Source organism: Ramlibacter sp. (assembly GCF_035655895.1).
In the GTDB taxonomy this organism is placed as follows: Bacteria; Pseudomonadota; Gammaproteobacteria; order Burkholderiales; family Burkholderiaceae_C; genus Ramlibacter.
Genome location: NZ_DASRTN010000013.1, coordinates 113,540 through 225,726 on the forward strand (window position 1 = coordinate 113,540; position 112,187 = coordinate 225,726).

Consider the following 112,187-nt stretch of genomic DNA (forward strand, 5'->3'; position numbering starts at 1 on the left):
CGCGTCCTGGTACAGCGGCACCGGGACCGCACCCAGGGACTGCGCCGCCAGCAGGGTGGCGTAGAGCCGGGGGCGGTTGGCGCCCATCACCACCAGGTGTTCGCCCCGCCGCAGCCCCGCCTGGTGCAGGCCGCACGCGAGCTGCTCGGTGAGCCGGGCCAGGCCCGACCAGGTGAGGGTCTGCCAGATCCCGTAGTCCTTCTCCCGCATCGCCGCCGCTGCCGGACGCTGCGCGGCGTGCTGGAGCAACAGGCGAGGGAACGTCGTGTCCATCGGGATCCTTGGCCCGGGCGGGTGTCCGGGTGAGTGGCGCGGATCGTAGGCGGCACTTTGACGCCCGGATGTCTTTGCAACGACAATCTTCGGGATTCCCCTCGCCGGACTTACCCGCATGCAGGTTGCGCGCCCCGAGCTGTCGCTGCACCAGCGACGCCGCCCTCCGAGCGCGGCCGAGCTGGAGGGGATCCCCTGGCTGAAGTTGCTGTCGCCCGCCGAGGCCGAGCGCACTGTGCGGGACATCACCGTCGGCGACGCGCGCCCCGGCGACTTCGTCTGCCGCGTCGGGCGCCCGGTGACCTACTGGTTCGGCGTGGTCGAGGGCCTGCTCAAGATGAGCACGGACAGCAGCCGCGGCCAACCCATGACCTACACCGGCGTGCCGCCCGGGGGCTGGTTCGGCGAGGGCACCGCGCTCAAGCGCGAGGCCTACCGCTACAACATCGAGCCGCTGCGCCGCAGCGTCGTCGCCGGGCTGCCGGTGGACACCTTCCACTGGCTGCTGGACCACTCGCTGGGCTTCAACCGCTTCGTGATGAACCAGCTGAACGAACGGCTGGCCCAGTTCATCGCCGCCCGTGAGATCGACCGGCTGAACGATCCCGACGTGCGCGTCGCCCGCAGCCTGGCGGCGCTGTTCAACCCGGTGCTCTACCCGGGCGTGGGCGAGGTGCTGCGCATCACGCAGCAGGAGCTCGGCTACCTGGTCGGCCTGTCGCGCCAGCGGGTCAACGAGGCGCTGGGGACGCTGGAAGCGCAGGGGGCGATCCGGGTGGAGTACGGTGGCCTGCGGGTGCTGGACCTCGGCGCACTGCGCGCCGGACCACGTTTGTCCGCGCGGCCGGACCACGAGGCCCCGGGATAATCGCGCCTCCATGCCCGATGCCGCCCCCGCGACCACCCGCCTGAACAAGCGCATGGCCGAACTCGGCCTGTGCTCCCGCCGCGAAGCCGACGACTGGATCGCCAGGGGCTGGGTGCGGGTGGACGGCGTGGTCGCCACCATGGGGCTGCAGGTGGCGCCCGAGGCCCGCATCGAGGTCGACCGGCGCGCCCAGGGGCAGCAGCAGCAGCAGGTCACCATCCTGCTCCACAAGCCCGTCGGGTACGTCAGCGGGCAGGCCGAGGACGGCTACCAGCCGGCCGTGACCCTGGTGCAGGAGCGCAGCCGCTGGAGCGGCGATGCCTCGCCCATCCGCTTCTCACCGGCGCAGCTGCGCGGTCTGGCGCCGGCGGGGCGCCTGGACATCGACTCGACCGGCCTGCTGGTGCTGACGCAGGATGGTCGCGTCGCCCGCCAGTTGATCGGCGAGGACTCCGGCATCGAGAAGGAATACCTGGTGCGCGTCAGCCTCGGGCCGGTGGTGCGCGACGTGCAGTCCGCCCTGCCGCCCGCGCAGCTGGCCCGCCTGCGCCATGGGCTGTCGCTGGACGGGCGGCCGCTCAAGCCGGCCCGGGTGGACTGGCAGAACCCCGAGCAGCTGCGCTTCGTGCTCACCGAAGGGCGCAAGCGGCAGATCCGCCGCATGTGCGAACTGGTCGGCCTGAAGGTGGTCGGCCTCAAGCGCGTGCGCATCGGCCGCGTGACGCTCGGGCAACTGCCGCAGGGGCTGTGGCGCTACCTGCAACCGGGCGAGCGGTTCTGAGCCGCGCTGCGCCGCGTTATCGGCGGCGCGGCGGCGTTCTTGAGTGGTGAATGGCTGATGGCGCCTGCGCCCATCGCCTACGTCGCAGGCGTGTCGGCTGCCTAGCATGGGTTTCCATGGGAGCCCCTGCCCGACCTGCCATGCGCTTTGCGCCTGCACCTTGCCGCCGCGGCGTCCCCGGCGGCGGGACCCAGTGGTTCCTGCGCGCGGCGGTGCTGGCCGGCCTGGCGGCCGCCGCCGTCCCGGTCGGGGCGGGTGGCAGCACCAGCACGCTCACGGTGTCGGCGACGATCCTGCCGTTCACCCGGCTGGAGGCGGTGTCGGCGCCGCGCACCGTGACGATCGGCCTGCAGGACGTGGAACGCGGCTGGGTCGATGTCGACACCCCGGTGCAGGTCTCCGTGACGAGCAACCATCCGCGCGGCGCGCTGCTGCTGGTGGCGCCGACCAGCGAGTACATCGAGCGCACCGATGTCAGCGGACTCGGCCGCGTGGTGCTGGTGGGCCGCAACGGCGGCTTCGTGGCGCTGCCCGGATCCGGCGCAGGCCGCCAGCGCACCGACCACCTGCTGCGGTTCCGCCTGTTCCTGGCCAAGGCCACGCCGCCCGGCACGCACGCCTGGCCGATCCAGCTGTCGGCCCAGCTGCTCTAGCGGTCAGCGGCAGGCGACGTCGCCCAGCTCGAGGAAGCTGTCCGCGGACTCGGGGACAGCCAGTTCGAACTCGCATCCCGCGGCTTCCGCCGCCGGCAGGGCGCGGCCGCGGTAGCGACCGCTCCCGAGGTTCTCGAAGTACAGCTCTCCGCCACGCCCGGTGAGGCTGCGCGCCTGCTTCGGCCCCACCTGCAGCAGCAGCTCCTGCAGATCGACCGGTTCGGGCCGGCCCTCGCGCAGCCGGACCAGGCGGCCGGTGACCGAGCGCACCCGGGTCACGCCGAAATCGACTACCGCGCCCGATCGGTACAGCGGGGCGACGCGCTGCGACACGCGGCCGATGGCATGGTCGATCGGGATGGCGGCTTCGTCGATCGAGATCTCGTTGTCGTAGTAGGCCGCCAGCGACGGCAGCAGCACGGTGCCGGCGGCATCGGTGCGGCCCATCGGGGTGCCATTGAGGGCCACGGGCACATCCGGCAGGTCGCCCACCCGCGCCAGCGCGAAGCTGTCGGCAATCGGGCGGCTGGCGCGCAGCTGGCCGTCGATGAACGCGAGGGCGCCGGCCACCCCGGCCCGGTAGCCTTCGGAGCCGGCCTCGCCGCCCCGGCTGCGTTCGGCCTCGAGCCGCAGGATCGCCCTGGCGGCGTTGACCTGGCCGGCGGCGCGCCACTGCTGCGTGCGCGCCCCGGCTTCCTCGCCGTCGTCGACCGCGAGGTCGTAGCCGAAGCCCTCGCCGATGCCCGGGTTGCGCGTGACCCGCGCGGAGGCAACACGGGTGTCGCGGGTGCTGCGCACGCCGGCCTGGAACGACTGGTCGCGCTCGAAGTACAGGACCACGCTGGCGGTCAGTTCGGTGCGCGGGCCGGTCGCGTCGCGGATGCGGTTGAGGTTCACCGTCAGGTTCGCCAGCCCCGCCACCAGCGGGACGCTGTAGCGCAACGAACTCACCTGCTGCGGCTGCAGGAGCGTGGGGAGGAATCCAGCAGGCAGGGGCACCCAGGCATGCACCGACAGGAGTGACCGGCTGAGCGTGAAGGTGCCCAGCCCGGCGAGCGCCAGGCCGCCGTACACGGTGCTCTCGCCGCGGCGGTTCGACATCGTGAGCGGATCACCGAGGCTGGCGTAGCCGGCCGAATCGCGCCGGCTGCTCAAGCCCGCGCTGAAGCCCTGCTGCTGGTAGTTGTAGGCGAGGGCGCCCGCCCAGCCGCCCTGGCCCTGCGCGCGGCTGGACGACACGGCGGCACTCAGCACGCCGGCTGGCCCCAGCACGAAGGTGCCGAGCAGGCCCCCGTTCTGCAGCGCCTGGCGGCCTTCGGCCCGCACCCCGAGGGTGATGCCGTCCGTCAGCCCGTACCGGTGGTAGCCGGAGAAGGCCGCCGGACCGTACTGGTTGCTGGCGCTGCCGAAGCCACGCCGCAGCAGGCCGGCGCCGTAGCTGTAGTCGTGCAGCCCCTGGCGCAGCGGCTGGTCGGTGAAGTAGACGGAATAGTCCAGCTGCTGCACGCGGCCGAAGGCGTCCCGCACCACCAGCTGCACCGAGCGCGCGCCGCCGTAGCCGTACAGGTCGCGCAGCTGGAACTCGCCAGGCTGCACCCGTTCCAGGCGCACCCGCTGGCCGTCGACCAGCACCTCCACGTCGCTCGGCACCGCGACCTGCCCGCGCAGGTTGCTCAGCGGCTGGCGCAGGACGGACGGATCGAGACCGTACTGCTTGGCGATGGCCACGCCGCCCAGGTTGACCGAAGTGCCCAGGTCCGCGGTCGGGCTGTAGAAGTCGCCCACGGTGACGCGGCGCAGGGTGTCGACGTCGTCCCGGATCGCGCGGCTCATGAGGCGCACCATCCTCGGTTCGCCGGCGCTGTCGCGCACCGTCGCCGCCTCCGACAGCAGCAGCAGGTCGCCCGTGCGCAGGCCGGCTTCGGTGGTGAGCGTGGCCTCGGCCGAGCCGCCGGCGAGGGTGCCCGCCTGCAGCGCGTAGTTGAGGAAGGCCGTGGGGCCGGGCGGGCTCACCAGGTGGGCGCGCTGGGGCTGCGACAGCTGGAGGGTGCGCGTCGGCAGCAGCGCGGGTTCGGCCTGCAGTTCGAGCACCAGGCGGGCCGCATCGACGCGGTGCTGCAGTCCCGGCACGTCGCGCAGCGGCACGTAGGGCTCGCCATCGACGGGTCGCGCCAGCGCCTCGGGGATCTTCAACCCCAGGCTCTGCAGGTCCGACAGCCGCACCAGCAGGTCGCCGCCGGCGCTGCGCAGCGCGAACAGGTCGCCGGCGGCGACGGTGTTCAGCTGGGTCGCCAGCACGAGCTGCTCCATCGGCGCCGCGGAGGGCCCCGGCGTCTGCGCGCGCAGCGGCCCCGCCGCCAGGGCCAGGGCAGCCAGCAGCACCGACGCGGCCAGGGCGCGCCGCATCGTCACGCGCGTCGCGCCGGCACCCTCAGTCGCACGCCGCACCGGCGACAGCCATCCGCCCGGAGGCCTTGGCCTTGTCGGTGGTCGCCTCGGCCGACAGGCTCGCGAGCCGGCCGCAGGCTTCCCGCGGGATCGGGGCGCTGTACCGCTTGCGGGTGCCGGCCAGCAGGTAGCGGTCGGTCAGCGCGACGGCGAAGAGCTCCTGGCCGTCGGTCGCCAGCCCGCGCACCACGATGTTCTCGACGACCTGGTGCTGGTTGCCTGCGTTGTGCATGCTGAAGGTGGCCTGCCCGCGGGCGGCGCCGAGCCCTTCGAGCAGCAGGGCATCGGTGGTCGCGGCCGGCCTGACGAAGACGGGGGCGCCGAAGCGCACCAGGAAGGTCAGGGCCGCCCCGCGCTTGCCTTCGGCATCGGCGGGCGCCGGCAGTTCCTCGATGAACACGCGGTAGGTCTTCTCGGCGTCGGCCGGCGGCATCCGGATGCCGACGCGGATGACGGCCTCCTGCCCGGGCTCGACCGAGAGCACGCGGGGGAAGTAGACCAGGTCCTTGGCGTCCTCGTACTGGTCCTGCCCCGCAGCGTCCTGCGACCAGGTCATCCCGCGCACCTGCAGCGGCAGCGGGTCCTTGCCCTCGTTGCGGACCGTGAACGCACCGGTGCGGGTGCCGGCGCCAAGCTCCATCCGGATCGGGGTCACGGCGAACTCGCCGGCCACCACGGCGGCCGGCAGCAGGCTGGCGGCCACCAGCAGGGCCATGGCCGCCCTGCATGCACAACTGAACATCACTTCGACTTCCTCGTCACCGCGTCAGGGGCTGACGGTGATCACCACCCTGTCGGTGTAGGCCCCCGCCCGGGCGTTCTGGAACCCGGCCGGCGTGACTGTACCGGTGATCACCAGGTCGACATAGTTGTTGTTCCCGGGTCCGGTGCGGTTGGCGGGCAGCGTGAGTGCGTACGGGATGAAGTCCGTCCGGGCGGCGTTGGCCATGCGACGGCTGCCGCTGAAGTTGCTGCCGTCGTCGGCCGTGACCGCCATGGTGACGCCGCGGCAGTCGCCGATCTGGGCCACGTTGCCGGTCGTGATCGACGCCACCACGTTGGTCGTGGCGCTCGGATTGATGGTGCCGAAGCCCATCGTCATGGTGCCGTTGGTGCGGAACAGGCAGGTGCCGTTGCGGGCCTCGGCGCCGGCAGACGCCAGCAGCAGCGCGGCGGCGACCGCGACATGCGTGATCGCCGCACGGCGCGCAGCGGGAGCTGGGGCCATGGAAAGGTGCGCGGCGCTGGCCCGGCGCGCCGGGGCCATCAGGGCGTCAGCGTGAGCTGGACGGTGTCGGTGTAGGCGGTGCTCGCCGGCAGGTTGGCGTAGTCGGCCGCGGCGACCGAGCCGGTGATGGTGATGGTGCTGTCGGTCGACGAGGCGCCGAAACCGGTGCCGGTCGCCGTGCCGCCGGTGAGCGTGAGCGTGTAGGGCAGCAGGTTGGGCGTGGTGCCGCCGGTCGACATCTGGCGGGTGCCGCCCGCGAAGTTGTTGCCGTTGCCGGCGGCCACGCCGGTGCCGACGGTGCCCTTGGTGCACTTGTAGGTGACGGTGCCACTCATCACGCCAGCGACCGGGCCGGCGACGGACGGGTCGATGTTGAAGCTCAGGGTGCGGGCGGCGCTGGTGAACTTGCACACGGCCTGGACGGTCGCGTTGACGGTCAGGGGCTGCGTGTCGGCGAAGGCGGCGGAGGTTGCGGCGACAGCCACAGCGGCCAGGGCGGCTTTCAGGAAATGTCCGGGTGTCATGGGGGTCCCCTTGAGAAAACGCCCTAAGGCGGTGACGGAATTCGCTACTTCAGACTGGACTGTAGCGAACACCGTAACATTCAGCAATACAAATGTCGTTCCGGATCAACAACTTGGACGGGACGCCACAAAAGCCGAGTCGTGCGGCCGTGATGGGCGGTCGGCGGCGCGACAGTCGGCAGCCGGAGGCGGATGGGCGGCTGGCGATCGGGACGCCGGCGACCGCGGTGGCGGCCGACTAACCGGTGGCTAACACTGTTTCGCTACGCTTGGCGTCTCGGGGCGGGCTGGCGCGCGGATTGCCGCGGCCGGATCCGCCATCCCGTGAGGTGTCCGGCGCGGCGCCCACGCCCTTTCTGCTCCTGGAGTACTGCGTGCGAGTCCTGCTGGTGGAAGACGACGAAATGATCGGCCAGAGCCTGCACAAGGCGCTGGAGGCCAACGGCTGGTCGGTCGACTGGGTCAAGGAGGGCGAGCTGGCGCAGAGCGCCATGGCCGACGGCGGCTATGCGTGCGTGCTGCTGGACCTCGGCCTGCCCCGCAAGGATGGCATCGAGGTGCTGCGCACCGCCCGGGCGCAGGGGGACCGCACGCCGGTGCTCGTGCTGACGGCGCGCGACGGGCTGGACGACCGGATCACGGGGCTGGACATCGGCGCCGACGACTATCTGGTCAAGCCCTATGAATTCCGCGAACTGCTGGCGCGCATGCGGGCGGTGATCCGCCGTCGCGACGGGGCTGCCCACTCGATCATCGGCACGGAGGCGGTGCAGCTGGACCTGACCACGCGCGAGGTGCTGGTGCACGGCGACCGATCGCAGCTGTCGGCGCGCGAGTTCGCGCTGCTGCACGCGCTGCTCGAGCGGCCCGGGGCGATCCTCTCGCGCGACCAGCTCGAGAGCCGGATCTACGGCTGGGGCGAGGAGGTGAGCAGCAATGCGGTCGACGTGCTGATCCATGGCATGCGCCGCAAGCTCGGCGCCGACGTCATCCGAAATGTGCGCGGCCTCGGCTGGCGCATCGCGGCGGGGCAGCCGGTCGCGGTCCACAAGGAGGGTGCGTGATGCGGATCCTGTCGAGAGGCCCGGTGTGCTCGCTGCAGCGCGCGTTGCTGCTCTGGCTCGTCCCCCTGTTCCTGCTGGTGGGCGCCGCGTCGGCGGCGCTGTCCTACTGGACCTACAACCGCATGGTCGGCTCGTTCATGGACGAGCAGATGGAGCGGCTGGGCGAGTCGATCGCCGCGCAGGACGAGCATGTCGCCCTGCCGCGCATTCAGCTCGAGCGGATGCACAGCTGGGGCGTGTACGCGGCCCAGGTCTGGACGCGCGACCGCCAGCTGGACGTCACCTCGGTGCCCGACGTGGCGGTGCCGCTGGCCGCCGGGCCCGGGCTGCGGGACATCGAGTCCGGCGGGAACCGCTGGCGCGTCTACACCACCCAGTCGGCCACCACCGGCAAGTCCGTGCAGGTGCTGCAAAGCGGTGCCTTCCGCCAGAAGCTGGTGGTCGAGCGCGCCGGCGCCGCGGTCGCGCCGGTGCTGATCCTGCTGCCGCTGGCCATCCTGATCCTGTGGGGCGTGGCCCAGACGCTGTCGCGCGAGATCCGTGCGATCGGCGAGAAAGCCGCGCAGCAGGACGAGAACAGCATCACCGAGCTGCCGCTCAGCGGCGTTCCGGGCGAGATCGCGCCGCTGGTGGAATCGTTCAACACCCTGCTGGCCCGGCTGCGCGTGGCGTTCGCCACCCAGCGCCGCTTCGTGCAGGACGCCGCCCATGAACTGCGCACGCCGATCACGGCGGTGGCGCTCCAGCTGGAGAACGTGCGGTGCGACCTGCCCCAGGGCGCCTGTGCGCAGAGCTTCGCGCAGCTGGAGGCGGGCGTGAGCCGGGCCCAGCGTCTGGTCGACCAGTTGCTCAAGCTCTCGCGCAACGAGGCGGTGGCTTCGCTGGAGCCGGTCGTCGCGGTGGACCTGCAGGCGCAGGTGCACCAGAGCGTCGATGGGCTGATCGCGCTGGCCGACCAGCGGCACATCGACCTGGGCGTCGAGGTCGACACGCCCGTCACCACGGCGCTGGTGCTGCGCTGCGCGGCAAGCGACCTGCGCAGCGTGCTCGACAACCTGATCGAGAACGCGTTGCGCTACACGCCCGAAGGCGGCGTGGTGGACGTGCGGCTGTCCCAGGGGGCCCAGGGCCCCGTGGTGGAGGTGGTGGACACCGGCCCCGGCATTCCGCCAGACCAGCTCGGGCGCGTGTTCGACCGCTTCTTCCGCGTGCCGGGGAACGGCACGCGCGGCAGCGGCCTCGGACTGTCGATCGCGCAGACGGCGGCGCAGCGCTGCGGCCTGCGCATCCAGTTGCGCAACCGCAGCGACCGCAGCGGCCTGGTGGCGCGGCTCGAGCCGCTGGCCCCGGCCCGGACGGAGCCTGCGGCTGCGGCGCCGGCCGTCGGGCCAGCGCACGCGGCCGCCGCGGCGTCCTAATCGCCAGCTAAGCGAACGCTAAGGGCGGCCTCACTGTCGTTGCCTACAGTGAGACCACGGTTGATGCAGCGCTCTTCGAACAGCCCGCACCGACCGCAACCTCAACCACTGAAAGGTCACTCACCATGAACGCCAAAGCCCTCCTCGCCGTCGCCGCTGTCGCTGCTGCCTTCTCCGCCACTGCCCGTGCCGGCGAAGCCGACGTCGCCACCAACAACCAGCCTTTCCAGGGCGAGCGCGCCCGCGCCGAAGTGCGCGCCGAAGCCGTGCAGGCCGTGCGCAACTACAACTTCGAGCCGAACGGCTCGCGCGTCGCCGCGCCGGTGCAGTCCGCCGTGGACCGCCAGGCCGTGCGGTCGGACACCGCCCAAGCGGTGCGCCTGGGCCGCATCGCCCACGGCGAAGCCGCCATCTGAGCGGTTCTCTTCGCGCCAGCAGCAACGCCCCGCTCGCGGGGCGTTTTCTTTGGGAGGGCCGGCGCGGCCCTTACTGGGTGTCGGTGCGGCGCGGCGCGGTGAACGTCACCGGCTCGGACGCGAGCCCCTCGACACGGCAGTGCAGGGCCGAGGCCGCGGGACGCCGGGGTGTGGCCACGCGCCAGGTGCCCGCCGCCCGGCGTGCCCGGCCCAGGACCGGCGGCACGGTGAAGGTGACGCGGGCTTCCAGCTCCAGCAGCACGTCGCCATGGCCGGGTTCGGCGGACGGGTCGGTGCCAGGAAGGGGAAGCTGGAATTCCATGAGACAGGTCGTTTGGATGGGGAGCAAGGGCTACTGTAACAACATGTCACGGTCCGACGCGCGCGACGTGTCCGCCTGTGGGGGCCGTCCGTCCGAAATGTCACGTCGCCGCCCAGCTGCTGTTGCGTCGGACCATCGGCACAATCCGGCTCCCGCCGGTTCTTGAAATCCGCGCGGCCATCCCCAAGCTCTGCTGGCTTTCCGTTCAGCAAACGACCACCCATGTCCCAGAACAAACAGACGCTCTCCTTCCAGGCCGAGGTCGCACAGCTGCTGCACCTGGTCACCCACTCGCTCTACTCCAACAAGGAGATCTTCCTGCGCGAGCTGATCTCCAATGCCTCCGATGCCTGCGACAAGCTGCGCTTCGAGGCCTTGAACGACACCGCGCTCTACGAGGACGCCCCGAACCTGGAAGTGCGGGTCGACTTCGACAAGCAGGCCCGCACGCTGACGATCACGGACAACGGCATCGGGCTGTCGCAGCAGGAGGCGATCGACAACCTGGGCACCATCGCCAAGAGCGGCACGCGCGAGTTCATGAGCCGGCTGTCCGGCGACCAGAAATCGGACGCCCAGCTGATCGGCCAGTTCGGCGTCGGCTTCTACTCCGGCTTCATCGTGGCGGACCGCATCACCGTCGAATCGCGCCGCGCCGGCCTGCCGCCTGGCGAAGGCGTGCGCTGGGTCAGTGCCGGGGCCGGCGACTTCGAGGTGGAGGCGATCGAGCGGCCGGAGCGCGGCACCAGCGTCGTGCTGCACCTGCGCGAGGACGCCGCGGAGTACCTCTCCACCTGGAAGCTCAAGTCGATCATCTCCAAGTATTCCGACCACATCTCGCTGCCCATCCTGATGCGCAAGGAGGAGTGGAAGGAGGGCGAGGACAACAAGGGCGGCGAGATGGTGCTCACCGACGAGTGGGAGACCGTCAACCAGGCCAGCGCGCTGTGGAGCCGGCCGAAGAAGGACATCACGCCCGAGCAGTACCAGGAGTTCTACCGGCAGATCAGCCACGACCACGAGGCCCCGCTGGCCTGGTCGCACAACCGGGTGGAAGGCGCGACCGAGTACGTGCAGCTGCTGTACCTGCCGGCGCACGCGCCGTTCGACCTCTGGAACCGCGAGAAGGCGCCGGGCGTGAAGCTGTACGTCAAGCGCGTGTTCATCATGGACGAGGCCGAGGCGCTGATGCCGGTGTACCTGCGCTTCGTCAAGGGCGTGATCGACTCGGCCGACCTGCCGCTGAACGTCAGCCGCGAACTGCTGCAGGAGAGCCGCGACGTGCGCGCGATCCGGGAAGGCAGCACCAAGCGCGTGCTGGCGATGCTGGAGGACCTGGCCCGGCTGGAGAAGGACGAGGCGGCGTCCGAGGAGGACAAGGGCAAGTACGCGAAGTTCTACGCCGAGTTCGGCGCTGTCCTGAAGGAAGGCCTGGGCGAGGACTTCGGCAACCGCGACCGCATCGCCAAGCTGCTGCGCTTCGCGTCGACCCAGTCGGACGCGGCGACGGTCTCGCTGGCCGACTACAAGGCCCGCATGAAGGAGGGCCAGGACGCCATCTACTACATCACGGCCGACACCCTCGCCGCGGCCAAGAGCAGCCCGCAGCTGGAGGTGTTCCGCAAGAAGGGGATCGAAGTCCTGCTCATGACCGACCGCGTCGACGAGTGGGCGCTGAACTACCTCACCGAGTTCGACGGCACGCCGATGCAGTCGGTGGCCAAGGGCGCGGTCGATCTGGGCAAGCTGCAGGACGAGGCCGAGAAGAAGGCAGCCGAGGAGGCCGCCGAGACCTTCAAGCCGGTGCTGGCCAAGCTGAAGGAGGCCCTGAAGGACAAGGCCGAGGACGTGCGCGTGACCACCCGGCTGGTCGACTCGCCGGCCTGCCTGGTGGTCACCGACGGCGGGATGAGCATGCAGCTGGCCCGCATGCTCAAGCAGGCGGGGCAGAAGGCGCCGGAGGTCAAGCCGGTGCTGGAAGTCAATCCCGAGCACCCGCTGGTGCGCAAGCTGGACGGCTCGGTGCACTTCCACGACCTCGCGCAGATCCTGTTCGACCAGGCGCTGCTGGCCGAAGGCGGGCTGCCCGACGATCCGGCGGCCTACGTCAAGCGCGTGAACGCGCTGCTGGCCTGACGCTGGCGGCCGCTTCGGCGGCCGATGGCGATGCCACTTCGGCCGCGCGAGCGGCCGAAGCTGCTTCAGGGCAGCGGGTCGAAGCCGCCGCCCTCGCGCAGGGCGCGCGCCTCGTCGGACGCGAGCAGCGCCGCCACAACCGCGGCGGCGTCGGGTGCGGTGCCCCGGGTGCAGACGCCGGCCGTGTACATCGTGGCGAGCTCGAACTCCTGGGGCAGCGCGCCGGCCAGCTGCACGCCGGGCGTGTACAGGATCTCGGTGAACTGCGTGCAGCCGACCAGGTCGGGCTCGTCGCACGCGGCCAGCTCGCGCATGGCCGTGGCGCCGTTCGGGAAGGTGCGCAGGCGCGGGGCCAGTTCCTGGTCGAGTCCGAGCGTGCGCAGCACCTTCATGAAATGGATGCCGGCGGTCGCCTTCTCGGGATCCGGAAAGTAGATGCCACGGGCGCCGCGCAACAGGCGCGCCAGCGAGCCTGCATCGCCCACCGGCGGCAGGGGCGTGCCGCGCTTGACCGCGACCCCGGTGCGCACCCGGCCCAGCGGCGTGGCCGAGCCCGGAAGCACGTGGCCCTGGCTCTCCAGCTCGGCCACCAGGGCCGAGGTCAGGATGACCAGGTCGCAGGGCTCGCCGCCCAGCAGCTTGTCGCGCATGGCGCCGACCGCGCCGAAGTGCCCGCTGGTCGCGATGCCGCGGTCGGCCAGCGGCCGCTCCAGGGCCTTCACCAGCCCCTGCGCGGCGCCGCCGCTGAGGATCCGCACCGTGCGCATCATTCGGCCTTGATGTTGGCGGACTGGATCACCTTGGCCCATTTGGCAATGTCGTCCTGCATGTACTTGTCGAAGGCCGCGGGCGACATGACCAGCGCGGTCGCGCCCTGCTGCGCCCAGGCCTGCTGCACGTCGGGCTGGCTGGCGATGCGGCTGACCGCCTCGTTCAGTCGGGCGACCACGGCGGCCGGCGTGCCCTTGGGCGCCAGCAGGCCCAGCCAGATGGTCGCGTCGTAGCCGGCGATGCCGGACTCGTCGACCGTGGGCACGTCCGGCAGCACGGCCGAACGCTTTCGGCCGGTGGTGGCGATCGCTTTGACCTTGCCCGCCTTGACCTGCTCGGCCATCGTGGTGACCGCATCGAACATCAGGTCGACCTGGCCGCCCAGGACGTCGGTGCGCGCCCCGGAACTGCCCTTGTACGGGACATGGACGATGCTGGTGCCGGACATGCTCTTGAACAGCTCGCCGGCCATGTGGTACGGCGTGCCGTTGCCCGACGAGGCGTAGTTCAGCCCGCCGGGTTTGCCCTTGGCCAGCGCCACCAGCTGCTGCACGTTGGCGGCACCCACCTTGGGGTGCGCCACCAGCACCAGGTCCGAGTAGTTGATCGGGGCAATGCCCGTGAAGTCGCGCGTGAGGTTGTAGGGCTTGTTCTGCAGCAGCGTCTCGTTCACCGTGTGGGTGTTCGACATCAGCAGCAGCGTGTAGCCGTCGGGGGCCGACTTGGCCACGGCGTCGGTGCCGATCACCGCGCCGGCACCCGGGCGGTTCTCCACCACGAATGGCTGCCCGAGCTGGTCGCCCAGACGCTGCGCGATGAAGCGGCCGTAGACGTCGGCCGGGCCGCCGGTGGCATAGGGGACGATCAGCTTCACCGGCCGGCTCGGCCAGCTCTGCGCCAGGGCGGGCGCCACCGCGAAGGAGGCCGCGGCGACAGCGCCGGCCAGGATGCGTTGCAGGCTGGGAAGCATGACGGTCCTCCTGGCGGGGGCTTACTCGACCTTGCCGATCTTCTTGACCACGTCGGCCATGCGGCGCACGTCGGCCTGCACGTACTTCTCGAACGCCGGCGTGTCCTGGAACTGCACCGGGCTGCCGGAGTTGCCGATCACCTCGCGCACCTTGGCGTCGTTGCCGGCGGCGCGGGCCGCCGCGCGCAGCCGCTGCGCGATGGGCTCGGGCACGCCGGCCGGGATGAACAGGCCCGACCACTGGGCGTACTCCGCGTTATAGCCAGCCTGCTTGAGCGGCGGGACGTCCGGCAGCGATTCGAGCTTGCCATTGCCCCAGTGGCCCAGCACCCGCAGCTTGCCGGCCTTGACGTGCTGCAGCACCGTCGCCGGGCCGGAGGACACGGCGTCGATCTGCCCGCCGAGCAGGGCCACGACGGCGGGGCCCGCGCCGGTGAACGGCACGTGCGTCATGCGCACGCCGGCCGTCTGCGCCAGGATCTCCATCGGCACGTGCATGGTGCCGTAGTTGCCCGACGAGCCGTAGTTGACCTTGCCTGGGTTCTGCCGGGCGTACTCGACGAATTCCTTGGCGGTCTTCCAGGGCGCCTCGGCGCGCACGGCGAGCACCGTGGGGTCGGCCGTGAAGCGCGCGATCGGCCGCAACGCCGCGTACGAGTACATGGGCGAGCGGCCGATGATGGCGTCGGCCTCGGGCAGCACGCTGTACGAGGACAGCGCCATCAGGATGGTGTAGCCGTCGGGCGCGGCCTTGGCAGCCTGGCCCATGCCGATGCCGCCGCCGGCGCCACCCTTGTTCTCGATGACGACCGGCTGGCCCAGGTCGCGCGACATGGCCTCGGCCACCGGCCGCGCCACGATGTCCGCCAGCCCGCCGGGCGGGAACGGCACGATCATGGTGATGGACTTGCTGGGATACGGAGCCTGGGCGATGGCCAGGCCGGTGGCAGCCATGAGCGCGGCTGCCAGGGCGACACGACGGTGCATGCGGAGTCTCTCCTGTTGAACTTGTTAGCATGCTACATTGCCGCCCCATTCTGGAGAGAGTTTTCCCGATGAAGATTGCCGCCTTTCTCGACCGTGGACGCCCCCGTGTCGGCGTCGTCTCTTCCGACCTGCAGAGCGTGCTGCCGCTGGCGCTGTCCGCCGCCGACGAGGCGCGTGGCGCGCTGGCCGTCGTCGAGATGCTGGCAGCCGGTGCCGCGCTGCCCACCCCCGGCGAGCCGATCGCCCTGGGCGCCGTGCAGCTCACCGCGCCCATTCCGCGTCCGCGCCGCAACATCTTCTGCGTGGGGAAAAACTACCACGCGCATGCCAAGGAATTCGCGGGCAGCGGCTTCGACAGCAGCGCCAAGGTGGGCGGGGACATCCCGACCGTGCCGATCTACTTCACCAAGGTGCCCGAGTCTGTCGTCGGCCCGAGCGACGACATCGTGATGCCCACCGGCGTGTCCGACGCGATCGACTATGAAGCCGAGCTCACCGTGGTGATCGGCAAGGGCGGCAAGGGCATCCGCAAAGAGGACGCCATGTCGCACGTGTGGGGCTACACCATCGTCAACGACGTGACCGCCCGCGACTGGCAGAGCCGCCACATGCAGTGGCTGCTGGGCAAGTCGTTCGACACCTTCTGCCCGATGGGGCCGTGGCTGGTCAGCGCCGACGAGTGCGACGGCACCAAGACCCAGGTGCGCTGCTTCGTCAACGGCGAGGAGCGGCAGAACGCCTCGACCACCGACCTGATCTTCGACATCCCGACCCTGATCGAGACGCTGTCGGCCGGCATCACGCTCTACCCCGGCGACCTGATCGCCACCGGCACGCCGGTGGGCGTGGGCATCGGCTTCAAGCCGCCCAAGTACCTCAAGGCCGGCGACGTGGTGCGCGTCGAGATCGACGGCATCGGCTCGATCGAGAACACCGTCCGCTGAAGCATCCGGTCACAACGGCGCCGACGCAGCACGCCGACAATGACCGGATGAACCTCCAGAACGTCCTCGCCGCCGCGCTGCTGGCCGGCGGGCTCTCGGGCTGCGCCAGCACCGGCGTGGGCGCCGGCATCAGCGTCCCGGTCGGACCGGTGTCCATCGGCGTCGGCGGCGGCACGGGCGGGCTCTCGGTCGGCGTGGGCACCGGGGTCGGCCCGCTCGGGGTCGGCGTGGGGGTGAACCAGCGCGGGCAGGTCTATGGCGGTGCGGGTGTCGGCGCCAGCGTGCCGATCGGCAACGGCCCGGCGCGCGCCGGCGTCGGGGTCGGCACGGGGACCGTGCTGTACGACCCCGCCACCCAACAGAACCTCGCGCCATCGGCGGCCGCGGTGCCGACGGCGCCGGTGCTGCCGCAGGCTCCGCTCACGGCCGCGCCCACCGCTTCCCAGCAGATCGCCCGCTGAGCCGGGCTCAGGCCACCAGCGGCGGCTCGGCCATCGCTTCGAGCTGCTCTTCCAGCATCTGCACCTGGCCCTTCCAGTAGTCGCTGCTGCCGAACCACGGGAAGGCCGCGGGGAACGCCGGGTCGTCCCAGCGGCGCGCCAGCCAGGCGCTGTAATGGATCAGGCGCAGCGTGCGCAGCGGCTCGATCAGGGCCAGCTCGTCCCGGTCGAAGTCGCGCACCTGCTCGTAGCCGTCGAGCAGCGCGCCGAGCTGGCGCTGGCGTTGCGCGCGCTCGCCGGACAGCAGCATCCACAGGTCCTGCACCGCCGGCCCGGTGCGCGCGTCGTCCAGGTCGACGAAGTGCGGGCCCTGGTCGGGCGTCCACAGGATGTTGCCGGGGTGGCAGTCGCCGTGCAGCCGCAGCAGCGCGAACCGCTGGGCGTAGCCGCGGCCCGCCGCGCCGCCCAGCGCCCGGTCGATGGCGGCCAGGGCGGCATCGCAGGTGCCGTGCCACGCGGCCTGGACATCGAGCGGGATCGCCTGGTTGGTCAGCAGCCAGTCGCGCGACGACGTCCCGAACCCGTGCAGGTCGAGCAGCGGGCGTGAGCCGAACGGGCGCGCCGCGCCCACCGTGTGGATGCGGGCCAGGAAGCGGCCGATCCATTCGAGCACCTCCTCGTCCTCGAGTTCGGGCCGCCGGCCGCCGCGGCGGGCACTGACGCTGAAGCTGAAGCCCTCGTGGTGGTGCAGCGTCCGGCCGCCCAGCACCAGGGGCGGCACGACCGGGACCTCGGCCGCGTCCAGCTCCAGCGCGAAGGCGTGTTCCTCGGCGATCTCGTCGTCGGTCCAGCGCCCGGGCCGGTAGAACTTGACCACGACCTCGGCGTGACCGTCGAGCGGATCTTCGAGTTCGACCTGGTAGACCCGGTTCTCGTAGCTGCTCAGGGCCATCAGGCGCCCGTCGCCATGCAGGCCGAGCGGGACCAGGGCGTCGAGCACCGTGTCCGGAGTGAGTCTGTCGTAGGGGTGCGCATCGGCCATGCACCGATTGTCGCGGCCCGGCGCCATGCGGTCCGCACGAGCGGCGCAAGGTCTGTTGCCGCTCGCAGCGCTGGATGCGCGCCGCCCTTTCGCACCGCCGGCGCGGTTGCGCGGTGGTGCGAGCGGCCGCGCGGCAGCCGTGCCGCACGAGTGCCGGGACGCCCGGCGCCGGGTCCCGGGCGAGGCCCCGTCCAATGCGGTGCATTCCTGTTGGCATGCTAGTTGCGGTGACTGGATTCGTGTATCCACTGATCCAGCTTCGCGCACCGTGAACGCCCACAGCGGCCCCGGCCTGTACCCGTCCACGCAGCCCGTCACCGCGGAGGACGAGGCGTACCGGCATATCCACGCGGCGATCCGCCTGGGCCGCTACCGCCAGGGCGAACGGCTGGTGCCGGACGTGATCGCCGGCGAGATCGGCACCAGCCGCATGCCGGTGCGCGAGGCCTTCCGCCGGCTCGCCACCGAGGGGCTGGTGACGATCCGGCCGAACCGGGGCGTCACGGTCAGCGGCATGAACATGGACGACGTCCAGGAGATCTTCGAGATGCGCGCCGTGCTCGAAGGCCTGGCGGTGCGGCTTGCGATGCCGCGCATCACGCCCGCCGCGATCGCGCAGCTCGAAGCCATGCTCGATTCGCTGGACGACCGCGACGGCGTGCAGCCGGACTGGACGGCCGCCCACCGCGCCTTCCATGAAACCCTGTGCGCCTTCAGCGGGCGACCGCGCCTGCTGCGCCAGATCGCCAGCCTCCATTCGCTGGTCGAGTCGCCGATGCGCCTGTGGGTGCTGGCCGACCGTCCCACGACGGCGCGCGCGCACCACCAGGAGCTGCTCGATGCACTGCGCGGCGGCGACGCCGCGCGCTGCGAAACCATCGTGCGCGATCACGTGCTGGTGACCGTGCCCGACGTCGTGAAGTACCTGCAAGCCGGCGCCTGAAGGCCGAGGCCTCCCTTTCCACCCACCTGCCTGGAGCATCACCATGTCTGACATCGACCACAAGGCCGCACTCGCGGCGCGACTCGCCGCCGGCTTCGGTCGTCGCGACTTCCTGCGCGGCGCCGGCGCCGGCCTCGGCCTGGCCGCGGCCTCGGCCCTGGGAGCGGGCCCGGCCCTGGCTGCACCGAAGAAGGGCGGCACCCTGACGCTGGGCTGGCTCGATGCGATCGACACGCTGGATCCGCACTTCACGGCCTCGGGCGGCTCGATCAAGGTGATCAACAACATCTTCAACGGGCTGCTCAAGGTGGCCTACGACGGCAAGACCGTCAGCTTCGCGCCCGACCTGGCCGCCAGGTGGGACATGGTCGACGAGAAGACGCACGTGTTCAAGCTGCGCCCCGGCGTGAAGTTCCACAACGGGGACCCGTGCGACGCGGCCGCGGTGAAGTGGAGCGTCGAGCGGGTGGCCGACCCCGAGGTGAAGTCGCCGCACGCCTGGAAGTTCGAGCAGCTGGCGGGCGTGGACATCGTCGATCCGCTCACCGTGCGACTGCGTTTCAAGAAGCCCTTCGCCTTCCTGCCGGTGGCGCTGACCGGCAGCACCGGCCGTGCCGGGACGATCGTCAGCCGGCGCGCGGTGGAGCAGCATGGCAAGGCGTTCGGACGCAACCCGGTGGGCACCGGCCCGTTCAAGTTCGCGAGCTGGAAGGAAAACGACTCGATCGAGCTGGTGCGCAACCCCGACTACTTCCAGGCCGGCCTGCCGTACCTGGACCGGGTGGTGATCCGCCTGATGAAGGAACCCAGCGCCGGCGTGGCGGCGATGATGTCGGGCCAGGTCGATGGCCTCTCGGCATGCCCGTTCCAGTTCATCCCGCAGCTGCGCCAGAACCCCAACCTGGCCGTGTACGGCCAGGTGGAGGGCAACTACGCCTTTGTCGGGATGAACAACAAGCGCGGCCCGTTCGCCGATCCGGCGCTGCGCCAGGCCGTGTCGTTCGCGATCGACCGCAACGTGATCGTGCAGCAGAGCTACTTCGGCGAAGCGATTCCGGCCTACACCTGCATCTCGCCGCCGATGTCGCAGTTCTACGATCCCAAGATCGCCAAGTCGGGGCGCGGCCAGTACTTCGACCTGGCCAAGGCGCGCGCGTTGCGGGCCAAGGCCAAGGTGCAGGGCGAGATCAACCCGGTGTACATCGTCACCGAAGGCTTCACGGGGTCGGGCGGCATGGGCACGCGCAACGCGCAGCTGCTCGCGCCCATGCTGGCGCAGATCGGCATCAAGCCGAAGATCGAGCTGGTGGACCGGGCCGTCTGGACGCAGCGCCGCAACGCAAGCGACTTCGACATGTACGACGAGGCCTGGATCGCCGACCTGGACCCGGACGAGACCATCACCCCGGAATGGTCGACCGGCAAGCCCTGGAACTTCGTCGGCTACAGCAATCCGGTGTTCGACAAGGCGGCCGCGGCGGCGGCCGAGACCACCGATGTCGCCGTCCGCCGCAAGCTGTACCTGGAGGCCGAGGACACGCTGATGGCCGATGCACCGCTGGCCGTGCTGGCGCACATGAAGGTGTTCAAGATCATGTCCAGGAAGGTGCAGGGTTTCGAGTACATCCCGGCCGACCTGCTGAACCTGCACACCGTGTCGCTGGCCTGAGGACGGCCGACGATGTCGTTCGCGATCCCGACACGGGGGCTTGGCCGGGCCTTCGGCGCCGTGGCCCAGACCCTGCTGGTGCTGCTCGTCGTCTCGGTGGTGAGCTTCGGCTTCCTGAAGCTCACGCCGGGCGACCCGGTGGCCGTGGTGCTGGGATCCGATTTCTCCCGCGACGCCCATGACAAGCTGTACCGGGAGCTGGGCCTGGACCAGCCGCTGGCGCTGCAGTACGCCCACTGGCTGGTGCGCTTCGTGCAGGGCGACTGGGGCCGGTCCTATGTCAGCCAGCAGGACATCTTCCAGCAGGCGGTGCAGCAGGCACTGCCGGTGACGCTCACGCTGGCCGGGCTGTCGCTGGCCTTCGCGCTGGCGCTGGGCGTCCCGCTCGGCGTGCTGGCCGCGCTGCGTCGCAACAGCTGGCTGGACCTGGCGGCCAGCGCGGTCGCCATCGGCGGCAACGCGTTTCCCAGCTACTTCCTCGGCGTGGTGCTGATCTGGGTCTTCGGCGTGACACTGGGCTGGTTCCCCACCATGGGCTACGTGGCGCCCTGGGACGACCTGGCCGGCGGACTGTGGCATCTGGCCCTGCCCGCGCTCACGCTGGGCGCCTGGTATGTCGGCCTGATCGCCACGATCACGCGTTCGAGCCTCCTGGAAGTGCTGGCCCAGCCCTACATGGCCGCGGCGCGCGCCCGGGGCGAACCGGCCTGGCGCGTGGTCTGGGTGCACGGCATGCGCAACGTGCTGATGCCGCTGGTCACCGTGATCGGACTGCAGCTGGGCGGCATGCTGCGCGGCGCGGTGATGACCGAGGTGGTGTTCACCCTGCCCGGACTCGGGATGATGATCACCAACGCGGTGCAGACGCGCGAATACCCGGTGGTGCAGGCCGGCATCATGATCACGGCGCTGCTGTTCGTCGCCGTGAACTTCATCGTCGACCGCACCTACGTGCTGCTCGACCCGAGACTTCGCAAGCATGGCCGCTGACACCTTCTCCGCCGGACCCGGCCCGGCCCGTCCGCGGCCGTGGTCGCGAGCCTGGCACCTGCTGCGCGGACAGCGCAAGGCCGTCGTGGGCGGCGCCATCGTGCTGCTGTTCCTGGCGGTGGCGCTGTTCGCGCCGCTGCTGGCGCCTTACCCGCCTGCCGAACAGAACTTCATCGACATGATGAAGCCGCCCTCGGCGGCCCATTGGCTGGGCACCGATTCGTTCGGGCAGGACATCCTCTCGCGCCTGTTCTTCGGCGCACGGTCGGCCCTGGCGGTGGGCTTCGGCTCGGTCGTGCTCGGGCTGGCCTTGGGCGTGCCCCTGGGCCTGCTGGCCGGCCTGCGCGGGGGGCGTACCGAGTGGGCGCTGATGCGCGTCGTCGACGGCCTGCTCGCGTTCCCCGAACTGATCATGGCGATGGCCTTCATGGCCGTGCTCGGCCTGGGCCTGGGCAACGTGATGCTGGCCCTGGGGCTGTCCTTCGTCGGGCCGTTCGCGCGCACGGTGCGGGCCGACGTGCTGCAGGTCAAGGGCCGGCCCTACGTGGAGGCCGCCCGCCTGATGGGCGTGCCGGGGCGCGAGATCGTGTGGCGCCACGTGCTGCCGAACATCGCGTCGCCGATCCTGATCCAGGCCGGCATGCGCGTGTCGATCGCCATCCTGCTCGGCTCGGGGCTGTCGTTCCTGGGGCTGGGCGTGGTGCCGCCCACCGCCGACTGGGGGCTGATGATCTCCGAGGGCCGCGGCTTCATCACGATGGCGCCGTGGATCTCGGGCGTGCCCGGCATCGCGCTGGCGGTGCTGCTGGTCGGACTGAACCTGTTGGCCGAGGGGCTGCGCGATGCGCTCGACCCGGCCACGCGTGGAGACTGAAGTGAACCCGACGCCTGCGCCGCGGCTGTCCGCGCGCCACCTCACCTTGCGCCGCCGCGGCGTGGCGGTGCTCGACGATGTGTCGATCGACCTGCCGGCCGGTCGCACGCTGGCCCTGATCGGCGAATCCGGCGCCGGCAAGTCGACCCTCGCGTTCGCGGCGATGGGCCTGCTGCGCCGGCCGGAAGTGGAACTCGAGGGCGAGCTGCGGGTCGGCGGCACGGATGTCGTGCAGGCCTCGGAGCGCGAACTGCAATCGCTGCGGGGGCCGCGCATGGGACTGGTGTTCCAGGACGCCGCCGCGGCCCTCAACCCCTGCTTCACCGTGCTGCAGCACCTGTCGGAGCCGCTGCGGCGGCACAAGGGGCTGGGCCGGGCGGCCTGCCGGCAGCGGGCCATGGCGTTGCTGGACGGCGTCGGCATCGCCGACCCCGAGGCCCGGCTGGCGGCGTACCCGCACGAGCTCTCGGGCGGCATGCAGCAGCGCGTGATGATCGCCATCGCGCTGGCCTGCGAACCCGAACTGCTGATCGCCGACGAGCCCACCAGCGCGCTGGACGTCACCATCCAGGCCCAGATCATGGCGCTCATCCTGGAGCGGGTGCGGGCGCTCGGTGCCTCGGCCGTCTTCGTGCTGCACGACCTGGCACTGGCGGCGCAGGTGGCCGACCGGGTCGCCGTGATGTACGCGGGGCAGATCGTCGAGGAAGGGCCGGCGGCCGAGGTGTTGCGCCGTCCCCGCCATCCCTACACGCAGGGCCTGCGGGCCAGCGCGATCGAGTTCGGCGCCGAGCGCCTGCAGCCGATCGCCGGCGTGGTGCCCGCACTGTCCGCCATGCCGGGCGGGTGCCGCTTTGCGCCGCGCTGCATGCGCGCCACGGCCCGGTGCACCGAGCGTCCCCCGCGCGTCGCCGACGGCGCGGTCACCCTGGCCTGCTGGCATGCGTGAGCCGTCCACCATGAGCGCCACCGCACCGCTGCCCCTGTTCTCCCTGCTCGACGTCGAGAAGGCCTATCCGATCGAAGGCGGACGCCGCCACATCAAGGCCCTGGACGGCATCCGGCTGAACCTGCTGCCGGGCCAGTCGCTGGCCCTGGTGGGCGAGAGCGGTTCTGGCAAGTCCACCCTGGTGCGCGTGATGCTCGGCCTGGAGCGGCCGAGCGACGGCCGGGTGCTGGTCGGCCCGGCGGAGCTGGGCAGCCTGGACGCCGGGCAACGCCGCCGCTTCGCGCGCGAGGTCGCCTACATCTACCAGGACGCGCGCGGCTCGCTCAACCCGCGCCTGGACGTGGCGGCACTGCTGGCCGAGCCGATCCGGCTGCACCGGCTCAGGCCCGAGGCGCAGATCGATGCGCGGGTCGACGAGCTGCTGGCGCAGGTGGGCCTGCCGACGGCGTTGCGCCACCGTTTCGCCACCGAGCTGTCGGGCGGGCAGGTGCGCCGCGTCGCGGTCGCCCGTGCGCTCGCCTGCGAGCCCCGCGTGATCGTCGCCGACGAATCGGTGGCCGGCCTGGACGTGTCGGTCCAGGCGCAACTGCTCAACCTGCTGCGCGACCTGCAGCGCACCAGCGGCATCGCCATGGTGTTCGTCACGCACGACCTGGGTGTCGCCGCCTACCTGTGCGAGCAGGTCGCGGTGATGTACCTGGGGCGCATCGTCGAGACCGGCCCGACCGCCCGGATCCTGCAGGCGCCGCGCCACCCCTACACCCGGGCGCTGATGCAGGCCTTCCCGCGCTTCGACGCGCCGCTGTCCGTGAGCCTGCAGGGCGAGATCCCAAGCCCGGCCAGCCTGCCGTCGGGCTGCCGCTTCCGCACGCGCTGCAGCGAGGCACGTGCGGAGTGCGCGCTGACCGACCCGGTGCAGTCGCCGCTGGACGACGGGCGCCACGTGGCCTGCCTGCATCCGCTGCCGGCGGCGTCGGCCGTCGTGCCGGCCTGAGCGGGGCGACCTGGCCGGCCGGCTCGGCTCGCAGGTTCGCCGCGCCGCGCGTGGCGGCCGCCCAAGGCAAACGGCCCGCCGGGTCGGGCGGGCCGCTGCTGCGCCGGCGGGTGCGTCAGACCAGGTTGATCTGCACGTCGATGTTGCCGCGGGTGGCGTTGGAGTACGGGCAGACCTGGTGCGCGGTGTCCAGCAGCTTCTGCGCTTCGCCGCGGTCCATGCCCGGCAGCTTGACGTTCATGCGCACGGCGATGCCGTACGCCTGGCCGACCGGGCCCAGGTCGACTTCGGCGTCGACCGACAGGTCCTGCGGCAGGGTGATCTTCTGCTTGCCGGCAACCGCCTTCATCGCGCCGATGAAGCACGCCGAGTAGCCGGAGGCGAACAGCTGTTCCGGGTTGGTGCCGGTCCCGGCGCCACCGGGCGACGACAGCTTGACGTCGAGGCGGCCGTCGTCGGTGCGGGATTCGCCTTCGCGTCCGCCGGTGGTGTGGGCGCGTGCGGTGTAGAGGACCTTGTCGAGCTTGTTCATGGTTGCCTTTCGTTGGAGAGTCGAGGGAGCGGTCAGCGGGCGAGCCGGTCGCGCAGGGATTGCAGCTCTCGGGTGAGCCGCACGAGATCGGGGATGGAGCACTGCGAGGCTTCAAGGATGCAGCCGGGGATCTTCTCGGCGCGGCTGCGCAGCTTGCGACCGGCCGCCGTGAGGGTCACGTGCACGCGCCGTTCGTCCTCCACGGCACGCAGCCGTGCCACGAAGCCGGCGGCCTCCAGCCGCTTGAGCAAGGGGGTCAGGGTGCCCGAGTCCAGGTGCAGCCGCTCGCCCAGCCGGGAAACGGACACGCCGTCCTCCTCCCACAGGGCCAGCATCGCCAGGTACTGCGGGTAGGTCAGCCCGAGTTCGTCCAGCAGCGGCTTGTACAGCTTGGTCATGGCAAGCGAAGCCGAGTACAAGGCGAAACACAGCTGGTTGTCCAGCGCGAGGGCCTCCTCCGGGGTGATCGCCTTGCGTCGTTGCATGGCCGAATTCTAGAACGCAATTGGATTGCGTGCAATTGATCTGCTCGGGATGGCCTTGTGGCTCACGTGGGATCGGGTCCGGTCCGGTCAGACCCCGAAGCGGCGCCGCGTGAGCACCAGCGCCACCAGGTACGCCACGATGGTGGTGGCCAGCAGCACCAGCACGTGGCGCAGCGGATGGGCCGGCCACTGGTCGAGGAACAGGGGCCGCACCAGTTCCACGGCACTGGTCAGCGGCAGCCATTCGGAGACCGCGCGAACCGGCCCCGGCAGTTGCTCGCGCGGGAAGAACACGCCCGACAGGAACATCATCGGCGTGAGCAGCAGCGTGAAGTAGTAGGTGAAGAAGTCGTAGCTCCTGGCCAGTGCGTTGAAGATCAGCGCGATGCTCGAGAAGGTGACGCCGGCTCCCAGCAGCACCAGCCAGGCGACCAGCAGCTTGGGGCTGTGGCTGATGCCCAGGGCCAGCATCACGCACAGGATGGCCGTGACGGTGAAGAACGACTTGAACGCCGCCCAGAGCGTCTCGGCCAGCACGATGTTGTCGAGCGAGACCGGCGCATTCATGATCCCGTCCCAGGTCCTCTGCACGTGCATCCGCGAGAACGCCGAATACAGGGCCTCGAACGAAGCCGCGTTCATCGCGCTCATGCAGATGGAGCCGCTCGCCAGGAAGACGATGTAGGGCACCTCGCGGCCCTCGAACCGGACCTGGCCGACCAGCGCGCCCATGCCGTAGCCGAAGGCCACCAGCCACATCAGCGGCTCGGCGATGTTGCCCACCAGGCTCGGGATCGCGAGCTTGCGCCACACCAGCAGGTTGCGCAGGAACACCGGCCACCAGCGCCGCGACAGGTCGGGGGCACGCCAGTTGCCGCTGCTCACGCGTCCTCCCGGATCTGCCGTCCGGTGAGCTTCAGGAACAGGTCCTCCAGGTTCGCCGGCCGGTGCAGGGTCCGCAGGCCCGGGCGGCTGCCCAGTGCCTGGAGGAGCGGACCGGCTTCCTGCGTGTAGAAGAACACCGTGTCGCCGCTCACCTCGACCCGCCCAGCCAGGGCCTTGAGCGGGGACGCGGCCAGCGCGAGCGCGCCTGCGCCGTAGGCCTCGACCACGTCGGGTTCCAGGTGCTGCGCGATCAGCTCGCGCGGCGTTCCTTCGGCGATCTTGCGTCCGTGGTCCAGGACCAGCAGCCGGGAGCACAGGCGTTCGGCCTCGTCCATGAAGTGGGTGGTCAGCAGGATCGACTTGCCCTGCTGCAGCAGCAGCTGCAGCCGCTCCCACATCAGGTGCCGCGCCTGAGGATCCAGTCCGGTCGTGGGTTCGTCCAGCAGCAGCAGGCGCGGATCGTTCACCAGCGCGCGCGCCAGCGAGAGCCGGCGGCGCATGCCGCCCGAGAGCTCGCCCGGGCGGGCGTCGGCCTTGTGCGACAGCGCCGCGAACGCGAGCAGGCGCGGGATGCGCTCGCGGATCACCGCGTCCGGCAGCCCGAAGTAGCGGCCGTAGACCAGCAGGTTCTCGGCGCAGCTGAACTCCGGGTCGAGCGAATCGAACTGGCTCACCACGCCCAGCCCTGCCTTGATGGCGAGCGCATCGCGCGGCATCGACATCCCCAGTGCCTCGATGGTGCCTTCATCGGGCGGCGTCAGGCCCAGCCCCATGCGGATGGTGGTGGTCTTGCCCGCGCCGTTCGGGCCGATCACGCCGACGCACTCGCCGGCCGCAATGCGGAACGACAGGTCGTCGACGACGGTGCTGCTGCCGTAGCGCTTGCGCAGGTGGCGGGCATCGAAAAGGGTCTCGGCCATGGTCCGCGACGATTGTGTCGCAGCCGCCACCGGCCCGGGCGCTTAGAATTTTTCACCCCATTGCGGAGCTCACGCGCTTGTTCCCACCCCTCGCCATCCGGCAGCAGTACCTGTTGCCCAAAAAACTGATCACCGTGCTGATGGGCAAGCTCGCCGGCCTGCGGGGCGGACCGCTCACGCACGCCATCGTCCGCCGCTTCGTGGCGCACTATGGCGTCGACATGGCCGAAGCGGCCGACCCGCGGATCGAGAACTACGCGACCTTCAACGAGTTCTTCACCCGGCCGCTGCGCGAGGGCGCCCGCCCGATCGCCGACGCGGCCCTGGTGTGCCCGGTCGACGCGGCGATCAGCCAGTTCGGCCCGATCGAGCACGACCAGATCTTCCAGGCCAAGGGCCACAGCTACTCGACGACCGCCCTGGTGGGCGGCGACGAAGCCCTGGCCCGGCGTTTCGACCACGGGCACTTCGCCACGCTCTATCTCGCGCCGAAGGACTACCACCGCATCCACATGCCGTGCGACGGCCGCCTGGTGCGCATGGTCTACGTGCCCGGCGACCTGTTCTCGGTCAACCCGCTCACCGCGCGCCACGTGCCCGGCCTGTTCGCGCGCAACGAGCGGGTGGTGTGCGTGTTCGAGACGGCGTTCGGCCCGTTCGTCAACGTGCTGGTGGGCGCCACGGTGGTCGGCAGCGTGGCGACGGTGTGGCACGGGGTGGTCAATCCGCCGCGCACCCGCGGCATCCGCAGCTGGGACTACTCGGGGCAGAACATCGTGCTGCGCCAGGGGCAGGAGATGGGACGCTTCCTGCTCGGATCGACCATCGTGATGCTGTTCCCGAAGGACGTGGTCACGTTCACGGCCGACTGGGCGCCGACCCGCCCGGTGCGGCTGGGCGAGGCGATGGGCGCGGTGGCCGGCGCCACCAGCCCGCTCTAGTCACTGGAAGGCGACTTCGTCGAAGGCGCGCAGCTTGCGGCTGTGCAGCCGCTGGCTGCCGCCCGCGCGCAGGAACTCGATCGCGCGCATGCCGATGCGCAGGTGCTGGTCCACGCGCTCGCGGTAGAAGTGGTTGGCCATCCCCGGCAGCTTGATCTCGCCGTGCAGCGGTTTGTCGCTCACGCACAGCAGCGTCCCGTACGGCACGCGGAAGCGGAACCCGTTGGCCGCGATGGTGGCGCTCTCCATGTCGAGGGCCACCGCGCGGCTCTGGCTGAAGCGCCGCTGCGGCTCGTTGCCGGGCAGGAGCTCCCAGTTGCGGTTGTCGGTGCTGGCCACCGTGCCGGTGCGCATGATCCGCTTGAGGTCGGCGCCGTTGGACTGCGTCACGTCGGCCACGGCCTTCTCCAGCGCCAGCTGGATTTCGGCCAGTGCCGGGATCGGCACCCACAGCGGCAGCTCCTCGTCCAGCACGTGGTCCTCGCGCATGTAGGCATGCGCCAGCACGTAGTCGCCCAGTTGCTGGCTGCTGCGCAGGCCCGCGCAATGGCCCAGCATCATCCAGGCGTGCGGCCGCAGCACCGCGATGTGGTCGGTGATGGTCTTGGCGTTCGCCGGCCCGACACCGATGTTCACCATCGTGATGCCCACGTGGTTCGGCCGCATGAGGTGGTAGGCCGGCATCTGTGGCAGGCGGGGCGGCTCGGTGCCTTCGCTGCCGGCCGGCGGCGTGCCGTCCGCTCCGGCCGCGAGGCCCACGCGCCGCGTGACCACGTTGCCCGGCTCCACGAAGGCCGTGTAGTCGCTGTCCGGGTTGGCCATCTCCTCGCGGCCGAGGCGCACGAATTCGTCGATGTAGAACTGGTAATTGGTGAACAGCACGAAGTTCTGGAACCACTCGGGCGCCGTGCCCGTGTAGTGCCGCAGGCGGTGCAGCGAATAGTCGACCCGGGCCGCGGTGAACAGCGCCAGCGGTTTGGGCTCGCCGGGCTGCTGCTGCCACGTTCCGTTGGCGATGCCATCGTCCATCGACCCCAGGTCCGGCAGGTCGAACAGGTCGCGCAGCATGGCCCTTCGCTCGGGGCTCAGCGTGCCTTCGACGTGGTCGTTCTCGGCGAACGAGAAATGGATCGGGATCGGCTGCGTGCTCGTTCCGACCTCGAGCTCCACGCCGTGGCTGCGTCGCAGCAGCCGGAACTGCTCGAGGTAGTAGCTCGCGTAGAGGTCGGGGCGGGTGAGGGTGGTCTCGAACACGCCCGCGCCCGAGACGAAGCCGTAACTCAGGCCGAGTTTCTCGAGCACGTCTTGCGGCACCGCGGTCTCGGTGTGGATGCGCACGTACGGGTAGCAGGCCCGCACGTGGCCGGGCAACGTGTCGCCCGCGATGTACCGCTGCATCGCGCTGCGAAGGTGCTCGATCTGCTGTGTGTAGATGGCACGCACCTGGGCCAATGCGCGCTCGGGTTCGGTGTGCCGGCTGGGTGCGATCAGGGGTGGCGAGAAGGGCATGCGAGCTATTGTGCTCTGCGTGCGCGCCTCGAAAAAACGAGGCCTTCTGGGCGTGCGAAGGCGTCCTACAAAGCGTAACGAACTCACCTGACGTTACAAAAATGGCCCAGCGGCGACAGTCCCCTCACTCGAAAACGCATTCGAAAACTTGAACAGGAGTGAGTCCATGACGACAGCAGCGATGGCAGCGAATCCCTTCGCCCTCATGATGGATCCGGCGGCCGTGCGGGAGATGATCGACAAGTCCGAGCAGCTCTCCAAACTGAGCCAGCGTCAGTGCCATCCCCTGGATCGGGCCGTGATTCGCAGCGCCAGCGCCGAACTGGCTGCCTACGACTCCAAGATCGATCGCACCACCATCTACCTGCCGCCCGAAGAAGACGGCAAGTCGGCCCCGCTCACCCGCGCCTACGGCCGCCCCTACAACTGAAGAAGGCACGCTCAGGGAGCTTTCGCGAACGCCGGCCGCCGGGCCCATCCGGTGGCCGGCGTTTTTCATTGGAGGCGCGGATTCACCGCGCCGGTTCGCGCATGGTGACGAACTCCTCGGCCACCGTGGGATGGATGCCGATGGTGGCATCGAACACCGCCTTGGTGGCGCCCGCCTGCAGGGCGACCGCGAAGCCCTGGACGATCTCGCCCGCGTCCGGTCCCACCATGTGCAGACCCACCACGCGATCGCTGCGTGCGTCCACCAGCAGCTTCATCAGGCAGCGCTCGCTGCTCGCACTGAGCGTGTGGCGCAGCGGCCGGAACTCGCTGCGGAACACGCGCACTTCGGGAAACCGCTCCCGGGCCTGCGCCTCCGTCAGGCCCACCGTGCCGATGTTCGGGTGGGTGAACACCGCCGTCGGCACCAGCTCGTAGTCCATCCGCCGGCGGCCGTCGCCGAACAGGTGGTCGACGACCACCATCGCCTCGGCCAGGGCCACGGGGGTGAGCTGCAGTCGCGCGGTGACGTCACCCACGGCGTAGATCGACGGCACCGAGGTCCGGTGGTTCGCGTCCACCTCGATCGCGCCGTTGCGCCCCTGGCGCACGCCCAGGGCTTCGAGGCCCAGTCCGTTGACGTTGGGGACGCGCCCCGTCGCGAACAGCACCGTGTCGGCCTGCAGCCGGCTGCCATCCTCGAGGAGCAGCTCGATTCCGTCGGGCGCGCGGGTGAGGAATTCCGCCTCGGTCCGCAGGCGCAGGTCGATGCCGGACTTGCGCATCTCCCCCGCGACGAAGTCGCGCACCTCGTCGTCGAAGCCCCGCAGGATCTGCTCGCCGCGATAGAGCAGCTGGACCTGGGCGCCCAGGCCCTGGAAGATCGAGGCGAACTCGCACGCGATGTAGCCGCCCCCGATCACGGCCAGGCGGCGCGGGAACGGATCGAGGTCGAACATGCTGTCGGAGGTCACGCCGAGTTCGGCACCCCCCACCGCCGGCAACGTGGGGGTGCCGCCCGCCGCGATCAGGATGTGCGTGGCACGGAAGGTCTCCGCACCGTGGGCTGTCTCCAGCTTCACCGTGTGCGGGTCCACCAGGCTGGCCCAGCCGCGCAGGATGCGTACCCCGGCGCCGTGCAGCAGTTGCTCGTAGACGCCGTTCAGGCGGGCGATCTCGGTCGCCCGGTTCGTCTTGAGCCGCTCCCAGTCGAAGTGCGGATGTCCGAGGTTCCAGCCGAAGCCGGCGGCGTCTCGGAAGTCGTGTGCGTAGTGCGCGGCATAGCTGTACAGCTTCTTGGGGATGCAGCCCACGTTGACGCAGGTGCCGCCCAGTGCCGCGGCCTCGGCGACCGCGACGCGGGCGCCGCGCTGGGCCGCCATGCGGGCCGCCCGGACGCCGCCGCTGCCGCCGCCGATCACGAAGAGGTCATAGGTGTGCGCGTGGGTTGTCATGTGCCGTCCTCGGGCCGCCGTCGGCCGCCTCGCCATTGTGGGCCGCGCGGGATGGCCGTGCCGAGGACGCGGTCGGCGCGCAAGTCGGTGGCCGCTATCATCGGCCCATGCCTTCGGCGCCGTCCCGCACCCAGCCCGTCCTGCCGCTCAGCGGGCCGCTGCTGCGCCGGGTGGTCAACGCCTGGCGCATCGTCACGTTCGGCGCCGTGCTGCTGGTGCTCGCACTCTCGCCTTCCAGCTACCGCCGGGCCGACGTGCGCATGGCGCTGGCGCGGCACACCTGGCTGGACACGGCGCCCATCCTGGCGGGCTTCAGCATGCTGGTGACGCTGCTGACCATGGTGCTCACGCGGATCGTCGTGGTCACCGCGCAAAGCTACGGCCTGTCGCAGTACGCGCTGGAAATGGTGATCCGCGTGCTGGTGCTCGAGTTGATTCCGCTGACCGCGGCGCTCTTCGTGGCCTTGCGCTGCACGATCCCCAACGGCGCGGCGCTGGCCGAGATGCGCCACAGCGGGCGCGACGAGGCGCTGCGCCGCCGCGGCATCGACCCGGTGCTGCTCGAAGTGTTCCCGCGCATGCTGGCCGGCGCCTTCTCCACCATCACGCTGGCCGCGCTCAGCTGCGTGCTCGCGACGGTGCTGGCCTACCTGGCGGTGTACGGATTCACCCTCGCGGGCCTGCCGGCCTACACGCGCATGTTCGGTCATGTGTTCTCGCCCACGGTGGCCCTGATCTTCGCGCTCAAGACTCTGTTCTTCAGCCTGGCCGTCGCCATCATTCCGATGGCATCCGCCTCCCGCCGGCTGGCCACGCCCGGCACCCGCGCCAGCGCCGCGCTCGAGGGCCTGGTGCGGATGTTCGCCGTGCTGCTGCTTCTCGAGGCCCTGTCCCTGGTGGGCAACTACTACTAGCCATGGCCGACTCGCCCCTGCACGAATCCGAGCCCGCCGCCGGTCCCCCGGTGGCGCACCTGGCGCTCAAGGCCCGGCTGCTCCTGTTGTTCACCATCGTGCTGATCGCCGGCTCGATCGCGTACCTGCTCTACGCGCGCGGCGCGTTCCAGGCCACCCAGCGCCTGGTCCTCGTGGCAGACAACTCCGAAGGGGTCACGGTCGGCATGGACATGACGTTCTCGGGCTTTCCCATCGGCCGCGTGCGCCGTCTCGAACTGGCGCCGACCGGCGACGCGCGCATCGTGATCGACGTGGCGCGCAAGGATGCGCACTGGCTGCGCACCAGCAGCGTGTTCACGCTGGAGCGCGGGATCGTGGGCGGCACGGCGATCCGGGCCTTCACCGGCGTGCTGACCGACCCCCCGCTGCCCGATGGCGCGCTGCGGCCGGTGCTGCGTGGCGACGCTTCGGCGGAGCTGCCGCGCGTCATCGCGTCGGCCCGCGAGCTGCTGGAGAACCTCACGGCGATCACCGCGCAGGACGCCGCCTTGCGCAACAGCCTCGGCAACGTCCAGGCCGTGACCGACAAGCTCAAGGGGCCGCAGGGCGCGCTGGGCGTGCTGTTCGGCAACGAGGCCGACGCGCGCAAGCTGGTGGCCGCCCTGGAGCGCACCAACGCGCTGCTCGCGCGCGCCGATGGTCTGGCGGCGAAGGCCGATGCCCAGGTGTTCGGGCCCGACGGCGTGATGCGCGAAGCGCGGGCCACCGTCATGCAGTTGAACGCGCTGCTCGCGGACACCAGGTCGAGCCTGCGCAAGGTGGACGCCGTGCTGGTCGAGGCGCAGGCAGTGGGCGCCAACGTCCGCGGCGCGACGCAGGACCTGGGCCAGCTGCGCGGCGAAGTCGAAGCGAACCTGCGCAGGATCGATGCGCTGGTCAACGACATCAACCGCAAGTGGCCGTTCGCGCGCGACACGGAGATCCGGCTGCCATGAAGCGCCTCGCCTGGCTCCTGGTCGGGGTGCTGGCCGCCTGCGCCGGCAAGCCGGCAGCGCCCGATTGGCAGGTCGGCGCGCACGGTGCGTTGCAGCGCTACGAGCAGGCATTCCTGGCCGGCAGCACGCGCGCGGCCGAGGCCGAGTTCGCGCGCGCCCGGCAGGAGCTGTCGGCCACCGGCGAGGCCACCCTGGTGGCACGCGCCGAGCTCACGCGGTGCGCGCTGCAGGTGGCGAGCCTGGTGTTCGAGCCGTGCGCCGGTTTCGAGGCGCTGCGCCAGGACGCCGGTCCGGCCGAGCAGGCCTATGCCGACTTCCTGCAGGCGCGGCCGGCCGACGCCGCACTGCTGCCGGCCCAGCACCGTGCGCTGGCGTCCGGTGCCGTCGACGTGGCCACGCTCGCGGCCATCGCCGATCCGCTCTCGCGCCTGGTGGCGGCAGGGGTGTCGCTGCGCGCCGGCCGCGCCGGGCCCGAGGTCCTGCAGCTCGCGGCCGACACGGCCTCGGCGCAAGGCTGGCGCCGGCCCTTGCTCGCGTGGCTGGGCGCCCAGCTGCGGCTGGCCGAGCAGCGCGGCGCCGGCGAGGACGCCGAGCGGCTGCGCCGGCGCATCGCCCTGGCCTCGGGCGGCTAAGCTGTCCGTCCTTCCTTCCATGTCGTTCCCAAGGAGTCCATCCATGCGGGTCCTGTCCTGCGCATCCCTTCTCGCCTTCGCTTCGTTTGCTGCTCTGGCCCAGGCGCCGTCCCCGGCCCCGGCGCAACCGGCGCCCGTCACCACGGCCAGCGGGCTGGTCTACCAGTCGCTCAAGGAGGGCAGTGGCGCGTCACCCGCCGCCAACGACGTCGTGCGTGTGCACTACCGGGGCATGTTCCAGGATGGCCGCGAATTCGACAGTTCGTACAAGCGCGGAGAGCCGACCGAGTTCCCGCTCAATCGCGTGATCCCGTGCTGGACCGAAGGCGTGCAGAAGATGAAGCCGGGCGGCAAAGCGCGCCTGACCTGCCCGCCCGCGATCGCCTACGGCGAGCGCGGCGCCGGCGGCGTCATCCCGCCGAACGCGACGCTGAACTTCGAGATCGAGCTGCTGTCGGTCCGGAAGTAGTTGGCTCCGCACGCGACGTGCGAAACGTGATCGAGTATCGCAGCGTCTTGGTGGGGGCCACACTGTGCTGCCACTCCCACCGCGCCGCGCCACGCAGCAGGTAGATCGAGCGCGGCGCCAGGGCGAGCTTCACGACGTCGGCTCGCCGTGGTTCGCGCGGCGGGTACGGGCGAAAGCGCATCACCGCATCGCCGAGCAGGGAGACGCCCACCACGTCCTCGAAGTCCGGCACGTCGCGGTGCCAGCCGAGCGGCGTGCCGGGCTGGTACTCGGCCACCAGCGCCTGCGTGAAGGCCTCGGCGGGCACGGCCAGCCAGTCGGCCACCCGCGCACGCAGCGGCTGCAGCCAGTCGGCGATCGGCTCGGCCGCGTCCAGCCGGTGCGCGCTGAAGTCGTACTTGCCGCCGTAGCTCAAGACCCGTCGCAAGGCCGTGTAGCCCTGGTACTGCATCGGGGCGAGCGGCAGCGCGGCGATGTGCTGCAGCAGCCCGGCCTCTTCGTCCGGGCCGAGAAAGGCGGCTTCGTAGCGCAGGCCCGGCGGCAGGGACACGGGCGGCGCGCCGAAGAGGTCGGTCTGCAGGGGCGAGGGTCGGCTCACGTCCCGAGTGTCGCGCAAGGCGGGCGCGGGGCGTGTCGGCGTCGGTCGGCAGTCGGCAGTCGGCAGTCGGCAGTCGGCAGTCACTGCGTGACCCACGCCCGGTGCCAGGGGCTGGCCGCCCGCACGCCCGACTCGGCGATTCCATGAAAAAAGCCGCGGGAGACCCGCGGCTTTCAATCTGGCTGAGCCGTTTCCGGAGTGCCGCCAGGCGGCCTCCGGATCCGCCCTCAGGGCTTGGAAGCCGTGGGGAACGGCCAGGCGGCCTGGGGGTTCAGCGTGGTCTGCGCCGCCGGAGCCGGAGCCGCGGCGGGCGCGGCCGCGGGCTTGGCAGCAGGCGCTTTGGCAGCCTTTTTCGCAGGCGCCTTTTTCGCGGCCTTTTTCGCGGCAGCCTTTTTCGCAGGCGCCTTCTTCGCAGCAGTCTTCTTGGCTGCGCCCTTCTTCGCCGCGGCCTTCTTCGCCGGCGCGGCCTTCTTCGCCGCTGCAGCCTTCTTCGCAGGCGCCTTCTTGGCAACGGCCTTCTTCGCCGGAGCCTTCTTCGCAGCAGCCTTCTTGGCCGGGGCGGCCTTCTTCGCCGCGACCTTCTTGGCGACGACCTTCTTGGCCGGCGCCTTCTTCGCAGCGGCCTTCTTCGCCGGCGCCTTCTTGGCGGCCGTGGCCTTCTTGGCGGGCGCCTTCTTGGCGGCCGTTGCCTTCTTCGCCGGAGCCTTCTTCGCGGCGGCTTTCTTCGCAGTTGCCATTTCCATTCTCCTGTTCAAGTTGATCAACATCAACGAAAGAAGCACTCGGCGCCTTGTTGGTGGCACCAAGCGATCCATGAGGTTGGGCGCACGCCCAGCGTCATGAACACCGTGACCCGCCCGGCGCCGGCTCTTGTGGCCGGTCGTCGGTGCGGGTGAATTTCAAGAACCCAAACTTCGCAGTTGCCTATCAGTCCCAGGAAAGAGCGCCACCCGACTGGTATTCGATCACGCGGGTTTCGAAGAAATTGCGCTCTTTCTTCAGGTCAATCATCTCGCTCATCCAGGGGAAGGGGTTCTCCTCATTGGGGAACAGCGCTTCCAGGCCGATCTGCGTGGCGCGACGGTTCGCGATGTAGCGCAGGTAGCCCTTGAACATGGAGGCGTTGAGGCCCAGCACGCCACGCGGCATGGTGTCCTCGGCATAGCGGTATTCGAGTTCGACGGCCTTCTGGAACAGGCCGCGGATCTCGGCCTTGAATTCGGCCGTCCACAGGTGCGGGTTCTCCAGCTTCAGCTGGTTGATCAGGTCGATGCCGAAGTTGCAGTGCATCGACTCGTCCCGCAGGATGTACTGGTACTGCTCGGCAGCACCAGTCATCTTGTTCTGCCGGCCCAGCGCCAGGATCTGGGTGAAGCCGACATAGAAGAACAGGCCTTCCATCAGGCAGGCGAAGACGATCAGGCTCTTGAGCAGCGTCTGGTCGGCTTCCGGCGTGCCGGTGTGGAAGTTGGGGTCCATGATCGCGTCGATGAACGGGATCAGGAACTGGTCCTTGTCGCGGATCGACCCGACCTCGTGGTACGCGTTGAAGATCTCGCTCTCGTCCAGGCCGAGCGACTCCACGATGTACTGGTAGGCGTGGGTGTGGATCGCTTCCTCGAACGCCTGGCGCAGCAGGAACTGGCGGCACTCGGGCGCCGTGATGTGGCGGTAGGTGCCCAGCACGATGTTGTTGGCGGCCAGCGAGTCGGCGGTGACGAAGAAGCCGAGGTTGCGCTTGATGATGCGGCGCTCGTCCTCGGTCAGGCCGTTGGGGTCCTTCCACAACGCGATGTCGCGCGTCATGTTCACTTCCTGCGGCATCCAGTGGTTGGCGCAGGTGGCCAGGTACTTCTCCCAGGCCCACTTGTACTTGAACGGCACCAGCTGGTTGACGTCGGTCTGGCCGTTGATGATCCGCTTGTCGGCGGCGGCCACGCGGCGGTGGTCGGCGGCGTCGGCGCTCGTCGCCTGCTTGGGTGCCAGGGCCGCCACCGGCACGGTGGCGCCGTCGTCCAGCACGCGCATGGCGGGCTGGGGGATCTGGGCGGCAAGGGACTGGGGGTGGAGCGATGCCGGCGGCAGCGGTGAATGGTTCACCTCGCGGTTCGCTTGCGAACCGCTGCTCATGGGAGTTGGCGATGTGGGCTTGACGTCGTCGTCCCAGGTCAACATGTGGTATCCAGTGCTCGAATTATCGGAGCAGTGATGTGTGTTGAAAAGTGTCCGTTCACATCACCGCGCGATTGTGTTGCTCGTTTGCATCGGCGTCCTGTCGGAGAACGCCGACACATCTCTCACTTCGTTATTGGCACGCCTCGCACGTCGGATCGTCGATCGCGCAGAACTTGAAGTCGGTGGCCGGCGTCGCGTTCATCTGGGCCTGCGCCGCCGCGGCGGCCGCATCGAGCGCGCTCATGCCGCCACCCGAGGCGACTGCGTTCAGCCGACCCGATTGCACCGTCGACTTCTCGGCGTGCGTCGCGCTGATGGTGCGCAGGTAGTAGGTGGTCTTCAGGCCGCGCAGCCAGGCGAGCTTGTAGGTGTCGTCCAGCTTCTTGCCCGAGGCGCCGGCCATGTAGATGTTCAGCGACTGGGCCTGGTCGATCCACTTCTGGCGGCGGGCGGCGGCTTCGACCAGCCACACCGGCTCGACCTCGAAGGCGGTCGCGTACAGGGCCTTGATCTCCTGCGGCACGCGGTCGATCGGGCGCAGCGAGCCGTCGAAGTGCTTCAGGTCCATGACCATCACGTCGTCCCACAGGCCCAGGCGCTTGAGGTCGCGCACCAGGTAGTGGTTGATGACCGTGAATTCGCCCGACAGGTTGGACTTGACCGACAGGTTGCCGAAGCACGGCTCGATCGAGGCGTCCACGCCGATGATGTTCGAGATGGTCGCGGTCGGTGCGATGGCCACGCAGTTGGAGTTGCGCATGCCGTCGGCGGCGATCTTGCGGCGCAGGGCGTCCCAGTCGAGCGTGGCTGAACGGTCCACCTCGACGTAGCCGCCGCGGGCCTGGGCCAGCAGGTCCAGGGTGTCGGGCGGCAGGATGCCCTTGTCCCACAGCGAGCCCTTGTAGCTGGAGTAGCGGCCGCGCTCGCGGGCCAGCTCGGTCGAGGCCCAGTAGGCGTGGTAGCACACGGCTTCCATGGAGCGGTCGGCGAAGTCCACCGCCTCCTGCGACGCGTAGGGGATGCGCAGTTCGTACAGCGCGTCCTGGAAGGCCATCACGCCCAGGCCGACCGGGCGGTGGCGCAGGTTGGAGTCGCGCGCCTTCTTGACGGCGTAGTAGTTGATGTCGATCACGTTGTCGAGCATCCGCATCGCCGTGGAGATCGTCTTCTTCAGCTTGTCGTGGTCGATCTGCCCGTCCTTCAGGTGCTGCAGGAGGTTGACCGATCCCAGGTTGCAGACGGCCGTCTCGCTGTCGCTGGTGTTCAGTGTGATCTCGGTGCACAGGTTGGACGAGTGCACCACGCCGGCGTGCTGCTGGGGCGAGCGGACGTTGCAGGCGTCCTTGAAGGTGATCCAGGGATGGCCGGTCTCGAACAGCATCGAGAGCATCTTGCGCCACATGTCGGTCGCCGGAACGGTCTTGCTGGGCTTGATCTCGCCGCGCCGGGCCTTCTCCTCGTAGGCCACGTAGGCCTTCTCGAAGTCGGCGCCGAACTTGTCGTGCAGGTCGGGCACGGAGGACGGCGAGAACAGGGTCCACTCGCCCTTTTCCATCACCCGGCGCATGAACAGGTCCGGGATCCAGTTGGCCGTGTTCATGTCGTGGGTGCGGCGGCGGTCGTCACCCGTGTTCTTGCGCAGCTCGAGGAATTCCTCGATGTCCAGGTGCCAGCTCTCCAGGTAGGTGCAGACCGCGCCCTTGCGCTTGCCACCCTGGTTGACGGCCACGGCCGTGTCGTTGACGACCTTGAGGAAGGGCACCACGCCCTGCGACTCGCCGTTCGTGCCCTTGATGTGCGAGCCCAGGGCGCGCACACGGGTCCAGTCGTTGCCCAGGCCGCCGGCGAACTTCGACAGCAGCGCGTTCTCCTTGATCGACTCGTAGATCCCGTCCAGGTCGTCCGGGACCGTGGTCAGGTAGCAGGAGGACAGCTGCGAGCGCAGCGTCCCGCTGTTGAACAGCGTCGGGGTGGACGACATGAAGTCGAAACTGGACAGCACTTCGTAGAACTCGATCGCGCGCGCCTCGCGGTCGATCTCGTTGAGTGCCAGGCCCATCGCCACGCGCATGAAGAACGCCTGCGGCAGCTCGATGCGGGTCTTGCGCACGTGCAGGAAGTAGCGGTCGTACAGCGTCTGCAGGCCCAGGTAGTCGAACTTCATGTCCCGCTCGGCCTTCAGCGCGGCGCCCAGGCGCTTGAGGTCGTACTGCAGCAGTTCGGGGTTCAGCAGCTCGGCGTCCACGCCCTTCTTGATGAAGCCGGGGAAGTAGTCGCCATAGCTGTCGGCCATCTCGGCCGGGCTGATGTCGCGGCCGAGCACCTCCTTGAAGATGGTGTGCAGCAGCAGCCGCGCGGTGGCGTAGGTGTAGTCGGGATCCTTCTCGATCAGCGTGCGCGCAGCCAGGATGGACGCCTTGTAGACCTCGTCGATCGGCACGCCGTCGTACAGGTTGCGCATCGTCTCGGCCACGATCGGCGCGGCCTGCACGTCGGCCGACAGGTCGCGGCAGGCATGCTCGATCAGGCCCTGCAGGTGCGCCATGTCCAGCGGGATGCGCTGGCCGGCGTCGGTGACGTGCAGCTGCGGCGCGGCCGGCTGCTGCTGCTCGCCGGCCTTGGCGCGCTCCTGCGCGCGGCGGTCGCGGTACAGCACGTAGGCCCGGGCGATGTCATGGTGGCCGCCACGCATCAGGCCGAGCTCGACCTGGTCCTGGACGTCCTCGATGTGGAAGGTGCCGCCGCCCGGGCGCGAGCGCACCAGCGCCCGGATCACCGCCTGGGTCAGGCCGTCGACCGTCTCGCGCACGCTGGCCGAGGCCGCGCCCTGCGTGCCGTGCACCGCCAGGAAGGCCTTCATCATCGCGATCGCAATCTTGTTCGGCTCGAACGGCACGACGGCGCCGTTGCGGCGGATGATCTGGTAGTGGGCGAGAGGCGCCGGCGCGGTCGAGACGGACCCGGCGGCGGTGGTGGCGGTCGACAGTGTCTGGATCGGCGAGCTGGCAATGCTCTGGGCAGATTGCATGGAAATCCTCAGCTTTTTGGTTGTCTCGAGAAGGGGCGCAGTGTAATCGCAGCGGGGCGCCGAAGCACTATAGATAGTGGCAGTGACGCTGGCAAGCCACTACTGGTAGTGGTCAACCCGGTGGGTTGTTGGTGCACAAGGTGTGGACAGCCGGTGGGCCGCCGGTGGGCAGTTCGACCAGGGCGACGCATCGCGCGGCGCCGATCGCCGCACGCCATCAGGCCTCTGCAAGGTTGGGTTCACAACGGCCGCCTGCGGCGCGGCAAGCACTGCGGGGAGAAGGCATCCTGCTGTCGTCATCGGCGCGCACCTCGGGTCACGTTGACACTATACCTAGCGGCCATGGTGGGCACAAGGCACTACATGTAGTGCTTGCGCTCGCCGGGCATCCCGGGCGCGAAGTTATTCCGGAAACCGCCGCGAACGGCGCTGCGCGACCAGCCAGGCGGCAGCCGCGCTTCGCCGACGTTCAGGGGAACGATGCGGCGGGCCAGCCGAGGCTGCGCTGCAGGCGCGGCCAGTCGAAGCCCGGTCCCGGGTCCTGCTTGCGGCCGGGCGCGACGTGCTCGTGCCCGGCCACGTGGCGCACGGGGTAGCGCTGCGCCAGCGCGGCACACAGCGCCGCGAGCGCCTCGTACTGCGCCGGCTCGAACGCGTCGCCTTCCAGGCCCTCGAGCTCGATCCCGACCGAGTCGTCGTTGCAGTTGCCGCGGCCCCGCCACGACGAGGCGCCCGCATGCCAGGCCCGGTCGTCGCAGCTGACGAACTGCCACAGCTGGCCGTCGCGGCGCACGTAGAAATGCGACGACACCTGCAGCCCCTCGATCTGCCCGAAGTACGGGTGCGCGGTCCAGTCGAGGGTGTTGGTGAACAGGGCCTGCACCTCGTCGCCGCCGTACTGGCCGGGCGGCAGGCTGATGGAGTGGACGACCACCAGGTCGACCCGCGCCTGCGCAGGGCGCGGGCCGAAGTTGGGCGAATCGAGGCGGCGGGCGAAGCGGTACCAGCCGCCGTCCCACAGCGCGTCGTCAGCAGGCGGCGGGTTCACTGGGCTCGTCCCCGCCGGGCACGGCGATCGCCAGCCGGGCGATGCGGTAGCGGATCTGCCGCAGGCTCAGGCCCAGGCGCTGGGCGGCGGCGGTGCGGTTGAAGCCGGTCTCCTGCAGGGCGCGCACCAGGATCTCGCGTTCCTGGTCGTCGAGCCAGGCCTGCAGGTCCGACGGCATGGGGGCGCGCACCGCGGTGTCGGGTGCCACCGGCACCGGGGCCGACTCGGCCGCTGGCGGCGCGTCGGCGGCCGCCGGGGTGGGCGACGGCGCCGCCACGAAGGCGTCGACCTGCAGCGACTGCCCGTCGGACAGCGCGACGGCGCGGTGCAGCAGGTTCTCCAGCTCGCGCACGTTGCCTGCCAGCGGATGGGCCGCCAACTGCGACAGGGCCTGCTCGGACAGCGCCGGCGGCGGCATCCCGGTGTCGTGGGCGATGCGCGCCAGCAGGGCTTCGCACAGGGCGGGAAGGTCCTCGCGGCGCTCGCGCAGCGGCGGCACCACGATCTCAATGACGTTCAGGCGGTAGTAGAGGTCCTGGCGGAAGCGGCCGCCCGCCACGTCGGTCGCCAGGTCGCGGTGCGTCGCGCTGACGATGCGCACGTCCACCGCATCCTCCTGCGTCGAGCCGAGGGCGCGGACCTGGCGCTCCTGGATGGCGCGCAGCAGCTTGGACTGCATGGCCAGCGGCAGGTCGCCGATCTCGTCGAGGAACAGCGTGCCGCCGCGCGCGGCCTGGAAGTAGCCTTCGCGGTCGGCGGTCGCCCCGGTGTAGGAGCCCTTGCGGGCACCGAAGAACTCGGCCTCGAGGAGGGCCTCCGGGATGGCGCTGCAGTTGACCGCGACGAACGGGCCGTCCGACCGGTGGCTGCAGGCGTGCAGGGCGCGCGCGGCGAGCTCCTTGCCGGTGCCGGATTCGCCGCGCACGAGCACCGGCGCCATGCTGCGCGCCACCTTGGCGATGCGGTCCTTGACCTGCAGCATCGGCGCCGACGTGCCCACCAGCCGATCGAGCGCCGCCTGGCTGGACCCCGGCCGTTCGGTGCGCGCAGCCGCCGGCGCGGTGCGGGGCCTGGCCCCGGGCGGCCGATCCTGGATGGCCGAGGCGACCACGCTGCGGAACTGCTTGAGGTCGACGGGCTTGGTGAGGTAGTCGAAGGCGCCGGCCTTGAGCGCCTCGACCGCGTTCTCGGCCGAGCCGTAGGCGGTCATGACGATGCAGCGCTCGGCGCGCTGCTGCTGCGACATGCGCTGCAGCAGCTCCAGGCCCAGGCCGTCGGGCAGCCGCATGTCGGTGATCACCGCGTCGAAGCGATGGTCCTCGAGCTGCTGCCAGGCCTCGGCCAGGGTGCCGGCCGCCTCGACGCGGTAGCCCTCGCGCAGCAGCGTGAGCTCGTAGAGCGTGCGCAGGTCCGGCTCGTCGTCGACGACCAGGACATGGGCGATGGGGGTTGCCGCCTGCGGATTCACGCCGCTATTTTCGCAAACGGCCGCGTTGCGGCAACCGCATGCGGCGTGCGGAAAGCCACGAAAAACGCGTTGCCATCGCGCTGGTCGCCGCCCGGGGCCGCGCCGCGCCGGTAGCCGATGCTGGCGCCGTGCCGCTGGCACAGCTCGCGGCAGATGTAGAGGCCCAGTCCGCTGGAGCGGCTCTCGGACGAGAAGAAGGGCTCGAACAGATGGCTCTCGACCGCCTCCTCGAGCATCGGGCCGTCGCTCCACACCGTCAGCACCGGCACGCCGTCCAGGGTGGTCGCGACCTGGATCGAGTCGGGTCGCGTGCCCGAGTAGCGCAAGGCGTTGTCCAGCAGGTTCACCAGCACCCGGCGCAGGTGCTGCGGCTCGAACACGACCACGTCGCCGGGGGCGTCCAGCGCCACCTGCAGGCGCTGCTGCGCGTGGTTCTGGACCGCCCAGTCTCCGCAGGTGGAGCGCACGACCGCGTCGAGCTCGAGCACGGCGGTCGCCAGGTGGGCGGGCTGGTGCTGCACGCGCGCGATGTCCAGGATCTCGTCGACGATCTGCGCCAGGCGCTGGGCGTTCTGGCGCACCAGGCCGCTCAGCTGCTTGTGGACCGCGTTCTCCAGTTCCTCGTCGAGCAGCTCGTTGGCCTGGGAGATGGCGGCCAGCGGGTTGCGGATCTCGTGGGCCACCGCGGTGGACATGCGCCCCATGGCCGCCAGCTTCTCGGTGCGCAGCCGGGCCTCGAGCTCGCGCAGGTCCTGCAGGAACACCACGCAGAGCGCGTCGTCCGGCTGGTCGTCCGAGCGGGTCAGCCGGGTGCGCGCGTACATGCGCCGGGGGCCCGCACCGGCCAGCTGGATGGTCAGGTCGGCCATCTGCGGCTCGCGCGCCTGGAAGGTGCGCTGCGCCATCGCGACCAGCGGTGCCCAGCCGGCCTGGTCGGCCAGGCGGACCGGGGCGGGCGCGACCAGCGTCGCCAGGCCGGGGCCCAGGAGGGCGCGGGCCGCGGGGTTCGCGGCCCGGACCTCGCCTTGCGCATCGACCACCAGCACGCCGTCGGCCAGCGTGTCGATCACCAGCTGGTTCACCTGGGCCTGGACGAAGGCCGCCTTGCGGCCGGCACGCGCCGCCTCCTCTTCCCGCTGCAGGCGCAGGGCGAGCTGGTGCGCGAGGAAGGCGAGGGCGAAGAAGCCGGTGCCGGTCAGGCCGGCCTGCAGGAAGCGCGGCGCCACCTCCACCGGGATCTGCAGCGTCAGCACCCAGGCTTCGGCGAGCAGCAGGAGGGTCACCCCGGCGGCCGTGCCGAAGGCCAGCACGGAGCTGCCCAGGATGGCGCCCATCAGCACCGGCACGGCGAACAGCGGCGCGTAGTAGATGCCGCCGGCCTGCATGAACTGCAGGGCCGAGAACACCACCAGGTCGACGCCGATGCTGGAGACCCACTGCGGATCGAATGCCGTCCCGGGGCTGGTCGGTCGCATCAGCAGGCGCACCGCCAGCGTGGCGGCCAGGTAGGCGGCACACATGCCGAGCACCCAATTCGACACGATGGGTGCGGGATTGAGCCACTGCATCCCCAGCAGCAGCGTCAGCAGGACGACACCGGTCACCACGCGCGCCGTGCCGAATCCCAGCCACAGGCGCACGAAGGCCGAGTCGTCCGCGAGGACCGGCGGAGCCGGCGGTTCGGGCGGGAGCAGCCGCACGGTCAGTTGCCGCCCAGGCGGCGGTGCTCGGGGCTGCAGTACAGGCGGCCGCTCTGCCCCGGCACTGCCTCGGGACGCGGCAGGTGCACCGAGCAGACCGGGCAGCGGACCATGTCCTGCGGCAGGGCCGGCGCCGCCGGCGGGCGCGGCGGCTGGCCTTCGTCGATGGCGCGTGCACGGGCGCCACGCCACGCGGCGTAGGCGACCACCAGCAGCGCGAACAGCAGCAGGTACTTCATGCCACCCGACCCAGGACGACTTCCAGCACGAAGCGCGAGCCCACGTAGGCGAGCAGCAGCAGGATGGAGCCGGTGTAGAGCACCCGCACGGCGGTGCGGCCGCGCCAGCCGAAGCGCGCCCGGCCCAGCAGCAGCAGCGCGAAGGCACCCCAGGCGAGGAAGGAGAACACCGTCTTGTGTTCCCAGCGCCAGGCGCGGCCGTAGAAATACTCGCTGAAGAGGGTGCCGGCCAGCAGCGTCGCCGACAGCAGCACGAAGCCAGCGGCCGCGAAGCGGAAGGTCAGGCGCTCCAGCGTGAGCAGCGGCAGGCCGCCCTGCGGCGTGTCGGCGCGACGGATCGCCTGCTCGCTGCGCCGCAGCAGCCAGGCATGGAGGACCGCGGCGGCGAACAGGCCATAGGAGGCGATGCCCAGGGCCCAGTGCAGGGGCAGCAGGGGCGAGGCCGCCGGATGCAGCGGCACGCCCGGGAAGGCCACTGCGAGCAGCACCGACGCGGCGCCCAGGACGGCCAGCGCGCGCTGCAGCTGCAGCTGCGGGAACACCTCGCGTTCGACGGCATAGACCGTCAGCACCAGCCACGCGGTGACCGACAGCGCGGGGGCGAAACCGAACCGTGGGGTGCGGCCGAAGAGGGACCAGGCCAGCACCGCGGCGTGCAGCAGCCAGGCGGCCAAGGCGGCCGCGCGGCGTGCCCGCAGGCTCAGCCGGTCGCCCACCGCGGCGGGATACAGATAGACGCCCGCTGCGGTGGCCGACATGACGATGTCGGTGCCGGAAGCACTGGCTAGAATCATGGCCCGCAGTGTAGTCCCTGCGTCGCCCCGGCTCTTCCACGAGCCGCCCGCAACGCGCCGCGCGCGCATCGAGGCAACTCCCATGGCGTCCGCCCTCTCCGACAAACTCTCCCGCCTGGTCAAGGAAATGCGCGGCCAGGCGCGCATCACCGACACCAATGTCCAGGACATGCTGCGCGAGGTGCGCATGGCCCTGCTCGAGGCCGACGTCGCCCTGCCCGTCGTGCGCGAGTTCATCGCCCGCGTGAAGGACAAGGCGCTCGGCCAGGAAGTGGTGGGTTCGCTCAACCCGGGCCAGGCGCTGGTGGGCATCGTCCACCGCGAACTGGTGGCCACGATGGGCACCGGGGTGTCCGACATCAACCTGGCCGCCCAGCCGCCGGCGGTGATCCTGATGGCGGGCCTGCAGGGTGCCGGCAAGACCACCACCACCGCCAAGCTGGCCAAGCACCTGATCGAGAAGCGCAAGAAGAAGGTGCTCACCGTCTCCGGCGACGTCTACCGCCCGGCGGCCATCGAGCAGCTCAAGACCGTGACCCGCCAGGCGGGCGCCGAGTGGTTCGCGAGCTCGGCCGACCAGAAGCCGCTGGACATCGCGCGGGCGGCGCTCGACTTCGCGCGCAAGCAGTACTTCGACGTCCTGCTGGTCGACACGGCGGGCCGGCTGGCGATCGACGAGGCGCTGATGCGCGAGATCCGGGAGCTGCACGCGGCCCTGAACCCCGTCGAGACGCTGTTCGTGGTCGACGCCATGCAGGGCCAGGACGCGGTGAACACCGCCAAGGCCTTCAAGGAAGCGCTGCCGCTGACCGGCATCGTGCTGACCAAGATGGACGGCGACTCGCGCGGCGGCGCGGCGCTGTCGGTGCGCCAGATCACCGGCGCCCCGATCAAGTTCGCCGGCGTCTCCGAGAAGATCGACGGCCTGGAGGTGTTCGATGCCGAGCGGCACGCCGGCCGCATCCTGGGCATGGGCGACATCGTCGCCCTGGTCGAGCAGGTGACCGCTGGCGTCGACATGGAGGCCGCGCAGAAGCTGGCGGCCAAGGTCAAGAGCGGCGAGGGCTTCGACCTCAACGATTTCCTGGCCCAGATCCAGCAGATGAAGCAGATGGGCGGGCTGTCCACCCTGATGGACAAGATGCCGGCGCAGGTCCAGGCCAAGGCCGGCCAGGTCGACATGGACAAGGCCGAGCGCGACATGCGCCGCAAGGAAGGGATCATCTGCAGCATGACGGCGCAGGAGCGCCGCAAGCCCGAGATCATCAAGGCCACCCGCAAGCGCCGCATCGCCGCCGGCGCCGGGGTCCACGTCCAGGAGGTCAACCGCCTGCTCAACGAGTTCGAGCAGATGCAGGGCATGATGAAGAAGATGAAGGGCGGCGGCCTGATGAAGATGATGCGGCGCATGGGCGCCGGCAAGGGCGGGATGCCCAAGCTGCCGTTCTGAGGCGGCGCGCCCGGGCAGCGTCGCCCGGACCAGGCAAGACCAGACCAGCAAGCCGGGCCCGACCCGGCTTTTTTCTTGCTTCCTATACTCCTTTCCCTCTCTGAAAGGACAGCATGAACCTGGTCGACAGCTTCGCCGACATCTCACGCTTCGTGGCTCTGCGGCGCGACATCCACGCCCATCCCGAACTCGGCTTCGAGGAACACCGCACCTCCAAGATCGTGGCCGACCTGCTGCGTGAATGGGGCATCGAGGTCCACACCGGCGTGGCCGGCACCGGGGTGGTGGGCGTCCTGCGCTGCGGCAGCGGCCCGCGCACGATCGGGCTGCGCGCCGACCTCGACGCCCTGCCGCTGCAGGAGGAAAACCGCTTCCCGCACCGCTCGCAGCACGACGGCCGCATGCATGCCTGCGGCCACGACGGCCACACCACCATGCTGCTGGCCGCGGCCTGGCACCTGTCGCGCGCGCGGGACTTCGACGGCACGGTCAACTTCATCTTCCAGCCGGCCGAGGAGATGGGCAAGGCCGGCGCGCTGAAGATGATCGAGGACGGCCTGTTCGAGCGGTTCCCCTGCGAGGCGGTGTTCGCGCTGCACAACTTCGCGATCGAGCGCGTCGGCGCGTTCGCCACCAACCCGTCCGCCTTGATGGCGTCGAGCAACACCTGGAAGGTGACCATGCACGGCCGTGGGACCCATGCGTCGCTGCCGCACACCGGGGTCGACCCGGTCGCCGCGGTGATCGACCTGGGCCAGCAGCTGCAGACGCTGGTGCCCAAGGTGATCGCGTCCACCGAGCGGGCCCTGCTGGCCGTGACGCAGATCCAGGGTTCGGGCGCGCCGAACGTGATCCCGGACGAAGCCTGGGTCGGCGGCACCGCCCGCACCTTCTCGGAAGACGCGACGGACAAGATCGAGAGCGGCGTGCGCCGGCTCGCCGACGGCATCGCGCAGGCACACGGGTGCCGAGCGGAGGTCTTCTTCCGCCGCGCCTCACCGCCGCTGGTGAACCATGCGAGGGAAGCGGCCTTCGCCGCCGAGGTGATGCGCGAAGTGGTCGGGGCCGAGCGCGTGGACGTCAGCTACCCCGGGGTCATGGCGGCCGAGGACTTCGCCCACATGCTGAAGGTCAAGCCGGGCTGCTACGCCTTCATCGGCAACGGCGATGGGGGCCACCGGATGCCCGACCACGGGCCCGGTCCTTGCATCATCCACAACACGTCGTTCGATTTCAACGACGAGATCATCCCGATCGGCGCCAGCTACTACGTGCGGCTGGCCCACCGGTGGCTCGCCCAACCCTGACAGGAACCCCTCATGCCCAACACCCGCTTCCGCCGCGCCGCCGTCGCGCTGGTCCTCGCCGCCGCCGCGGCCACTCCCGCGCTCGCCCAGCGCGTCATCCGCGTCGTCGTGCCGTTCGGCCCCGGCGCCGTGCAGGACACCATCGCCCGCACCTTCAACGCCGAACTCGGTCAGGCGCTTGGCGCGTCGGTGGTGGTCGAGAACCGCCCCGGCGCCGGGGGCACCATCGGGACGGCGCAGGTGGCCAGGACGACGGACAACAACACGCTGGTGCTCGCAGCGGCGAGCCACACCCTGGCCGGCCACCTGTACACCAAGCTCGACTACGACCCGATCAAGAACTTCACCGGCGTCGCCTACATCGGCAATTCCGGCTATGTGATCGCCGCTCCGGGCAACCTGGGGGTCAACACCCTGGCCGACTACATCAAGCTGCTCAAGAGCAAGCAGGGCCAGTTGAACTACGCCTCGGCCGGCAACGGGAGCGCCACGCACCTGGGCATGGCCTACTTCCTGGCCAAGTCCGGGATCGAGATGCAGCATGTGCCCATGAAGTCCACCGGGGACGCCGTCAACGAGGTGCTCGCCGGTCGGGTGCAGGGGGTCACCTCGGCATTGCTGGGCGTCACCGCCTTCAAGCAGGACCCGCGCATCAAGCTGCTCGCCTACACCGGCACGCAGCGTTCCAAGTTCATGCCCGAGCTGCCCACCGTCGCCGAGAGCGGCGTCCAGGGCTACAAGTTCGACACGTGGTTCGGCCTGCTGGCGCCCGCCACCATGCCGCGCGCCGAGGTCGACCGGCTGAACGCCGCCGTCAACAAGGTGCTCGGCGAGCCGGTGGTGCAGGAGCGGCTGGCACGCCTGGGCATCGAGACCGGCACCATGCCGGTCGACGGCTTCCAGCAGCTGCTCAAGGCCGACTACGAGGCGGCCGGCGCGCTGGTCAAGGCCTCCGGCGCCCGCATCGAGTGAGCCGGCCGGCTGGGGCGGCCGTTCAGGCCGCGCTCAGCCGGGCCGCGTGGCCGGCATGCAGCCGCGCCCGGCGCAGCACCGCCGGCGACCACGACTCCTCGGGAATCAGCATCCAGCCCCGGCTGCGCAGCCAAGCGCCCATCGGAACGTGGCTGGTCAGCACGGCCAGCGGCACCGACAGCGCCAGCGGCGCGGCGGCCGGCAGCAGCGCCACGATGGCCGCCGGGTCGATCCAGGCGACGCCCACCGCGAGGGCGCCGACCACGCTGGTCAGCGGCAGCAGCTGGGCCGCCGCGTCGCGCCAGCGCAGGCCGGTGGCCTCGCGCGGGGGCGAGGTCCAGTGCAGCTTCATGCCAGTCAGGGCGACCACCACGAACAGCGAGTGCGCCAGCATCCGCACGGGAGCCTGCAGCAGCGCCAGCACGGTTTCGATCACCGCGCTGCCCAGCAGGCGTCCGGTGCCGCCGAAAGCCCGCTGCTCGCGGCGCAGCGCCACGGCCACCAGGCCCAGCACGCGCGGCAGGAACAGCATGCACAGCGTCCAGGCCCACAGGCCCAGCAGCTCGATGGGGGCGGTGTCCATGTCCGGCAGGGCGTGGCTGCCCTGCATCCACAGCGCGGTGCCGAACACGAGGAAGGCCAGCCACAGCGGAGCCGACAGGTACGACATCGCGCCGATCGCGAACATGGCGCGGTGCACGCGGTGGATGCCCGGCTCGGACATCAGGCGGGCGTTCTGCAGGTTGCCCTGACACCAGCGGCGGTCGCGCTGCAGCTCGGACAGCAGGTCCGGCGGCTGCTGCTCGTAGCTGCCGCCCAGGTCGGGCACCAGCCACACGTGGTAGCCGGCGCGGCGCATCAGGGCCGCTTCCACGAAGTCGTGCGACATGATGCCGCCCGACAGCCCGCCGCGCCCGGGGATCGGCGCCAGCCCGCAGTGCGCCATGAACGGCGCGATGCGCAGGATGGCGTTGTGGCCCCAGTAGTGCGACTCGCCCAGCTGCCAGAACTGCAGGCCCAGCGTGAACAGGCGGCCGGTCACGCGAGCGGCGAACTGCTGCGCGCGGGCGTGCAGCGTGACGTGGCCGATCGGCTGGGTGGCGGTCTGGATGATGCCGGCCTTCGGGTTGGCGTCCATCAGCTTGGCCAGCGTCACCAGGCAGTCGCCGCTCATCACGCTGTCGGCGTCGAGCACCACCATGTAGTCGTAGTCGCGCCCCCAGCGCCGGCAGAAGTCGGCCACGTTGCCGGCCTTGCGGTGCGTGCGGCGCGTGCGGCGGCGGTAGTAGACCTCGGGCTGCACGCCCGACTGCACCGCGAGGGCGGCGCGCAGCGCCTCCCAGGCGGCGCGCTCGGCCGCGGCGGTGGCGGGGCTGCTGCTGTCGGACAGCACGAACACGTCGAACTGACCCGCGTGGCCGGTCGCGGCCAGCGACTCGCAGGTCGCGCGCAGGCCGGCGAAGACCGTCGGCACGTGCTCCTCGCAGATCGGCATGATGATCGCGGTGCGGGTCTGGGCCGCGAGCGGCTGCGACTCGACGCTGCGTGCCGACAGCCCGTGCGCATCGCCGCGCAGCGTCACCCAGAAGCCCATCAGGGCGGTGACGAAGCCGGTCACCACCCAGCTGGAGAGCGCGGCGAACAGCGCGATCTGCCCATACCGCAGCCAGGTCGTGGATTCCTCGGGCTGCGCGTGTGCGAACAGCACGGTGGCGGCCGCGCTGCTGAGGATCGCGATCAGCGCGAAGGCGGCGCGGCGTCGCACCGCGGCGGCCTCCCAGCCGCTGCGCGGCGCGCGCGCACGGGCTGCCGTCGGCGACAGCAGCCGGCCGGCGGCGCCCGCGAGGCCACTGGCGACGCCGTTCCAGAAGCCGCGCCAGGGTTGCGTGGGCATGGAGCCGCGGCGGATCGGCGGCGCCGTCACCGCGTTCGGATGCCGCTCCTCGCGCAGGCGCGGCCTTGCAGGCGCGCGTGCGGTGCGCGAGGCCTGGCCGCCGCCGGCGTCGGCCTCGGTCGCATGCCTCAGCGGGCGGTGTCGGGAAGCACGATGTTGGTCCATGTTTCGCTCACGATGTCGGTGCCGTGTTGGAGGAAGGCGCGCAGTTCGACCGGCCGTGCCGGGTCGGCACGCTGCACCCGCAGCGCCATGCGCCAGGTGCGTGTGCCGGGGTTGAACCACGCCAGGGTTTGTTCGATGCGGCCGTTGGCGTCGCTGGTGGCGACCGCCTGGACCGGCGCGTCCGGCGGCAGCGCCTCGAGCGCCGGGCCGGTGAAGTCGACGACGTACTGGACCTGGCCGGCCAGCGCCGCGATCTGGTCGGGCCGCACGAAGCCGAAGCCGCGGCGGCTCTGGACGGTCCAGCCGTTGGGCGGGCGCTGCTGGGTGTCGCCCTCCCAGGACAGCTCGTAGACGAAGTCCAGCGGTTGACCGGGCATCGGCAGTTGCGCCGGCACCCAGTACGCCACGATGTTGTCGTGCGTCTCGTCCGGCGTGGGCAGCTGCACCAGCTCCACCCGGCCGGGGCCCCAGTCGCCGACCGGCCGGACCCAGGCGCTCGGGCGTCGCTCGTAGCGGGCCTCGGTGTCCTCGTAGCTGGTGAACGAGCGGTCCCGCTGCATCAGGCCGAAGCCGCGCAGGCCGTCGACCGCGAACGTGTTGACCAGCACCTGGCCGGGGTTCTGCAGCGGCCGCCACAGCCACTCGCCGTTGGCGCTGGCGATCATCAGGCCGTCGGAGTCGTGGACCTCGGGGCGGAAGTCGCTCGCGCGCTGCTGGTTCTCCCCGAACAGGAACATGCTGGTGAGCGGCGCCAGTCCGAGCGTGGCCACCGGACGGTCGCCCGCGCGCAGGTACAGGCGGGCCCGCACTTCCATGACCGTCGAGGTCCCGGGCCGGATCGTGAAGCGGTACGCGCCGGTGGCGCGCGGCGACTCCAGCAGTGCATGCACCACCAGTTGCCGGGCGTCGCCCTGCGGCCGCTCGAGCCAGAACTCGGAGAAGCGGGGGAACTCCTCCGGGCCGGTCGCGCCCACGGTGTCGATCGCCAGCCCCCGCGCCGACAGGCCGTACTGCTGGCCGGCGCCGAGCGCACGGAAGTAGCTGGCGCCCAGGAAGACGACCAGCTCGTCCTTGTACGCTGCCCCGTTGAGCGGGTAGTGCACCCGGAAGCCGGCGTGGCCGAGGTCACCCCAGCCCTGCGGCGTGACGGCGTTGCGGCCGTAGTCGTAGTCGGCGCTCTGCCAGGGCAGCGGCCGGACCTGGCCGGCCGGATCGACCTCATGGATGCGCACCGGCTCCGGGTGGTAGCGGCCGCGGTGGAAGAACATGGTCTCGAACGGCGAGCCGCTCGCGCGCCACACCGCCCGGTCGGGGCGGAAGCGGATGTCGCGCAGGCCGTCGTAGTCGAGCGCCGCGAGTCCCGCCGGCAGCGCCGTGGTCGGCGCGCGGTACGGCGCGGCAGCGCGCGCGCGGGCGATCTCGGCCACCTGGTCGAAGCCGAACGCGGCGAAGGCCGAGCTGCAGGTGAGCAGGAGCGACGCGAAGGTCAGCAGCGTCTTGTCGAACTTCCGGGCCCGTGGGTGCATGCCCTGCTATCGCAAACCCTGGGCCAGCCCAGAAAAACGTGGCGTAGCAAGGGTTTGCGACGGTCGGGCTGGGGTTTTCGTCGCTCCGCAGGCGACATCGGCCGGCGGAACGGCCGAATCCGTCGCCGGATGGCGACAGCGAACGGCGTGCTACGCGTCCGCGCCCTTGGGCGGCGGCGATTTGCCGCTGTCGTCGTCCGGCGACAGCCCGCCGGCGTCGGCCTTGAACAGGCCGGGCGTGAGGTCGTTCTTCTGCAGCAAGCGGTAGAACTCGGTGCGGTTGCGCCCGGCCAGCCGCGCCGCATCGGCCACGTTGCCGTCGGTCATCTTGAGCAGGTCGACCAGGTACTCGCGCTCGAACCGGCGCTTGGCGTCGGCGTAGGTCTGCACCTCGACCCCGGGCACGCGCAGGGCCCGCTGCACCAGGGCCAGCGGCACCAGGGCCGAGGTCGACAGGGCGCACACCTGCTCCACCACGTTGTAGAGCTGGCGCACGTTGCCCGGCCATGGCGCGGCGGCCAGCGCCTTGAGCGCCTCGGGCGCGAAGCCCGACAGCCGGCGGTTGTACTTGGCCGCCAGCCGATGCAGGAAATGGTTGGCCAGCAGCGGGATGTCCTCGCGCCGCTCGCCCAGGGGCGGCAGGGTGAGGGTGACCACGTTGAGCCGGTAGTAGAGGTCCTGGCGGAACTGCCCGGTCTGCATGGCGGCCTCCAGGTCGCGGTGGGTGGCAGAGATGATCCGCACGTCGACCGGGATCGACTGGCTCGAGCCCAGCGGGCGGACGGCGCGCTCCTGGAGCACCCGCAGCAGCTTGACCTGCAGCGCCGGCGGCATGTCGCCGATCTCGTCGAGCAGCAGCGTGCCACCGTCGGCCGCCTGGAACAGGCCCTTGTGGTTGGCCACCGCGTCGGTGAACGCGCCCTTCATGTGGCCGAAGAGCTCGGATTCCAGCAGCGCCTCGGGGATGGCGCCGCAGTTCACCGCGACGAAGGGCTTGCGGGCGCGGGAACTGGCCTTGTGGATCGCCCGCGCGAGCAGCTCCTTGCCGCTGCCGCTGTCGCCGCGCAGCAGCACCGAGGCGTCCGAGCGGGCGATCATGCGGGCTTCGGCCAGCAGTTCCGCCATCCGGCTGGAGCGGCTGATGATCTCCTCGCGCCAGGGCTCGTCGGCCGGCACGTCGGACGCCGACTGCGAACCGAGCGCGACCGCCTGCTGGATCTTGTCGAGCAGCTCGCGCGCGTCGTACGGCTTGGTGAGGTAGCCGAACACGCCGCGTGCGGTGGCCTCGACGGCGTCCGGGATGGTGCCGTGCGCCGTCAGCAGGATCACCGGCAGCGAGGGATGCCGCTGGCGGATCTCGTCGAACAGGCTCAGGCCGTCGCGGCCCGGCAGGCGGACGTCGCTGAGCACCAGCTGCGGCCGCTCGATCGCCAGCTGCGCCAGGGCCGCCTCGGCCGAGGCGACGGCGCTGACCTGGTAGCCGGCGGCGTGCAGGCGCATCGAGAGCAGCCGCAGCATGTCGGCATCGTCGTCGACCACCAGGATGCGGGCGCCGGTGCTCATGGGGCAGGGCGCGGGCGCGCGCGTTCGATGGCCCGCAGCGCGTCCAGCCGTTCGTTGAGCTGCTCGTTGCGCCGCTGCAGGTCGCGCAGCTGCTGGGCCTGGCGCTCGCCCAGCTCCTCGAGTCGGCGCTGGTCGGCCACCTGGGCGGCCAGCAGCCGGGCGAGCGGATGCAGTGCCTTGGCCTCCGGCGCATCCTGTGCCAGCACCCGCTGCAGGGCCTGGGCGGCGCGCTGCGCGTCGGCCGGTGTCTTCAGCTGCAGCAGCGCGAGCGCCAGCTGCAGCTGCGCCAGCGGCGCCGGGCCGGCGGGGCCGAGCCGCGCGATCTCCTGGCCGACTTCTGCCGGTGGCAGCGTGCGGACCCGGTCCGCGTAGGCCAGGGCGCTCGCCACGACCGCGACGGGGCCTGCGGCGTCCGGCTGCGCGGGGGGCGCCGGCAGCGGTGGCGGTTCGGCCGGCGCGGGAAGGGGCTCGGGCACGGGGATCACCACCGGTGGCGGCGGGGGCGGCGGCGCCGCGCACGCCAGCAGCGCCAGCGCAGGCAGCAGGCAGGCCGCGGTCACGCGGACACGGCGGAGGAAGAACGCTTCAGGCATGGGGCAGTTCGATGCGGAAATGGGCGCCCGGCTTCTCGTCCTGCAGCAGTTCGACCCGTCCACCATGCGCCGCCACGTACTCCTGCACGATGGACAGGCCGATGCCGGTGCCGGCAGGGGCGTCGACCGGCTGGCGCTCGCCGCGGTAGAAAGGTTCGAACACGCGCTCGCGGTCCGCCTCCGACACGCCGGGGCCTTCGTCGCGCAGGTCGATGCTCGCGCGGCCGGGCAGGTCGAGCAGGGCGATCCGGATGGTACCGCCGGGGGGCGAGAAGCGGATGGCGTTGGTCAGCAGGTTGGCCACCGCCGTGCCGAGTTTCTCGGCATCGACCTGCAGCACCACGGGCTCCCCGGTGACCTCGACCTGCAGGTCGCCGGCCTGCCACTGCAGGCGCTGCGCTTCGACCTGGTCGTGCACCAGCGCCAGCAGGTCGGTGGGCTCGCGGCGCAGCTGGCGCGCCTCGAACGCGGCGGCGTTGAAGCGCAGCAGGGCCTCGATGCGCTCCTGCAGCACCGCCACGTTGTGCTCGAGGATGCGCGTGACCTCGTGCTGGCGCGAGTTCAGCTCGCCGGCGACGCCTTCCTCCAGCAGCGACACGCCCTCGCGCAGCGCCGCCAGCGGCGTCTTCAGCTCGTGGGAGACATGCCGCAGGAAGCGGGCCTTGTCGGCGTCCAGTTCGGTCAGCCGCAGCCGCAGCCATTCGATCTGCTGCCCGAGCCGCTGCACGTCGGACGGTCCGACGATCTCGATCGGCTCGTCCAGGCGGTTCTGGCCCAACGCGACGATCGCGGTTTCCAGGCGTTTGAAGGGCCGGGCCAGCCAGATGCCCAGGCCGGCCGCGAGCACGGCGGCCAGCGCGATCGCCAGCACCACCTGCTGCATCAGCCGGTAGCGGGTGGCCTCCAGCCGGCGCGCGAGCGCCTCGTCGCGGGTCTGGATCAGGCGCTGCACCTCGCGCGAGATGCCGGTGTTGATGGTGTCGAAGTCGCGAAAGCGCAGTGCCACGGCCCGCTCGCGTTCCAGCGCCGCCTCCTGCGGTCCCTGCATCACGGTCGCCACGGCGTCGAGCTGGGCGTTCCAGCGTTCGACGTGGGCGGCAGGCAAGCCCTGCTCGACCAGCTTGTGCAGCGCGTTGCGGGCGTTGCCCGACTCGTCCTCGAAGCGCCGGCGCAGGACCCGGTCGTTCAGGATCAGCGACTGGCGCGCGGCCCGCTCCATGTCGAGCGTGCGCTCGGTCAGCACCTGCGTGTTGGCATTGAGCGCGAGGGCCGCCGCCGCGGCCTCGCTGCGCTGGGCCATCAGGCCGTCCAGCACCACCACCGCGCGCAGGGCGGTGCCGCCGAGCAGCCCGCCGACCAGGATGAAGGCCACCAGCAGCAGCTGGCGGAAGGAGATCAGGCCGAGACGGGGCGCGGGCATCCGGGGCGCGCTAGGCCGCGCGCAGCACCACCTCGCCGCGCAGCGAATGCGGCAGCGCCTCGGTGATGGTCACGTCCGCCATCTGTCCGACCAGCCGGGCCGGGCCGGCGAAGTTGACGATGCGGTTGCACTCGGTACGGCCCATGAGCTCGGTCTTGTCCTTGCGCGAGGGGCCTTCCACCAGGATGCGCTGGATGGTGCCCACCCGGCTGGCGCTGATGCGGCGCACGTTGTCCTCGAGCACGGCCTGCAGGTGCTGCAGGCGCCGCAGCTTGACCTCGTGCGGCGTGTCGTCGTGCAGCGCGGCGGCCGGGGTGCCGGGCCGCGGGCTGAAGATGAAGCTGAAGCTGCTGTCGTAGCCGACATCCTCGACCAGCTTCATCATCCGGCCGAAGTCGTCCTCGGTCTCGCCCGGGAAGCCGACGATGAAGTCGGTGGACAGCGAGATGTCGGGGCGCACGGCGCGCAGCTTGCGGATCGTGCTCTTGTATTCCATCGCCGTGTAGCCGCGCTTCATCGCCATGAGGATGCGGTCGCTGCCGTGCTGCACAGGCAGGTGCAGGTGGTTCACCAGCTGCGGCACCTTGCCGTACGCCTCCACCAGGCGCTGCGTGAACTCGTTCGGATGGCTGGTGGTGTAGCGGATGCGCTCGATCCCGGGGATCTCCGCGACGTATTCCAGCAGCAGCGCGAAGTCGGCGATCTCGGACGTGTCGCCCATGCGGCCGCGCCAGGCGTTGACGTTCTGGCCCAGCAGGGTGACCTCGCGCACGCCCTGATCGGCCAGGCCCGCCACTTCGGCCAGCACGTCGTCCAGCGGCCGCGACACTTCCTCGCCGCGCGTGTACGGCACCACGCAGTAGCTGCAGTACTTGCTGCAGCCTTCCATGATCGAGACGAACGCGGTGCAGCCCTCGACGCGCGCCGGCGGCAGGTGGTCGAACTTCTCGATCTCGGGGAACCGGATGTCGACCTGCGGACGGTCCTGCCGCTGGCGCTCGGCCAGCAGCTCGGGCAGCCGGTGCAGGGTCTGCGGCCCGAACACCACGTCGACGTAGGGCGCGCGCTCGATGATCGCGGCGCCCTCCTGGCTGGCCACGCAGCCGCCGACGCCGATCAGCACGCCCTTCTTCTTGAGGTGCTTGACCCGGCCGAGGTCGGAGAACACCTTCTCCTGCGCCTTCTCGCGCACCGAGCAGGTGTTGAACAGGATGAGATCCGCGTCCTCGGGGTCCTGGGTCGGCTCGTACCCCTGCGCGGCGTTCATCACGTCGGCCATCTTGTCCGAGTCGTACTCGTTCATCTGGCAGCCGAACGTCTTGATGAAGACCTTCTTCACGGCGGTCACCTGCGCGCGGCGAAGACGGCGTTGAGCAGTTCGGCCAGGCGCTTCTGCCCTTCGGCGCTGCCGTCCGACTTGCCGGCGAGCTTCTCGTATTCCTGCGGCGTGAGCATCCACACGTCGTGCACCAGGCCGGCGCCGTCGCGGCGGTAGACGACGGGGACCGTGCGGCCCGAGAGGCTCCCCGAGAGCTGCACCATGTTGTTCAGGTCGCGGATGCGCGCACCCGGCGACAGCCGTTCGGCCTTGCCGTCCAGGGTGATGTCCGGCGGCGTGGCCACGGCCATCAGGGCCGGCTGGACGTTGACGGGGGCGTCGCGCACCACGACCTGGGCGTGGGCGGCGGGCAGCAGGAAGGACAGGCCCAGGAGGGCCGACGCGAGACAGCGGTTCATGGTGTAGAGCCAGAGGCTGTGGAGGGGGCGCCAGTGTAGCAACCTGCCTAGAATGGCCGCTCCAGAGGAGCCGTGCCCATGCAAGTCGCCTACTACGAACGCACTGGTCCCGCCGCCGAGGTGCTGCAGCTGGGCACCTGGCCCGATCCGGCGCCCGCTGCCGGCGAAGTGCGCGTGCGGCTGCTGTGGTCGGGCGTGAATCCTTCCGACGTGAAATCGCGCGCCGGCCTGCGCAGCAAGGCGCTGGCGTTCCCGCGCATCGTGCCGCACAGCGACGGCATGGGCATCGTCGATGCGGTCGGGCCGGGCGTGCCGGACACCCGCATCGGCGAGCGCGTCTGGATCTGGAACGGCGCCTGGGGCCGCCCGATGGGCACGGCGGCCTCGTTCATCACGGTGCCGCAGGCGCAGGCAGTGCCGCTGCCGGCCGGCACGCCGGACGAAGCCGGCGCCTGCCTGGGCATTCCGGCGCTGACCGCGATGCACGCCGTGCTCGCGGCGGGCGGGGTCCAGGGCGAGCGGGTGCTGGTGGCCGGCGGCGCCGGCGCCGTCGGCCACTACGCCGTCCAGTTCGCCCGGCTGCTCGGTGCCCAGCAGGTGATCGCCACCGTCAGCACCGAGCCCAAGGCCGGGCTGGCCGGCGCAGCCGGCGCGCACCTCACGGTCGACTACCGGCAGCCCGATGCGGCGCAGCGCATCCGGGAGGCCACCGGCGGTGTCGGCGTGGACCGGGTGGTCGAGGTCGACATCGCGGCCAATGCCGGGCTGGACGCCGAGGTGCTGCGGCCGGGCGGCCGCGTGCTCGCCTACGGCAGCGGCGCCGGCGAGTTCAGCCTGCCGTTCTTCCCGCTGATCGTGAAGAACCTGCAGCTGCAGTTCTTCATCGTCTACAACCTCCCGCCCGAGGACCGCGAGCACGCCATCCGCACCCTGCTGGGGCTGCTGGCGCAAGGGGCGGTGCAGCACAACATCGCGCAGCGGCTGCCGCTGGCGGACATCGCCCGGGCGCACGAGCTGGTGGGCTCCGGCCAGGTCAGTGGCAACGTGGTGCTGCAGACCAGCTGAGCCGGGTGCCCGTGCGATGCGGGGGGCTGCCTGCGGACCGCCCGCGCGGCAAGAAAAAACCCCCGCGAAGCTGCCTTCGCGGGGGTGGATCTGGTGGCGCTTCACGGATTCGAACCGCGGACCTGTGGATTATGATTCCATCGCTCTAACCGACTGAGCTAAAGCGCCGTGAGCCCGTGATTATAGCGAACCCGGCTCACCGGTGGCGAAAGCCGGGGGCCCGCTTGTTCAGGAAGGCGTCCATGCCTTCCTTCTGGTCGGCGGTGGCGAACATCGCGTGGAAGAGCCGGCGCTCGAACATCACGCCATCCGCCAGCGTCCCCTCGAACGACCGGTTCACCGCCTCCTTGGCCGCGAAGGCCGCCAACCGCGGCATCTGGCAGATCGCCAGCGCGGCGCCCAGCACTTCGTCCATCAGCTTGTCCAGCGGCACCACGCGGCTGACCAGCCCGGCGCGCTCGGCCTCGGCCGCATCCATCATCCGGCCGGTGAGCACCAGGTCCATCGCCTTGGCCTTGCCGACGGCGCGCGGCAGCCGCTGCGTGCCGCCGGCACCCGGGATGATGCCCAGCTTGATCTCGGGCTGGCCGAACTTCGCGTTGTCGGCCGCGATGATGAAGTCGCACAGCATCGCGAGCTCGCAGCCGCCGCCCAGGGCGAACCCGCTGACCGCGGCGATCACCGGCTTGCGGATGGCCCGCAGGGTCTCCCAGTTGCGGGTGATGAAGTCGCCCCTGTAGACGTCGGCGAAGTCGTACTTGGCCATGGCCGAGATGTCGGCGCCCGCCGCGAAGGCCTTGTCGCTGCCCGTCACCACGATGCAACCGATGGCGTCGTCGGCGTCGAACCCCTTGAGTGCCGCGCCCAGCTCGTCCATGAGCTGGTCGTTCAGCGCGTTCAGCTGCTTGGGCCGGTTCAGTCGGATGATGCCGACCTGCCCGGCTTCGGTGCGCACGTCGAGGGTCTCGTAGGCCATGGTGTCTCCTGCTGCGGGGAACTATACCCAAGCCTCCGAGGGAAACCATGGACCGGACCGCCGTGCCGCCGCTGCTAGAGTGCCCCGCAGGAGACACCATGAGCGAACCCACCGTCCTGTTCGAGACCCGAGGCGCCGTCGCGCTCGTCACCCTGAACCGGCCGCAGGCCCTCAACAGCTTCACGCGGGCGATGCACGAAGCGCTCTGGTCCGCGCTGGACCGCATCGAGGCCGATCCGGCGGTGCGGGCCGCGGTCATCACCGGCGCCGGGCGGGGCTTCTGCGCCGGCGCCGACCTGTCGGAGTTCGATTTCAGCGACGGCCCCGACCGCATCCACCGTGCCGACCCCGGGCCGGTCATCGACCAGGCCTTCAACCCCACGGTGCGGCGGCTCACCGCCTTGCGGGTCCCCACGGTCGCGGCGGTGAACGGCGTGGCCGCGGGTGCCGGCGCGTCGCTCGCCATGACCTGCGACCTGGCGATCGCCGCGCCGGGTGCGACCTTCATCCAGGCCTTCAGCCGCATCGGCCTGATCCCCGACGCCGGCGGCACCTGGTTCCTGGTCAAGAAGCTGGGCCTAGCGCGTGCGATGGGCTGCGCGTTGCTGGGCGACAAGGTCGGCGCCGCCGACGCCAAGGCGTGGGGGCTGATCTGGGACGTGGCGCCCGAAGGCCAGGACTGCGTCGCGGCGGCGCTGGGCCTGGCCCAGCGGCTGGCCACCCTGCCCACCAAGGCGCTCGTGGAGACCCGCCGCGCGATGCGGGCGGCCGCCTCCAACGACCTGGACACTCAGCTCGACCTCGAGCGCGACACCCAATCGGCGCTGGGGCGCACGCACGACTACTTCGAGGGCGTCGCCGCGTTCCTGCAGAAACGCGCGCCGCAGTTCAAGGGCGAATGATGACCGCCGAGGAACTCGCGTCCCGCGTGGGCGAGGCCATGTTCGCCGGCGACCGCGCCTCGCGCGACACCATGGGGATGACGCTGGTCGGCTGTGCGCCCGGGCGCGCCGTCATGCGGATGACGGTCGACGACCGCCACCTCAACGGGCACCGCATCTGCCACGGTGGCTTCATCTTCACGCTGGCCGACTCGACTTTCGCGTTCGCCTGCAACAGCCGCAACCAGGCGACCGTGGCCGCCGGCTGCAGCATCGAGTTCCTGCGGCCGGCCCAGCTCGGCGACGTGCTCACCTGCGAAGGCGTCGAGCAACTGCTGCAGGGCCGGCACGGCGTCTACGACATGAAGGTCACCAACCAGCGCGGCGAGGTCGTGGCGATGTTCCGCGGCAAGAGCGCGCAGATCGCGGGCCACGTCCTGCCGGAGGCTTGATGCCGGGCTTTCCCCTCGAGTTGATCGAAACCGCCAGCGTCGACGAACTGCGGGCGCTCCAGTTCAAGCGGTTGCGCGCGACGCTGGCCCACGCCTACGCGAATTCGCCGGCGACCCGCGCGCGGTTCGACGCCGCCGGGGTGCACCCGGACGACTGCCGCTCGCTCGCCGACCTGGCGCGGTTCCCGTTCACCACCAAGGCCGACCTGCGCGAGCACTACCCGTTCGGGATGTTCGCGGTTCCTCGCGAGCAGTGCGTGCGCGTGCACGCCTCCAGCGGCACCACCGGCAAGCCGACGGTGGTGGGCTACACCCGCAACGACATCGAGACCTGGGCGCTCGTGATGGCGCGCAGCCTGCGCGCCAGCGGCGCCCGCCCTGGCGACATGGTGCACGTGAGCTACGGCTATGGCCTGTTCACCGGCGGCCTGGGCGCCCACTACGGCGCCGAGCGGCTCGGCCTGACCGTGGTGCCCTTCGGCGGCGGCCAGACCGAGCGCCAGGTGCAGCTGATCGCCGACTTCCGGCCGGACATCATCATGGTCACCCCCAGCTACATGCTGGCGATCGCCGATGAATTCGAGCGCCAGGGGCTGGACCCGCGCGCCTGCAGCCTGCGCCTGGGCATCTTCGGCGCCGAGCCCTGGACCAACGACATGCGCCAGGCCATCGAGCAGCGCATGGGCATCGACGCGGTCGACATCTACGGGCTGTCCGAGGTGATGGGGCCGGGCGTGGCCAACGAGTGCGTGGAAACCAAGGACGGGCCGACCATCTGGGAGGACCATTTCTATCCCGAGATCATCGATCCCGACACGGGTGCGGTGCTGCCGGACGGCGAACTCGGCGAACTGGTCTTCACCAGCCTGACCAAGGAGGCGCTGCCGATCGTGCGCTACCGCACCCGCGACCTCACGCGCCTGCTGCCCGGCACGGCCCGCACCATGCGGCGCATGGAGAAGATCACCGGCCGCAGCGACGACATGATGATCGTGCGAGGCGTCAACGTGTTCCCGACGCAGATCGAGGAGCTGATCTGCAAGCGGGCCGAGCTCGCGCCGCACTACCAGTGCATCCTCACGCGCGACGGGCCGCTGGACTGCCTGACGGTCGCGGTCGAGGTGCGCCAGGGGCTCGGCCACGAGAGCGAGCCGGCCAGCACCGCGGCGCAGGTGCTGGCGCACGAGATCAAGACCTACGTGGGCACCAGCGTGCGGGTGGAGCTGCGCCCCACCGGCGGTGTCGAGCGCAGCCTGGGCAAGGCCCGGCGCGTGCTCGACCAGCGCAAGGGCTGACGGCGGTCAGCGCTGGTCGATCGCCTCGACCAGCAGGTCGATCGCGGCTTCCTCGCCCATGTTCACGCGGATGCGCACCGGCAGGTGCTGCAGGCTGGGCGCGAACCACATCTCGGCGGTGATGTTGCCGCGCGGGTTGGCGATCGGGCGCGGCTTCAGGTGGAACGCCTCGATCTCGCCCAACGCCGTGCGCAGCACCTCGCGCCGGACGATGTCGTAGGTCCACAGGTCGACGGCGCCGGGACGGGCCATCCAGAAGCTCACGCTGCGGCCGACCTCGAGCCGGGCGCGACCGGTGGCGAAGCGGTGGCTCAGTTCGACGAACTGGCTCGCCGTGTCCTGCAGGCCGGGTGGGCGGCGCAGCACGTTGCCGTTGGCCAGCATCACCTCGCTCTCGCCCATGCGCAGGCCGCGAGGCCGGCCGTTGCGGATTTCCTCGTACGCGAGCGGCACCAGCATGTCGCCGCCGACCTCGCCCTGGCTGGTCATCACCAGGCTGGCCAGGAAGGTGACGTCGACCTCGACGCGCACCTGGTAGCGCGTCTCCTGGCGCTGCCACAGCACGCGGGCGTTGCCGTACAGGTCGCCCCCACGGAAGTGCCCGCCCAGCCGGTAGCGCAGGCGGGTGTCGGCCGGCCAGCTGTCGGCGGTCGTGGTGCTGCCGGAGGCCGGCGCGCTGGCCGCCACCACCGGCGCCGAGGCGGCGGGCTGCACCGGCGCGGCAGCGTTCGCGGCGGCAGCGCTCGCCGGGTCCCTGGGCGCCGACGCGGCCCCCTCCGGTGCCTGGGCGACCTGGTCCGCGGCCGGCTCGGGCGGGGACTCGGGTTCGGGCGCGGGCTCCGGCCGTGCTTGCGCCGCCGCGGGCGATGGCGCGGCCGCCGCGTCGGCGGGTGCCGAAGCCGCCGGCGCGGGTGGGAGGGCCCCGGGCTGCAGCCGCGCGGTCGGTCGGCGCGCGGGTGCCGCTGGCGCGGCCGCGGCGGCGGCGACCGGTGCCGGCGCCTGCGGCGTCAGCAAGCGCGTGTAGAGCGGCGCCGCCATCGGCTGGAGCACGCCGGGCTGCAGCTGCAGCCCGGAGGCCCAGTGCAGCACGGCGACGTGCCCGGCGAGCACGGCGGCGACCACCGCGAGCAGGACGCGACGCGGACGCGCGCTCAGGCGTTCGCCGCGAGCCATGGCTGCGCCAGCGCGGCGTCGCGCAGCACCAGGCGCCAGGTCGTCGCGGCGGCAGGCAGGTTCAGCTCGAGTCGCAGGATGCGGCGGTCGCGCGCCACCAGCGCGATCACGCGGCGGTGCGTGCCGGCGTACAGCAGCAGGTCGTCGAGCTTGGCGAGCCGCCAGGCCGTGCCCCCGACCTCGACGCCCAGCCACTCGTCGTTCGCGGCCATGCCGGCCTGCTCGGCCGCCCCGCCGCGCAGCACGGTCTTGAGCTTGACCGAGCCGCCGGCCTCGTCGGCGCGGACACCCAGCCGCTGCTGCAGCTGGGCCGGTTCGTCCAGCGCGAAGATGCCCTGCTTCTGCAGCAGGTCGGCCAGCGGCAGCTCGCGCGTGCCGTGCACCCACGCCGCGATCTCGCGGGCGAAGCTGCGGCCGCCCAGTTCGCGCAGCACGCCGGCGAAGTCGGCCTCCGACATCGGTCCGGCCTTGCAGCGCTGCCACAGCGCGCGCATCACCTCGTCCAGCGTGGTGTGGCCCTCGACCCGCAGCGTGAGGTCGAAGCACAGCGCGACGAGCGCGCCCTTGGTGTAGTAGCTGACCGTCGCGTTCGGCGTGTTCTCGTCCTGCCGGTAGTACTTGACCCAGGCATCGAAGCTCGCCTGCGCCACCGGCTGCACCTCGCGGCCGGGCGTCTGCAGCACCTGGTTGATCGTCTTGTTCAGCAGGCGGACGTAGGTGGCCTCGTCGATCAGCCCGGCCCGGCGCAGCAGCAGGTCGTCGTAGTAGCTGGTGAAGCCTTCGAAGAACCACAGCAGCTGCGTGTAGTTCTCGCCGGTGTAGTCGTAGCGCGCGAACTCCGCGGGGCGCAGCTGCTTGACGTTCCAGGTGTGGAAGTACTCGTGGCTGATCAGGCCGAGCAGCGTGGTGTAGCCGTCGCTCATGCGCGATTCGCCCCGCCGCGGCAGGTCGCGGCGCGAGGCGATCAGCGCCGTGGAATTGCGGTGCTCCAGTCCGCCGTAGCCGTCGTCCACCGCATTGAGCATGAACAGGTAGCTCTTGTGCGGCGGCCGCCGGCGGTCGTGCCAGAAGCGGATCTCGGTCTCGCAGATCTTCTGCATGTCGGCCGCCAGCCGCGCGCCATCGAAGGCGTCGGTCGCGCCGGCGACGACCAGCCGGTGCGGGACCCCGCCCGCGCGGAACTCGGTGCTCCAGAAGCTGCCCATCTCCACCGGGCAGTCGACCAGCTCGTCGTAGTCCTGGGCCAGGTACAGGCCGAAGCCGCGCTTGCCGGTGCGCAGCGGGGTCAGGCCGGTGGCCGCCTCCCAGCCCGGGCGCGGCGACGCCAGCTCCAGCGCGTGCGGCTGCGCTTCCTGCCCGTGCACGCGCAGGCACAGGCTGGTGCCGTTGAAGAAGCCGCGGTCGGCGTCGAGCCAGGCAGTACGGACCGAGTTGTCGAAGGCGTACACCTCGTAGCCCAGGACCAGCGGCGTGCCGGGTGCGCAGTCGACCTGCCAGGTGCACTTGTCCACCTGCTGCAGCGGCACCGCGCGGCCATCCTGCCGCGCCACCAGCCGCTGCAGGTTCTTGGAGAACTCGCGCACCAGGTAGCTGCCTGGGATCCAGACCGGCAGCGACACCCGTTGCGCCGGCTGCGGCTGGTCGATCGTCAGCGTGACGTGGAAGAGATGGGCATGCAGGTCGGCCGCCTCCACCCGGTAGTGCAGGCGGTACGCGGGCCCGCTGTGGGCGCGCGGGCTCACTGGGCTTCGGCCAGCCGCTTCTCGAAGTCGGCGGCGGCGATGGCACCCGAGATGCGCTTGCCGTCGGCGAACACGAGCGTGGGCGTGCCGGTGATCTGGTACTTGCGGCCGAACTCGCGGTTGCGGTCCAGGGCGGTGGTGTCGCAGCCGGGCGCCGGCGCCGGCGGGACGACGATGTCGCGCACCATCCAGTCCTGCCAGGCGCGGCCCTTGTCGCGCGCGCACCAGACGTTGCGCGACTTCACCAGCGAGTCCGGCCCCAGGATGGGGTACAGGAACATGTGGATGGTGACGTTGTCGACCCGCTGCAGCTCGCGCTCGAAGCGCTTGCAGTAGGTGCAGTTGGGGTCCTGGAACAGGGCCACGCGCCGCTTGCCGTTGCCGCGCACGATGGTGAAGGCATCCTTGAGCGGCAGACGGTCGAAGTCGATCGCCAGCAGCCGGGCCATGCGCTCCTCGGTGAGGTTGCGCTGCTTGCGCATGTCCAGCAGCTCGCCGTGCAGGAGGTAGTTGCCTTCCGCATCCGTGTAGTACACCTCGGTGCCGATCCGCACCTCGTAGAGACCCGGCATCGGGGTCCTGGTCACCTCGTCGATCGGTGCGGGCTGGCCCATCTGCGGCAGCCGCTCGCCCAGGTTCTTGCGGATGGCCGCCTCCTGCGCCGCCGCAATGCCGCCCAACAGCAGGCCTGCGGTCAACAGCGCCGCACGCCAACCGTGTCTCGAACTCGTCATCGTCACTCCAAACATCGTTGCGACCGCGACCGGCTCACAGCCGGCCGGCCGCCTGGCGAACCACCCAGGCCTTGAGCGGCCCGGCGGCCTCGAAGCCACGCATGCCCCAGTTGCGCACCGCGGCCCACGCCGGGTGCTCCTGCGCGAAGAGCTGCTGGAGCCCGTCGGTGGCGCCGCCGATGGCCAGCACATCGGCCTTGCGGGCGCGCTCGTAGCGCCGCAGCAGCTTGGCGTCCCCGAGGCCGCGCCAGTATTCCCGCTCGCGCAAGACCTGCGCCAGCGACCGGGCATCTGCCAGGCCGAGGTTCAGGCCCTGGCCGGCGAGCGGATGCACGCTGTGCGCCGCGTCGCCCGCCAGGGCCCAGCCGGCACCGCACCAGCGATCGGCCTGCGCGATCTGCAGCGGCCAGGTCGCGCGCTCGCCGGCCAGCGTGAGCCGCCCCAGGCTCTCGTGGCTCGCGTTGGTCACCAGGGTCTCGAACGCGGCCGGCTCGGCCTGCATCAGTGCGGCCGTGCGATCCTGCCGAACCGACCAGACCAGGGCCACCGTCGATCCGCCGTCCGGTGCCGCGCTGCCGCCCAGCGGCAGCAGGGCGAGCACTTCGCCACCGGCGAACCACTGCCGCGCCACATGACCGTGCGGTCTGTCGCAGCGCAGGCGGGCCGCGATCGCGCACTGCCCGTAGGGGTGCACGTCGTACTGCACGCCGAACTCCTCGCGCGTGCTGCTGCCGCGGCCTTCGCACACCACCGTGAGGGCGGCCGGCTGCGGCTGCTCCAGCAGCGTCACACCGGGCTGGAAGCGCAGGGCGTCGGCCAGGCGCTGCTCGAGCGCGGGGACGTCGACGATCCAGGCCAGCGCCGGATCGGTGCCGGCCTGGAAGCGGACCACGCCGCCGTCATCGCCGTGCACTTCCATGCCGAGCACCGGGGTCGCGTGGGCGTCGTCGGGCCAGGCACGCACCGACTCCAGCAGCTGGCGCGAGGCCGCATTGAGCGCGTAGGCACGCACGTCGGCGGTCGCCGGGGGCGGGCCGCCCTGGACCAGGCCGACCCGCAGGCGTTCGGCCGCGAGCAACAGCGCCAGGGAGCGGCCGACGATGCCCGCACCGCGGACACAGACGTCGAGGGAAAGGGGCATGCCGGATTCTAGGCGGGGGCTTCGGCCTCCCGTGGGCGGGGCACAATGCTCGCCGTCGAGTTCCCGAAGATTCCCATGAGTTCCGAGTCGCCCGAGTTCCTCGGCCGCATCGCGCGGCTGTTCGTCTATCCGGTCAAGTCCTGCGCCGGGGTGGAAGTCGCCGAGGCGGTGCTCACCACGGCCGGTCTCGACCTGGACCGGGCCTGGATGGTGGTCGACGCGCAGGGCCGGGGCGTCACGCAGCGCGAACTGCCGCGCATGGCGCTGGTGCGGCCGCAGCTCAAGACGCTGGAGGTCGTGCTGCGCGCACCCGGCATGCTGGCGCTGCACCTGGCGATCGACTCGGTCGAGGCGGCGGTGCGGGTGCGGGTGTGGGACGACGAGGTGCCGGCCTACGACATGGGCGACGTCGCGGCCCAGTGGTTCACCGATTTCCTCGGCCAGCCGCTGCGGCTGGTGCGCTTCGACCCGGACCATCGGCGCCTGTCCAACCTCAAGTGGACGGGGGGCATCGAGGCTCCCAACCAGTTCAGCGACGGCTACCCGGTGCTGGTCACCAGCGAAGCCTCGCTGGCCGGCCTCAACCGGCGCCTGGCGGCAGCCGGCCACGCGCCCGTCGGGATGGAGCGTTTCCGCCCCAACATCGTGCTGGGCGGCGTGGAGGCGCACGACGAGGACCGGGTCGACCTGCTGCGAGTGGCGGGCGGTGCCGTGGTGCTCAAGCCGGTCAAGCCGTGCCCGCGCTGCCCGATCCCGAACATCGATCCGGCCACCGCGCAGGCGAGCCCCGTCGTCGGCGACACGCTGCAGGGCTACCGCCAGGATGCGCGGCTGGGCGGGGCGGTGAGCTTCGGCATGAACGCGATCGTGCTGGCGGGCGACGACGAACTGCTGCGCGTCGGCCAGACCGTCGCCGGCGACTGGCGCTTCGACTAGGCTGCGCCGGCCGTCGCCGGCAGCGGAAATTCGCTGTCGGGCGCGATGTCCGCCGGCTGCGTGTCTTCCGGCTCGACGAACCGGATCGGACGCCGCGTGCGCGGCGACATCGAGGCCAGCAGCTCGGCCAGCGCATGGGCCATGGCCGCCGGTTCGCCGATGCGCTCTCGCAGCAGCACGGCCGCGACGTGGAAGTGCAGCGTGACATCCGGCTTGAGGCCGGGCAGGGGCATCAACCCGGCGGCGATCAGGCGCGCGGCGCGCTCGGCAACCGCCGGCCGGCTGCTCGCACCTTCGAGGATCAGGCCGAAGCGCGCTTCGCCGATCCGCCCGACGGTGTCGACGTCGCGCACCACGCGGCGCAGCTTGATGACGCTGCGCAGCAGGCTCTGCTCGGCCACCGCCGGGCCGTGCGCGGCCTTGATCCGCGGATGGTTCACCAGGTCGATGAAGATGATCGCGGCGTCGCTGCGGTCACGGTGGAACCGGGCGACCACCTGCTGCAGGCGGTCCTGGAACAGGAGGGGCGCCAGCAGGCCGGTCAGGGCATCCTGGCTCGACAGCGCCTGTTCCCGGATCTGCGCGCCGTGGCGGTCGCGGGTGCGAAGCGACAGCGCGACCAGCAGCAGGGGGACGTCGGCCACCATCGCGACCACTGCGGCGTCCTGCGCCGTGACGGAGATCGCCAGCCAGCCCAGCATGCGCAGCACCGTGGCCACCACGGTTGCGGCCAGTGGCAGGTAGGCGACCAGCACCCAGAACCCGACCGGGTCGCGGCTCCTCCAGGCCGAAGCGGCCAGCACGATGTTGAGCGCCGCGGTCAGCACCAGGTACCCCGACATCAGCTGCACGGCGAGGTGCCGGGGGGCCAGCAGGTAGAGCAACGCGAGCAGCGCGCCGGACCAGCCGGCTGCCGAGGCGAAGCGGCCGATCCGGGGATGCCGTGCCGTGGTGCCCGTGAGGTCGCGCACGAACAGGATCGCGGCGCCCGCGCCCAGGCAGGCCAGGGCGCCGGGGGCCACGTCGCTCAGGAAGCCGGACCAGGGCCACAGCAGCTGCGCCGCCACCCCGGTGTAGGCCGCGGCGCAGAGGGTGCTGATCGCCGCATACAGCGCGTACCACCCGTAGATGCGGTCGCGGTAGGCCCAGCTCTGGACCAGGCATGCGGTCACCAGCAGCAGCAGCGCGCCCAGGCAGGCGCCCAGCAGCAGTGACTCGCGCTGTAGCTGGCGACTGTGCATGGCATCGCTGGTCAGCCGCATCGGCACGGTGGAGCGCACGCCACTGCGGATCTGCACGTACACGTCGCGCACCTGGCCGGCAGGCAGATCGAGCCGGAACGACGGATAGCGTCCCGGTTCGGGCCACAGGTTCACCGCCAGGCTGTTGCCCGCGCTCTGCACCCGCCAGCGGCCGCGTTCGTCCTGCTGCCACAGGTCCACGTGGTCCAGCAGCGGGTTCGGGAACGACAGCAGCCACTGCTGCCGCTCGGCCGGTCCGCGTTGCAGCCGCAGGCGCACCCACAGCGCGTTGTCCGGCCCGAGCGGATGGATGGTGCCGGCCGCCAGCGGTGCAAGCGAGGCGCCGCGCACGACGTCCTCGATCCCGGCGCTGCCATGGGTGTCGAGCCAGGCGCGGGCCAGGACTTCCGCGGCGACCGGCGCTGCGTGATCGGCGAGTGGCACCGGCGCTTGCGGCGGTGCCTGTGCGAGCACCAGCGCGGCCGGCAGCAGCCAGCCGGCCAGCCAGGCGAGGCAACGCGCCGCCGCGCGGGTGCGGCGGGGGCTTGGCATACACTTTCCCGCTTGTCTGTCTGGAACTGCCATGAGCTTGAAGTGCGGCATCGTGGGCTTGCCCAACGTGGGCAAATCGACCCTGTTCAATGCCCTGACCAAGGCGGGAATCGCCGCCGAGAACTATCCCTTCTGCACGATCGAGCCCAACGTGGGCATCGTGGAGCTGCCTGATCCGCGCCTGGACCGGCTCGCCGAGATCGTGAAGCCGGAGCGCATCGTACCGGCCATTGTCGAGTTCGTCGACATCGCGGGCCTGGTGGCCGGCGCCAGCAAGGGCGAGGGCCTGGGCAACCAGTTCCTGGCCCACATCCGCGAGACCGATGCCATCGTGAACGTGGTGCGCTGCTTCGACGATCCGAACATCATCCACGTGGCCGGCAAGGTCGACCCGGTGTCCGACATCGAGGTGATCCAGACCGAGCTGTGCCTGGCGGACCTGGGCACCGTCGACAAGAGCCTGGCGCGCTACACCAAGGCCGCCAAGTCGGGCAACGACAAGGAGGCCGCCAAGCTGGTCGCGCTGCTGACGCGGCTGCAGGCCGCGCTGAACGAGGGCCGGCCGGTGCGCACGCTGGCCTTCAGCGACGAGGAGCGCGCGCTCCTCAAGCCGCTGTTCCTGATCACGGCCAAGCCCGCGATGTTCGTGGCCAACGTCGACGAATCCGGTTTCGAGAACAACCCGTTCCTGGACCGGTTGACCGAGTACGCCGCCTCGCAGAACGCGCCAGTGGTGGCCATTTGCGCCAAGATGGAAGCCGAGATGGCCGACATGGGCGACGAGGACAAGAAGATGTTCCTGGCCGAGATCGGCCAGGACGAGCCGGGTCTGAACCGCCTGATCCGGGCCGCATTCAAGCTGCTCGGCCTGCAGACCTACTTCACGGCCGGCGAGAAGGAAGTGCGCGCCTGGACGGTGCGCATCGGCGCGACGGCACCGCAGGCCGCGGGCGTGATCCACACCGATTTCGAGCGCGGCTTCATCCGCGCCCAGACCATCGGCTTCGAGGACTACGTGCAGTATGCGGGCGAGCAGGGCGCCAAGGACGCCGGCAAGATGCGCAGCGAAGGCAAGGAGTACGTCGTCAAGGATGGCGACGTGATGAACTTCCTGTTCAACGTCTGAAGGGCGGCGCCGCCGCCCGGCGGCCCACCCGCGGCTAGCGGAACGTGATCGTGCGGTCGTTCACCCGCACCTTGCGCACTTCCCAGTGGCCGGCCTTCAGCATGGCGCTGTGGCCCAGGATCAGCCAGGCGCCCGAATGCGCCAGCCCGCAGACCGCCGGCGCGCTGCCGGCCAGGGCCGAAGCCGTGTTGCACGCCGGGTCGGCCGCGCGGTTGCGGAACATGCCCGCATCGGCGGAGATGCCATCGACGATGCACGCGTTCGGGTAGCGGGCGAAATCGAAGCCGGCCAGCGTGGACTGGCTGCCATGCACGCTCTCCTCGACGCCGGTGTCCTGGTCGACCGCGGCCCCGGCCGAGATCCGCCAGCCGCCCGACTCCGGGGTGAAGGTCATGCTTCGGAACTCCGCTCCGATCTGCACCGGCGGCTGCAGGAAGGTGTAGTAGGGATCGAAGGTCAGGATGCGGCGCCGGTTGCGGGCGTCCTGCACGGTGGCGCCGGCCGCCAGCGGCGTGGTGTCGCAGTTCAGGTCGACCATCAGGTTGACGGCGACATACGGCAGGCTGGTGTCGGTCTGCGTCGGCAGGGCACCCAGCGAGCGCAGGTCGAGCGTCATCTGCCGGAAGTCGTGCAGCTTCATGCCCGCGAAACCCGGCAGCTGCAGGATCGCCTTGTTGCCGTTGCCGCCGCCCACGTAGGCGCCCACCGCGCCGGCGCCGGCCGATGTCTTCAGCACCGCGACCCCGTCGGCGACGGTCACCGACGCGGCGTTGAGCTGCGGCATCGCCGCAGCCTGCGCCTGGGTGACCACGTCGGTCTTGGGCAGGTCGACCGGGCCGGTACCGGCCGTCACCACCCGGTGCACCAGGTCCGCGTAGCCGTACCCGTTGTCGGCGGCGCCCTGCATCACGGCCTCGAGCAGGTCGTCATAGGGATCGCCGGCCGCGGGGTTGAACGGGGTGGTCAGGAGGTCCTTGGCCGGGACGTCGAAGCCGGCCTCCGCCAGGTTGCGGGCCAGCGCCTGCTGCGCCGAAGGCAGGTCGGCGACCAGGCCGGCCAGCGCACCCGGGAGGTTACCGCTGTGCGCTGCCAGCCAGGCGGCGGGATCGGAGCGCGCCGCCCCTGCCACGATCAGGTCGGTGATCGGCGTGACGTTGACGGCGCCGGAACTCTGGGCGATGGAGTGCAGCGTGATCGGCGGGGTGCCACCGCTGGCGCGTACCAGGCAAGGCAGCGTCACGCCTTGCAGCGGCACCGACCAGGTGCCATTGGTGGCGGCCGTGGTCGCCAGCGTCGGGCCGGCCGCGCACAGGACGGTGATGGTGGCGCCGGCCATCGGCGCGCCGGTGGCGGCCGTTCCCTGCAGCTGCGGCGACAGGCCGCTCCCGCCGTCACCACACGCCAGCAGGGCGGCGGCAAAGGCAGTGGCGAGGGACCCCGCCACCAGTGCGCGAGGCGCCCGGCGCCGGTGCTGCGGCAGAGCCTGGTCGGCGAATGGTTCCATCCTGCGCTCCTTGCAGTCCGTGATAAAAGTCACGACTAGAGCGGGGTTGTAACGGTTTCGCCGTCACCTGTCTAGGTGTTCTTCCTTCACCCTGGGGAGGGCTGTCAGGCGCCAGAGAACAGGTGTGCGAGCGCGGACGTCATCACCAGGTAGCGCATGAACTTGCCGACCAGCATGTAGCCCACGCAGGGCCAGAACGGCAGCCGCAGCCAGCCCGCCACCGCGCACAGCGGATCGCCCACCAGAGGCAGCCAGGACAGCAGGCAGGCCTTGGGGCCGAGCCGCTCGAGCCATTCGACCGCCTTCACGTGCGCGCGCGAGTGGCCCCAACGGTCCACCACCCGATGGGCGCCGTACCCGAGCCACCAATCGAGCATGCCGCCCAGCGTGTTGCCGGCGGTCGCCACCAGGACGGCCGGCCAGAACAGCTCCGGATTGAGCTTGACCAGCCCGAACAGCGCCGGCTCCGACCCGAGCGGCAGCAGCGTGGCGGAGACGAACGAGACGACGAAGAGCGTCGACAGACCGTAACGGGGAAGCGCCAGGAGCCCCAGCGCGGTGTCGAGCCACTCTTGCATGCGCGCGGATGTTACGGCAGTCAACCCCCGCAAACCTGTAGGTGCATACGCATTCACCCGGGTCCGGATGGGCCAGGTCGCGCGCATACAATCGTGCCTCATTTTTCAGCAGCCTCTCGTCCCGCTCCATGCACATCGGCCCGTACTCCCTGGCGAACAACCTGTTCGTCGCGCCGATGGCCGGGGTGACGGACAGGCCGTTCCGCCAGCTGTGCCGGCGCCTCGGCGCGGGGTACGCGGTCAGCGAGATGGTCACCTCGCGCAAGGAGCTGTGGAACAGCTTGAAGACCTCGCGCCGCGCCAACCATGACGGCGAGCCCGGGCCGGTGGCGGTGCAGATCGCCGGCACGGACGCAGCGATGATGGCCGAGGCCGCGGCTTACAACATCGACCGCGGCGCCCAGATCATCGACATCAACATGGGCTGCCCGGCCAAGAAGGTCTGCAACAAGTGGGCCGGTTCGGCCCTGATGCAGGACGAGCCGTTGGCCCTCGCGATCGCCGAAGCGGTGGTGCGGGCCTGCGAGCCGCATGGCGTGCCGGTCACGCTCAAGATGCGCACCGGCTGGAGCGCCGAGCAGCGCAATGCCGTGCGCCTGGCCCGCATGTTCGAGGCGGCCGGCATCCGGATGCTGGCGGTCCATGGCCGCACGAGGGAGCAGGGCTACAAGGGCCTGGCCGAATACGACACTGTCACGGCCGTGAAGGCCGCGGTGGGCATCCCCGTGGTGGCCAACGGCGACATCGATTCCCCGCACAAGGCCCGTGCCGTGCTGGCGGCGACCGGCTGCGACGCGGTGATGGTCGGGCGCGCCGCCCAGGGCCGGCCCTGGATCTTCCGCGAGATCGCCCATTTCCTGGCGACCGGAGAAGAGCTCGCGCAGCCGCTGGTGGCGGAGGTGCGACGCCTCCTGCTGGACCACCTGCAGGAACACTACGCGCTGTACGGCGAGTTCACGGGCGTGCGCAGCGCGCGCAAGCACATCGCCTGGTACGTGCGCGGGCTGCCCGGTGCCGACGCCTTTCGCGCCGCCATGAACCGGATCGAGGCGGCGCCGGCGCAATGGCAGGCCGTGTCCGACTACCTCGACGGCCTGGCGCTGCTGGGCGACAGGTTGCCCGCGGTCCGGCGAAACGAACAAGAACAGAACGAAGAACAAGACGCATGAGCAAGAAACAGATCGAGGAGTGCGTGCGCACGAGCCTGGAGGGCTACTTCCGCGACCTGCGCGGGACCGAACCTGACGGCATGTACGAGATGCTGGTGAAGGTGGTGGAAAAGCCGCTGCTGGAGGTGGTCATGGCCAAGGCCGACCACAACCAGTCGCGCGCGGCAGAGTGGCTGGGCCTGAACCGCAACACGCTGCGCAAGAAACTCGTCGAACACAAACTCCTGAAAGGTTGAGACGCCGTCCGCCGGGCCTTGTCCCGGTGCCTGCGACGCTCGACACGCACCCCATGAACGCACTCCTTTCCGTCTCGGACAAGACCGGGATCCTCGACTTCGCCCGCGGCCTGCACCAGCTGGGCGTCCGCCTGATCTCCACCGGCGGCACCGCCAAGCTGCTGGCCGACGCCGGCCTGCCGGTCACCGAAGTGGCCGAGGTCACGGGCTTTCCCGAAATGCTCGACGGCCGCGTCAAGACGCTGCACCCGAAGGTGCATGGCGGCCTGCTCGCGCGCCGTGACCTGCCCGAGCACATGGCCGCGCTGCAGCAGCACGGCATCGACACCATCGACCTGCTGGTGGTGAACCTCTACCCGTTCGAGGCGACGGTGGCCAAGCCCGGCTGCACGCTGGACGAGGCGATCGAGAACATCGACATCGGCGGCCCGGCGATGGTGCGCAGCGCCGCCAAGAACTGGAAGGACGTCGGCGTGCTGACCGACGCGGCCCAGTACGAGGCCGTCCTCGCGGAGCTGCGCAGCGCCGGCCGGCTGTCGGACAAGACGCGGTTCGCACTGTCGGTGGCGGCGTTCAACCGCATCAGCAACTACGACGCGGCGATCAGCGACTACCTCTCCAGCCTGCAGGAGGACGGCAGCCGCGCGCTGTTCGGCCAGCAGGCCAACGGCCGGTTCGTCAAGGTCCAGGACCTGCGCTACGGCGAGAACCCGCACCAGCAGGCCGCCTTCTACCGCGACCTGTCCCCCGCCCCCGGTTCGCTGGTCACCGCCCGCCAGCTGCAGGGCAAGGAACTCTCGTACAACAACATCACCGACGGTGACGCGGCCTGGGAGTGCGTCAAGAGCTTCGACACGCCCGCCTGCGTCATCGTCAAGCACGCCAACCCGTGCGGCGTCGCGCTGGGCAGGGATCCGCTGGAGGCGTATTCGAAGGCGTTCCAGACCGACCCGACCTCGGCCTTCGGCGGCATCATCGCGTTCAACCGGCCGGTCGACGGCGCCGCGGCGCAGGCCGTGGCCAAGCAGTTCGTCGAGGTGCTGATGGCACCCGGCTTCTCGCCGGAGGCGCTGGACGTGTTCAAGGCCAAGGCCAACGTCCGCCTGCTGCAGATCGACCTGCCGCCCGGGGGCGCGACCGACTGGGACCGCGGCCGCAACATGATGGACGTCAAGCGAGTCGGCTCCGGCCTGTTGATGCAGACCGCCGACAACCGCGAGATGACGGTCGGCGAACTGCAGGTCGTCACGCGCAAGCAGCCGTCGCCCGAGCAGCTGCAGGACCTGCTGTTCGCCTGGAAGGTCGCCAAGTACGTCAAGTCCAACGCCATCGTGTTCTGCAAGGACGGCATGACGGTCGGCGTCGGCGCGGGTCAGATGAGCCGAGTGGATTCCGCCCGCATCGCCAGCATCAAGGCCGGCAATGCGGGCCTGTCGATGGCCGGCACAGTGGTGGCGAGCGACGCGTTCTTCCCCTTCCGCGACGGCCTGGACGTGGTGATCGATGCCGGGGCGACCTGCGTCGTGCAGCCGGGCGGCAGCATGCGTGACGCCGAGGTGATCGGCGCGGCCGACGAGCGCGGCATCGCGATGGTGTTCACCGGCGTGCGGCATTTCCGGCACTGAGCCAGGGGCAGCTGCAATGAAGAAGGGGCGCCGCGTGGCGCCCCTTCTTCATTGCCGGACCGCCGGCGCTCAGGCCAGGGCGCGGAACACCTCGCGCGCCGCCGCGACCGTCTCGGCGATGTCCTGCTCGCTGTGCGCGGCACTGACGAACCCGGCCTCGTACAGCGCCGGCGCGATGTACACGCCCCGCTCCAGCAGGCCGTGGAACAGGCGATTGAACCTGGCGCCGTCGGTGGCCATGACCTGCGCGTAGTTGCGTGGCAGCTGCGGCAGCAGGAAGAAGCCGAACATGCCGCCTTCGCTGTCGGCACTGAACGGAATGCCTGCATCGCGGGCCGCCCCCGCCAGACCTTCCACCAGTGACCGGGTGCGCGCCGCCAGCGCCTCGTAGAAGCCCGGGCGACGCACCTCCGCCAGCGTGGCCAGCCCACAGGCGGTGGCCACCGGATTGCCCGACAGCGTGCCGGCCTGGTAGACCGGCCCGAGTGGCGCCAGTTGCTCCATCACCGCGCGGGGGCCGCCGAACGCCGCGAGCGGCATCCCGCCGCCGATCACCTTGCCCAGCACCGTGAGGTCGGGCCGGAAGCCGGCGATCCGCTGCGCGTAGTGCGCCTGCGCGCCTCCGAGGCCGACCCGGAAGCCCGTCATCACCTCGTCGAACACCAGCAACGCGCCGTGCTGCGTGCACAGCTCGCGGCAGCGCTGCATGAAGGCGGTGTCGGCGCGCACGAAGTTCATGTTGCCGGCGATCGGCTCGATCATCAGGCACGCGAGGTCGGCTCCGTGCACCGCGAACGCTTCCTCGAGCTGCGCGAGGTTGTTGTATTCGAGCACCAGCGTGTGCTGCACCACCTCGGGCGGCACGCCGGCGCTGGTGGGATTGCCGAACGTGGCCAGGCCCGAGCCGGCCTTCACCAGCAGGGCGTCGGCGTGTCCGTGGTAGCAGCCCTCGAACTTGATCAACTTGCTGCGTCCGGTGAAGCCCCGCGCCAAACGGATGGCACTCATCGCGGCCTCGGTGCCGGAGCTGACCAGCCGGACCATGTCCAGGCCCGGCATCACGCCCGCGATGGCCTCGGCCAGCTCGATCTCGCGCTCGGTCGGCGCGCCGAAGGAGAAGCCCTCGAGCACCGCCTTCTGGACCGCCTCGACCACCGCCGGGTGGCCATGGCCGAGGATCATCGGTCCCCAGGACCCGATGTAGTCGATGTGGCGGCGGCCATCGGCGTCCCAGAAATACGCACCCTGCGCACGCTGCACGAAGCGCGGCGTGCCGCCGACGGCGCGGAAGGCGCGCACGGGTGAATTGACGCCGCCGGGGATGATGCGGCGGGCGCGCTCGAACAGTTCTTGGTTTCGGTCCATGGGGTTTGCTTCAAGCCACGTCGGCGCAACTGGCTGCCGGGCCGCCTGGGTCGGTGGCGCCGCCCTGCAAGGTCGGGGCCGCGGTCGCCTGGAAGGTGGATGTCGTCGTTCAGTGTTTGGTGTCGTGGGCCGGCATGTCCAGCACCTGCAGTGCCTGGACCTCTTCCTCGGTCAGTTCCTCGGGCTCGGCGTCGGGCTGGGCCCAGAACAGGCGATCGGGCACCACGTTCCCCATGCCCGGGCGGAAGCCGGCGTCGAGGCAACGATCGAGGTAGGCCAGTGCTTCCGAGGTGGCCGCCGCCAGGTCGCTGCCGCTGGCCACCAGCGCGGCGAGGGCCGCCGACAGCGTGTCGCCGGCGCCGGAGAAGACGGCCTCGAAGCGTTCGAACTTCTCGCCGCCCAGCACCGCCTGGGGGGAGGCCAGCACGTTGTCCAAGTGCTGCTCGGGTGCCGGGATGCCCGTGACCAGCGTGTAGGCCACGCCCATCTCCGCGGCAGCCTTGGCGATGTCCCTGGCGCCGGGACTTCGGTCGCTGCTCCAGTCCGGAAGCAGCCATCGCCACAGCGTGCTGTGGTTCCCAACCAACACTGTTGTCTGCGGCAACATCAATTCGCGAAACGCGTCGAGATAGAGGTCGATCTGCGATTCGTCCCACCACGACAGGTTCGGCATGTAGGCGATCAGGGGCACGTCGGCGTAGTCGGCGGCGATCTCCGCGATCGCGCTCACGGCCTCGGGGCTGCCGACGAATCCAACCTTGAACACCTGCGCCGGGCTGTCCTCCAGGATGGTGCGCGCCTGCTCGGCGATGGCTTCCTCGTCGAAGGGGAAATGGTCCATCACTTCAGCGGTGTCGCGGGCATAGGCGCCTGTTACAACCGGGAGTGCATGGGCGCCGACGGAGGCAATCGCTGTTACATCTGCAGCCAGTCCGCCCGCACCGCTTGGATCGCTGGCGTTGAACACCATGACGCACGCCGGACTCGCATCGTCGTCGGCATCCTCATGCTCGGACGCGGGGCTGGTGGGGGTCTGGTTTGTCATAAGCCTGAATCATCCAGGCGTCGGCACTGTGCGGTATCTCCGCAGGTGCGGTCGATACAATCGTTGCATTCTATTCGAACCCCCTTTAAGCTGTGACTGAAGCAAAAACTTGGATGTGTCTGATTTGCGGGTGGATCTATGACGAATCCACCGGCGCTCCCGACCACGGCATTGCACCCGGAACACCTTGGGAGAAGGTCCCGATGAACTGGACTTGCCCCGAATGCGGAGCTCGCAAGGAAGACTTTGAGATGGTGCAGATCTAGAGGGCGAGGGCGTTCGCGTTACATCTTCGGATGACGATGCAGTCCCCGGAAGTTACAAATGAGGAGCAGCGTCAAGTGAGCACAAACGGGCTCAAGGTGCTTGTGATCGATGACAGCAACACGATCCGCCGCAGCGCCGAAATCTTTCTGAAGCAAGGCGGACACGAGGTCATGCTGGCCGAGGACGGCTTCGATGCTTTGTCCAAGGTCAACGATTACCAGCCGAACCTGATCTTCTGCGACATCCTCATGCCCCGTCTGGACGGCTACCAGACGTGCGCGATCATCAAGCGCAACGCTCGTTTCGCTTCGGTCCCCGTCGTCATGCTCTCCTCCAAGGACGGCGTGTTCGACAAGGCGCGCGGCCGCATGGTCGGCTCCGAGGACTACCTGACCAAACCCTTCACCAAGGACCAGCTGCTGCAGACCGTGCAGCAGTTCGGTGCCGCGGCGCAATAGAGAGAAATAGGAGTGTGATGCCCATGGCAATCAAGAAAGTGCTCGTCGTCGACGATTCGAAGACCGAGCTGATGTTCATGACGGACCTGCTGCAGAAGAACGGCTTTGCGGTGAAGACGGCCGAGAACGCGGACGACGCGTTCCGCCGGCTCGGCGAAGACAAGCCCGACCTGATCCTGATGGACGTGGTCATGCCCGGCCAGAACGGCTTCCAGCTCACGCGCGCCATCAGCCGCGATCCCCTGTACGCCGACGTGCCGATCATCATGTGCACGAGCAAGAACCAGGAGACCGACCGGGTGTGGGGCATGCGCCAGGGCGCCCGCGACTACATCACCAAGCCCGTCGACTCCGACGAGCTGATGGCCAAGATCAAGGCCCTGGGCTGAAGCCCGGCACGCTGGACCCATGGCCAATCGCGAAGCGCTGCGTGAACTCCAGAGCCGGCTGGCGGACCGCCTGCAGGCTGCCCGCACCGAAGGCGTGCAGGCGTCCTGGCTCGCCGTCGAGTCGGCCGGTGCACGCTACCTGTTCCCGCTAGCGCAGTCCGGCGAGATCTTCCCCTTCTCCAGCGCGCAGCGCGTGCCGTACACCCAGGGCTGGTTCCTGGGTGTGGCCAACCTGCGCGGCGGCCTGTACGGCGTGGTCGACCTGGCCGGCTTCATCGCCGGCGCGGCCCCCATGCACCGCAACGAATCCGGTCGCGCCGAGTCGCGGCTGGTGGCGCTCGGGCCGGCGCTGGAGGTGAACTGCGCGCTGCTGATCGACCGACTTGCCGGTCTGCGCAACCTCGATGCCTTCACTTCGTCGAGCGAGCCCCCCGAAGGCTCGCCCGACTACTTCGGCGGCGGCTACACCGACGCCAGTGGCGCCTATTGGCAGGAGATCAACCTGCAGGCCCTCTCCCAGCAACCCCAGTTCCTGAGCATCAGCGCTTGACGCATCCCCGGAAGGCTTTGCATCCATGTCCCTGAAGAACCTGTTTTCGAAGAAGTCCACGGACGCGGAGTCCACCGGCGAGCTGAGCCTCGCGACCCCGGACCTGTCCAGCGTCGACCCGGCCGGTCGTGCGGCGTTCGCCGGCGGCGACAGCGTCGACGATCCCGATTCGCTGGGCGAGCTGCCCCAGATCGAGGTCGAGCTGGTCAGCGTTCCGCTGCTCGGCCGCCGCAGCATCGTCACGCACCAGCGCATCCTGTTCTCCATGCTGACCCTCTCGCTGGTCGTGCTGGGTTCGGTCGCGGTGTACGCGGTGAACCAGGCCGACAAGGTCGCCCAGCAGGTGAAGAACACCGGTGACTCGCTCATGCAGTCGCAGCGACTGGCCAAGTCGGTCTCGCAGGCGCTGGTGGGCAGCCCCCAGGCCTTCCCCGACGTGAAGGACAGCGCCAGCGTGCTGGCCAAGTCGGTGCGCGGCCTGCGCGGCGGCGACGACTCGCTGCGCCTGCAGCCGGTGTCCGACGTCTACCAGCCGGACATCAAGAAGATCGTGCCGCTGATGGAGCGTGCCGAGAAGCACGCCGGCACGGTGATGAGCCAGCAGAAGATCCTGACCCAGGTGGGCGCCGCGCTGCGCACCATCAACCGCCAGTCGTCCGACCTGCTGGAAATCGCCGAGACCGTCTCGTCCCTGAAGCTGCAGCAGAACGCCGCGCCGGCCGAGATCTCGGCCGCCGGCCAGCTGGTGATGCTGACGCAGCGGATCGGTAAGTCGGCCAACGAATTCCTGACCATGGAAGGCGTGAGCCCCGAGGCCGTGTTCCTGCTGGGCAAGGACCTGAACTCCTTCCGCGAGATCGCGCAGGGCCTGCTGGACGGCAGCCCCGAGCTGCGGCTGGCCGGCTCCAAGGAGCCGCAGACGCGCGAGCGCCTCGAGGCGCTGCTGAAGGTCTACGAAGACACCCGCAAGGAAGCCGGCGCCATTCTGGGCAACCTCCAGGGCCTGGTGTCCGCCCGCGAGGCGCAGTCCGCGATCATTGCCGACAGCGAGCCGATGCGACGCAACCTGGAAGACCTGCAGGCCAAGCTGTCCTCGCAGACCGGTCTGGGCTTCGGCGCGCTGGTCGCGCTGGGCGTCGCCGCGCTGTTCGCCATCGCGTGTTCGATCGGCCTGGCCTACGTGCAGCTGCAGGACAGCCGCACCCGCCAGGAACGCGCCGAATCGCAGCGCCATGAGGCCGAGCGCCAGGAGCAGGAAGCCAAGCGCGTCAACGACGCCAACCAGGCCGCCATTCTTCGCCTAATGAACGAACTGCAGACGGTGGCCGAAGGCGATCTGACGCAGGAAGCCACCGTGACCGAGGACATCACCGGCGCCATCGCCGACTCGGTGAACTACACGGTGGAAGAGCTTCGCCAGCTGGTGGGCAGCGTGCAGAACACGGCGACCAAGGTGGCGCAGACGACGGCGCAGGTGGAAAGCACCTCGACCGAACTGCTCGCGGCCTCCACCGAGCAGCTGCGGGAGATCCGTGAAACCGGCCAGTCGGTGCTCGACATGGCAGGTCGAATCAACCAGGTGTCCGGGCAAGCGCAGGAATCGGCCCAGGTGGCGCGCCAGTCGCTGCAGGCTGCCGAATCCGGTCTCGCGGCCGTGCAGAACGCCATCGGCGGCATGAACTCGATCCGGGACCAGATCCAGGAAACCTCCAAGCGGATCAAGCGGCTGGGCGAGTCGTCCCAGGAGATCGGCGAAATCACCGAGCTGATTTCCGACATTACCGAGCAGACGAACGTGCTGGCCCTGAACGCCGCCATCCAGGCCGCGTCCGCCGGTGAAGCGGGCCGCGGCTTCTCGGTGGTGGCCGAAGAAGTGCAGCGCCTCGCCGAACGCTCCGCCGACGCGACGCGCCAGATCTCGGCGCTGGTGAAGGCCATTCAGACCGACACGCAGGACGCCGTGGCCGCCATGGAGCGCTCCACGCAGGGTGTGGTCGAGGGGGCCAAGCTGTCGGACAACGCCGGTACCGCGCTGACCGAGATCGACCAGGTGTCGCGCCGCCTCGCCGAGCTGATCGAGCAGATCTCGGCATCGGCCTCCAAGGAAGCCGAATCCGCCAACGTGGTGGCCGGCAACATCCAGCACATCTTCGCTGTGACGGAGCAGACCGGTGAGGGCACGCGCTCCACCGCGCAGCAGGTGCGCGAGCTTTCGCGCATGGCCGAGGAACTTCGCCAATCGGTGTCCCGGTTCAAGATCGCCTGACGCCGGGCGTGCCCGCCCCCGCGAGCCGTCCGCACCAGCCAGAGTTTTTCATGCAAGCCAACGAAACCGGTCCCGATCTGGCCACCAATGACCTGGGCCCGCTGGCCTGGGTGCTCGACGAGCTGCGCAAGTCGCTCGAGTCTGCCTCTGCCGCACTGCGCCGATTCGTGCGCGACGCGGGCCTGGCGCGCGGCTCGGACATGGCGTCGGTCGATGACGGCCAGCTTCGCATCGCCAGGCAGCAACTGCACCAGGCGGTCGGCGCCCTCGAGATGGTCGGTCTGGGCGCCCCGGCGCACATGCTGCGCTCGATGGAAGCGGCCGTTCAGAAATTCGTCGAACGGCCCGAGCTGTGCAGCGAGGCGGCTGCTGCCAAGGTCGAGCGCGCCGGTTTCGCGCTGACCGAATACCTCGAAGCCGTTCTGCTGGGCAAGCCGATCTCCTCGGTCGCGCTGTTCCCGCAGTACCGGGACGTCCAGGAGCTCGCCGGCAGCGACCGCATCCATCCGGCCGACCTGTGGTCGTTCGACTGGCGCTGGGTCGAGCCCGAGACCCCCGCCGTTTCGCAGCCGCTGGCCTACGGGCCGGCCGTGCGTTCGCGCATGGACCAGGCGGTGCTGCGCATCGTCAAGTCGGGCGACACGGCCGCCGCTCGCGACCTGGCCCAGTGTGCCCTCGGCCTGGCCGCCGGGCAGACCGCGCGGCCGCCGCGCGTGTTCTGGAAACTCTGCGCTGCCTACTTCGAGGCGATGTCGCAAGGCCTGCTGCCGGCGGACGTCTACGTCAAGCGGGCGGCCTCGCGCGTGCTGCTGCAGTACGCCACGCTCGCCAAGGGCGACACCTCCGTTTCGGAACGCCTGGCCCAGGACCTGCTGTTCTATTGCGCCCAGGCCGTGCCGGCGCGCCCGGTCGACGCACCGTCGCTGGCGGGCGTGCGCGCCGCCTACGAGCTGGGCCGGTTCAAGCCGGTCGACTACCAGACCCAGCAGTTCGGCCGGTTCGACCCGGTGCTGCTCACCCAGGCCCGCAAGCGCATCACCGTGGCCAAGGAAACCTGGTCGGCCCTGTCCGGTGGCGACGCCGGCAAGCTCAAGCCGGTCGGCGACCAGTTCCATGCGATCAGCGATTCGCTGGTCAAGCTGCATCCGCCGAGTGCGCCGCTCGCGCAGAGCCTGAGCGCTGCGGTCGATGCCGTCGTCCGCTCCGGCCAGCCGCCCCGCACCGAGGTGGCGATGGAGGTCGCGACCTCCGTGCTGTACCTCGAGGCCGCGTTCCAGGACCTCGACCCGACCGACGCGCGCCTGGCCGAGCGCACCGCGCGCCTGGCAGAACGGCTCGACCAGGTGCGCCAGGGCGGCAAGGGCCAGGCCCTGGAGCCCTGGATGGAGGAGCTGTACCGACGCGTCAGCGACCGCCAGACCATGGGCAGTGTCGTCGGCGAACTGCGCGGCACGCTGAGCGAACTCGAGAAGGTGCTCGATGCCTTCTTCCGTGATCCGAAGGACAAGGGCCCGCTGCAGAACGCGCCGTCGCACCTGCTGCAGATGCGCGGCGTGCTGTCGGTCCTCGGCCTGGACCAGGCTGCCCAGGCCGTGGTGCGCATGCGCGAAGCGGTCGAGGAGATCCTGCTGACCGAGGTCGACGAGGAGAAGGCCCGTGCGGCGGGCACCTTCGACAAGCTGGGCAACAACCTCGGCGCGCTCGGCTTCCTGATCGACATGCTGAACTACCAGCCCACGCTGGCAAAGAAGCTGTTCGTCTACGACGATTCGACCGGCGAGTTGCGCCCGCTGATGGGACGCGCAGCCGAGCCCGTGGCCGCCGCGCCCACAGCCGAGCCCGCCTTCGAGGAAGACGACACCATCGGCGTCGGCAAGCGCAAGGTCGATCCCGCCGTCGTCGCCGCTGCCGTGGCGGCGGCCCAGCCTGCACCGGCACCGACCGTCGCGGCCGCGCCCGTGCCCGCGCCTGCACCGGCTCCTGTGGCTGCCCCGGTGGCCACGCCAGTCGCGGCAGCCCCGGCAGCGCCGGCCAAGCCGGCCACCCCCGCACCCGCCGTGGCACAGCCGGCGCCGGCGCCGGCGGCCAACGAGGTCGATGCCGAGCTGCTCGAGATCTTCCTGGAGGAAGCGCGCGAGGTGGTCACCAACGGCTTGGCCGCCATCCAGGCGCTGGAAGAGAATCCCGGCGATCTGGGCGAGCTCACCACGCTGCGGCGTGCCTTCCACACGCTCAAGGGCAGCTCCCGCATGGTCGGACTCAACGAGTTCGGCGAGGCGGGCTGGGCACTGGAGCAGGTCCTGAACACCTGGCTGGCCGACCAGAAGTCGTCCACCCACGAACTGCGGACCTTCGCCGCCGACGCCTTGCGCGGCTTCGGCCGCTGGGTCGACGACATCGCCAACCGCACCGACATGGCCTGGAAGGCGTCCATGTTCCGCGGTCCGGCCGACGCCCTGCGGGTCGAAGGCCGGGTGGTCCCGTTCTCGTTGCCGGGAATGGCCGCCGCCGCACCCGTTGCCGAGCCCGTTGCCGAGCCCGTTGCCGAGCCCGTCGCTGCCGCACCGGCGCCTGCCGCACCGGCGCCCGCCATGTCGACCGCGCCCGACGCGTTCTCGATCACGCTCGAGATCCCGGGGGCGGAGCCTGAGCCCGCGGCCGCGCCCGCCACGCCGGCCATCGAGTCGGCGGAAGTGCCGCTCTCCGAGCTGGATCTGGCCGACGTCTTCGGCTTCGCGTCGCCCGACCAGCCCGCCGTCGCACCCGCCGAGGTGACCGTCGTCGAGTCCGCCGAGCTGCCGCCCGAGTTCGACTTCGACCTGTCGGCCCCGGCTCCGGCTGCCGTGCCCGCGGAGCCGCCGATCGAGATCGCCGGCATCGACTTCGGCAGCCTGGCTGCCGTGTCGCAACCCGCCGCCCCGGAACCCACGTTCGACCTGCCGGCCGCTGATCCGGCGCCTGCGGCCGAAGCGCTCTCCGCCGACGCCGGCCTGAACGCGTCGCCCGACGAGCAGGTCAAGGTGATCGGTGACCTGCGCATCGGCATCCCGCTGTACAACGTCTACCTGAACGAGGCCGACGAATGGTCGCGCCGCCTGGCGCACGACATCGGCGAATGGGCACTGGAGCTGAACAAGCCCGTGACCGACGGGATGGTCGGCCTGGCGCATGCCCTGGCCGGCAGTTCGGCCACTGTGGGCTTCCACGCGTTGTCGGACATCGCGCGAACGCTCGAGAGCTCGCTGCAGCACGCCCAGACCCTTGCCTACGGCACGCCGCAGCACGGCAAGGCTTTCCTGCAGGCCGCCGAGGAGATCCGCCGGCTGCTGCACCAGTTCGCGGCCGGCTTCCTGAAGGATCCCGAGCCCGGCATCACCGAGGCCCTGCACGCCCTGGCCGACTTGCGGGTGCCGCCGCGTCCCGACCTGAGCGACTCCACCGCTAGCGGGCTTGAGGCGATCGACTTCGCCGCGCTTGCCGCTGCTGCGGCTGTCCCCGCCGTCGAGCCGGCAGCGTCCGTGCGCGCGCCGGACGTCGCCGCCTCGGCGGCCCCGGTCCACGCTCAGGTCGCCTCGCAACCGGCGCCCGCGGCGGCAGCTCCGCGGCAACCCGTGCAGCTGATCCAGCGCCATGTCGCACCGGCAACGCCTGCGCCGGCTGCCATGCGGGCGCCAGCCGCCGACCTCGAGCTGAACGTCGGGGAAGAGGACATCGACGTCCTCGACGCGATCGACCTCGACCTGTTCCCGATCTTCGAGGAAGAGGCCGTCGAACTGATGCCCCAGCTGGGTGGTGCGCTGCGCCGCTGGGCCGGCCAGGGTGACCGCGAAGCCCGCGATCAGGTGCTCCGTGCGCTGCACACGCTCAAGGGCAGCGCCCGCCTCGCCGGCGCGCTCCGCCTCGGCGAAATGGCGCACCGGATGGAATCGGTCGTCGAGGGCCTGACCCCCGAGGCCGGCGCCGCGGCGGTCGAGCCCCTGCTGCAGCGCTTCGACGGCATGCAGGCCGTGTTCGATCGCCTGCGCGACGGCCCGGGCGAGCCCCAGCCCGAGTTCGTGCCGCCTGCGGCGGCCGCAGCCCCGGCTGCAGCCGCCAACGATGCCGCCCCGGCCGCGTCGACGCCGCCGTCGGGCGCCGCCCCACGTGCGGCGCTCGTGGTGCCCACTGCCAACCAGCCGCTCGCCCCGCGCGTCGTGGCCGGTGGGGCCGTGCGCGTGCGCTCGCAGCTGCTCGACCGCCTGATGAACCAGGCCGGCGAGGTGATGATCACCCGCTCGCGCCTGGAGAACGAGTTGCGCAATCTGCGCGGTTCGCTGTCCGACCTCACGGGCAACCTGGACCGCCTGCGCACGCAGCTGCGGGACATCGAACTGCAGGCCGAGACGCAGATGCAGTCGCGGCTGGCCCAGTCCAAGGAATCGGCCGGCTTCGACCCGCTGGAGTTCGACCGCTTCACCCGCGTGCAGGAGCTCACGCGCATGATGGCCGAGTCGGTCAACGACGTGGCGACCGTGCAGCGCAACCTGCAACGCACGGTGGAAGCCACCGAAGACGACCTCATTGCCCAGGCCCGCCAGACGCGCGAACTGCAGCGCGACCTGCTGCGCACGCGCATGGTGGAATTCGAAGGCATCTCCGACCGCCTCTACCGGGTGGTGCGGCTGGCCTCGAAGGAGACCGGCAAGCAGGTCAAGCTGGACATCACCGGCGGCTCCATCGAAATGGACCGCGGCGTGCTGGATCGCATGACGCCTGCCTTCGAGCACCTGCTGCGCAACTGCGTGGCGCACGGCATCGAGGACCCGGTCGCGCGGACCGCGCTCGGCAAGGACCCGAACGGCACGATCCTGATCCACCTGCACCAGGAGGGCAACGACGTCTCGGTCGAGTTCCGCGACGACGGCGCCGGCCTGAACCTGCCCCGCATCCGCGAGAAGGCGATCCAGCAAGGCCTGCTGCGTCCCGACCAGCACCTGACCGATGCCGATGCCGCCAACCTGATCTTCATGCCCGGGTTCTCCACGGCCGCGCAGGTGACCGAGCTGGCCGGCCGGGGCATCGGCATGGACGTGGTGCGCTCGGAGATCAACGCCCTGGGGGGGCGCATCGAGACCAGCACCGAACCGGGCCGCGGCACCAGCTTCAAGCTGATCCTGCCGCTGACCACCGCAGTGACGCAGGTGGTCATGGTGCGCAGCGGCACGCTGTCCATCGGCGTGCCGGCCAACCTGATCGAGACCGTGCGCCGGGCGTCCGTCAAGGAAGTCCAGCAGGCCTACAACAGCGGCAGCTTCGAGTTCGCCGGCGAGCCGGTGCCGTTCTTCTGGTCCGGTGCGCTGCTGCAGTCCTCGCAGCGCAGCAACGAACCGCAGGCCAAGACGCTGCCCGTCATGGTGTTCCGCAGTGCCGCCCAGCGCGTCGCGGTCCACGTGGACGAAGTGCTGGGCAACCAGGAAGTGGTGGTGAAGAACCTCGGCCCGCAACTGGCCCGGCTGCCCGGCCTGGCCGGCATGACGGTGCTCGCCTCCGGTGCCGTGGTCCTGATCTACAACCCGGTGGCGCTCTCTGCGGTGTACGGCGAGCAGGCCCGCCAGCTCAGCGCCGACAGTGCCCAGGCCGACGTGCTCGGCCAGGCGGTGGTGGTGGTCGACGCGCCGCAAGCGCCGGTGAACCTCGCGCCCGCAGCGCCGCAGATCCCGCTGGTGCTGGTGGTCGACGATTCGATCACCGTGCGCCGCGTCACCCAGCGCCTGCTGCAGCGCGAAGGCTACCGCGTCGCGCTCGCCGCCGACGGCCTGCAGGCCCTGGAGCGGCTGGCCGAAGAGCGGCCCGCCGTGGTCCTGTCGGACATCGAGATGCCACGCATGGACGGCTTCGACCTGGCGCGCAACGTCCGCGCCGACGCACGCTGGCGCGACCTGCCGATCGTGATGATCACCTCGCGCATCGCCGAGAAGCACCGCGAGCATGCCCGTGAGCTGGGCGTGAACCACTACCTGGGCAAGCCGTACTCGGAAGAGGAACTGCTCAGCCTGGTCAAGCACTACTGCACGGCGGCCCAGCCCGCCTGATGCAGCAGCGGGGCAGGGTCAGGGCGTGGCCCTGGCCTGCTCCGGCTTTCTCACCACCGCGTACCGCCGCAGCGTCTGCTCGCGGGCCTCGTCGTGGTCCACGATGGGCATCGGGTAGTCGCGACCGAGCACCAGGCCGGCCGACTCCAGGTCGACCGGGCGCGCCGTCCATGGCGCATGCAGCACGTCGACCGGCAGCCCCGCCAGTTGCGGCAGGTAGCGCAGGATGAACCGGCCTTCCGGATCGAACTTGCGGCTCTGGCTCACCGGATTGAAGATGCGGAAGTAGGGCTGCGCATCGCAACCCGACGAACTGGCCCATTGCCAGCCGCCGTTGTTGGCGGACAGGTCGTAGTCGTTCAGCTGCCGGGCGAAATAGCGTTCGCCCCACCGCCAGTCGACACCCAGGTCCTTGCACAGGAAGCTGGCCGTGACCATGCGCAGGCGGTTGTGCATGTAGCCGGTCTGGTTGAGCTGCAGCATGGCGGCGTCGACCAGCGGATACCCCGTGCGACCTTCGCACCAGGCCTCGAACAGCTGCTTGCCCTTGGCCCCGCGTTCCCAGTGGATGGCGTCGTACTCGCGCCGGAAGCTGTGCCCGTTGCCCTGCTCGTCGGCCACGTGCGGGAAATTGGCCAGCACCTGGAAATAGAAGTCGCGCCAGATCAGCTCGGACAGCCAGGTCGCCGCGCCGGGCTGGCCGGCGGACGCGAGCGCGTGAGCGCGGCCGGCCAGCTCGCGCACCGACACGGTCCCGAAGCGAAGGTGCACGCTGAGGTAGCTCGGTCCCTTGGTCGCCGGGAAATCCCGCGTCAGGTGGTAGCGGTCGATCCGCTCGGCGAAGTCCTCGACCAGCTGGGCGCCGCCCCGCAGCCCCGGCGGCACGGGCAGCTGGGCCAGGTTGCTGGGCTCGAAGCCGATCGCCGCAAGGCCCGGCACGGGCCGCCGGTCCTCCGGCGGTCGTGGCGCCAGCCCTGCCGCATGCCGTTGCACCGGGTAGGGCTTCAGATAGAACGCGTCGACCTTGGCCAGCCACGCATTCTTGTACGGCGTGAAGACCGCGTAGTGCCGGCCCGCCTGCGTCAGCAGTTCCTCGCGGTCGAACACCGCCTGGTCCTTGCTGTCGTGCAGGGCGATGCCCAGGTCGGCCAGCGCCCCGCGCATCTGCGCGTCGCGGGCGATGGCGGCCGGCTCGTAGTCGCGGTTGGCGAACACCGACTGCACGCCCAGACGCTTCGCCAGCCGGGGGATCTCGGCCAGCGCCCCGCCGTGCAGCACGATCAGCCCGGCCGCCGGATCGCCTGCGAGTTCGCGCAGAGCCTCGTCGAGTTGCACGAGCGACTCGCGGATGAACTCCACCCGCCGGTCCTGCCGCGGCAGGGGATCCAGGACCCCGGTGTCGAACACGAAAACGCAATGGACCAGCTTGCAGTGACGCAACGCGTGGTACAGCGCGGCGTTGTCGTGCGCGCGCAGGTCCCGGCGGAACCACATCAGGCCGGCGGCGTAGGGTTTTTCCATGGGCCTCGTTAAAATTGGGCGGATCATGCCCGCCGAGTCCACCACCATCAACCTGACGCATCATTTCCTGATCGCGATGCCGGGCCTGGAGGACGAGTCGTTCGCCCGCAGCGTCGTCTACCTGTGCGAGCACAGCGCCCGCGGCGCCCTGGGTCTGGTCATCAACAAGCCCAGCGACATCAAGCTGAAGAACCTGTTCGAGAAGGTCGATCTGCCGCTCGAGCGCGCCGACCTCGCCGGGGTTCCGGTGTTCCAGGGCGGGCCGGTGCAGACCGAACGCGGCTTCGTGCTGCACGAGGCCGTGCTCACCGGCGAGGACAGGCCCGAGGAGCCGGTGTACGCGTCCACCATGACGATCCCCGGCGGGCTGGAGATGACCACCTCCAAGGACGTGCTGGAGGCCCTGTCCACCGGCGCCGGGCCGCGCAAGGTCCTGGTGTCGCTCGGCTACTCCGCCTGGGGCGAAGGACAACTCGAATCCGAACTGGCCGAGAACAGCTGGCTCACCGTGGGCGCCGATCCGGCCGTCATCTTCGACACGCCGGTCGAGCAGCGCTACGACAAGGCGCTCTCCCTGCTGGGGCTGCAGGCATGGATGCTGTCCCCGGACGCCGGACACGCATGAGCGTGCCGAGCCGGCCCGACGTCCCCCGCCACTTCTCCTCGTTCCTGGCTTTCGATTTCGGCGCCAAGCGCACCGGGGTGGCGGTGGGCAACCGCCTGCTGCGCACGGCTGCCCCGCAGCCGACGATCCGCGCCGAAGCGGGCGAGCACCGGCTGGCCGCCGCCGAGGCGCGCGTGCGCCAGTGGCAGCCCGATGCCCTGGTGGTCGGCGTGCCGTTCCACCCCGACGGCGCGAGCCATGACAATACCGCCCGGGCGCGCCGCTTCGGCCGCCAGCTCGGTGCGCGCGTGAAGCTGCCGGTCTACGAGGTGGACGAGCGTTACAGCACGACCGAGGCGCTGGCCGGCGGCGCAACCGACGCCGACGCGGCATCCGCCTGCATCATCCTGGAGCAATTCTTGAGGAGCATCGAATGAGCCCCGCACGGCCGCCCGAAGGGGCTCGCACCGCAGCGCGCAGCGCGCAGGTGCTTCCGATCCGCCCCGCACGGCCGCCTGAAGGGGCTCGCACCGCAGCGCGCAGCGCGCAGGTGCCTCCGATCCGCCCCGCACGGCCGCCCGAAGGGGCCCGCACCGCAGCGCGCAGCGCGCAGGTGCCGTCATGAGCGAGCTGCGGCTGGACGCCGAGGCGCTGTACCGCGAACTGCTGCGCGGCGTGCCGGCGCTGCGCGGGGCGCACGGGCGCCTGGTGGGCATCACGTCGGGCGGGGCCTGGTTGGCCCGGCGGCTGCAACAGGACCTCGGGCTGGACGGCCAGGCGGGGGTGATCTCCTCGGCCATGCACCGCGACGATTTCGCGCAGCGCGGCCTGTCTGCCTCCAGCGCCCAGACCGAGCTGCCGTTCGACGTGAACGACGCTCACGTCGTGCTGCTCGACGATGTGCTCTACACCGGCCGCACCATCCGCGCCGTGCTCAACGAATTGTTCGATTACGGCCGCCCCGCCAGCGTGAAGCTGGCCGTGCTGGTCGACCGCGGTGGCCGCGAACTGCCCGTGCAGGCCGATTTCGCCGCCGCGCGCGTGGCACTGCCCGACACCCAGTCGCTCGAGCTCGCCCGCGACGACGCCGGCCGTTTCAGCTTCAAGGTGGCCTGATGCTGCACAAGCGCAATCCGCAACTCAATCGCCATGGCGAACTGATCCACCTGCTCTCGGTGGAAGGACTGCCGCGCGACATCGTCACCCACATCCTCGACACCGCGAGCCGCTTCGTCGGCGTCAGCGACCGCGAGGTCAAGAAGGTCCCGCTGCTGCGCGGCAAGAGCGTGTTCAACCTGTTCTTCGAGAACAGCACGCGCACCCGCACCACCTTCGAGATCGCCGCCACGCGGCTGTCGGCCGACGTCATCAACCTCGACATCGCCCGGTCCTCCGCGAGCAAGGGCGAGTCGCTGCTGGACACCATCGCCAACCTGTCGGCGATGGCGGCCGACATGTTCGTGGTGCGGCACAGCGAGTCGGGCGCGCCCTACCTGATCGCCCAGCACGTGGCGCCGCACGTGCACGTCATCAACGCGGGCGACGGCCGGCATGCGCACCCGACGCAGGGCCTGCTCGACATGTACACGATCCGGCACTACAAGAAGGATTTCGCCAACCTCACGGTGGCGATCGTCGGCGACGTGCTGCATTCGCGCGTGGCGCGCTCGGACATCCATGCACTCACCACGCTCGGCTGCGCCGAGGTGCGCGTGGTCGGCCCCAAGACCCTCGTGCCGGCAGACCTGGCCCAGATGGGCGTGCGCGTGTGCCACACGCTGGAGGAAGGCATCCGCGGCTGCGACGTGGTGATCATGTTGCGCCTGCAGAACGAGCGCATGAGCGGCGCCCTGCTGCCGTCGTCGCAGGAGTTCTTCAAGAGCTTCGGCCTCACGCCCGAGAAGCTGCAGCTGGCCAAGCCCGACGCCATCGTGATGCACCCCGGCCCGATCAACCGCGGCGTCGAGATCGACTCCGCCGTGGTCGACGGCAAGCAGAGCGTGATCCTGCCGCAGGTGACGTTCGGCATCGCGGTGCGCATGGCCGTGATGAGCATCGTGGCCGGCAACGAGGCATGACGAGGACGACGGGAGCCCGATGAAGATCCTGATCAAGAACGGCCGGGTGATCGATCCGGCGTCCAAGCGCGACGAGACCGCCGACGTGGCGATCGCCGCCGGCCGCATCGTCGGCATCGGCGGTGCGCCCGCGGGCTTCGCGCCCACCCGCACGATCGAGGCGGGCGGCTGCATCGTCGCGCCGGGCCTGGTTGACCTGGCGGCGCGACTGCGCGAGCCGGGCCACGAACACGAGGGCATGCTCGAGTCCGAGATGGCCGCCGCCATCGCCGGCGGCGTGACCAGCCTGGTGTGCCCGCCCGACACCGACCCTGTGCTGGACGAGCCCGGCCTGGTCGAGATGCTGAAGATGCGGGCGGAGAAGCTGCACCAGGCCCGCGTCTTTCCGCTGGGCGCGCTCACGCGCGGGCTGGCCGGCGAGGTGCTCACCGAGATGGCCGAGCTGACCGAGGCCGGCTGCGTCGGCTTCAGCCAGGCCGAGGTGAGCCTGGCCAACACCCAGGTGCTGCAGCGCTCGCTGCAGTACGCAGCCACCTACGGCTACACGGTCTGGCTGCGACCGCAGGAGCTGTACCTCGGCAAGGGCGTCGCCGCCAGCGGCCCGTTGGCGACCCGGCTGGGCCTGTCGGGCGTGCCGGTCGCGGCCGAGACGATCGCGCTGCACACGATCTTCGAGCTGATGAAATCCACCGGCGCCCGCGTGCACCTGTGCCGCATCAGCAGCGCGGCGGGCCTGGACCTGGTGCGCCGGGCGAAGGACGAGGGACTGGCTGCCAGCTGTGACGTGAGCATCAACTCGCTGCATCTGATCGACCAGGACATCGGCTATTTCGACAGCCGCATGCGCCTGTCGCCGCCGCTGCGCCAGCAGCGCGACCGCGACGCGCTGCGGCAGGGCCTGGCCGACGGCACGGTCGATGCGCTGGTGTCCGACCACAACCCGGTCGACGAGGATGCCAAGACCCTGCCCTTTGCCGAGGCCGAGCCGGGCGCGACCGGACTCGAACTGCTGCTCTCGCTGTCACTGAAGTGGGGCCAGGAGAGCGGGGCCGGCCTGGCCCGCGCGCTGGCGGTCCTCACCAGCGAGCCGGCACGGGTGCTGGGCACGGCGCTCGGGACCCTGCAGGCCAGCTGCGGCCAGCTGGTCGAGGGGGGCGTGGCCGACGTCTGCGTGATCGACCCGCAGGCGCACTGGACCGTGGAGTCCGGCGCGCTGCGCAGCCAGGGCAAGCACACGCCGTTCTCCGGCTACGAACTGCCGGGTCGGGTGCGCTGCACGGTCGTCGGCGGGCAGGTCGTCTTCGACGCTGCGGCGGCCAGCGGCGCGCCGGCATGAGCGGCCTGCGGGCCGGCTGGCGGCTGGCCCGGGCCTTCGTGCATGTGCTGGCGGGGTGGCTGACCATCCAGCTGCTGTTTCCCCGGCTCGGGCCGGCCCAGCGCGAGGCCAGGGTGCAGGCCTGGGCCCGCCGGATGCTGCAGCTGCTGGGCATCGGCCTGCAGTTGCGAGGGCAGCCGCCGGCGCGCGGGCCGCTGCTGCTGGTGGCCAACCACATCTCCTGGCTCGACATCCTGGTGCTGCACGCGGCGCGGCACTGCCGCTTCGTGTCGAAGTCGCAGGTGCGCCAGTGGCCGCTGATCGGCCCGCTGGCCACCGGCGCGGGCACGCTCTACATCGAGCGCGAGTCGCGCCGGGATGCGCTGCGGGTGGTCCACCAGATGGCTGCCAGCCTGCGGGCGGGCGACGTGCTGGCCGTGTTCCCGGAGGGCACGACGAGCGACGGCATGGACCTGCTGCCGTTCCATTCCAACCTGCTGCAGGCCGCCGTCGCGGCGCAGGCGCCGGTCCAGCCGGTGGCGCTGCAGTTCCTCGAAACCCGCACCGGCCGCACCAGCCTGTCGCCGTGCTACATCGGTGACGACACCCTGGTGGGGTCCCTGTGGCGCACCGTCACCGGCCCAGCCATCACGGCGGTGGTCGCCTTCGGCGAGCCGCAGGACGCGGACGGACGGGACCGGCGGGCCTGGGCCGCCGACCTGCGCGAGGCGGTGCAACACTTGCGGCGGTAGCACCGCTGCGGCGGGCAGGAAAGAAGCAGTTCATGGATCTCGACGTTCCCTCCTTCGAGGATCCCCGCGTGCTGGCGGGTGCGATCGTGCAGGCGTCGGACGACGTCGTGTTTGCCAAGGACCTCCAGGGGCGCTACCGCTTCGCCAATCCGGCGGCGCTCGCCGCGCTCGACCGCCCCGCCGCCGAGGTCCTCGGCCGCACGGACGTCGAGATCCTGGGCGACACCGCCGCCGCGCGGCGGATGATGGCGGCCGACCGGCAGGTGTTCACGACCGGGGACGTGCTGGCCACCGAGGTGCCGATGGTGCAGCGCGCTGGCGGCGTGCGCTACTGGCACACCCGCAAGCTCCCGCTGCGGGCCGCCGGCGGCGAACTGGTCGGCGTGCTCGGGATCGGACGCGACATCACCGAGCGCCGGCTCGCCGAGGCACAGCAGGAATCGGCGCGCCTGAAGCTGCAGATGGCGATCCAGGCCGCGGGGCTGGTCACGGCGGAGATCGACTACGTCCACAACGAGAACCACATCTCGGCCGAACTCGCGCGGCTGCTGGAGCTCGGCGACGACGCCATGGTCGTGCCGCGCCAGGCGATCTTCGACCGGGTCCACCCCGACGACCGGCAGCGCTACCTGGATGCCGTCGCCGCCGCGATCGACCCCGCCGGCAAGGGCCACCTGGCGATCAGCGTCCGGGCCCTGCTGCCCAGCGGCAAGCTGCGCTGGCTGCACATCCGGCTGCAGGTCACCTTTGGCTGGCTCGACGGCGAGCGCCGCGCGCTGCGGGGCATGTGCGCGGCACGCGACGCGACCGCCGAGATGGAGGCGCAGGAGGCACTGCGCATCAGCGAGGCGCGGTTCCGCGCGGCGGTGCAGGCGGCCAGCGACATCCTCTGGACCGCCGATCCGGCCGGCCGGATGCACGGGCCGCAGCCCGGCTGGGCCGCCTTCACCGGGCAGACGCAGCAGGCGTATGCCGGCCACGGCTGGGCGCAGGCGGTGCATCCGGACGACGTGCAGCCGACGCTGGACGCCTGGCAGGCAGCGGTGGCGGCCGAGACGCGGTTCGTCTTCGAGCACCGCGTGCGTCGCCACGACGGCGTGTACCGCACCTTCTCGATCCGTGCGCAGCCCACCCAGGAGACCGGCGGCGGCGTGCGCGAATGGGTCGGCGTGCACACCGACATCACCGAGCTGCTGGCAGCGGGACAGGCACGCCGCGAGGCCGAGGAGCGGTACCGGCAGCTGTTCGAGAACATGACCGAGGAGGTGCACTTCTGGCAGCTGGTGCGCGACGCCGCCGGCCGCATCGAGACCTGGCGCCTGGTCGATGCGAACGGACCGGCGCTGGCGACCTGGGGACGGCGCCTGGAGGACATCCGCGGGCGCACCGCCGACGAGATCTTCGGCCCCGGCACCACCGAGGACTACCGTCCGATCGTCGAGCGCGTCTTCCGCGAGCAGCGGCCGGCCAGCTACGACGACTACTTCGAGCGCCTCGGCCGCCACTTCCGGTTCACCACCGTGCCGCTGGGCGAGTCCTTCATCAGCACGGGCATGGACATCAGCGCGATCCATGCGGCGCAGCGCACCATCGAGCGGCAGAACCTGGAGCTGCGCGAGGCCGATGCCCGCAAGGACCGCTTCCTCGCCACCCTGTCGCACGAGTTGCGCAATCCGCTGGCGCCGATCCGCACCGCCGCCGACCTGCTGGGCCGGCCGGGCCTCGCGCCCGAGCAACTGGCCGTGGCGCGGCAGGTGATCCAGCGGCAGGTGCGCCACATGGCGCTGCTGCTCGACGACCTGCTCGACGTGGCGCGCGTCACCCAGTCCAAGCTGGAGCTGCGGCGCGAGCGTGTCGAGCTCGGCGGGATCGTCGACAGCGCGGTGGAGGCGGTGCGGCCGCTGGTCGACCGCAAGCAGCACCGCCTCGAGATCGACCTGCCGGCCAGCATGCCGGTCGTCGATGCCGATCCGTTGCGGCTGTCGCAGGTGCTGGCCAACCTGCTGACCAACGCGGCGAAGTACACCGACCCGGGCGGCCGCATCGCGCTGCGCGCCCGGGTCGAAGCCGACGTGCTCGTGCTGGAGGTGCAGGACGACGGCATCGGCATCGCCCCCGATGCGCTGCCGCGCCTGTTCGAGATGTTCGCCCAGCTGCGCGAGAGCGCCGACCGCTCCGAAGGCGGCCTGGGGGTCGGGCTGGCGCTGGTCAAGGGGCTGGTCGGACTGCACGGCGGCAGCGTGCAGGCGAGCAGCGAGGGGCCGGGGCGCGGCAGCACGTTCGCGGTCCGCCTGCCGTTGCCCGCCGACCCGGCGCGCCCGTCGGCCGCCAGCGGCCCGGCCGCCGCCGCGGGGGGAGGGCGCAAGGTGCTGGTTGCCGACGACAACCGGGATGCCGCCGACACGCTCGCGATGCTGCTGGGCATGGGCGGCCACGACGTGCGGGTGGCCTACGACGGCCTGGCAGCCGTCTCCGCGGCGCAGGCGTTCCGGCCCGAGGTGGCGCTGCTGGACATCGGCATGCCGGGACTGAGCGGGCACGAGGTCGCCCGGGCGCTGCGCCAGGAACCCTGGGCTGGCGCGCTGACCCTGGTGGCCGTGACCGGCTGGGGCCAGCAGGATGACCGCAACGCCGCGCGCGAGGCCGGCTTCGACCATCACCTCACCAAGCCGGTCGACCCTTCTGCGCTCGAGCGGCTGCTGGCCGGGCTTGGGACCGGCTGAGCGTCGGCCGGAGGCGGCAAGCTCGGCACGATTTCACCAAGGGTCACGTCCGCGCCAAAGTGTCAGCGCGACCGCCCGCCGTGGCGGCGCGCCGTTATGGTGGGCGCATGTGGATGTGTTCGGGCCGACGCGAGCGGACGCACGCCCGGGCCGCGTCCAGGGAGTGAGCCGCCGCATGGACCCGGCGATCGCCAACCAGAACCTCGATCCGCCACTGCTGCCGGTGCTGCGGCGCGGCATCGTGCCGGCGCTGCTGGCCCACGTGCTGCTCGTCGGCGCGCTGAGCTGGGGCGTGCAATGGAAGCGTGGCGAGGACCCGCCGCTCGCCGAGGCCGGCTCCCCGGCCAGGAACGGGCCGGCGCCGCGTCTGCCGCCCGCCAGGCCCTCGACGGCCGCGGCCCCGCCGGCCCCGGCCGAGCGGCCCGTCGCCGCGACGGCCGCCCTCGCACGCACGGCGTGTCCGGCGCAGCCGCTGCTGGCCAGTGCGGGCGGCAGGGACGGCCAGCTGGCGATGCCGCCGGCGCGGCCTGCCGCACGCGGCGGTCTGGACGAGATCGACACGACCCTGTGGGCCGGCAAGGAGGCCGCGGCGGCCGGCCGGATGCGCGATGCCGAAGTGGCGTATCTCACCTCCTGCCAACTGGCCGATTCGCTGCGGGGCCCGGGCTCGGTGGAGGCGGCGAATGCCCGCTACCAGCTCGGACGCCACTACGCCTTCGTGGCCGGTGGCGGCGCGCCGGTCGCGCCAGGCCAGCGCCCCGAACTGCTGCGGCGGGCCGAGGCGTTCTACGCGGACAGCCTGCAGAGTTACACGGCCCTGCTCGGCGCCGACCACGAGCGCACGCGCTTTGCCGCCGACGGGTTGGGCGCCGTGCGCGAAACGCTTGCCCAGGCGGGCACCAGCGCCATGGGCGGCGCCGCAGGCAATGCTGCACCGCCGCCGCGTGAGACCGCGCAGCCGGCCCCACGGAGCCCTGGCGTTTCCGCTGCGGCACCGGCCGCTTCGGCTGGTGGCCGCACCGCGCCGGGCAAACCGACGGCCACGGCGGGCGTCGCCAGCAGCCCCGGTGGCGCGGCAGGATCGTCCTCCCGGGTGGGGGTGACGAAGCCGGTGCCGACGGTGGGGGCTGGGGAGGCAAGCGGCTCGCCGCAGGTCGCGCAAGGCGATGCCACGGCGGGCGGTGGTGCAGGTGGCGGGACGGCGGAGCGGGTGGCACCGAGCTTCGATTGCACCCGGGCCCGATCGACCAGCGAGAAGCTGATCTGCTCCGACGCGCAGCTTGCCCGGCTGGACCGGGAGCTCGGGCGGCTGCATGCGCGCGCCAAGGCCGCCGCATCCGACCCGGCGGCGTTCAAGCGGGCCGGCGACGCGGAGTGGCTGCGGCGCGAGCGCGAATGCCGCGACCGCGAGTGCCTGCTGGCCTGGTACGCCAAGCGGCGGGAGCAGCTGGAAGGCCGGATGGCACAGGCGCGCGGCGACGCACAGGGCAGCGCGACGCGCTGAGCCGGCGGCGCGCCGGCGTTCGGGGCTAGGCCGGAGCCGACGGCGCGGGTGCGGACGTGGCGCCGCTGCCGCGCTGGAACGTCACGACGTGGTCGACCTCGGCGCGGATCCCGATCCATTCGCCCACGCGGTGGTCGTGGTGGCTGGGCACGTGGGCCAGCACGGTCTCGCCGCTCGCCAGCCGCAGCGTGTAGAGGAACTCCGAGCCGCGGAACGACTTGCGCACGATCTGCGCCTTCACCGGCGCGGCATCGTCGTGGACGATGTCGTCGGCGCGCAGCAGCACCTCGCATTCGCCCCCGCCGTAGGCCGAGGGCAGGGGGCACTCCGCGACATCGCGCAGCGGTCCGACCGGCGTGTCGACCACCACCTGGCCGGCCACCTCGCGCAGCGTCGCCGGCGCGAACACGCCATGGCCGATGAAGTCGGCCACGAAGCGCGTGGCGGGGCGGTGGTACAGCGTGTATGCATCGTCCCACTGGTGCAGGCGGCCCTGGTGCATCACGCCGATGGCGTCGCCGATCGCGAACGCCTCCAGCTGGTCGTGGGTGACGAACAGGGCCGTGGCCTGCGCCGCCTTGAGGATTGCGCGGACCTCGTGCGCCAGGCGCTCGCGCAGGTCGACGTCGAGGTTGGAGAACGGCTCGTCCAGCAGCAGGAGCCGCGGCCGCGGGGCCAGGGCGCGGGCCAGGGCCACGCGCTGCTGCTGGCCGCCCGACAGCTCGTGCGGCATGCGCTTCTCGGTGCCGGCCAGGCCCACCAGCGCCAGCACCTCCGCCACCCGGGCGGCGCGCTCGCCGCGCGGCAGCGAACGCAGGCCGAACGCCACGTTGGCGCCGACATCCAGGTGCGGGAACAGGGCGTAGTCCTGGAACACCATGCCGATGCGCCGCGCCTCCGGCGGCACGTGCACGCCGGCACTCTCGACCGCCTCGCCCGACAGGCGGATCTCCCCGGCACTGGCGCGCTCCAGCCCGGCGACGGCACGCAGCAGCGTCGTCTTGCCGCATCCGGACGGGCCGATCAGCACGCCGATGGCGCCGGCGGGCAGGCCGAACGAGACCGCATCCACCGCCGGCCGCGACTGACCGCGGTAGCGCACGCTCAAGCCGGCGAGTTCGACATGCATGGGCTGGATTCTAGATGCGTACAATTCTCATTTCGCTCAACGCGGTCCGGCCTGGCGCCGACCCCCCCCAGAACACTCCATGCGCCGGCTCCACCATGCCCTGCTGCTGGCCATCGGCCTGGTGGTGGTCGTGCCGGTCGGCGCGGTGCTGACGTCCTGGCTGCAATGGGACGCGGCGAGCGCCGGCATCCTGCGCGAGATGGCCGCCACGGTGCTGCCTGGCTATGCGGCCACCAGCCTCGGCCTGTGCCTGGCGGTGGCGGTGGGCGTGGCGCTGGTGGGCACCGTCACGGCGGCCGCGGTCACCCTGTTCGAGTTCCCCGGACGCCGCTTCTTCGAATGGGCGTTGCTGCTGCCGCTGGCCGTGCCGGCCTACGTGGTGGCGTATGCCTACACCGACTTCCTGCAATTCAGCGGGCCGATGCAGGGCTGGCTGCGCGCCACCCTGGGCGCCGAGGGGCGCATGTTGCCCGAGGTGCGCAACGTGCAGGGCGCGACCGTGGTGTTCGTCGTCACGCTCTATCCCTATGTCTACCTGCTGGCGCGCGCGGCGCTCGGCGAGCGCGCGGCGCACCTGATGGAGGCGGCGCGCCTGCTCGGCGCGCCGCTGCGCCAGCGCATCGTGCGGGTCGCGTTGCCGCTGGCGCGTCCCGCGGTGGCGGCCGGCGTCGCGCTGGCGCTGATGGAGACGCTGGCCGACTTCGGCGTGGCCAGCTACTTCGGCATCCAGACCTTCACTACGGGCATCTACAAGGCCTGGCTGTCGATGGACAACCGCGTGGCTGCCGCGCAGCTGGCGACGACGCTGCTGGCGGTGGTCGCGGTGCTGCTCGCGCTGGAGCACCGCGCCCAGCGCCGCCTGCGCTTTGCGCAGGCGCGCGGCGCACGCGCCGGCTCGGCTGAAGCGCAGCCGGCGCGGCTGGCCGGGCGTCCGGCGGCGCTGGCGATCGCCCTCTGCACCGTGCCCGTGCTGCTGGGCTTCGTGCTGCCGGTGCTCTTCATGCTGCGACCGCTGCTGGGCGACAGCACCGAGCTGGATTGGGGCCGTTTCGCGCAATGGGCGGGCAACAGCGTGCGGCTGGGCGTGCTGAGTGCGGCGCTCGCGGTCGTGCTGGCCCTGGTGCTCGCCGCCGCGCTGCGCCGGGGCGGCGACGTGCTCACGCGCGGCGTCGTGCGGCTGGCCGGCCTGGGCTACGCCATCCCGGGGGCCGTCATCGTGGTCGGGCTGCTGCTGCCGGTGGGCTGGCTGCAGCAGGCCGCGCCGCAGTCGCCGACCGTCTATTGGGTCACCGGCACCGTCCTGGGCGTCGTGTGGGCCTACCTCGTGCGCTTCATGTCGGTCGCGCTGCAGTCGGTGCAGAGCGGCTACGCGCGCATCCCAGCCAGCTTCGACGACACGGCACGCATGCTGGGCGCCGGGCGCGTGGGCCTGCTGGCCCGCGTGCACTGGCCGCTGCTGCGGCGCTCGACCGCCGCCGCGGCGCTGCTGGTCTTCGTCGACGTGATGAAGGAACTGCCGGCGACGCTGCTGCTGCGGCCGTTCAACACCGACACGCTGGCGGTCGTCGCCTACCAGCTCGCGCGCGACGAACGCCTGGGCGAGGCCGCGCTGCCCTCGCTGGCACTGGTGCTGGCCGGACTGCTGCCGGTGATCCTGCTCAGCCGCACGCTGCGGGCGCGCTGACCTGGCGGCTGCCGGCGGTCACGCTTCGTCCGGCGCTTCGGCGCGACCGGTGCTCTGTTTTCGGAACACGACTTCCCCGGTGGGCACGTGCACGACCCGGATCTCCTGGCCGCCCGGCCGCGTGGTGCTCTTGGCGGCCACGGCGACGGCGAGCGCGCGGTCGCTGACCAGGTACTGCTGGGATCCGGACTGCGGCAGCCACCGGCTGGCGATGGGATGGCTGCTCTCGATGCGGTAATCGGACGTCATGGGGACCTCTTCCTGATGGCTTTGTCGTGGACGCACAAACAGGGTGGCGGGCGTTTGCAGGGGCGAAGGGCTGGCGCATCCGGGCCACCGTCCGCCATGCCCGCCTGGATGGGCGTGGGAGCAGGTTATCTGAGCCGGATGGGGTGTCTGTAGGACTGCACCGCATGGCCGGGAACCCGCGCGTACCGCGGGCTGCCGCCCGAAGAGCGGGGTCAGGTGGCGGTCAGAACGCCCAGAACGGACCGGGGCCGGCGGGGGTCTCGGCGCCCTCCAGCGCGACGAACACCGCCCGGCCGAAGAAGAAGGGCAAACCCCACACGAACCGATCGTTCTCCGGCCCAGCCAGCCCCCCGGCAACGGAGCCGGGCGCGAGCGAGGCGAGGGGTTCGACCAGCAGGTCGACGCCGCGGCTTGCGCCATTCGCCGACGCGATCGTGGTTGCCAGAGGGGTCGGCGCCGGGGGGCAGTAGAAGTCGCCGCAGCGCGGCAGTCCGGTGTCGGGGAAGTAGATGCCGTTGGCGCCGCTGTCGAGGAATGCCGGGACCGTGCGGTCTGCGAAGCGGGTCGACAGCAGTCCGTTGCGGTCCATCGCGAACACCTGCGCACCGCCCAGCTGGTTGTTGGCCTGGGTGCCGATGCCCAGCACCAGCGCACCGGCGACGGCCGCCGCCCCGCCGGGCGCCACCGGCTCCATCAGCAGCAGCACGCCGTTGTTGTCGGACGCCAGGGCCGCGACGGGATTGACCACCTGCGACGGCACCGGCAGCGCCGTCGGGACGCAACCGCCAGCACTGCAGGCGAAGTAGATCGGCGGTGGCGGGAACGAGGCGCATGCCAGCCCGCAGTCCTGCCGGCGCGGGCCGACGCCCAGGATGCCCTTGGCGTCCAGCCGCGTCGCAAGGTCCGATCCCACGTTGCTGCACTGGAGCGGCGGCGCCGCGAAGGGCGGCGCCGGATCGCCGATCAGCTGCACGGGCAACCCGCCGATGCGCTGGCCGCCCAGTTGCACGTCGGCCGTGCGGACCGATCCCCAGGTGAACCCGCTGGCGAACTGGGCGCACTGCGCCGCCGGCGCGCCGCCGTCGGTGGCAACGGCCGGCAGCGGCGTCGACGCCACGGCCGACGCCGCCAGCCGCAAGCCATAGGAGCCGGTGTCGACCAGCACGTGGTCCACCTCCTGGCAGGTGGTCGTGCCCGGCGTGCACACGGTCACCGTGACATAAGGCGAGTTGAAGGCCGTGCCGCGCACGCCACGGTCCACGGTGATCGCGAGCACGTTCGCGGCCGGCGCCGGCAGCACGACCGGACCCGGTCCGGCCGATGCCGAGGCCGGCGCCAGGCCGGCATCACCCGGGGTCCCTCCGCCACCGCCACCGCCGCCGCCGCAGGACGCGATGCCCACCATGGCCAGCGCCGCCGCCGCGTGCCGGCCGGCCCGCAGCAGGCGGCCGCCGAGTGTCGCGGCCCAGGATGGCTCGGCCCGGGGACCGGTGGCGCCCAACATGCATCTCCCTTCGGCGCACGGGGCAGAGCCGTGCTGAGCCAGTGTCGAAGGGGCCGAGGGTTCCGGTGTGTTGCATTCCGTGTGGGTTCACACGGACGCATCTCAAACGGTGACGGCAGGGGTTGCGCCGAGCCCGCGGTCGTTCAGGACCAGGCCAGGCCCTCGATCGAACCGCGCTTGTCGATGTGGGCCGCGATGGCGGCCGCGATCGCCTTGAGCGCGTCGGCATCGGCCTCCCGCAGGTCCGGGCGCGCGGAGTGGCTGAAGCAGCAGACCGTTCCATAGATGTCGCCGCTCCACAGCACGATCGGCGCGCTCAGGTAGCTGCGGATCCGCAGCCGCCCGGTGATCGGCAAGCCGGCGATCGAGGGGATGTCCCGCACGTCGGGCACCACAGCCGGCAAGTCGCCATCGACCACGAGCTTGCAGTAGGTGTCCATCAGGGGATCGGAGTGGCCCGCTTCGATCGCGAGGTCCGAGGAGCCCGAGGCACTCACCACCTGGAAGGCGCGCCGGCCGGCGTCGATCTTCGAGACGAAGGCGATGTCCATCCGGAGCGCCTCGCGCACCTGCGACAGGAACACGCTGACCGGGCGGACCGCCGGCGCGGTGGCGTCGTCCGCCGTGGCCGCCTGCACGCCCGCGGCCATGCTGAAGATCTTCCCGATGTCCTTGGTCGACGGCTCCATGGTTGGACTCCTGCAACTGCTGGCGTGGACCTGGAAGGTACCAGCTCGCCAGTGGCGCGTGGTGGGGAGATGTCCTAATCGCGTGCCGGACGTCTGCGGCTGCACGACGGCGGAGACGCACCGGCCGGTCCGATCGTGCGGGGGGCTGTCCCGGCGGGGCCGGGTGCGCTAGAGGCCGGAGGTGCCGCGCGTGCGGGAGTCGCGCAGGGCTTCGATCGCGCCGACCAGGAGCCGCTCGGACTTTTCCTTGGCCAGCAGCAGTTCGCCGTGCAGCACATCCAGCTCCATCTGCTCGACCGGACGGCCGGAGTTCTTGAGGACGAGCAGCTTGGCTTCCAGGGCCTGCAACTCCGACCGTGCCTGTTGCCACAACGAGAACGTCAGGCTGACTTGGTCGAGGTCACGGATCATGGGGGGCCGCGGGATATGATTTGGACCGGCATTCTACGGCTCCCGGTGCCGGCATCGATGGGTTCGACCGTCCTGGTGTTCCGATGCGCGGCGGAGGGCATGACCGATGACCATCGATCTCGACGAACGACTGTCCCGCGCCTTCGACGCCTGGTCCAGGGCACGGGACGAACTGCACAAGCTCCGCGCCGGCCTGCCGCGCATCGCCGGGCGGCAGCAGCTCGCCCAGGGTCCCGAGGCCGCTGGCCTGTTCCGCCAGGTCGCCGACCAGGAGCGGCAGTGCGAGGTGCTCTTCCACGAGCTGCTGGCGGTGGCCGAGGAGCGGGCGGCGCACCTGCAACAACTGCCGAAGCCGCGCCCAGCGGACCGCCGCCCGGACGGCTCCGGCGACCGCGAAGCCTGAGGACGCCGGCCCGGCGGTGCCGGACGGGCGCCCGCGCGGGTCGCGGGTCTCCCGCCGCCGCGGCCGCCTGGCTGCAAGCCGCAAGCCAACTCGTCTTCGTCCGGTTCCTACATGGGCCGCGGCCGCGGTCTGGGACGATCGGGTGCATGTCGTCCAGCTCCTACCTGGTCTCCACGCTCCCGCAGCACGAATTGGCCGAACTGCACCGCCTGATGAACGAGGAGGTGGAGGAGGTCGCCGTCTTCTTCATGGATCCCGACGGGATCATCACCGTCTGGAACCGGGCCGCCGAGGAGATGAAGGGCTTCACCGCCCAGGACGCCATCGGGCAGCACCTGCGACTGCTCTACACCGAGGAGGACCGCGCGCGCCACTGGGCCGAGCACAACCTCGGCGAAGCCTTGAAGCACGGGTTCTACCGCGAGGAGACCTGGCGGCGCCGCAAGGACGGCAGCCGCTTCTGGGCCCGCATCGCGCTCACGGCCCTGCACGACTCCTCCGGCAGGCTGCTGGGGTTCTCCAAGATCACGATGGACCTGACCGACCACAAGCAGCTGGAGCGCTGCCTGCGCGAGCGGGAGCAGACCCGGCGGGTGCTGCGCGCGGCCAACGCGGGGATGTGGACCTGGCACCCGCAGGCCCAGCAGGTCGAAGTGTCCGAGAACTTCCTGCGGCTGCTGGGCCAGGACGGCGGCGACAGCCGGATGCCGCTGGCGCAGTGGCTGGCCTTCCTCCATCCGGACGACCGGCCCAAGCTGGAAACGCGTTTCGAGGCCGCGTTGCGGCATGGCGCGCGCGAGCCGTTCTCGCTGGAGCTGCGCATGACCAGGCGCACGGGCGGGCACCGCTGGTTCCACGTCCACGCGGAGTGGCACCGCGAAACGCCGCAAGGCCCGTTCGAGCTCAGCGGCGTCAACGTCGACATCGACGAACTCAAGCGGGCCGAAGCGCGCAAGGACGAATTCCTGGCGATGCTGGCGCACGAGTTGCGCAACCCGCTGGCGCCGATCCGCTCGGCCGCCGAAGTGCTGCGGGTGGTCAAGCTCGACGAGCAGCGCGTGCGCAAGACCAGCGAGGTGATCGCGCGGCAGGCTGACCACATGACCAGCCTGGTCGACGACCTGCTCGACGTGTCGCGGGTGACCCGCGGGCTCGTGCAGCTGGCGTCCGAGCCGGTGGACGTGGCGCAGGTCGTCGCCGAAGCAGTCGAGCAGCTCACCCCGGTGATCCGCGCGCGGCAGCACCACCTGACCGTGCGGCAGTCGCCGCGCGTCGCCTCGGTTCTGGGCGACCACAAGCGCCTGGTGCAGGTGGTGGCCAACCTGCTGAGCAACGCAGCCAAGTTCACCGCCGAGGGCGGCAACCTGCTGGTCAGGACCGAGGTGCACGCCGAGGGCGGCAGCGTCGTGGTGAGCGTGAGCGACGACGGCATCGGCATGGAGCCCGCGCTGGCGGCACGCGCCTTCGAGCTGTTCGCGCAGGCCGAGCGCACGCCGGACCGGTCGGCCGGCGGGCTCGGCCTGGGGCTGGCCCTGGTCAAGAGTCTGGTCGAACTGCAGGGCGGCACCGTCACCTGCACCAGCGACGGGCTGGGCAGGGGCAGCACCTTCAGCATCACGTTGCCGCTGGCGGCCCCGCAAGACCGGCACGCCGCCGAGAAGGAGGACGCCCAGCGTCGCACGCCGCGCCGGCTGCGAGCGATGGTCGTCGACGACAACGAAGACGCCGCCGTCATGCTGGCCCTGCTGCTCGAAGGCTGGGGCTACGACGTCGCCGTGGAGCACGATTCGCGGGCCGCCCTGGCGCGCGCGGAGAAGGCGCCGCCCGAGGTCTTCGTGCTCGACATCGGACTGCCCGTGATGGACGGCAACGAACTGGCCAGGCAGTTGCGCGCGCGGCCTGCGACCGCGGGCGCGGTGCTGATCGCGCTGACAGGCTACGGGCAGGACCGCGACCGCGAACTCGCCCTGGCCGCCGGCTTCGACCACCACCTGGTCAAGCCGGTCAATCCCGACAAGCTGGGGACCCTGCTGGCGGAGGTGGCGGCAGGGCGGGGAGCTGGCTGACGCGCGCCTGGCGCCGTGACGGCCCAGCGGCAGGCGGGCCTGTGCCATCCAGGCGACACTCACCGGATGAGGTGCGTGCGACACTGCCCGGCAGGACTTCCGGGAGAGTTCATCGATGCGCCAGCCCCACGGGATCGTGCTGCTTTGTCTGGCCTGCGCCCTGGGCGCCGGGTGCGGTGACAAGGGCGGGGAGCCCCTCCAGCCCGCGGCAAGGCCGGCCGACGCCGCGCGCCCCGCCGCACCCGGCAAGGCCGGGTTCGCAGCGGGGGCCCGCTACCGCATCGTCTACACGGCGTCGGAAACAGGGCAGCGCGGGCTGATCCGCGATGTGCGCTACGAAGCCGAACTCCAGCCCGATCCGCAGGACCCCTCGAAGATCAAGGGCGGCGGCCACTACGCGGGCAAGGTGGTGTACCGCAAGGCCAACTGCCGCAATGCGGAACCCGAGAACACGGTGGAGGTTCCCGTCGCGGGCGACCTGCAAGGCGAGGCCTTCATGCTGGGCGACCGCCTGGGCTACAGCCTGATCACCACCGACTGGCGCCTGATGCCCTTCACCCTGAACCCGGCAATCTACGGCGACACCGACTATTCCAGCCACTACGCCGACACGGCCGAGAAGCTCGATGCCGTGCGTGGCTCGGGCAGCGTGGCCAACATCTTCGAGGGCGTGCCGATCACGGGGCCGAGTTCGGTGCAGGAGCGTGAAGTCGTGCGCTCCGCCGGGGGCTGCGACGGCGACGTGGTCCAGAAGATCCGCGAGGAGGTGACCATCGTCCCGGCGTCGGACGACGTGCTCGCGGTGCCCGACGTCAGTGTGGCCAAGTTCCGGGGCGAGAAGGTGGTGCTGGACGGGAGCCGGTCCACGCCCGCAAACCGGCTTCGCCAGTACGCGTGGACGCTGGAGCCGGATGCGGCCTGCCCACCCGGCATGAAGACCACCCGTTTCGAGGGCAAGCGGGTCGAGGTCCAGTTGCTCTGTCCGGCCCGCGCCACGCTGACCGTGAGCACGGAAGGCGGCGGCCGGGTGTCGGGCAATGGATGGTCGGTCTTCAGCGTGGCGCACGCAGGTGCGCCGGGCAAGACCCGCGACACCAAGGCCGTGGGCGTGCCGCTCAAGGAGCGGCCGTGGACCACGCCGTTCCGCCAGGACTCGAGCTTCGGCAAGCTCACGTCGGTGCCGCCCTTGCAGGCGCTCGTGCGTCCCGGCGACGAATCCGCCTACCAGGAAGGCAACTCCTACGGCAGGAACGTCTGCCGGCACGACGGCCTGGAAGGCGAGCAGTACTCGGGCCACGCCATGCACATGGGACCGCCCGCAGGCAAGACGAACATCGAGAAGGCCGTCCAGCTCGCGCAGGTGACCGACCCCAACAGCCCGTCCAAGGACTGGTGGTTCGTGCAGGACAGGTCCTTCGAGGTCGCGCGCGCCGCGCTGGTCCATCCCGACCTGTGGCAGGGTTCCGCGGTCCATGCGGAGAACATGCGCCGTTGTGCCGGCCTGAAGGGGGACGCGTGCGGCTTCCGGCTCCTGATGGACCAGGTGCGGGTGCACGAGAAGCTGCACGGCGAGCTGATGCAGGAGGCCTTGCTGGCCATGCGCCGGAACAGGCAGGATCCCGCGCAGGTCGTCGAGGCCATGATGCATCGCGACCGCCAGGAACTGTTCGGCCAGGCCCTGGGCCGGATTTCCGCGGCCGACACCGAGCTGGAGAAGGCTGGCGCCGAGCCGCAGGTGCGCGAACGCATGAAGACCGTCGAGAACGGGCGCTTCCAGCAGGATGGCTCGATCTGGCTGCCGTTGGCCGGGTCGAAGCCGCCGCAGTACAGGCAGCTCCGGATCACCGATTTTTCGGGCCTGGGAAGCTGAGGCGCTTGCGCAGGACCGGACCCGCTGGAAGCATCCATGGGGCATGGATGCTCCACGTCGAAAGAGCAAGCGTCGTCTTGCCGGCAAGCGTCGTGCGTGCCGCTACTTTGCCAAGAGAGGGAACGAGGACAATGACGAGGAACATCATGGCGACCCTGGTGGTCGCGAGCGGCACCCTGCTGGCCAGCCACGTGCAGGCGGAAGCACCGAAGGGCTGGAAGACCATCAAGGACAACGGCAAGGGCCAGTGCCAGATGGCGGTGCCGGAGAGCTGGAAGCTCGCCATGCTGATGGGCCAGCCGCTGGGCTCGGCCGACAGCCCCGACAAGAAGAGCTCGGCGGTCGTCAACGCCGTCAACATGCCCTTCGCGCAGTCCAAGGGACTGATCGTGCAGTCGCTCAAGGTGACCAAGATGATCGAGGACAGTGCGACGCGGCAGGTGTTCGAGTTCTCCGGCCTGGGCGCCAAGCCGGGCAACCTGAACCTCTACATCGGCATCAAGACCGGCAACGGCACCTGCAACGCCCAGATCTCCGTGCCGCCGTCGCAAACGGACGTCGGCCAGAAGATCGCCGCCAGCCTCGGAGCGAGCTGACGCAGCCGCAGCGTGGCGCGCCTGGCATGCACCGCGCTGCGTGCAAGGGGTCGCGGCTGCGGGCAGATGATCGGGCGGGGCATGCGACCCGGCGACGACTGCCTGGCGCCCCCGACAGGAATCGAACCTGTATCTAGCGCTTAGGAGGCGCTCGTTCTATCCATTGAACTACGGCGGCGGGCGGTTGCCATTGTAGGTGGCTTGGCATGCCGGGCTGGCCGGGCAGCCGGCCGGAACGGGGTGTGCCGGCCGGCTGCGCGCGCGATGGCGTCACGCGCGGGCGGGCAGGCTGGCGCCCTGCCACGCCTTGGCGAGCAGCCACAGCCCGAGCAAGGCGAACAGGCTCACGATCGTGCGCGGCATCCAGGGCGCCGGCTCCAGCCACACCAGGGCCGCCATCGGCCAGCTCACGACGCACCAGGCGCCGGCGAACTGCCACAAGGCCCGACCTTCGAGCTTCCTCCGTCGGCCTGTGGAAGGCCGCAGCGGCGACGCGCGGGCCAGCTCCTGCGCCGGCAGGCGCAGCAGCCGCCAGAACGCCCGCGTGGCGAACCCGCTGACGACCGGGAAGATCAGAGCAAAGGGGATGTGCAGCGCCACCATGGACCAACGCACGCCGCGATCGAGCATGGAGCGCCCGGGCTCGTGCGGATCGACCCAGGCGGTCACCGGACGTCCGCTGGCTTGCGCATCCGCCAGGCGTTCGTGCCAGTCGCGCTGCCAGGTCCCGATGTTGTCGCTGCCGGTGCGGTGGATGCCGACGCGGGTGCCCTCGTGGGAGCGGCCGTCGAATGCGTAGCGGTAGCGCGCCTGCACCATGCGCGTGTTCCTGCGGCCGTGCGCCAGATCCGAGGAGCACCGTGGCGGGCACCGGTTGCCAATCGCGGCTGGCGACCACGTCGCGCGCCAGCCGGGCCAGGGGCAGGATGCCGCCGACGAGGCCACCGGCGCCGAAGCACACGGCGAACAACGCGGCTGCCACGAGCCCGACTGCTTTGCTCATCATCGCGGCAGTCTAGCCGCGCGTGCTACTTGCTCAGAAGCCGCATCGCCTCTTCCAGCCCCTTGATCGTCAGCGGGTACATGCGCTGGTTCATCAGCTGCTGGATGACGGCGATGCTCTGGCGGTACTGCCACACGCCCTGCGGCTCGGGGTTGATCCAGGCCAACTTCGGGAAGGCCTCGGTCAGGCGCTGCAGCCACAGCGCGCCGGCTTCCTCGTTGTTGTATTCGACGCTGCCGCCCGGCTGCAGGATCTCGTAGGGACTCATGGTGGCGTCGCCCACGAACAGCAGCTTGTAGTCCTTGTTGTACTTGCGGATGATGTCCAGCGTCGGGAACTTCTCGCTGAAGCGGCGCCGGTTGTTCTTCCACATGAAGTCGTAGACGCAGTTGTGGAAGTAGTAGAACTCCAGGTGCTTGAACTCGGCCTTGGCGGCCGAGAACATCTCCTCGACGCGGTGGATGTGCTCGTCCATCGTGCCGCCCACGTCCATCAGCAGCAGCACCTTCACGTTGTTGTGCCGCTCCGGCACCATCTTGATGTCGAGGTAGCCTGCGTTGGCCGCCGTCGACTTGATGGTGTCGTCGAGGTCGAGCTCCTCCTCGGCGCCCTCGCGCGCGAACTTGCGCAGCCGGCGCAGCGCGACCTTGATGTTGCGCGTACCCAGTTCCTGGCTGTCGTCGTAGTCCTTGAAGGCGCGCTGGTCCCACACCTTCACCGCGCTCTTGTTGCGGCTCCTGTCCTGGCCGATGCGGATGCCCTGCGGGTTGAAGCCGTAGGCGCCGAACGGCGAGGTGCCGCCGGTGCCGATCATCTTGTTGCCGCCCTCGTGGCGCTCCTTCTGCTCCTCGAAGCGCTTCTTGAGCGTCTCCATCAGCTCGTCCCAGCCCATCTTCTCGATCTTGGCCTTCTCCTCGGGCGAGAGCTCCAGCTCGAGGTTCTTGCGCAGCCACTCCAGCGGGATATCCTTGGTGAAGTCGGCCACCAGCTCCACGCCCTTGAAGTACGCGGCGAACGCGCGGTCGAACTTGTCGTAGTGCTTCTCGTCCTTGACCAGCGCGGTGCGCGAGAGGAAGTAGAAGTCGTCGATCGAATAGCCATCCTGGCTGGCCGGCCCGACCACGCCGGCCTGCAGCGCCTCGAGCAGCGTGAGGTATTCCTTGACCGAGACCGGCAGCTTGGCGCTGCGCAGGGTGTAGAAGAAATCGATCAGCATGGCGGACTCCGTCAGCCGCGCGGCTTGTCCAGCTGGTACCGCAGGTGTGCCCTGACCTCGGGCCATTCGCCCGCCGTCAGGCTGTACATCACCGTGTCGCGCACGGTGCCGTCGCGGCGCGGCGAATGGTGGCGCAGCACGCCGTCCTTCTTCGCACCCAGGCGCTCGATGGCGCGCTGGCTGGCGAAGTTGTAGTTGTCGGTGCGCCAGCCCACCAGGCGCGCGCCGAGCGTCTCGAACGCATGTGTCATCAGCAGCAGCTTGGCGCAGGTGTTCACGTGGGTGCGCTGCGCGCTGCGGGCGTACCAGGTGTAGCCGATCTCCAGGCGCTCGACGCCCGGCACGATGTCGTGGTAGCGGCTGGTGCCGACCACGCGGCCCGTGGCCAGGTCCTCCACCGCGAACGGCAGCATGTGGCCCTCGGCCTGGCCCTTGAGCGCGGCGTCGATGTAGGCGGGCATGTGGCCGGGTGCCGGCACCGACGTGACACGCAGCGTCCAGAGCT

General features: G+C 70.8%; 103 protein-coding genes and 2 tRNA genes (2 of these 105 running past the window's edge). 52 read left to right on the top strand and 53 right to left on the bottom strand.

The genetic code is table 11. The features are described 5' to 3' along the window. Positions 1–273 carry the 5' portion of an AMP-dependent synthetase/ligase gene (locus VFE82_RS14880; protein WP_325001099.1) on the bottom strand. Its footprint begins 1,674 nt before the window's first position, so only the first 273 of its 1,947 coding nucleotides appear in the window; it begins with the start codon at positions 271–273; its stop codon lies off the left edge, out of view. 118 nt (positions 274–391) lie between these two features. Between VFE82_RS14880 and VFE82_RS14885 the strand changes: the two genes are divergently transcribed. The 3 genes from VFE82_RS14885 to VFE82_RS14895 all read left to right on the top strand — a co-directional run bounded on the left by VFE82_RS14885 (position 392) and on the right by VFE82_RS14895 (position 2,575). Continuing rightward, complete coding sequence (locus VFE82_RS14885) at positions 392–1,141, top strand: Crp/Fnr family transcriptional regulator (protein WP_325001100.1); 750 nt, start codon at positions 392–394, stop codon at positions 1,139–1,141. Between the two features lie 10 nt (positions 1,142–1,151). Next, positions 1,152–1,922: a pseudouridine synthase gene (locus VFE82_RS14890; RefSeq protein ID WP_325001101.1), complete on the top strand. Its 771-nt coding sequence runs from the start codon at positions 1,152–1,154 to the stop codon at positions 1,920–1,922. A gap of 116 nt (positions 1,923–2,038) precedes the next feature. Then, a complete protein-coding gene (locus tag VFE82_RS14895; RefSeq protein WP_325001102.1) occupies positions 2,039–2,575 on the top strand; it encodes a hypothetical protein in 537 nt (178 codons plus the stop codon). Positions 2,576–2,578: 3 nt separating this feature from the next. Here the strand turns inward: VFE82_RS14895 and VFE82_RS14900 are convergent, their stop codons facing one another. The 4 genes from VFE82_RS14900 to VFE82_RS14915 are packed head-to-tail and all read right to left on the bottom strand — an operon-like array spanning position 2,579 to position 6,775. Further along, entirely contained in the window at positions 2,579–4,981 is a 2,403-nt protein-coding gene (locus VFE82_RS14900) for a fimbria/pilus outer membrane usher protein (RefSeq protein WP_325001496.1), read from the bottom strand. Between the two features lie 25 nt (positions 4,982–5,006). Continuing rightward, on the bottom strand, positions 5,007–5,738 hold the full coding sequence (locus VFE82_RS14905; protein WP_325001103.1) for a fimbrial biogenesis chaperone: 732 nt from the start codon (positions 5,736–5,738) through the stop codon (positions 5,007–5,009). A 51-nt stretch (positions 5,739–5,789) separates the two neighbouring features. Further along, entirely contained in the window at positions 5,790–6,251 is a 462-nt protein-coding gene (locus tag VFE82_RS14910; protein WP_325001104.1) for a spore coat protein U domain-containing protein, read from the bottom strand. Between the two features lie 38 nt (positions 6,252–6,289). Further along, positions 6,290–6,775, bottom strand: coding sequence for a spore coat protein U domain-containing protein (locus tag VFE82_RS14915; RefSeq protein WP_325001105.1), 486 nt, complete (start codon positions 6,773–6,775; stop codon positions 6,290–6,292). A 374-nt stretch (positions 6,776–7,149) separates the two neighbouring features. Here VFE82_RS14915 and VFE82_RS14920 point away from each other — a divergent pair, with 374 nt between their 5' ends. The 3 genes from VFE82_RS14920 to VFE82_RS14930 all read left to right on the top strand — a co-directional run bounded on the left by VFE82_RS14920 (position 7,150) and on the right by VFE82_RS14930 (position 9,673). After that, positions 7,150–7,839, top strand: a complete 690-nt coding sequence (locus VFE82_RS14920; RefSeq protein ID WP_325001106.1) for a response regulator transcription factor — start codon at positions 7,150–7,152, stop codon at positions 7,837–7,839. Then, positions 7,839–9,257 (top strand): ATP-binding protein, encoded by a 1,419-nt coding sequence (locus VFE82_RS14925; protein ID WP_325001107.1) that lies wholly within the window; start codon positions 7,839–7,841, stop codon positions 9,255–9,257. Before VFE82_RS14920 ends, VFE82_RS14925 begins: the two co-directional genes overlap by 1 nt. 125 nt (positions 9,258–9,382) lie before the next feature. Beyond that, positions 9,383–9,673, top strand: coding sequence for a DUF4148 domain-containing protein (locus VFE82_RS14930; protein ID WP_325001108.1), 291 nt, complete (start codon positions 9,383–9,385; stop codon positions 9,671–9,673). Positions 9,674–9,743: 70 nt separating this feature from the next. Here the strand turns inward: VFE82_RS14930 and VFE82_RS14935 are convergent, their stop codons facing one another. After that, positions 9,744–9,995, bottom strand: a complete 252-nt coding sequence (locus VFE82_RS14935; protein WP_325001109.1) for a hypothetical protein — start codon at positions 9,993–9,995, stop codon at positions 9,744–9,746. A gap of 222 nt (positions 9,996–10,217) precedes the next feature. Between VFE82_RS14935 and htpG the strand changes: the two genes are divergently transcribed. Further along, positions 10,218–12,131, top strand: a complete 1,914-nt coding sequence (htpG, locus tag VFE82_RS14940; protein ID WP_325001110.1) for a molecular chaperone HtpG — start codon at positions 10,218–10,220, stop codon at positions 12,129–12,131. A gap of 65 nt (positions 12,132–12,196) precedes the next feature. Here htpG and VFE82_RS14945 read toward each other — a convergent pair whose 3' ends face one another. From VFE82_RS14945 to VFE82_RS14955, 3 genes are read right to left on the bottom strand one after another with little or no spacing between them, the layout of a single operon-like run. After that, positions 12,197–12,901 carry a substrate-binding domain-containing protein gene (locus VFE82_RS14945; RefSeq protein ID WP_325001111.1) on the bottom strand — a complete coding sequence of 235 codons (705 nt, stop codon included), beginning with the start codon at positions 12,899–12,901 and terminating at the stop codon, positions 12,197–12,199. After that, entirely contained in the window at positions 12,898–13,872 is a 975-nt protein-coding gene (locus VFE82_RS14950) for a tripartite tricarboxylate transporter substrate binding protein (protein ID WP_325001112.1), read from the bottom strand. Before VFE82_RS14950 ends, VFE82_RS14945 begins: the two co-directional genes overlap by 4 nt. A gap of 21 nt (positions 13,873–13,893) precedes the next feature. Beyond that, positions 13,894–14,859: a tripartite tricarboxylate transporter substrate binding protein gene (locus VFE82_RS14955; protein ID WP_325001113.1), complete on the bottom strand. Its 966-nt coding sequence runs from the start codon at positions 14,857–14,859 to the stop codon at positions 13,894–13,896. Positions 14,860–14,927: 68 nt separating this feature from the next. On the opposite strand from VFE82_RS14955, the gene VFE82_RS14960 reads away from it, so the two are divergent. Continuing rightward, positions 14,928–15,803: a fumarylacetoacetate hydrolase family protein gene (locus VFE82_RS14960; protein ID WP_325001114.1), complete on the top strand. Its 876-nt coding sequence runs from the start codon at positions 14,928–14,930 to the stop codon at positions 15,801–15,803. Between the two features lie 47 nt (positions 15,804–15,850). Beyond that, on the top strand, positions 15,851–16,264 hold the full coding sequence (locus tag VFE82_RS14965; RefSeq protein ID WP_325001115.1) for a hypothetical protein: 414 nt from the start codon (positions 15,851–15,853) through the stop codon (positions 16,262–16,264). A gap of 7 nt (positions 16,265–16,271) precedes the next feature. Here VFE82_RS14965 and VFE82_RS14970 read toward each other — a convergent pair whose 3' ends face one another. Beyond that, positions 16,272–17,285, bottom strand: coding sequence for a serine/threonine protein kinase (locus VFE82_RS14970; RefSeq protein WP_325001116.1), 1,014 nt, complete (start codon positions 17,283–17,285; stop codon positions 16,272–16,274). Positions 17,286–17,553: 268 nt separating this feature from the next. Between VFE82_RS14970 and VFE82_RS14975 the strand changes: the two genes are divergently transcribed. The 6 genes from VFE82_RS14975 to VFE82_RS15000 are packed head-to-tail and all read left to right on the top strand — an operon-like array spanning position 17,554 to position 23,704. Then, complete coding sequence (locus VFE82_RS14975) at positions 17,554–18,228, top strand: GntR family transcriptional regulator (RefSeq protein ID WP_325001117.1); 675 nt, start codon at positions 17,554–17,556, stop codon at positions 18,226–18,228. A gap of 43 nt (positions 18,229–18,271) precedes the next feature. Then, complete coding sequence (locus tag VFE82_RS14980; protein WP_325001118.1) at positions 18,272–19,897, top strand: ABC transporter substrate-binding protein; 1,626 nt, start codon at positions 18,272–18,274, stop codon at positions 19,895–19,897. A 12-nt stretch (positions 19,898–19,909) separates the two neighbouring features. Continuing rightward, a complete protein-coding gene (locus VFE82_RS14985) occupies positions 19,910–20,887 on the top strand; it encodes an ABC transporter permease (RefSeq protein ID WP_325001119.1) in 978 nt (325 codons plus the stop codon). Further along, positions 20,877–21,761 (top strand): ABC transporter permease, encoded by an 885-nt coding sequence (locus tag VFE82_RS14990; protein ID WP_325001120.1) that lies wholly within the window; start codon positions 20,877–20,879, stop codon positions 21,759–21,761. Before VFE82_RS14985 ends, VFE82_RS14990 begins: the two co-directional genes overlap by 11 nt. Position 21,762: 1 nt before the next feature. Continuing rightward, positions 21,763–22,710: an ABC transporter ATP-binding protein gene (locus VFE82_RS14995; RefSeq protein ID WP_325001121.1), complete on the top strand. Its 948-nt coding sequence runs from the start codon at positions 21,763–21,765 to the stop codon at positions 22,708–22,710. A 10-nt stretch (positions 22,711–22,720) separates the two neighbouring features. Then, the gene (locus VFE82_RS15000) at positions 22,721–23,704 is read left to right on the top strand and encodes an ABC transporter ATP-binding protein (protein ID WP_325001122.1); all 984 of its coding nucleotides are present in this window, start codon (positions 22,721–22,723) and stop codon (positions 23,702–23,704) included. A 115-nt stretch (positions 23,705–23,819) separates the two neighbouring features. Here VFE82_RS15000 and VFE82_RS15005 read toward each other — a convergent pair whose 3' ends face one another. From VFE82_RS15005 to VFE82_RS15020, 4 genes are all read right to left on the bottom strand, one after another. Further along, positions 23,820–24,236, bottom strand: a complete 417-nt coding sequence (locus tag VFE82_RS15005; protein WP_325001123.1) for an organic hydroperoxide resistance protein — start codon at positions 24,234–24,236, stop codon at positions 23,820–23,822. 32 nt (positions 24,237–24,268) lie between these two features. After that, positions 24,269–24,721 carry a MarR family transcriptional regulator gene (locus tag VFE82_RS15010; RefSeq protein ID WP_325001124.1) on the bottom strand — a complete coding sequence of 151 codons (453 nt, stop codon included), beginning with the start codon at positions 24,719–24,721 and terminating at the stop codon, positions 24,269–24,271. 87 nt (positions 24,722–24,808) lie between these two features. Further along, positions 24,809–25,606 carry an ABC transporter permease gene (locus tag VFE82_RS15015; RefSeq protein WP_325001125.1) on the bottom strand — a complete coding sequence of 266 codons (798 nt, stop codon included), beginning with the start codon at positions 25,604–25,606 and terminating at the stop codon, positions 24,809–24,811. Continuing rightward, a complete protein-coding gene (locus VFE82_RS15020) occupies positions 25,603–26,526 on the bottom strand; it encodes an ATP-binding cassette domain-containing protein (protein ID WP_325001126.1) in 924 nt (307 codons plus the stop codon). The genes VFE82_RS15015 and VFE82_RS15020 overlap by 4 nt, the downstream gene beginning before the upstream one ends. 140 nt (positions 26,527–26,666) lie before the next feature. Between VFE82_RS15020 and asd the strand changes: the two genes are divergently transcribed. Beyond that, the gene (asd, locus tag VFE82_RS15025) at positions 26,667–27,467 is read left to right on the top strand and encodes an archaetidylserine decarboxylase (RefSeq protein WP_325001497.1); all 801 of its coding nucleotides are present in this window, start codon (positions 26,667–26,669) and stop codon (positions 27,465–27,467) included. Here asd and VFE82_RS15030 read toward each other — a convergent pair whose 3' ends face one another. After that, positions 27,468–28,976, bottom strand: coding sequence for an AMP nucleosidase (locus VFE82_RS15030; RefSeq protein ID WP_325001127.1), 1,509 nt, complete (start codon positions 28,974–28,976; stop codon positions 27,468–27,470). A gap of 166 nt (positions 28,977–29,142) precedes the next feature. On the opposite strand from VFE82_RS15030, the gene VFE82_RS15035 reads away from it, so the two are divergent. Continuing rightward, positions 29,143–29,406 (top strand): hypothetical protein, encoded by a 264-nt coding sequence (locus VFE82_RS15035; protein WP_325001128.1) that lies wholly within the window; start codon positions 29,143–29,145, stop codon positions 29,404–29,406. An 82-nt stretch (positions 29,407–29,488) separates the two neighbouring features. Here the strand turns inward: VFE82_RS15035 and gorA are convergent, their stop codons facing one another. Beyond that, complete coding sequence (gene gorA / locus VFE82_RS15040) at positions 29,489–30,859, bottom strand: glutathione-disulfide reductase (RefSeq protein ID WP_325001129.1); 1,371 nt, start codon at positions 30,857–30,859, stop codon at positions 29,489–29,491. A 107-nt stretch (positions 30,860–30,966) separates the two neighbouring features. Between gorA and VFE82_RS15045 the strand changes: the two genes are divergently transcribed. The 4 genes from VFE82_RS15045 to VFE82_RS15060 are packed head-to-tail and all read left to right on the top strand — an operon-like array spanning position 30,967 to position 33,851. Further along, positions 30,967–31,773 carry an ABC transporter permease gene (locus VFE82_RS15045; RefSeq protein WP_325001130.1) on the top strand — a complete coding sequence of 269 codons (807 nt, stop codon included), beginning with the start codon at positions 30,967–30,969 and terminating at the stop codon, positions 31,771–31,773. A 2-nt stretch (positions 31,774–31,775) separates the two neighbouring features. Continuing rightward, a complete protein-coding gene (locus VFE82_RS15050; protein ID WP_325001131.1) occupies positions 31,776–32,750 on the top strand; it encodes an MlaD family protein in 975 nt (324 codons plus the stop codon). After that, positions 32,747–33,382, top strand: coding sequence for a hypothetical protein (locus VFE82_RS15055; protein WP_325001132.1), 636 nt, complete (start codon positions 32,747–32,749; stop codon positions 33,380–33,382). Before VFE82_RS15050 ends, VFE82_RS15055 begins: the two co-directional genes overlap by 4 nt. Positions 33,383–33,425: 43 nt before the next feature. Continuing rightward, positions 33,426–33,851 (top strand): FKBP-type peptidyl-prolyl cis-trans isomerase, encoded by a 426-nt coding sequence (locus tag VFE82_RS15060; RefSeq protein WP_325001133.1) that lies wholly within the window; start codon positions 33,426–33,428, stop codon positions 33,849–33,851. Here the strand turns inward: VFE82_RS15060 and VFE82_RS15065 are convergent. The 9 genes from VFE82_RS15065 to VFE82_RS15105 form a co-directional block, all read right to left on the bottom strand. Then, a complete protein-coding gene (locus VFE82_RS15065; protein WP_325001134.1) occupies positions 33,793–34,449 on the bottom strand; it encodes an alpha-ketoglutarate-dependent dioxygenase AlkB in 657 nt (218 codons plus the stop codon). The two genes, VFE82_RS15060 and VFE82_RS15065, sit on opposite strands and share 59 nt — an antisense overlap. A 227-nt stretch (positions 34,450–34,676) precedes the next feature. Further along, positions 34,677–35,216: a histone H1-like DNA-binding protein gene (locus VFE82_RS15070; RefSeq protein WP_414708769.1), complete on the bottom strand. Its 540-nt coding sequence runs from the start codon at positions 35,214–35,216 to the stop codon at positions 34,677–34,679. A gap of 160 nt (positions 35,217–35,376) precedes the next feature. Then, positions 35,377–36,624, bottom strand: coding sequence for a ribonucleotide-diphosphate reductase subunit beta (locus VFE82_RS15075; RefSeq protein ID WP_325001135.1), 1,248 nt, complete (start codon positions 36,622–36,624; stop codon positions 35,377–35,379). Between the two features lie 130 nt (positions 36,625–36,754). Beyond that, positions 36,755–39,652: a ribonucleoside-diphosphate reductase subunit alpha gene (locus VFE82_RS15080; protein ID WP_325001136.1), complete on the bottom strand. Its 2,898-nt coding sequence runs from the start codon at positions 39,650–39,652 to the stop codon at positions 36,755–36,757. 469 nt (positions 39,653–40,121) lie between these two features. After that, positions 40,122–40,700, bottom strand: a complete 579-nt coding sequence (gene ampD / locus VFE82_RS15085; protein ID WP_325001137.1) for a 1,6-anhydro-N-acetylmuramyl-L-alanine amidase AmpD — start codon at positions 40,698–40,700, stop codon at positions 40,122–40,124. Then, complete coding sequence (locus VFE82_RS15090) at positions 40,681–42,168, bottom strand: sigma-54 dependent transcriptional regulator (RefSeq protein ID WP_325001138.1); 1,488 nt, start codon at positions 42,166–42,168, stop codon at positions 40,681–40,683. The genes ampD and VFE82_RS15090 overlap by 20 nt, the downstream gene beginning before the upstream one ends. Beyond that, positions 42,165–43,868, bottom strand: coding sequence for a sensor histidine kinase (locus VFE82_RS15095; protein WP_325001139.1), 1,704 nt, complete (start codon positions 43,866–43,868; stop codon positions 42,165–42,167). Before VFE82_RS15095 ends, VFE82_RS15090 begins: the two co-directional genes overlap by 4 nt. A 2-nt stretch (positions 43,869–43,870) precedes the next feature. Next, complete coding sequence (locus tag VFE82_RS15100; protein WP_325001140.1) at positions 43,871–44,107, bottom strand: PP0621 family protein; 237 nt, start codon at positions 44,105–44,107, stop codon at positions 43,871–43,873. Next, positions 44,104–44,901 carry a cytochrome C assembly family protein gene (locus VFE82_RS15105; protein WP_325001141.1) on the bottom strand — a complete coding sequence of 266 codons (798 nt, stop codon included), beginning with the start codon at positions 44,899–44,901 and terminating at the stop codon, positions 44,104–44,106. The genes VFE82_RS15100 and VFE82_RS15105 overlap by 4 nt, the downstream gene beginning before the upstream one ends. Before the next feature lie 82 nt (positions 44,902–44,983). On the opposite strand from VFE82_RS15105, the gene ffh reads away from it, so the two are divergent. The 3 genes from ffh (at position 44,984) to VFE82_RS15120 (ending at position 48,630) form a co-directional block, all read left to right on the top strand. Further along, entirely contained in the window at positions 44,984–46,351 is a 1,368-nt protein-coding gene (gene ffh / locus VFE82_RS15110; RefSeq protein WP_325001142.1) for a signal recognition particle protein, read from the top strand. Positions 46,352–46,464: 113 nt separating this feature from the next. Beyond that, on the top strand, positions 46,465–47,658 hold the full coding sequence (locus tag VFE82_RS15115) for a M20 aminoacylase family protein (RefSeq protein ID WP_325001143.1): 1,194 nt from the start codon (positions 46,465–46,467) through the stop codon (positions 47,656–47,658). 12 nt (positions 47,659–47,670) lie between these two features. Continuing rightward, complete coding sequence (locus tag VFE82_RS15120; protein ID WP_325001144.1) at positions 47,671–48,630, top strand: tripartite tricarboxylate transporter substrate-binding protein; 960 nt, start codon at positions 47,671–47,673, stop codon at positions 48,628–48,630. A gap of 22 nt (positions 48,631–48,652) precedes the next feature. On the opposite strand, the gene mdoH is transcribed toward VFE82_RS15120, so the two are convergent. From mdoH to VFE82_RS15155, 7 genes are all read right to left on the bottom strand, one after another. Further along, complete coding sequence (mdoH, locus tag VFE82_RS15125; RefSeq protein ID WP_325001145.1) at positions 48,653–50,689, bottom strand: glucans biosynthesis glucosyltransferase MdoH; 2,037 nt, start codon at positions 50,687–50,689, stop codon at positions 48,653–48,655. Beyond that, a complete protein-coding gene (locus tag VFE82_RS15130; RefSeq protein ID WP_325001146.1) occupies positions 50,653–52,215 on the bottom strand; it encodes a glucan biosynthesis protein G in 1,563 nt (520 codons plus the stop codon). The genes mdoH and VFE82_RS15130 overlap by 37 nt, the downstream gene beginning before the upstream one ends. A gap of 150 nt (positions 52,216–52,365) precedes the next feature. Beyond that, positions 52,366–53,778 carry a sigma 54-interacting transcriptional regulator gene (locus tag VFE82_RS15135; RefSeq protein WP_325001147.1) on the bottom strand — a complete coding sequence of 471 codons (1,413 nt, stop codon included), beginning with the start codon at positions 53,776–53,778 and terminating at the stop codon, positions 52,366–52,368. After that, positions 53,775–54,371, bottom strand: a complete 597-nt coding sequence (locus tag VFE82_RS15140) for a hypothetical protein (RefSeq protein WP_325001148.1) — start codon at positions 54,369–54,371, stop codon at positions 53,775–53,777. Before VFE82_RS15140 ends, VFE82_RS15135 begins: the two co-directional genes overlap by 4 nt. After that, a complete protein-coding gene (locus VFE82_RS15145) occupies positions 54,364–55,791 on the bottom strand; it encodes a sensor histidine kinase (RefSeq protein ID WP_325001149.1) in 1,428 nt (475 codons plus the stop codon). Before VFE82_RS15145 ends, VFE82_RS15140 begins: the two co-directional genes overlap by 8 nt. Before the next feature lie 10 nt (positions 55,792–55,801). After that, the gene (gene miaB, locus VFE82_RS15150) at positions 55,802–57,130 is read right to left on the bottom strand and encodes a tRNA (N6-isopentenyl adenosine(37)-C2)-methylthiotransferase MiaB (RefSeq protein WP_414708770.1); all 1,329 of its coding nucleotides are present in this window, start codon (positions 57,128–57,130) and stop codon (positions 55,802–55,804) included. A gap of 5 nt (positions 57,131–57,135) precedes the next feature. Next, positions 57,136–57,528, bottom strand: a complete 393-nt coding sequence (locus VFE82_RS15155; RefSeq protein WP_325001150.1) for a hypothetical protein — start codon at positions 57,526–57,528, stop codon at positions 57,136–57,138. Positions 57,529–57,606: 78 nt separating this feature from the next. On the opposite strand from VFE82_RS15155, the gene VFE82_RS15160 reads away from it, so the two are divergent. Further along, complete coding sequence (locus VFE82_RS15160; RefSeq protein WP_325001151.1) at positions 57,607–58,593, top strand: NADPH:quinone reductase; 987 nt, start codon at positions 57,607–57,609, stop codon at positions 58,591–58,593. Positions 58,594–58,684: 91 nt separating this feature from the next. On the opposite strand, the gene VFE82_RS15165 is transcribed toward VFE82_RS15160, so the two are convergent. Both VFE82_RS15165 and VFE82_RS15170 read right to left on the bottom strand, forming a co-directional pair. Next, positions 58,685–58,761 (bottom strand) — tRNA-Met (locus tag VFE82_RS15165). Between the two features lie 28 nt (positions 58,762–58,789). Then, entirely contained in the window at positions 58,790–59,569 is a 780-nt protein-coding gene (locus tag VFE82_RS15170; protein WP_325001152.1) for an enoyl-CoA hydratase, read from the bottom strand. 98 nt (positions 59,570–59,667) lie between these two features. Between VFE82_RS15170 and VFE82_RS15175 the strand changes: the two genes are divergently transcribed. The 3 genes from VFE82_RS15175 to paaK are packed head-to-tail and all read left to right on the top strand — an operon-like array spanning position 59,668 to position 62,197. Then, positions 59,668–60,471, top strand: coding sequence for an enoyl-CoA hydratase-related protein (locus VFE82_RS15175; RefSeq protein WP_325001153.1), 804 nt, complete (start codon positions 59,668–59,670; stop codon positions 60,469–60,471). Continuing rightward, entirely contained in the window at positions 60,471–60,902 is a 432-nt protein-coding gene (gene paaI, locus VFE82_RS15180; protein ID WP_325001154.1) for a hydroxyphenylacetyl-CoA thioesterase PaaI, read from the top strand. The genes VFE82_RS15175 and paaI overlap by 1 nt, the downstream gene beginning before the upstream one ends. Then, positions 60,902–62,197, top strand: coding sequence for a phenylacetate--CoA ligase PaaK (gene paaK, locus VFE82_RS15185; protein ID WP_325001155.1), 1,296 nt, complete (start codon positions 60,902–60,904; stop codon positions 62,195–62,197). The genes paaI and paaK overlap by 1 nt, the downstream gene beginning before the upstream one ends. A 6-nt stretch (positions 62,198–62,203) precedes the next feature. Here the strand turns inward: paaK and VFE82_RS15190 are convergent, their stop codons facing one another. From VFE82_RS15190 to VFE82_RS15205, 4 genes are read right to left on the bottom strand one after another with little or no spacing between them, the layout of a single operon-like run. Beyond that, the gene (locus VFE82_RS15190; RefSeq protein ID WP_325001156.1) at positions 62,204–63,370 is read right to left on the bottom strand and encodes a DUF3108 domain-containing protein; all 1,167 of its coding nucleotides are present in this window, start codon (positions 63,368–63,370) and stop codon (positions 62,204–62,206) included. Next, positions 63,349–65,112 carry a peptidase M61 gene (locus VFE82_RS15195; RefSeq protein WP_325001157.1) on the bottom strand — a complete coding sequence of 588 codons (1,764 nt, stop codon included), beginning with the start codon at positions 65,110–65,112 and terminating at the stop codon, positions 63,349–63,351. Before VFE82_RS15195 ends, VFE82_RS15190 begins: the two co-directional genes overlap by 22 nt. Next, positions 65,109–65,846 carry a DsbC family protein gene (locus tag VFE82_RS15200; RefSeq protein ID WP_325001158.1) on the bottom strand — a complete coding sequence of 246 codons (738 nt, stop codon included), beginning with the start codon at positions 65,844–65,846 and terminating at the stop codon, positions 65,109–65,111. The genes VFE82_RS15195 and VFE82_RS15200 overlap by 4 nt, the downstream gene beginning before the upstream one ends. Before the next feature lie 34 nt (positions 65,847–65,880). Further along, a complete protein-coding gene (locus tag VFE82_RS15205) occupies positions 65,881–66,987 on the bottom strand; it encodes an FAD-dependent monooxygenase (protein WP_325001159.1) in 1,107 nt (368 codons plus the stop codon). Positions 66,988–67,062: 75 nt separating this feature from the next. Between VFE82_RS15205 and VFE82_RS15210 the strand changes: the two genes are divergently transcribed. Further along, the gene (locus tag VFE82_RS15210) at positions 67,063–67,923 is read left to right on the top strand and encodes an MOSC domain-containing protein (protein WP_325001160.1); all 861 of its coding nucleotides are present in this window, start codon (positions 67,063–67,065) and stop codon (positions 67,921–67,923) included. Here VFE82_RS15210 and VFE82_RS15215 read toward each other — a convergent pair. After that, positions 67,920–69,716, bottom strand: coding sequence for a sensor domain-containing diguanylate cyclase (locus VFE82_RS15215; RefSeq protein WP_325001161.1), 1,797 nt, complete (start codon positions 69,714–69,716; stop codon positions 67,920–67,922). The genes VFE82_RS15210 and VFE82_RS15215 overlap by 4 nt on opposite strands. A gap of 31 nt (positions 69,717–69,747) precedes the next feature. On the opposite strand from VFE82_RS15215, the gene ychF reads away from it, so the two are divergent. Next, positions 69,748–70,842 carry a redox-regulated ATPase YchF gene (ychF, locus tag VFE82_RS15220; RefSeq protein ID WP_325001162.1) on the top strand — a complete coding sequence of 365 codons (1,095 nt, stop codon included), beginning with the start codon at positions 69,748–69,750 and terminating at the stop codon, positions 70,840–70,842. 34 nt (positions 70,843–70,876) lie between these two features. Here the strand turns inward: ychF and VFE82_RS15225 are convergent, their stop codons facing one another. Together VFE82_RS15225 and VFE82_RS15230 are read right to left on the bottom strand one after the other, a co-directional pair. Beyond that, the gene (locus tag VFE82_RS15225) at positions 70,877–72,346 is read right to left on the bottom strand and encodes a hypothetical protein (protein ID WP_325001163.1); all 1,470 of its coding nucleotides are present in this window, start codon (positions 72,344–72,346) and stop codon (positions 70,877–70,879) included. 104 nt (positions 72,347–72,450) lie between these two features. Then, a complete protein-coding gene (locus VFE82_RS15230) occupies positions 72,451–72,924 on the bottom strand; it encodes a YqaA family protein (protein ID WP_325001164.1) in 474 nt (157 codons plus the stop codon). Positions 72,925–73,052: 128 nt separating this feature from the next. Between VFE82_RS15230 and dusB the strand changes: the two genes are divergently transcribed. Genes dusB through purH form a run of 3 tightly spaced genes read left to right on the top strand, consistent with a single transcriptional unit; the run spans position 73,053 to position 75,954 of the window. Continuing rightward, complete coding sequence (dusB, locus tag VFE82_RS15235) at positions 73,053–74,093, top strand: tRNA dihydrouridine synthase DusB (protein WP_325001165.1); 1,041 nt, start codon at positions 73,053–73,055, stop codon at positions 74,091–74,093. Then, on the top strand, positions 74,090–74,329 hold the full coding sequence (locus VFE82_RS15240) for a Fis family transcriptional regulator (protein ID WP_325001166.1): 240 nt from the start codon (positions 74,090–74,092) through the stop codon (positions 74,327–74,329). The genes dusB and VFE82_RS15240 overlap by 4 nt, the downstream gene beginning before the upstream one ends. A gap of 53 nt (positions 74,330–74,382) precedes the next feature. Next, entirely contained in the window at positions 74,383–75,954 is a 1,572-nt protein-coding gene (gene purH, locus VFE82_RS15245) for a bifunctional phosphoribosylaminoimidazolecarboxamide formyltransferase/IMP cyclohydrolase (RefSeq protein WP_325001167.1), read from the top strand. A gap of 69 nt (positions 75,955–76,023) precedes the next feature. Here the strand turns inward: purH and hemL are convergent, their stop codons facing one another. Together hemL and thiD are read right to left on the bottom strand one after the other, a co-directional pair. Beyond that, positions 76,024–77,319 (bottom strand): glutamate-1-semialdehyde 2,1-aminomutase, encoded by a 1,296-nt coding sequence (hemL, locus tag VFE82_RS15250; RefSeq protein WP_325001168.1) that lies wholly within the window; start codon positions 77,317–77,319, stop codon positions 76,024–76,026. A 109-nt stretch (positions 77,320–77,428) separates the two neighbouring features. After that, on the bottom strand, positions 77,429–78,364 hold the full coding sequence (gene thiD / locus VFE82_RS15255; RefSeq protein ID WP_325001169.1) for a bifunctional hydroxymethylpyrimidine kinase/phosphomethylpyrimidine kinase: 936 nt from the start codon (positions 78,362–78,364) through the stop codon (positions 77,429–77,431). A 113-nt stretch (positions 78,365–78,477) separates the two neighbouring features. Here thiD and VFE82_RS15260 point away from each other — a divergent pair, with 113 nt between their 5' ends. Genes VFE82_RS15260 through VFE82_RS15285 form a run of 6 tightly spaced genes read left to right on the top strand, consistent with a single transcriptional unit; the run spans position 78,478 to position 88,365 of the window. After that, positions 78,478–78,630 carry a rubredoxin gene (locus VFE82_RS15260; protein WP_325001500.1) on the top strand — a complete coding sequence of 51 codons (153 nt, stop codon included), beginning with the start codon at positions 78,478–78,480 and terminating at the stop codon, positions 78,628–78,630. A gap of 36 nt (positions 78,631–78,666) precedes the next feature. Continuing rightward, positions 78,667–79,089, top strand: coding sequence for a response regulator (locus VFE82_RS15265; protein ID WP_325001501.1), 423 nt, complete (start codon positions 78,667–78,669; stop codon positions 79,087–79,089). Between the two features lie 23 nt (positions 79,090–79,112). Beyond that, a complete protein-coding gene (locus VFE82_RS15270; RefSeq protein ID WP_325001170.1) occupies positions 79,113–79,478 on the top strand; it encodes a response regulator transcription factor in 366 nt (121 codons plus the stop codon). Positions 79,479–79,497: 19 nt separating this feature from the next. Then, positions 79,498–80,028 (top strand): chemotaxis protein CheW, encoded by a 531-nt coding sequence (locus tag VFE82_RS15275; protein ID WP_325001171.1) that lies wholly within the window; start codon positions 79,498–79,500, stop codon positions 80,026–80,028. A 25-nt stretch (positions 80,029–80,053) separates the two neighbouring features. Next, entirely contained in the window at positions 80,054–82,294 is a 2,241-nt protein-coding gene (locus VFE82_RS15280) for a methyl-accepting chemotaxis protein (protein ID WP_325001172.1), read from the top strand. A gap of 50 nt (positions 82,295–82,344) precedes the next feature. Next, the gene (locus tag VFE82_RS15285; RefSeq protein ID WP_325001173.1) at positions 82,345–88,365 is read left to right on the top strand and encodes a hybrid sensor histidine kinase/response regulator; all 6,021 of its coding nucleotides are present in this window, start codon (positions 82,345–82,347) and stop codon (positions 88,363–88,365) included. A gap of 18 nt (positions 88,366–88,383) precedes the next feature. Here the strand turns inward: VFE82_RS15285 and VFE82_RS15290 are convergent, their stop codons facing one another. Next, positions 88,384–89,886 (bottom strand): deoxyribodipyrimidine photo-lyase, encoded by a 1,503-nt coding sequence (locus tag VFE82_RS15290; protein ID WP_325001174.1) that lies wholly within the window; start codon positions 89,884–89,886, stop codon positions 88,384–88,386. Positions 89,887–89,911: 25 nt separating this feature from the next. Here VFE82_RS15290 and VFE82_RS15295 point away from each other — a divergent pair, with 25 nt between their 5' ends. From VFE82_RS15295 to VFE82_RS15330, 8 genes are all read left to right on the top strand, one after another. Further along, entirely contained in the window at positions 89,912–90,511 is a 600-nt protein-coding gene (locus VFE82_RS15295; protein ID WP_325001175.1) for a YqgE/AlgH family protein, read from the top strand. Further along, the gene (ruvX, locus tag VFE82_RS15300; protein ID WP_325001176.1) at positions 90,508–90,927 is read left to right on the top strand and encodes a Holliday junction resolvase RuvX; all 420 of its coding nucleotides are present in this window, start codon (positions 90,508–90,510) and stop codon (positions 90,925–90,927) included. The genes VFE82_RS15295 and ruvX overlap by 4 nt, the downstream gene beginning before the upstream one ends. Positions 90,928–91,111: 184 nt before the next feature. Beyond that, entirely contained in the window at positions 91,112–91,606 is a 495-nt protein-coding gene (gene pyrR / locus VFE82_RS15305) for a bifunctional pyr operon transcriptional regulator/uracil phosphoribosyltransferase PyrR (protein ID WP_325001177.1), read from the top strand. After that, positions 91,606–92,568 (top strand): aspartate carbamoyltransferase catalytic subunit, encoded by a 963-nt coding sequence (locus VFE82_RS15310; RefSeq protein ID WP_325001178.1) that lies wholly within the window; start codon positions 91,606–91,608, stop codon positions 92,566–92,568. Before pyrR ends, VFE82_RS15310 begins: the two co-directional genes overlap by 1 nt. A gap of 19 nt (positions 92,569–92,587) precedes the next feature. Further along, positions 92,588–93,904: a dihydroorotase gene (locus VFE82_RS15315; RefSeq protein ID WP_325001179.1), complete on the top strand. Its 1,317-nt coding sequence runs from the start codon at positions 92,588–92,590 to the stop codon at positions 93,902–93,904. Then, on the top strand, positions 93,901–94,635 hold the full coding sequence (locus VFE82_RS15320; protein WP_325001180.1) for a lysophospholipid acyltransferase family protein: 735 nt from the start codon (positions 93,901–93,903) through the stop codon (positions 94,633–94,635). The genes VFE82_RS15315 and VFE82_RS15320 overlap by 4 nt, the downstream gene beginning before the upstream one ends. A gap of 32 nt (positions 94,636–94,667) precedes the next feature. Beyond that, positions 94,668–97,358, top strand: coding sequence for a hybrid sensor histidine kinase/response regulator (locus tag VFE82_RS15325; RefSeq protein WP_325001181.1), 2,691 nt, complete (start codon positions 94,668–94,670; stop codon positions 97,356–97,358). A gap of 175 nt (positions 97,359–97,533) precedes the next feature. Then, positions 97,534–98,862, top strand: a complete 1,329-nt coding sequence (locus tag VFE82_RS15330; protein ID WP_325001182.1) for a hypothetical protein — start codon at positions 97,534–97,536, stop codon at positions 98,860–98,862. A 25-nt stretch (positions 98,863–98,887) separates the two neighbouring features. Here the strand turns inward: VFE82_RS15330 and VFE82_RS15335 are convergent, their stop codons facing one another. After that, on the bottom strand, positions 98,888–99,991 hold the full coding sequence (locus VFE82_RS15335) for an ABC transporter ATP-binding protein (RefSeq protein WP_325001183.1): 1,104 nt from the start codon (positions 99,989–99,991) through the stop codon (positions 98,888–98,890). 79 nt (positions 99,992–100,070) lie between these two features. On the opposite strand from VFE82_RS15335, the gene VFE82_RS15340 reads away from it, so the two are divergent. Then, positions 100,071–101,675 (top strand): iron ABC transporter permease, encoded by a 1,605-nt coding sequence (locus tag VFE82_RS15340; RefSeq protein ID WP_325001184.1) that lies wholly within the window; start codon positions 100,071–100,073, stop codon positions 101,673–101,675. 18 nt (positions 101,676–101,693) lie between these two features. Here the strand turns inward: VFE82_RS15340 and VFE82_RS15345 are convergent, their stop codons facing one another. The 4 genes from VFE82_RS15345 to VFE82_RS15360 form a co-directional block, all read right to left on the bottom strand. Beyond that, positions 101,694–101,924: a hypothetical protein gene (locus VFE82_RS15345; RefSeq protein ID WP_325001185.1), complete on the bottom strand. Its 231-nt coding sequence runs from the start codon at positions 101,922–101,924 to the stop codon at positions 101,694–101,696. Positions 101,925–102,147: 223 nt separating this feature from the next. Continuing rightward, positions 102,148–103,428, bottom strand: coding sequence for a DUF3443 family protein (locus tag VFE82_RS15350; protein ID WP_325001186.1), 1,281 nt, complete (start codon positions 103,426–103,428; stop codon positions 102,148–102,150). Between the two features lie 143 nt (positions 103,429–103,571). Beyond that, positions 103,572–104,117, bottom strand: coding sequence for a GAF domain-containing protein (locus VFE82_RS15355; protein WP_325001187.1), 546 nt, complete (start codon positions 104,115–104,117; stop codon positions 103,572–103,574). Between the two features lie 168 nt (positions 104,118–104,285). Further along, positions 104,286–104,528, bottom strand: a complete 243-nt coding sequence (locus VFE82_RS15360) for an RNA polymerase subunit sigma-32 (protein ID WP_325001188.1) — start codon at positions 104,526–104,528, stop codon at positions 104,286–104,288. 106 nt (positions 104,529–104,634) lie between these two features. Between VFE82_RS15360 and VFE82_RS15365 the strand changes: the two genes are divergently transcribed. The 4 genes from VFE82_RS15365 to VFE82_RS15380 all read left to right on the top strand — a co-directional run bounded on the left by VFE82_RS15365 (position 104,635) and on the right by VFE82_RS15380 (position 109,463). Next, positions 104,635–104,931, top strand: coding sequence for a hypothetical protein (locus VFE82_RS15365; RefSeq protein ID WP_325001189.1), 297 nt, complete (start codon positions 104,635–104,637; stop codon positions 104,929–104,931). A 146-nt stretch (positions 104,932–105,077) separates the two neighbouring features. Beyond that, entirely contained in the window at positions 105,078–106,997 is a 1,920-nt protein-coding gene (locus tag VFE82_RS15370; RefSeq protein ID WP_325001190.1) for a PAS domain S-box protein, read from the top strand. Between the two features lie 115 nt (positions 106,998–107,112). Further along, positions 107,113–108,867 carry a hypothetical protein gene (locus VFE82_RS15375; protein WP_325001191.1) on the top strand — a complete coding sequence of 585 codons (1,755 nt, stop codon included), beginning with the start codon at positions 107,113–107,115 and terminating at the stop codon, positions 108,865–108,867. A 131-nt stretch (positions 108,868–108,998) separates the two neighbouring features. After that, positions 108,999–109,463, top strand: coding sequence for a hypothetical protein (locus tag VFE82_RS15380; RefSeq protein ID WP_325001192.1), 465 nt, complete (start codon positions 108,999–109,001; stop codon positions 109,461–109,463). A gap of 103 nt (positions 109,464–109,566) precedes the next feature. Here the strand turns inward: VFE82_RS15380 and VFE82_RS15385 are convergent. The 4 genes from VFE82_RS15385 to VFE82_RS15400 form a co-directional block, all read right to left on the bottom strand. Next, positions 109,567–109,641, bottom strand: a tRNA-Arg gene (locus VFE82_RS15385). Positions 109,642–109,733: 92 nt separating this feature from the next. After that, complete coding sequence (locus tag VFE82_RS15390; RefSeq protein ID WP_325001193.1) at positions 109,734–110,408, bottom strand: DUF3592 domain-containing protein; 675 nt, start codon at positions 110,406–110,408, stop codon at positions 109,734–109,736. 83 nt (positions 110,409–110,491) lie between these two features. Continuing rightward, positions 110,492–111,682 (bottom strand): VWA domain-containing protein, encoded by a 1,191-nt coding sequence (locus VFE82_RS15395; RefSeq protein ID WP_325001194.1) that lies wholly within the window; start codon positions 111,680–111,682, stop codon positions 110,492–110,494. Positions 111,683–111,693: 11 nt separating this feature from the next. After that, positions 111,694–112,187, bottom strand: the 3' portion of a protein-coding gene (locus tag VFE82_RS15400; protein WP_325001195.1) for a GNAT family protein. The gene runs 103 nt beyond the window's last position; only the last 494 of its 597 coding nucleotides appear in the window; the start codon falls outside the window, past its right edge; it ends in the stop codon at positions 111,694–111,696.

Coding starts and splice junctions, on each gene's coding strand:
- VFE82_RS15350 (WP_325001186.1), bottom strand. CDS start 103,428: ATGTTGGGCGCCACCGGTCCCCGGGCCGAGCCATCCTGGGCCGCGACA.
- VFE82_RS14885 (WP_325001100.1), top strand. CDS start 392: ATGCAGGTTGCGCGCCCCGAGCTGTCGCTGCACCAGCGACGCCGCCCT.
- VFE82_RS15200 (WP_325001158.1), bottom strand. CDS start 65,846: ATGACGAGTTCGAGACACGGTTGGCGTGCGGCGCTGTTGACCGCAGGC.
- dusB (WP_325001165.1), top strand. CDS start 73,053: ATGCACATCGGCCCGTACTCCCTGGCGAACAACCTGTTCGTCGCGCCG.
- ruvX (WP_325001176.1), top strand. CDS start 90,508: ATGAGCGTGCCGAGCCGGCCCGACGTCCCCCGCCACTTCTCCTCGTTC.
- VFE82_RS15290 (WP_325001174.1), bottom strand. CDS start 89,886: ATGGAAAAACCCTACGCCGCCGGCCTGATGTGGTTCCGCCGGGACCTG.
- gorA (WP_325001129.1), bottom strand. CDS start 30,859: ATGACAACCCACGCGCACACCTATGACCTCTTCGTGATCGGCGGCGGC.
- VFE82_RS15010 (WP_325001124.1), bottom strand. CDS start 24,721: ATGCAACGACGCAAGGCGATCACCCCGGAGGAGGCCCTCGCGCTGGAC.
- VFE82_RS15215 (WP_325001161.1), bottom strand. CDS start 69,716: ATGCCAAGCCCCCGCCGCACCCGCGCGGCGGCGCGTTGCCTCGCCTGG.
- VFE82_RS15325 (WP_325001181.1), top strand. CDS start 94,668: ATGGATCTCGACGTTCCCTCCTTCGAGGATCCCCGCGTGCTGGCGGGT.
- VFE82_RS15075 (WP_325001135.1), bottom strand. CDS start 36,624: ATGTTGACCTGGGACGACGACGTCAAGCCCACATCGCCAACTCCCATG.
- ffh (WP_325001142.1), top strand. CDS start 44,984: ATGGCGTCCGCCCTCTCCGACAAACTCTCCCGCCTGGTCAAGGAAATG.
- VFE82_RS15230 (WP_325001164.1), bottom strand. CDS start 72,924: ATGCAAGAGTGGCTCGACACCGCGCTGGGGCTCCTGGCGCTTCCCCGT.
- VFE82_RS14985 (WP_325001119.1), top strand. CDS start 19,910: ATGTCGTTCGCGATCCCGACACGGGGGCTTGGCCGGGCCTTCGGCGCC.
- VFE82_RS15000 (WP_325001122.1), top strand. CDS start 22,721: ATGAGCGCCACCGCACCGCTGCCCCTGTTCTCCCTGCTCGACGTCGAG.
- ychF (WP_325001162.1), top strand. CDS start 69,748: ATGAGCTTGAAGTGCGGCATCGTGGGCTTGCCCAACGTGGGCAAATCG.
- thiD (WP_325001169.1), bottom strand. CDS start 78,364: ATGACAAACCAGACCCCCACCAGCCCCGCGTCCGAGCATGAGGATGCC.
- VFE82_RS14990 (WP_325001120.1), top strand. CDS start 20,877: ATGGCCGCTGACACCTTCTCCGCCGGACCCGGCCCGGCCCGTCCGCGG.
- VFE82_RS15320 (WP_325001180.1), top strand. CDS start 93,901: ATGAGCGGCCTGCGGGCCGGCTGGCGGCTGGCCCGGGCCTTCGTGCAT.
- VFE82_RS15270 (WP_325001170.1), top strand. CDS start 79,113: ATGGCAATCAAGAAAGTGCTCGTCGTCGACGATTCGAAGACCGAGCTG.
- VFE82_RS15055 (WP_325001132.1), top strand. CDS start 32,747: ATGAAGCGCCTCGCCTGGCTCCTGGTCGGGGTGCTGGCCGCCTGCGCC.
- VFE82_RS15315 (WP_325001179.1), top strand. CDS start 92,588: ATGAAGATCCTGATCAAGAACGGCCGGGTGATCGATCCGGCGTCCAAG.
- VFE82_RS15050 (WP_325001131.1), top strand. CDS start 31,776: ATGGCCGACTCGCCCCTGCACGAATCCGAGCCCGCCGCCGGTCCCCCG.
- VFE82_RS15120 (WP_325001144.1), top strand. CDS start 47,671: ATGCCCAACACCCGCTTCCGCCGCGCCGCCGTCGCGCTGGTCCTCGCC.
- VFE82_RS15005 (WP_325001123.1), bottom strand. CDS start 24,236: ATGAACAAGCTCGACAAGGTCCTCTACACCGCACGCGCCCACACCACC.
- htpG (WP_325001110.1), top strand. CDS start 10,218: ATGTCCCAGAACAAACAGACGCTCTCCTTCCAGGCCGAGGTCGCACAG.
- VFE82_RS15260 (WP_325001500.1), top strand. CDS start 78,478: ATGTGTCTGATTTGCGGGTGGATCTATGACGAATCCACCGGCGCTCCC.
- paaK (WP_325001155.1), top strand. CDS start 60,902: ATGCCGGGCTTTCCCCTCGAGTTGATCGAAACCGCCAGCGTCGACGAA.
- VFE82_RS15115 (WP_325001143.1), top strand. CDS start 46,465: ATGAACCTGGTCGACAGCTTCGCCGACATCTCACGCTTCGTGGCTCTG.
- VFE82_RS15175 (WP_325001153.1), top strand. CDS start 59,668: ATGAGCGAACCCACCGTCCTGTTCGAGACCCGAGGCGCCGTCGCGCTC.
- VFE82_RS14960 (WP_325001114.1), top strand. CDS start 14,928: ATGAAGATTGCCGCCTTTCTCGACCGTGGACGCCCCCGTGTCGGCGTC.
- VFE82_RS15080 (WP_325001136.1), bottom strand. CDS start 39,652: ATGCAATCTGCCCAGAGCATTGCCAGCTCGCCGATCCAGACACTGTCG.
- VFE82_RS15335 (WP_325001183.1), bottom strand. CDS start 99,991: ATGCATGTCGAACTCGCCGGCTTGAGCGTGCGCTACCGCGGTCAGTCG.
- VFE82_RS15130 (WP_325001146.1), bottom strand. CDS start 52,215: ATGCACCCACGGGCCCGGAAGTTCGACAAGACGCTGCTGACCTTCGCG.
- VFE82_RS14945 (WP_325001111.1), bottom strand. CDS start 12,901: ATGATGCGCACGGTGCGGATCCTCAGCGGCGGCGCCGCGCAGGGGCTG.
- VFE82_RS15030 (WP_325001127.1), bottom strand. CDS start 28,976: ATGCCCTTCTCGCCACCCCTGATCGCACCCAGCCGGCACACCGAACCC.
- VFE82_RS15190 (WP_325001156.1), bottom strand. CDS start 63,370: ATGGCTCGCGGCGAACGCCTGAGCGCGCGTCCGCGTCGCGTCCTGCTC.
- VFE82_RS15330 (WP_325001182.1), top strand. CDS start 97,534: ATGGACCCGGCGATCGCCAACCAGAACCTCGATCCGCCACTGCTGCCG.
- VFE82_RS15140 (WP_325001148.1), bottom strand. CDS start 54,371: ATGCCTGAAGCGTTCTTCCTCCGCCGTGTCCGCGTGACCGCGGCCTGC.
- VFE82_RS14895 (WP_325001102.1), top strand. CDS start 2,039: ATGGGAGCCCCTGCCCGACCTGCCATGCGCTTTGCGCCTGCACCTTGC.
- VFE82_RS14980 (WP_325001118.1), top strand. CDS start 18,272: ATGTCTGACATCGACCACAAGGCCGCACTCGCGGCGCGACTCGCCGCC.
- VFE82_RS14890 (WP_325001101.1), top strand. CDS start 1,152: ATGCCCGATGCCGCCCCCGCGACCACCCGCCTGAACAAGCGCATGGCC.
- mdoH (WP_325001145.1), bottom strand. CDS start 50,689: ATGGACCAACATCGTGCTTCCCGACACCGCCCGCTGAGGCATGCGACC.
- VFE82_RS14935 (WP_325001109.1), bottom strand. CDS start 9,995: ATGGAATTCCAGCTTCCCCTTCCTGGCACCGACCCGTCCGCCGAACCC.
- VFE82_RS15020 (WP_325001126.1), bottom strand. CDS start 26,526: ATGGCCGAGACCCTTTTCGATGCCCGCCACCTGCGCAAGCGCTACGGC.
- VFE82_RS14925 (WP_325001107.1), top strand. CDS start 7,839: ATGCGGATCCTGTCGAGAGGCCCGGTGTGCTCGCTGCAGCGCGCGTTG.
- VFE82_RS15035 (WP_325001128.1), top strand. CDS start 29,143: ATGACGACAGCAGCGATGGCAGCGAATCCCTTCGCCCTCATGATGGAT.
- VFE82_RS15045 (WP_325001130.1), top strand. CDS start 30,967: ATGCCTTCGGCGCCGTCCCGCACCCAGCCCGTCCTGCCGCTCAGCGGG.
- VFE82_RS15355 (WP_325001187.1), bottom strand. CDS start 104,117: ATGGAGCCGTCGACCAAGGACATCGGGAAGATCTTCAGCATGGCCGCG.
- paaI (WP_325001154.1), top strand. CDS start 60,471: ATGACCGCCGAGGAACTCGCGTCCCGCGTGGGCGAGGCCATGTTCGCC.
- VFE82_RS15360 (WP_325001188.1), bottom strand. CDS start 104,528: ATGATCCGTGACCTCGACCAAGTCAGCCTGACGTTCTCGTTGTGGCAA.
- purH (WP_325001167.1), top strand. CDS start 74,383: ATGAACGCACTCCTTTCCGTCTCGGACAAGACCGGGATCCTCGACTTC.
- VFE82_RS15160 (WP_325001151.1), top strand. CDS start 57,607: ATGCAAGTCGCCTACTACGAACGCACTGGTCCCGCCGCCGAGGTGCTG.
- asd (WP_325001497.1), top strand. CDS start 26,667: ATGGGCAAGCTCGCCGGCCTGCGGGGCGGACCGCTCACGCACGCCATC.
- VFE82_RS15240 (WP_325001166.1), top strand. CDS start 74,090: ATGAGCAAGAAACAGATCGAGGAGTGCGTGCGCACGAGCCTGGAGGGC.
- VFE82_RS15105 (WP_325001141.1), bottom strand. CDS start 44,901: ATGATTCTAGCCAGTGCTTCCGGCACCGACATCGTCATGTCGGCCACC.
- VFE82_RS15265 (WP_325001501.1), top strand. CDS start 78,667: ATGCAGTCCCCGGAAGTTACAAATGAGGAGCAGCGTCAAGTGAGCACA.
- VFE82_RS14970 (WP_325001116.1), bottom strand. CDS start 17,285: ATGGCCGATGCGCACCCCTACGACAGACTCACTCCGGACACGGTGCTC.
- VFE82_RS15340 (WP_325001184.1), top strand. CDS start 100,071: ATGCGCCGGCTCCACCATGCCCTGCTGCTGGCCATCGGCCTGGTGGTG.
- VFE82_RS15395 (WP_325001194.1), bottom strand. CDS start 111,682: ATGCTGATCGATTTCTTCTACACCCTGCGCAGCGCCAAGCTGCCGGTC.
- VFE82_RS15210 (WP_325001160.1), top strand. CDS start 67,063: ATGAGTTCCGAGTCGCCCGAGTTCCTCGGCCGCATCGCGCGGCTGTTC.
- VFE82_RS15170 (WP_325001152.1), bottom strand. CDS start 59,569: ATGGCCTACGAGACCCTCGACGTGCGCACCGAAGCCGGGCAGGTCGGC.
- VFE82_RS14900 (WP_325001496.1), bottom strand. CDS start 4,981: ATGCGGCGCGCCCTGGCCGCGTCGGTGCTGCTGGCTGCCCTGGCCCTG.
- VFE82_RS14965 (WP_325001115.1), top strand. CDS start 15,851: ATGAACCTCCAGAACGTCCTCGCCGCCGCGCTGCTGGCCGGCGGGCTC.
- VFE82_RS15285 (WP_325001173.1), top strand. CDS start 82,345: ATGCAAGCCAACGAAACCGGTCCCGATCTGGCCACCAATGACCTGGGC.
- VFE82_RS15100 (WP_325001140.1), bottom strand. CDS start 44,107: ATGAAGTACCTGCTGCTGTTCGCGCTGCTGGTGGTCGCCTACGCCGCG.
- VFE82_RS15370 (WP_325001190.1), top strand. CDS start 105,078: ATGTCGTCCAGCTCCTACCTGGTCTCCACGCTCCCGCAGCACGAATTG.
- VFE82_RS14915 (WP_325001105.1), bottom strand. CDS start 6,775: ATGACACCCGGACATTTCCTGAAAGCCGCCCTGGCCGCTGTGGCTGTC.
- pyrR (WP_325001177.1), top strand. CDS start 91,112: ATGAGCGAGCTGCGGCTGGACGCCGAGGCGCTGTACCGCGAACTGCTG.
- VFE82_RS15295 (WP_325001175.1), top strand. CDS start 89,912: ATGCCCGCCGAGTCCACCACCATCAACCTGACGCATCATTTCCTGATC.
- VFE82_RS15345 (WP_325001185.1), bottom strand. CDS start 101,924: ATGACGTCCGATTACCGCATCGAGAGCAGCCATCCCATCGCCAGCCGG.
- VFE82_RS15155 (WP_325001150.1), bottom strand. CDS start 57,528: ATGAACCGCTGTCTCGCGTCGGCCCTCCTGGGCCTGTCCTTCCTGCTG.
- VFE82_RS14950 (WP_325001112.1), bottom strand. CDS start 13,872: ATGCTTCCCAGCCTGCAACGCATCCTGGCCGGCGCTGTCGCCGCGGCC.
- VFE82_RS15380 (WP_325001192.1), top strand. CDS start 108,999: ATGACGAGGAACATCATGGCGACCCTGGTGGTCGCGAGCGGCACCCTG.
- VFE82_RS15365 (WP_325001189.1), top strand. CDS start 104,635: ATGACCATCGATCTCGACGAACGACTGTCCCGCGCCTTCGACGCCTGG.
- VFE82_RS15070 (WP_414708769.1), bottom strand. CDS start 35,216: ATGTTGATCAACTTGAACAGGAGAATGGAAATGGCAACTGCGAAGAAA.
- VFE82_RS14905 (WP_325001103.1), bottom strand. CDS start 5,738: ATGGCCCTGCTGGTGGCCGCCAGCCTGCTGCCGGCCGCCGTGGTGGCC.
- VFE82_RS15375 (WP_325001191.1), top strand. CDS start 107,113: ATGCGCCAGCCCCACGGGATCGTGCTGCTTTGTCTGGCCTGCGCCCTG.
- VFE82_RS14955 (WP_325001113.1), bottom strand. CDS start 14,859: ATGCACCGTCGTGTCGCCCTGGCAGCCGCGCTCATGGCTGCCACCGGC.
- VFE82_RS15310 (WP_325001178.1), top strand. CDS start 91,606: ATGCTGCACAAGCGCAATCCGCAACTCAATCGCCATGGCGAACTGATC.
- VFE82_RS15145 (WP_325001149.1), bottom strand. CDS start 55,791: ATGCCCGCGCCCCGTCTCGGCCTGATCTCCTTCCGCCAGCTGCTGCTG.
- VFE82_RS15135 (WP_325001147.1), bottom strand. CDS start 53,778: ATGAGCACCGGCGCCCGCATCCTGGTGGTCGACGACGATGCCGACATG.
- VFE82_RS15060 (WP_325001133.1), top strand. CDS start 33,426: ATGCGGGTCCTGTCCTGCGCATCCCTTCTCGCCTTCGCTTCGTTTGCT.
- VFE82_RS15205 (WP_325001159.1), bottom strand. CDS start 66,987: ATGCCCCTTTCCCTCGACGTCTGTGTCCGCGGTGCGGGCATCGTCGGC.
- VFE82_RS15225 (WP_325001163.1), bottom strand. CDS start 72,346: ATGGAACCATTCGCCGACCAGGCTCTGCCGCAGCACCGGCGCCGGGCG.
- VFE82_RS14930 (WP_325001108.1), top strand. CDS start 9,383: ATGAACGCCAAAGCCCTCCTCGCCGTCGCCGCTGTCGCTGCTGCCTTC.
- hemL (WP_325001168.1), bottom strand. CDS start 77,319: ATGGACCGAAACCAAGAACTGTTCGAGCGCGCCCGCCGCATCATCCCC.
- VFE82_RS15280 (WP_325001172.1), top strand. CDS start 80,054: ATGTCCCTGAAGAACCTGTTTTCGAAGAAGTCCACGGACGCGGAGTCC.
- VFE82_RS14910 (WP_325001104.1), bottom strand. CDS start 6,251: ATGGCCCCAGCTCCCGCTGCGCGCCGTGCGGCGATCACGCATGTCGCG.
- VFE82_RS15275 (WP_325001171.1), top strand. CDS start 79,498: ATGGCCAATCGCGAAGCGCTGCGTGAACTCCAGAGCCGGCTGGCGGAC.